The following is a 108969-nucleotide window of genomic DNA, read 5'->3' as shown; positions in this document are numbered from 1 at the left end:
AACGCGGCGATCAGCTACAGCCTGATCCACGGCCTGTTCGGCCTGCCGCGCATGGGCGCGGTGGGAAGCGGCCTGGGCACCACCCTGGCGTTGTACATCGGCTCGCTGATCTACGCCTGGATTACCTGGCGCGATGCACGCGCCCAAGGCTGTCACCCGCGCCTGCCGAGCGAGCGCGACGTCCGCACGTTGTTGCGCCTGTCGTTGCCCAACTCGCTGCAGCAGTTCTTCTTCGCCGCCGGCATCACCCTGCTGTTCTGGATCATCGCCCAGGTCGGCACCCGCGAACTGGCCGTGGCCCACGTGCTGATCAACTTGGCGCTGTTCCTGATCCTGCCTGGCGTCGGCCTGGGCATGGCGGCAACCACCCTGGTCAGCCAGAGCATGGGCGAGCGCGATTTCGACAGCGCTCACCGCTGGGGCTGGGACGTGGTGAAGGTGGCGGCCTGTGGGCTGGCGCTGCTGGGTGCGCCGTTCTGGATATTCCCCGAGGCCATCCTGCGGCTATTCGTCAGCGACCCTGCGCTGATCGAACTGGGCCGCGTGCCGCTGATGCTGACCGGCATGGGCATGGTGATCGACGCTACGGCGCTGGTGCTGACCCAGGCGCTGCTGGGCGCGGGGGCCGTGCGCACGGTGATGGCGGTCAGCCTGGGCAATCAGTGGCTGTTCTTCCTGCCGCTGGCCTATCTGGTCGGCCCGGTACTGGGCGGCGGCCTGCTGGCGATCTGGAGCATGCAGATTCTGCAGCGCGGGCTGGCCTCGGCGATCTTCGCGGTGATGTGGCAGAAGCGCCAGTGGACGCAGATCGAACTCTAGCGCCAGCTCCGTCAGGAGCTAGGCTTGCAGGCAAAAGGAGGATGAACGATGGACGAGCAACAGAACAAGCCGCCGACCTTCTGGCAGATGCTGCACAGCGTGCTGGCCGCGGCCTTCGGCGTGCAGAGCGGGCGCAACCGGGCGCGCGACTTCACCCACGGCAAGCCCAGTCACTTCATCGCCATGGGCATTCTCTTCACGCTGATCTTCGTGCTGCTGCTGTACGGGCTGGTGCAACTGGTGCTGCATTTCGCCGGGCTGTAGGACAGGCGGCGAGGCGTTTGGTACCAGCGGGCCGCAGGACGGCCCGCCGGCACCGCTGTCACTGATGGCTGACCCAGAACACGGCGGTCGCGACCACCAGCAGGATCAGGATGAATGCGGCGCGGGCATCGACGACGCTGTCGCTGGTCTTGTTCGACGTTTCTTCGCTCATGCTTCCCCCATCTTCTCGTTATTGGCTGAAGAACCACACCACGAGTTAAGACCAGCTCTGCCCACCCCGCTACTCCCGCCCTGCTTCGAAAGCCGTTAGGCTGGCTGCTCGACAAGCACAACGACAAGAACAAGGAACAGTAATGAACCTGGTATCGCTACAGGACACCGTCGCGCCCGAGGGTGTCTGCTATGGCTGCGGCGGCAGCAACCCGCACGGACTGCACATCAAGAGCCGCTGGCACGACGACGGTATCCACGTGGTTGCCGAACACCTGCCCGAGGCCAAGTACTGCGGCTGGCCGGAGCTGGTCTACGGCGGCCTGATCGCCATGCTGGTGGACTGCCACTCCAACTGGACCGCCATGGCCTATCACTACCGCGCCGAGGGCCGCGAGCCGGGCAGCCTGCCGCGTATTGACTGCGTCACCGGCAACCTGGGCATCAAGTACATCAAGCCGACACCCATGGGCGTGCCGCTGACCCTCAGGGCGCATGTCGAGGGCGAAGTCGGCCGCAAGAGCCGGATCATCTGCGAGGTCTACGCCGGCGACGTGCTGACCTGCGTCGGCGACTCGATCTTCGTCCGCGTCGACACCTCGCAACTGCGCGATGCCGCCCACGGCCGCGAAGCCTGATCGACTGCCAATTGCGCCGCTGCCGTTTGAAATGGGTATAAAGGGCAGCGCCGCAACGGCGAGCCCGGGCACCGGCGCAAGCCCCCGTCCTGCCTGAGCCTCAGGCCTGGCGCGGCTTAGATCCGAAAGTTCTCGCCATATACTCAAACATCACTTTTGCGCATATTCCCGAACTGGTATCGTGCGCCCCACTCCGCGTGGAGCGCGTTGCCGTGCGCGCTGGGAAACGCAGTACGCCCTGAGCGCTATAGCCTGACAGCAGGATGATTCATGTACGTATATGACGAATACGATCAAAGGATCGTAGAGGATCGCGTCAAGCAGTTCCGCGATCAGACCCACCGTTACCTGGCGGGCGAACTGACCGGCGAGGAATTCCGCCCGCTGCGTCTGCAGAATGGCCTGTACATCCAGCGCTATGCGCCCATGCTGCGCGTGGCCGTGCCTTACGGCCTGCTGAACTCCCAGCAGGTTCGCAAGCTGGCGCAGATCGCCCGCGACTACGACAAGGGCTACGCGCACATCAGCACCCGCCAGAACGTCCAGTACAACTGGCCGGAACTGGAAGACGTGCCGGAAATCCTCGCCGAGCTGGCCACCGTGCAGATGCACGCGATCCAGACCAGCGGCAACTGCATCCGCAACACCACCACCGACCAGTTCGCCGGCGTCGCCCATGACGAACTGGTCGATCCGCGCCCCTGGTGCGAGATCATCCGCCAGTGGTCGACCTTCCACCCCGAGTTCGCCCACCTGCCGCGCAAGTTCAAGATCGCCGTCAACGGCGCCGTGAGCGACCGTGCCGCCATCGAGGTGCACGATATCGGCCTGGAAGCGGTGCAGAACGAAGCCGGCGAGCTGGGCTTCCGCGTCTCTGTCGGTGGCGGCCTGGGCCGTACCCCGATCGTCGGCAATTTCATCAATGAATTCCTGCCGTGGAAGCACCTGCTGTCCTACCTGGACGCCATCCTGCGCGTGTACAACCGCTATGGCCGTCGGGACAACAAGTACAAGGCGCGCATCAAGATCCTGGTGAAAGCGCTGACGCCGGAAGTCTTCGCCCAGAAGGTCGACGCCGAATGGGCGAACCTGAAGGACGGCCCGAGCACCCTGACCGACGCCGAGCTGCAGCGCGTGGCCGCGCACTTCGTCGACCCGGCCTACCTGGCACTGGAAAACCAGGACGCCGCCCTCGCCCAGCTCGACGCCGAGAACCCCGGCTTCGCCCGCTGGCGCAGCCGCAACACCTTCGCCCACAAGAAGCCCGGCTACGTCGCCGTGACCCTGTCGCTCAAGCCCACCGGCGTGGCGCCCGGCGACATCACCGACAAGCAGCTGGACGTGGTCGCCGACCTGGCCGACCGCTACAGCTTCGGCGAAGTGCGCAACAGCCATAACCAGAACATCATCCTCGCCGACGTCGAGCAGGCGCAGCTGTTCACCCTCTGGGGCGAACTGCGCGAGAACGGTTTCGCCACCCCGAACGTGGGCCTGCTGACCGACCTCATCTGCTGCCCGGGCGGTGACTTCTGCTCCCTGGCCAACGCCAAGTCGATCCCGGTGGCCGAAGCCATCCAGCGTCGCTTCGACGACCTGGACTACCTGTTCGACATCGGCGCCATCGATCTGAACATCTCCGGCTGCATGAACGCCTGCGGCCACCACCACGTCGGCCACATCGGCATCCTCGGCGTGGACAAGAAGGGCGAGGAGTTCTACCAGGTCTCCCTGGGCGGCAGCGCCAGCCGCGACGCCAGCCTGGCGCAGATCCTCGGCCCGTCCTTCGCCCAGGAGCAGATGGCCGACGTGATCGAGAAGATCATCAAGGTCTACGTGGAACAGCGCACCGAAGAGGAACGTTTCCTCGATACCTACCGTCGCATCGGCATCGACCCCTTCAAGGAGCGCGTATATGCAGCGAATCATTAAGCACCGCGAGGTCGTCGACGACCGTTGGCACCTGCTGCCCAAGGACGCGACCCTGGAAACCGTGCCTAACTGCGACGACGTGATCATCCCGCTGAACCTGTGGCTGGAACACGGCCCTGCCCTGCGCGGTCGCGACGGCGGCCTGGGCGTCTGGCTGGATGCGGACGAAGAGCCCGAAGCCATCGCCGGCGACCTGGACAACTTCCAGGTGATCGCCGTGAACTTCCCGGCCTTCACCGACGGCCGCGGCTTCAGCACCGCGCGCCTGCTGCGCGAGCGCTTCGGCTACAAGGGCGAAGTGCGCGCCATCGGCGATGTCCTGCGTGACCAGCTGTTCTTCATGCAGAGCTGCGGCTTCGACGCCTACGCCATCCGCGCCGACCGCGATCCGCAAGCAGCGCTGGCGGGCCTGGACGACTTCAGCGAGGTCTACCAGACCTCGGTGACCCAGCCGCAACCGCTGTTCCGTCGCCGCCAGCTGGCCTGACCCGGCAGAGCTGATTCAGCGACATGAAAAAGCCCCGCATCGCGGGGCTTTTTCAATTCTGCACGGCGCATTTCTCGTAGGGCGCATAGCGCGCCAGCGTTATCCGCCTGCAGGGGGACGGCGGATAACCTGTTCCAGGTTATCCGCCCTACGGCCCTTCGTAGGAGCGAGCTTGCTCGCGAACCGATGCAGCGCCGCAACTGCCGGGAACACCGTTCGCGAGCAAGCTCGCTCCTACAGAAGGTGCATCCGCCTAAGCCTGCAGAGCATCAGGCCCGCACGCTCTCCCAGGCAATCTGCGCCAGTTGATCCCGGCAATCGATCAGGTCCACCCGCGTACGCCCGGCCAGCCAGTTGCGCGCGTAGTCCTGGCTCGGGCCGATCACCACCGAATTGAACAGCTCCGGCGCCAGCTCCTTGAACGCCCCGGCCTTGCGGTGCTCGGAGAGCAGCCCGGCAATGCGGCGGCCCTGTTCGCGGTTGGCTTCGCGCAACGCCTCGCCTACCTCTCCCGCTTCGACGCGCCCCCTGCTGTGCAGGATGAAACGCGCCCACTCCGGGTTCGCCGCCACCCAATCGACGTAGCAGGTGACGAACAGCTTCACGCAGGCCTCCGCGCTCATCCCGTCCTCGATTCCGGCATCGAGCAGCGCGGCATATTGGCCGACGCCCGTGAGGTACAGCGCGCCGATGATCCGTTCCTTGTTGCCGTAGTGGTGATACAGGCTGCCGATACTGGCGCCGGAGCGGTCGCGGATCATCTCGATGGTGGTGGCATCCACGCCGGATTCGCTGAAGCAGGCCAGCGCGGCCTGGAGGATGTCGTCTTTGCGGGAAGGTCGGGCCATGGGGTTCCTGTTGGAAAAACCGCTCGAACAGAATTCTAGAATATTTTTCTAGAATTAATTTCTAGTCTTCGTATACTGCCTGGGCGCGCATCCATCTTCAATCCGCTTTGCCCCGGAGTTGCCATGAGTCAGATGATGCAAATGTACCAGCAGGCCGGCCCCGCGCAGTTCAGCGCCATGATCGGCCAGGTCGCCCCCTACTTCGCCAGCATCGCCCCGCAGTTCGTCGAACTGCGCCCAGGCTACGCGGAAGTGACCTTCCCCAAGCGCCGCGAAGTGCTCAACCACATCGGCACCGTGCACGCCATCGCCCTGTGCAACGCTGCCGAACTGGCCGCCGGGACCATGACCGACGTGTCGATCCCCAAGGGCCGCCGCTGGATTCCCCGCGGCATGACCGTGGAATACCTGGCCAAGGCCGACGGTGACGTACGCGCCGTGGCCGATGGCCGTGCCGTGGACTGGAACCAGGAAGGCGACGTCATCGTCCCGGTGCTCGCCTACGTCGGTGACAAGAAGGTCTTCCGCGCCGACATCACCATGTACATCAGCCAGGCCTGAGGGATCGCGCCATGATCACACCGCTTCCCCGCCCGCTGGACAACGGCAATGGCCAAAGCCTCTCCAGCCACTGGTACTACCCACCCGGCGAAGCCCGCGGAGCGGTGCTGATCGTTCCTGCCATGGGCGTCGAGCAGCGCTTCTACACAGCCTTCGCCAACTGGCTGGCCGAGCGCGGCTACCTGACAGTCACCTTCGACTATGTCGGCATGGGTAAGTCCCGCGCCGGCTCCCTGCGTGACCTGGACGTCGACATCCTCGCCTGGGGCAACCACGACTGCAGCACCATGCTCGATGCCGTGGTCGCCGCGGCCGGCGAGCTGCCGGTGTACTGGATCGGCCACAGCCTCGGCGGGCAGATACTGCCCTTCGTGCGGGGTACCGAGCGCATCCACCGCGCCTTCACCATTGCCACCGGCAGCGGCTACTGGCGCGAGAACACCAAGGGCTTGCGGCATAAGGCCTGGCTGCTCTGGTACCTGCTGGCACCGACGATCACGCCGCTGCTGGGCTACTTCCCCGGCAAGCGCCTGGGCGTGGTTGGCGACCTGCCGCGCGGGGTGATCGAGCAATGGCGGCGCTGGTGCCTGGACCCGGAGTACTCGGTGGGCGCGGAAGGCGGCGCGGTTCGCGAGGCATATTCCTCGGTGAGCACACCCATTATCTCCATCTCCTTCACCGACGACGAGATGATGTCCGGGCGCAATACCGAGTCGCTGCACGGTTTCTACCGTGGCTCGCCGAAGACGCTGAAGAGAATCGCGCCGGAGGATATCGGCGTGAAGCGCATCGGCCACTTCGGCTTCTTCAGAAGCCAGTTCGCCGATTCGCTGTGGGCGGATTACCTGCTGCCGGACCTGGGCTGACTCCCAGGCCCGGCACGGGCATCAATCCAGGTTGACCAGCACCCGTCCGACCAGCTTGCCGGCCAGGATCTGGTGGATGGCGGCCGGCAGGTCGTCAAGTTTGACCTCGCGGACGGCCGCTTCGAGGTTGTCGAGCTTCCATTGCAGGGACAGCTTGTCCCACATGGAAGCCTTGACCACCAGCGGCAGCTCTACCGAGTCCACGCCCAGCAGGTTCACGCCGCGCAGGATGAAGGGCAGCACGGTGGCCTTGAAGGCGGCACCGGCGGTCAGGCCGCAGCAGGCGACGCTGCCGCCGTACTGCAGCGACTTGACCACGTTGAACAGGATGTCGCCGCCCACGGTGTCCACCGCGCCGGCCCACTGCTCGCGCAGCAGCGGCTTGTCGACGCCGTCGGAGACGGTGGCACGGTCGAGGATCTGCCGCGCGCCAAGGCGGTTCAGCAGCTCGGCCTGTTCCAGCTTGCCGGTGGCGGCAGCCACGGTGTAGCCCAGTTGCGCCAGCAGCATCACCGCGATGCTGCCCACGCCGCCGGTGGCGCCAGTGACCAGGATCGGCCCGGCGGACGGCGTCAGGCCGGCGCGCTCGAGCTTGTCGACGCACAGCGCGGCAGTCAGGCCGGCGGTGCCGAGGATCATCGATTCGCGCAGCGACAGGCCCTGCGGGCGCTTGATCAGCCAGGCGGCAGGCACGCGGATGTACTGGCCGAAGCCACCCGGCGTGTTCATGCCCAGGTCATAGCCGGTGACGATGACTTCATCGCCGGCGGCGAATTCGCCCACCGAGGACTCTTCCACCACGCCGGCGGCGTCGATGCCGGGAGTGTGCGGGTACTTGCGGGTGACGCCACGGTTGCCGCTGGCGGACAGCGCATCCTTGTAGTTGAGCGAGGAATACTTCACCCGCACCAGCACTTCACCCGCCGGCAGATCGGCAACCTGCCGCTCGGCCACCTGCAGGTCATGCACGCCGTGCGCGCTCTCCGTGACCCACAACGCCTTGAATGCACTCATCTCGACCCTCCTCTTTCGAATTCGATAAACGGGCGCGATCCCGGCGCCCGACGCCCAATCATTGCCAGAAGAGTCACTGCCAGAAACGGCTGCGACCCAGGCGGTCCCACCAGGTCACCAGCACGCGATCGATCACGCCGCTGACGCCCACGCCGAAGCGCTCCTGAATGGACTTCTTCTGCACATAACTGAGCTGGTAGACATCCGCCTCACGGGCGCGTTCGGCCAGGTATTCGTCACTGGTCTTGAGCTCGTCGACCAGTTTCTTGCCCAGCGCCGCCTGGCCCAACCAGACCTCGCCGGTGGCGATCTCGTCGATGGCCAGCTGGGGGCGGTAGTGGACGACAAAACGCTTGAACAGCTCGTGGGTGGTTTCCAGGTCTTCCTGGAACTTCTCGCGGCCCTTGTCGGTGTTCTCGCCGAACACGGTCAGGGTGCGCTTGTACTCGCCGGCGGTGAGTACTTCGAAATCGACGTCGTGCTTCTTCAGCAGACGATGGATGTTGGGCAACTGAGCCACCACGCCGATGGAGCCGAGGATGGCGAAAGGCGCAGACAAGATGCGCTCGCCGATGCAGGCCATCATGTAGCCGCCGCTGGCGGCGACCTTGTCGACGCAGACGGTCAGCGGCACGCCGGCCTGACGGATGCGCGCCAGCTGGGAGGCGGCCAGGCCGTAGCCATGGACCATGCCGCCGCCGCTTTCCAGGCGCAGTACCACTTCGTCACGCGGAGTAGCCAGGGTCAGCAGCGCAGTCACTTCATGGCGCAGTTGCTCGGTGGCCGAGGCCTTGATGTCGCCATCGAAGTCCAGCACGTAGACGCGGTTCTTCTCGCCGCCCTTCTTCTTTTTCGCTTCCTTCAGCGTTTTCGCCTCGGACTTGCGCAGGGCCTTGAGCTTGGCCTTCTCCAGCACGCTGTGCTGCAGGCGCTCGCGCAGTTCCTTGTAGAAGTCGTTGAGCTTGTGCACCTCCAGGTGCCCGCTGCCGCCACGACGGCCGCGGCCGCGCAGAGCGGCGATCACCACCAGGACGATGACGATGGCCACCACCACGGTGAAGGTCTTGGCCAGGAAACCCGCGTAATTCGCTAGAAACTCCACTCACATCCCCTTTTACAATTCTGTACGCGCACGCGTGACAAGCGCTGTGAATCCCGCAAGCATACCCACGCCGCGGGCCCGCCACCAGCGCTGGCAAAGCGCTGTATCAGTCCAGCGAATAGCATTCAAACAAGCGTATGTTTTTTCGTTGACAGCCCCAGGTGATCCTCATAACCTCGCCGGAACTTTCAGCCCTGCCGGGAACGCGCGCGTGGGAAGCATCTACCTGATTCGACATGGCCAGGCTTCATTCGGTGCCGACGACTACGATGTGCTCTCGGACACCGGCGTGCGCCAGGCGCAAATCCTCGGCGAGCACCTGGCCAGCCTCGGCCTGCGCTTCGATCGCTGCATTGCCGGCGACCTGCGCCGCCAGCGCCACACCGCCGAAGCGGTGATGGGCCGGCTGAACGAAGCCGGGATCGATACGCCCACCCTGGAAATCGATTCCGCCTTCAACGAATTCGAGGCCGACGCAGTGATCCGCGCCCACCTGCCGGACCTGCTGGAGATCGAGCCGCAGGCACTGCACATCATGCGCAACGCCGCCGACCACCGCGCCGAATTCCAGCGCCTGTTCTCCACCGTGATCGCCCGCTGGGTTTCCGGCGACCATGACAAGGACGGCCTGGTCAGTTGGGCACAATTCCTCGACACCGTGCACGGCGGCCTCAAGCGCCTGCTGGAGTCGGCCAGCGGCAAGGACAACATCGGCGTGTTCACCTCCGGCGGCACCATCACCGCCGTCCTGCAGATGGTCACCGGCATTCCGGCGCTGAACGCCTTCGAGCTCAACTGGCAGATCGTCAACACTTCGCTCAACCGCCTGAAGTTCCGCGGCAGCGAAGTGGCCCTGGCTTCCTTCAACAGTCACGTGCATCTGGAACTGTTGAGGGCGCCGGAACTCATCACCTATCGTTGAGTACCGGCCCAATGCGGCGCCGAGCGCCGCGCGAGAAAACCTAGAAAAGGAATAGAACCATGAGTGTTGCTGACATCGTTTCCACCATGAAGAGCAAGTTCAACGCCAGCGCGGCCGCCGGCCTGGATCTGGTGTTCCAGTTCAACATCGAAGACGGCGACAACCACTACCTGGTCGTCAAGGACGGTACCTGCGAAGTGGTACAGGGCGACGCCGAGTCCCCCAACGTCACCCTGATCATGGACAGCGAGACCCTCAAGGGCATCACCAGCGGCGAAACCGACGGCATGCAAGCCTTCATGGCCGGCAAGCTGCGCGCCGAAGGCGACATGATGCTGGCGATGAAGCTGGGCGAACTGTTCCCGGTCTGATCCGAGGAAGCCTGCCCGCGCAGCACGAAAAACCGGAGTCCCTGGCTCCGGTTTTTTTATGCCCGCGCCCCGCTCCGGCCCGCGAATCAGGCAGCTTGATCGGGGTGCAACACGGACGCCAATAACGTCCCGCCGTGCTTGTGAGCGGCAGACGTCGACATTAGATTAGCTAATGATCACCCGGCGCCATCATTGCTTTGCCTGATTCTGCCGCACCCCATCAGGCCAGAGCACGACGCCACCTTGCGCGCCACCCTTGCCCGCCGCTTTCGCTGCGGTGCGATGACCCGTACAAGCCCAGTACAAGAAGGGACCAGCATGTCGTTGACCGACCAGACCATCCGCTCCCGCGAAGGTGAAGAACTCGACGCCGCCGTGATCGACGGCTACCTCAAGGACCACATTCCCGGCCTGCAGGGCCAGCCGCGCATCAGCCAGTTCCCCGGCGGCGCGTCGAACCTGACCTACCTGATCCAGTACGACAACCAGGAACTGGTCCTGCGCCGCCCGCCGTTTGGCAAAAAGGCCAAGTCCGCCCACGACATGGGCCGCGAATACCGCATCCTGAACCAGCTCAGGGACGGCTTCCCCTACTGCCCCAAGGCGTACGCCTACTGCACCGACGAATCGGTGATCGGCGCCGAGTTCTACGTCATGGAACGGGTCAACGGCATCATCCTGCGCAGCGACCTGCCCAAGGAACTCAACCTCGGCGCGGCGCAGACCACCGCGCTGTGCAAGAGCTTCATCGACAAGTTCGTCGACCTGCACAACGTCGACTACAACGCCTGCGGCCTGGGTGACCTGGGCAAGCCCGAGGGCTACGTGCAGCGCCAGATCGGCGGCTGGATCGATCGCTACGAGAAGTCCCTGACCCCCGACGCACCGGCCTGGGAACAGGTGAAGGTATGGCTACGCGAGAAGATGCCGGCCGACCACCACAAGCCGGGCATCGTCCACAACGACTACCGCTTCGACAACGTCATCCTCGACCCGAACAACCCGATGCAGATCATCGGCGTGCTCGACTGGGAGATGACCACCATCGGCGACCCGCTGATGGACCTGGGCAACACCCTCGCCTACTGGATCGAAGCGGGCGACCCGCAGCCGATGCAGATGCTGCGCCGCCAGCCCAGCCACGAGCCGGGCATGCTCACGCGCCAGCAATTCGCCGACTACTACGCCGAACGCGCTGGCATCCAGATCGACAACCTCGATTACTACTACACCTACGGCCTGTTCCGCCTGGCCGGCATCATGCAGCAGATCTACTACCGCTTCTTCCACGGCCAGACCCAGGACAAGCGCTTCGCCACCTTCATCCACGCCAACAAGCTGCTGGAACAGGTGAGCCTGCAGGTCATCGGCAAGTCCCGCCTGTAAGAGTCGACTGTCGACCTGGCGAGCTAGAGCCGTACAAGGCGGAAGCCGGACGAAGAGCGGAGTTTACCGATTGTAAATGAGCATCTGAGTCCGGCTTCCAACGCAGTACAGCCGACGCGCAGCCGGTCGCCAGCCGACTCTTGCGGCCCAAAACAAGGAGAATTTCCATGTCCAAGACCCAACTGTTCGACCTCGAAGGCAAGATCGCCTTCGTTTCCGGCGCCAGCCGCGGCATCGGCGAGGCCATCGCCAAGCTGCTGGCCCAACAGGGCGCCCACGTGATCGTCTCCAGCCGCAAGATCGATGGCTGCCAGGCCGTGGCTGACGAGATCGTCGCCGCCGGCGGCAAGGCCACCGCGATTGCCTGCCACATCGGTGAAATGGAGCAGATCCAGGCCGTCTTCGCGCAGATCCGCGAGCAGTTCGGCCGCCTGGATATCCTGGTCAACAACGCCGCTACCAACCCGCAGTTCTGCAACGTGCTGGACACCGACCTGTCGGCCTTCCAGAAGACCGTCGACGTGAACATCCGCGGCTACTACTTCATGTCCATCGAAGGCGGCAAGCTGATGAAGGCCAACGGTGGCGGCAGCATCATCAACGTCGCCTCGGTCAACGGCGTTACCCCGGGCGAGTTCCAGGGCATCTACTCGGTGACCAAGGCCGCCGTGATCAGCATGACCAAGGTCTTCGCCAAGGAATGCGCGCAGTTCAACATCCGCTGCAACGCCCTGCTGCCGGGTCTGACCGACACCAAGTTCGCCTCGGCCCTGGTGAGCAACGACGCCATCCGCAACGTTGCCCTGCAGCGCATCCCGCTCAAGCGCGTAGCCGACCCGAGCGAAATGGCCGGCGCCGTGCTGTACCTCGCCAGCGATGCCTCCAGCTACACCACCGGCGTGACGCTGAACGTGGACGGCGGCTTCCTCGCCTAAGCGCTTTCGCGGAAACGAGAAAGGGAGCCATTCGGCTCCCTTTTCTGCTTTTGCAGGAGCGAGCAGGCTCGCTCCTGCAGACGGCGAATTACTGCCACTCCTTGAGTGCCTGATTGGCCGCCGCATTCATCGGCTCGGTGGTCAGCCCGCCCGCCCCGTAACGCACGGCGAAAACCGCCTGGTCGGCCATTGGCAGATAATTCACCCGCCCGGCTTTCGGCACGAAAGTCAGCAGATCGTGCTGGCCATCGCGCAGCCAGCGCCAGAGGTCGATCCCCGGCGCATCGGAAACCAGAGACACCTTACGCCCGAGGGACTGCTGCTCAACCGCCAGGAAGCGGCCGGACAGGTCCTGCAGGCGATAGCCGGGCGCCATGCCGATCAGCCGTGCCAGGCCTTTCCACTCCAGTACCCGTGCATCCAGTTGCCAGAGGTCGCCGGCCAGCTCCACGCGACGCTCCTCGTCGCCCTGCAGCAGCGTCACGTCATAGCGTTGCTCGCCGATCTTGTGGAAGCTCAGGGTCGCCAGAGGCCGCTCTGCCGGCAGCGCGTCATAGCTGCGCAGGTCCCAGGCCACCAGCGCCACCAGCGCGGCCAAGGCCACGAACAGCATTCCCGCCGTACCGCGCAACCAGCCGAGGAACCAGTGACGGTCGAACAGAATGCGGGCGGCTACCGCCAGGGCCAATAGCGCCAGGATGGCAACGACCCAGGCCAGACCGTCGTACTGCATCGAATGATTTCCTTCCTCGTAGAATTGCCGGCATTATGCGCACCGCGTACCTGCGCGGCCAGCCAGACCGTCGCAGCTTTCGGGCCCGTTAACGTTTCCTATGCCACCCACTCTTTACAAAAGAGTGGCTGGACGGGCCCCTGATCAAGGCGAACCCAATGCCCTTCGAACTCGTCGTAGACCCGACCACCCTCGTCATCCTCGCCGGCGTCGCCTTCCTCGCCGGTTTCATCGATGCCATTGCCGGCGGCGGTGGCCTGCTGACCATCCCTGCCCTGCTCACCGCCGGCGTCCCGCCGCACCTGGCGCTGGGCACCAACAAGCTCAGCTCGACCTTTGGCGCTGCCGTGGCCAGCTACACCTTCTACCGCCGCAAACTGTTCCAGCCGCGCCAGTGGCGCAAAGGGTTGATCGCCACTGCCATCGGTGCAGCGCTCGGTGCCTGGGCCGCGCACCTGATGCCGGCGGAATGGCTGAACCGCATGCTGCCGGTGGTGGTGTTCGGCTGTGGCCTGTACCTGCTGTTCGGCAAGACGCCCGAAGCGCCGCTGGACGCCAACCCGCAGATCGCCCAGGGCCGGCAGTGGCCGCAGGGCCTGGGGCTGGGCTTCTACGACGGCGTGGCCGGGCCCGGCACCGGCGCCTTCTGGACCGTCAGCACGCTGCTGATGTACCCGCTGGACCTGGTACGCGCCAGCGGCGTGGCGCGCAGCATGAACTTCGTCAGCAACATCGTTGCGCTGGCGGTGTTCATCGCCTCGGGCCAGGTGGTCTGGCTGCTGGGGCTGTGCATGGGCAGCTCACTGATGGTCGGCGCCTACTTCGGCGCGCGCACGGCGATTGGCGGCGGCGCCAAGTTCATCCGCCCAGTGTTCATCCTGGTGGTATTGGCGCTGACCGTGCGCCTGGCCTGGCAGCACTGGTTCGCTGCCGCGGCCTGAAGACGGCCAGTGCGGCGCCTGGAGTCAGGCGCCGCCGGGCAGGACGGGATCGGGACGACCGGCGCGGCGCGCCAGGTAGACCTCGATCAGGTAGCGGGCGATGGAGCGCTCGGCCGGCAGGCGCGGCAGCTCGTCGACGTGGAACCAGCGGGCATCCTCGATCTCGTCCGGCTGCATGACGATCTCGCCGCTGACGTACTCGGCGTGGTAGCCGAACATCAGCGAATGCGGGAACGGCCAGGGTTGGCTGCCCATGTAGCGGATATTGCCGATCTCGACGCCCACCTCTTCGCGCACTTCGCGCGCGACGCAGTGCTCGACCGACTCGCCCGGCTCGACGAAACCTGCCAGGGTGCTGTACATCCCCGGCACGAAGCGCGGCGAACGGGCCAGCAACACCTCATCGCCACGGGTCACCAGCACGATCATGCTCGGCGACAGCAGCGGATAACGCTGGATGCCGCAGCTTTCACACTGCATGGCGCGGTCGCGGGGCATGCGCTGATTGGGCTGCCCGCAGCTGCCGCAGAAGCGGTTCTGCCGCCACCAGATGCCGATCTGGCTGGCGAAGCCGAGCATGGCGAAGATGTCTTCCTCGGCCTGCATCATGAATTGGCGCAGGCCGATCCAGCTGGCACCCTCCAGCGGGTCGGTACGATCGACTTCCAGCAGGTACACCGGCTCGCCATCGAACTGCCCGACGGCGTGCTCGGAAAGCACGGAAAGGTCCTGGCGCTTGAGCCAGTCACGGGGAAACAGCACGCCGTTGCTGTCGGCAAGGAACTGCTGCTGGCAATGGGCGAGCGCCCAGCCACCGTTCGTAGCCACCTCGAACATCGAGGATTCCCAACGCCCGGTACGCATCAGGCAGCCACCGTCAGGCCCAGGGCCTTGACGCTCTCGCTGGCGACGTCCAGGACGTCGGGTTGGCCTTCAGGCCGCATCATGGCTCCACCCTCCAGGTAGTACTCCAGGCCGGTCAGAGCATCGGCCAGGGTTTCCAGCATCTGCTCGGACGGCATCTGGGTCGTCTCGATCATCTGCCCCTGAATGTAATCGGCACAGGCACCCACGAGCAATGCCGCACGCTCCTGGCCGAGGAACCACAGGCCGCCGCGCACTGCCTGCAGACTGATCGGGACGTTGGCCAGGTGCAGCTTGTCGCCGTTGGATTCCAGGTACGCGGTGATCGCGCGCTTGGCCAGCGCCAGGCCCGACTGGGCTTCGTCGATCACCACAATGCGCGCTTCGGCAAGCTGATGCACGGCGAAGGAATCGTCCTCGCCCATCGGTGCCGGGCGCGCGCTCATGCGCTCGCCACGCTCCAGGTTGCCGACCATGCTTTCGACGTACAGCAACGCGTCGGCCAATGCGTTGAGCGCAGCCGGATCGTCCACCGCGCCCTTGGCGACCCAGCCGGCGACCACGCCATGCTGGTGCTGCAGCGACGTGGCGGCAGAATTCAGGCCCACCATGCCCAGGGTCTTGGCCAGCTTGCCCAACTGGGTGTGCAGGATGCCCAGCGCATCGGCCTGGGAAACGCCGCGCTCGATCAGGTCGAGCTGGTCCTTCACCGCCGTGAGCTCCTCGCGGATCGCCACCGACAGCGAACGCATCACCGACTGGCCGGGGCCGGACAGGCGTTGCGACTCGTCTTCGAGCAGGTGATCGGTGAACGGCAGCGGTGCCAAGCCGAACACCTGGCGCAGCTCAGTGGCGCGCACGCCGCCGGTGTCGGCCAGCGTGGTGAGATAGAGCAGTTCCTTGAGCAACTGCCGCGGCGCTTCGTACTGCGGGTTGGCGATTAGTTGCTTGAGCTCGCGATCCAGGCGCGAGAACACCAGCTTGCGTGTCTTGCGTGGCAGCATCTGCGCGTCGACCAGCGCTTCCAGCGCGCCGGCGCCGACCCAGCACAGGCGAGTGCGCGCCGCACTGCCCAGCAGCACGTCGAGCTTGCCCAGTGCGCGGCCCATGAGCTTGAGGCTCGGGTAGAGATTCTGTTCGCGGATCAGTCCTACCAGGCCGACCTGGTACATCTGCCGCAAGCGGCGGACTTCACGCGCAGGGTCGTCCACCTGCGGCGCGGTAACGGCGCGCAGCGGGCGCGGCAGGTCCAGGCGCGCACTGAAGAAGAAGCTCTCCGGCAGCGCGGGCTGGCCAGCGGCCTGGCGCACGTCGTTGATCGCCGGCAGCAGTAGCTCGGGGATTTCCTGACGGTGCGCCTCGAGGTTTTCCAGGTAGCGGCGCAGCACATAGAGCGCATTGCCGAGCGCAGCCAGTTGGCCGTCGCGGTCTTCGCTGACCCCGGTGGGAATGTCGGTGGCCAGGTCCAGCGCTTCCTGCGCCAGCAGCTCGGCACCCGCCAGCTCGATCAGGTTCAGCGTGCCGCGAATCTGGCTCAGGCAATCGACGGAATGTTGCAGCAGGCTGCCGTTCTGACGCTCGGCGATGAAGTGCTCGAGGTTCTGCTCGGCCTCCTCCATCGTGGCGAACAGCTCGTCGCGGACCAGACTGAGGGACGTGGCTCCAGTAACCATCGGCCTAGTGCGCCTCCTGCGCGCAAGAAGAGTGGACGGACATCAATCGGCGAACTCGGCGGTCTTCTTGCTCATGTGCGCCATCATGGCGACCTGCAGGTCAGCGGACTGCAGCATCGCGGCGTTCCAGGTGGCGATGTATTCCAGGCCGTCCTCGACGCGGTGGTCGCGGGCGTAGCCGATCATTTCCTTGGTGCCGCGGATGGCGATCGGCGATTTGGCGGCGATCTGCCGGGCCAGCTCCATCACGCCGTCGAACAGCGAGGCGTGGTCGGCGTAAACGCTGTTGACCAGGCCGATACGCTGGGCTTCCTCGGCATTGACGTTACGCCCGGTGTAGGCCAGTTCGCGCATGATGCCGTCGCCGATCAGGCGCGGCAGGCGCTGCAGGGTGCCGACGTCGGCAGCCATGCCCATGTCGATTTCCTTGATGGAGAACTGCGCGTCCGCGCTGCAGTAGCGCATGTCGCAGGCGGAGATCAGGTCGATGCCACCGCCGATGCAGTAGCCCTGGATCGCCGCGAGGACCGGCTTGCTGCAGTTGTCCACGGCGTTGAAGGAGCCCTGCAGCTGGAGGATAGTCTTGCGCAGGGCGCGGGCATTGCGGCCGACGTCCTTGCCCAGCTGGCTGGCAGCCTGGGCCAGCAGCGCCAGGTCGATACCGGCGGAGAAGTGCTTGCCGGCGCCGCTGAGGACCACGACACGGACTTCATCCGTTTCATCGGCCCACTGGAAGATATCGATGATTTCCTTCCAGAAATCGGCATTCATCGCGTTGAGTTTTTCCGGACGGTTGATCTGCACATGGGCGATCTTGTCCGCCAGCTCGATGCGGAAGGCTTTGTATTCTTTCACGGGGATGTCCTCGGGTATGCCCTGCTTCTCGTCTGGGTGCGGCGCAGTGCCGCTGGAGCCCGGGCCAACAGTTCTTATTCGTGCTGGGAATCAGATTTTGGAAATCGCGTCACTATAACAAGGCGAAACTAAAAGTCGATGCCGTGGTCTGTGACGCAGCCCACGGCATCGGGCGGGAACTGGCTCGCAGATCGGCCAGCAAGTGCTTGATCTGGCTGCAAGGCCCGGTACGCGACAATCAGTCGCCGGCCGCCATCGGTAGCCCTTGCACGCGATTACGGTACTGCCGCCAGGTGTACATCGGGATGCCCGCCATGAACACCAGGAAGCCCCAGAAGATCGCCTGTTCGCCGGTGCCATAGAGCGCCCACAGCGAATAGAGGAAGCCCAGGCAACCGATGGCCAGCACCTGCGGGCGCGAGCGTGGGGAGAAGGACTCCGGCTTGGTCGCCAGCATCTGCAGCAGCGCCGCGGTGCAGAAGGCGTACGGCACGACACCGGTCATGGTGCCGAGCAGGATGATGACGTTGAACACCTCCACCAGCTCGCCGTGGCCGTCGACCATCACCAATGCCGTCACCAGCAGCCCGGAAGAAAGCAGCCCATTGGCCGGCGCGCCGTTCTTGTTGAGCTTGCCCAGGGACTCGGGGAACAGCCCGTCACGGGCCGGTGCCACCGGAATCTGGCCCTGCAGCAGCACCCAGCCATTGAGCGCGCCCAGGCAGGCGATCACTGCGCCGCCCGCGACCAGGTAGTAACCCCAGTTGCCCAGCAGGATGCGCGCGGCATCGGCGAACGGCGACGTGGACTTGGCCAGTACCTCCGGCGGCATCAGGCCCTGCACGGCAGTGATCGAGAGGATGTACACCGAGGCAGCCGCCAGGGTGCCGAACAGCGTGGCGCGGGGAATGGTCTTCTTCGGGTCGCGCACGTCGTCCGCCGGCACGGTAGCCGACTCCAGGCCGATGAACGACCAGAGCGTCAGCGCCGCCGTGGTGGCGATGGCCTGGGCGTATCCCATGTTCGGCAGTTCGCTCGGCGCCGGGATGGTCAGGTAGTCCGGATTGAAGTGGAACCAGCCAAGGATGCCGACCAGCAGCAGCGGTATCAGCTTGAGCGCGGTCAGGCAGTTCTGCACCACGGCGAAGGCGGTGATACCACGCAGGTTGATCAGGGTGCACAGCCAGATCGCGCCAATGGCTGTGGCGACCATCAACAGCGGATCGGCCAGCGCCGGAATGAACACCCGCAGGTAGCCCACCAGGGTGACGGCAATGGCCGCGTTGCCAATCCACGCGGCTTTCCAGTATGTCCAGGCACACAGGTAGCCGGCAAAGCTGCCGAAACCGTCGCGGGTATAGGCATAGGGGCCGCCCGCACCGGGGTTGAGCCGGGCGAGCCGGGCAAAGGTGAAGGCCAGGATCACCGCCCCGGTGCTCGACACCAGCCAGCCGAACAGGCTGAGCCCACCGAATGCCGCCAGGCTCGACGGCAGCAGGAATACCCCAGACCCGACCATGTTGCCGACCACCAGCGCAGTGCAGCTCCAGAATCCCATGCTGCCCTTTTTCGCTTCCGCCATCTGCGCTCCTTAGAAGCCGCGACCTGTACTTTTCATTTAATTGCCCTGCCCCTGCGAAGGTGCAGAACAGCGATCTGTCCTACAGGGTAGACAGCGGCGGGCAAAGGAGGAAACCGATTTGCGAGGCGACACCGCCCGTTTCGAACGGTTTCGCCCCGCACGGTCAATGTCGCTGCAGAAAATCCGTCGCTCAGGCCCGGCCGACCTGGCGCTCGCCGAGACCGTACAGCTGCTCGAGCTGCAGCGCAGGCATCGGCTTGGCGAACAGGTAGCCCTGCCCTTCATTGCAGCGTTCAGCACGCAGGCGGTCGCGCTGCGCGGTGGTCTCGATGCCTTCGGCGATGGTTTCCAGGTCGAAACTGCGCGCCATGTCGAGAATGGCGCGGATCACCGAGAGGTCCTGCTGGGTTTCCAGCATGCCGATGACGAAGGTGCGGTCGATCTTGATGCGCGAGAGGGGGTAGGTCTTGAGCAGGCTGAGCGATGCGTAGCCGGTGCCGAAGTCGTCGAAGGCGATGCCGACCCCATAGGAGCGCAGGCTCTGCAGGGTGCTGAGCACGCTGTCGTCGTGGTTGAGCACGATGTTCTCGGTGATTTCCAGCTCCAGCGCCTCGGCCGGCAGGCCGTGGCGTTCCAGCGCCTCCAGCACCTGGGTGACCAGGTTGCCCATGCGGAACTGCGCGCCGAACAGATTGACGCCCATACGCAGGTCCGGCGCACCGTTGCGCCGCCAGTAAGCCGCCTGGGCACAGGCCTCGTCCAGGATCCAGGCGCCGACGATGGCCGCCAGCGGCCCGCCTTCCAGCGACGGCAGGAAAGCCGCCGGCGACAGCAGGCCGCGCTGCGGATGCTGCCAGCGGATCAGCGCTTCGGCGCCACGCAGCGAGCCATCGCGCAGGCTGACCTGGGGCTGGTAGAACAGCAGGAACTCCCCATTGGCAACCGCGCGGTGCAGCTCCATGCCGTAAAGATGCCGCGCTGCCGCCTCCATCTTCAGCGCCGGGACGAACACGAAGGCATGGCTGCGCCCGCTGATCTTGGCCTTGAACAGGGCCAGGTCGGCGTCGCCGACCAGCTCCAGCGCTTCCTGGGCATGCAGCGGCGCCAGCGCCACGCCACAACTGGCGGCAACGTGGATTTCATGGCCATCGATGAGGATCGGCTCGGCGATGCTGGCGATCACGGCCTGGGCGAAACGCATGGCGTGTTCCGGCGAAAGCAGGTTGGGCTCGAGGATGGCGAACTCGTCGCCGCCGATCCGCGCGACCGTTGCGCCGTCAGTTGCCAGACGCTCCAACCGTTCGGCAACTTGCCGCAGGATGCCGTCACCGACCGCATGGCCAAGGGAGTCGTTGACGTCCTTGAAGCCATCCAGATCGATCATCAGTACCGTCGCCGGCCGCGACTGCACCAGCAGTTCCTCGGTTCGGCGATAGAACTGGCCACGGTTGGCCAATCCGGTGAGCACGTCGACGCTGGCCAGTTGGCGCAGCGCTTCTTCCTCCTGATGGCGGGCGGTGAGGTCCTTGAGTACGGCCTCGAACTTGAGCTTGCCCTTCTCCGACCAACTGAACAGCGTCAGGCCCAGGGACAGCTCGGAGCCGTCCTTGCGCACGCCGGTGATTTCCCCCGGCACGGCCACGCCGTCCAGGGAAGTGGCGTCGCTGGCTCCGCTGATCAACGCGCGGAATGACGCGCGCTCACGCTCGGGCAGCAGCAGCTCGAAGGCCTGCCCACTGCCTTCGACCAGGTCGTAACCGAACAGGTTGGCCGCTGCCTCGTTCCAGGCGCCGATCTCGCCCCAGCAGTCGAACCACACCACGGGCGTGGGTGAGGTGCCGGCGTACTCCTCGAACAAGGGCCGGGTGCGCGACGAGGCGACTTCGATGCGCCGCAGCTCCAGCCGGTCCGACGCCATGCGCGCCAGCTCGACCAGGCGTTCGCGGTCCTCGCCGGAAAAGTCCTCGTGGGGCCTGCTGTCGATGATGCAGAGAGCACCCAACGCCTGCCCTTCCACCGACAGCAGCGGCACGCCGGCATAGAAGCGCACGCCATTGGGCGCGGTCACCAGCGGATTGTCGTGGAAGCGCTCGTCGCGGCTGGCGTCGCCCACCACCATCACTCCGTCCTGGGCGATGGCATGGGCGCAGAATGAAACGTCGCGCCCCATGTCCACCTCGCCGATGCCTGTGGCGGCGGCGAAGAACACATGGTCACTGCCGATCATGTTCACCGCCGCAACGGGCATGCCGAACATGCGGACCGCAATCTGCACCACCGGGTCCAGGCTGGGCAGCAGGCTTTCGTCGTCGAATCCATAGTCGGCGAGTGCGCTCAGGCGCTCGCTTTCATTCGGCAACGTCACGGGACAGCGCATAGGGGAAACCTCCCTTTTTCCTCAAGTTCTCCCTTTACCGATGCGCACAAGGATAGTTCTACTTTTCATACAGTGATGTATGTCACTTCTGTCAGGAGCCGGACGGTCACTTGCAGCACTCCACGGTATAGCGCCGCTCCCCGTCTACCTCGCGCACTTGCAGGCCATGGACGTCCGAATCGAAGCCGGGGAAGTTGCGCTCGAAACTCTGGGCGAAGGCCAGGTAATCGAGTATGGAACGGGTGGATTCGGTGAACCGCTCCCCCGGCATGATCAGCGGGATTCCTGGCGGATATGGCACCAGCATCACCGCGGCAACGCGCCCTTCCAACCGATCGATAGGTACCGCCTCGACCTCGCCGCGCACCAGCTGTGCGTATGCGTCGGCCGGGCGTATGGCGATCTCCGGGAGCACCGTGTACATGCGCTTCATCGCCTTCGCCGTGGCGTGGTCGCGATAACAGCGGTGCAGTTCATCGCACAGGTCGCGCAGGCCCATGCCTGCATATCGCGCACCGCCGGCCTGGGCGACGCTGGGCAGCGCATCCGCCAGCGGCTGGTTGGCATCGTAGCTGCGCTTGAACTCCAGCAACTCGGTGACCAGCGTGCTCCACTTGCCCTTGGTCACGCCCATGGAGAATAGGACGAGGAAGGAATACAGCCCGGTCTTCTCCACCACCAACCCGCGCTCCCAGAGGAAGCGACTGACCACCGCGGCGGGAATCCCCCGCGAATCCAGGCGGCCGCCAGCGGTCAGGCCCGGCGTAGCCAGGGTCACCTTGATCGGGTCGAGCAGGACGTAGTCTTCCACCGCGTCGCCGAAACCGTGCCAGTCAGCATTGGGCTCCAGCACCCAGTCGCGGGTTTTCACCTCGTCGGTCCCCTCGACGCCCGGCGGCTGCCAGACGCAGAACCACCAGTCATCCTCGGCGAGGTTCTGCTGCACGTTGGCCAGCGCCCGGCGGAAGCTCAGGGCCTCGTCGAAAGTTTCCTGGATCAGCGAACGCCCCGCCGGGCCCTCCATCATTGCCGAGGCCACATCCAACGAGGCGATGATGCCGTACTGCGGCGACGTGGAGATGTGCATCATGAAAGCTTCGTTAAAGCGCGCCTGCTCGAAGCGCCGGGAGCCTGCGTCCTGCACGTGGATCATCGAGGCCTGGCTGAACGCCGCGAGCATCTTGTGCGTGGAGTGAGTGGTGAACACCAGCGGGCCGCTGTCATCGCGGCGGGTGCCCATGCCGTAGCGGCCGCCGTAGAACTCATGGAACGCCGCGTAGGCGTACCAGGCTTCGTCGAAGTGCAGTACCTCGACGCTGTCGCCCAGGGCCTGCTTGATCATCTGCGCGTTGTAGCAGAGGCCGTCATAGGTGGAATTGGTGACCACCGCCAACCGCACTTTCGGCTCGCGGCCACGCGCCAGCGGGCTGGCCTCTATCTTCGCGGCGATGGATTCGCGGCTGAACTCGGACAACGGGATCGGCCCGATGATGCCCAGCTCGTTGCGCTCCGGCGTCAGGTACAGCGGGATGGCGCCGGTCATGATGATCGAGTGGAGAATCGACTTGTGGCAGTTGCGGTCCACCAGCACCAGGTCATCGCGGCAGACCATGGAATGCCAGACGATCTTGTTCGCCGTGGAGGTGCCGTTGATCACGAAGAAAGTGTGGTCGGCGCCGAAATTGCGCGCGGCGCGAGCCTCCGCCTCGGCCAGCGGGCCGGTGTGATCGAGCAGCGAGCCCAGTTCAGGCACAGAGACCGAGAGGTCCGAACGCAGGGTGTTCTCGCCGAAGAACTGGTGAAAGGCCTGCCCCACCGGGCTCTTGCGATACGCCACGCCACCACCATGGCCGGGCGTGTGCCAGGAATAGTTGGATTGCGCCGTGTGCTCCACCAGTGCGCGGAAGAAAGGCGGCAGCAAACCTTCCAGGTACTTGCGCGCAGCACGGCTGACCTGGCGGGCGAGGAACGGCACGGTGTCTTCGAACAGATAGAGGATGCCGCGCAACTGGTGCAGGTCGGCCATGGATTCGGCCGGCGCGTTCTCGATGGTCATCTGCTCGCCAAGGGCGAAGATCGGCAATTGCGGCGCGCGCACCCGTGCCATGCGGATCAGCTCCACCACGTCCTGCAGCAACCGCTGGTTCTCCCCCGCCCCCTCGGCGGCGACCAGGATGCAGGCGAGACCATGGTGGGTGGAGGCGACGATGCGCCCCTCCGCGGAGCTCGCAGTGGAGAGGATGCTGAAGCCGTCCTGCTCCAGCTCCCGCGCGATATCCCTCACCCGGTCGCCGGCCACGGTATCGGCCTTGATGTCGCGGTGAACGATTAGGATGGGGAATTTTAGGTCTTTGTACATTGTGAACCCCTGAAAAGACGTACGACTGGCGTCGATCCTCTTCAGAGTATGGGCTCACGGAATGTAGGGGAATGCGCTGGACTGACGGCTGTACGAAAACGTCGCGTGGCTGACAGGAACGCTCACCTCGAGCGATTTGCTCTGGCTAGCGCCCACAGAAATGAAAAGGCCCCTGTTCAGGGGCCTTTTCTCGGTCAACGCAGAGGATCACTCCTTCGGCGCTTCCATCTGCGCCCACAGCGACGGGCCGCCAGCGGACTTCTCGATCACCGCCAGGCGCGCAACATGCGCCTCGATTTCCGCATCGGTGGCGCGGATCACCCGGGTCAATCCGCGCTCGGCCGCCAGGCGGCGAATCGCCGTGGCCGTGGCGCGCCCGCTGCCGTCACCTTCGGCGCCATTGCCCGCCAGCGACAGGCTGGTCTGGCCACCGGTCATCGCCAGGTAGACGTCGGCCAGAATCTCGGCATCGAGCAGTGCGCCGTGCAAATCACGGCCGGAGTTGTCGACGCCATAGCGCTTGCATAGCGCATCGAGGTTGTTGCGCTGTCCCGGATGGCGCTCGCGGGCCATCAGCAGGGTGTCGAGGATAGAGCAGTAGTCGGCGACTTCGGCGCGCTCGCTCTGACCGATCAGGGCGAACTCATTGTTGATGAAGCCAACGTCGAACGCCGCGTTGTGGATGATCAGCTGCGCGCCATTGATGAACTCGAAGAAGTCATTGGCCACCTCGCGAAAGCGCGGCATGTCCTTGACGTAATCGTTGGTGATGCCGTGGACGGCGATGGCGCCCTCGTCGATCTCGCGGTCGGGCTGCAGGTAGACGTGGAAGTGCCGGCCAGTCAGGCGGCGACCTTCGAGTTCGACGCAACCGATCTCGATGATCCGGTGGCCGTCGGTGACCGGCATACCGGTCGTTTCAGTATCGAGTACGACGCTGCGCATTCTGTGTGAAACCTTCTTGCGGTTGATTCGCCCGGACTGATCCAGGCGAGCTTGATGCTGATGCTGGACGCTTAGCGGGGTAGTTCGCTCACGCCGCGGTTGGCGAGCATGTCGGCACGCTCGTTGCCGGGATGGCCGGTGTGGCCGCGCACCCAGCGCCATTCGACAGTATGCCGGTTCACCTGCTCGTCCAGCGCCTGCCACAGGTCGGCATTCTTCACCGGCTGCTTGGCGGCAGTCTTCCAGCCGCGCTTCTTCCAGTTGACCATCCACTCGGTGATGCCCTGCATGACGTACTGCGAATCGGTGACGATGCGCACGTCGCAATGCCGCTTGAGCGCGGCGAGGGCCATGATGGCGGCCATCAATTCCATGCGGTTGTTGGTGGTTTCGGCCTCGCCGCCCCACAACTCGCGCTCGGCACCCTTGTAGAACAGCACGGCGCCCCAGCCCCCCGGTCCCGGGTTGCCCTTGCAGGCGCCGTCGGTGTAGATCTCGACTTTCTCTTCGCTCATTTGGCTCGCTTTCAGGACTCGGAATCGCGACGACTGACCTTGGCCACCGGCAGCGGCACCAGTTGGCCGCGCGGTTCACGACGGGGCTGACGCAGGGGCCGCAGACCGACCACCAGCTTGCGCGCCACCAATAGATAGAAGCCGGCGCCGGAGCCCTGCAGCACGGGGCCCCAGGTTTCCATGCGGGCCAGACGGCCCTGCCATTTCGCCGATGCAAGCGGCGGACGATAACACCCGAAGCGGCGTTTCTCCAGCGCGAAGCCCAGCAGATTGAGCCAGTCGCAGACCCGGCCAGGCGAGATGCAGCGGGCGCGACGCAAGGCGTCGCGGGCGAAGTAGTGGCGGATGCCCCAGGCGCTCCGGGGATTCACCCCGACGACCAGCAGGTGCCCACCGGGACGCACGCTGCGCGCGGCTTCGCGCAATAAACGGTGCGGTGACAGGCAGAAATCCAGGCCATGCTGCAGCAGCACCACATCCGCGGCATGCTCGCCCAGCGGCCAGGCCGCTTCGTCGCAGGCGATCTCCACGCCGGGCAGCGGCGGCCCGAGGCGTACGCCGCGCTGGATGTTGCCGACGCTGGCCGGCAACTCCGCATGCGGCCCGTAATGGACCAGGTAACCGCCGAAATAGCGCTCCAGCTCATCGATCAGCAATTGCTGCTCTTCGGCGAGCATCATTCCGCCAATCGGCCCGGACAGCCAATGGCGAGCCTGGTCGATCAGCTCCAGCCAGTCGGCATCGGCCTGGGCGAAGGGTTCTTCGATCATCACGTCCCCCTGTGGCACAGCGCGACACAAAAGTGCGTATCCGCACTACTATGCGCCAATGCCCACCACTTGGCGACTTTCCACCCATGATACAGATAGATGCCCTGCCCGCCTTTTCCGACAACTACCTCTGGCTGTTGCAGGATGTGACCCGCCGCGAATGCGCCGTGGTCGATCCGGGTGACGCCGCACCGGTCGAGCAATGGCTGCTGGCCCATCCGGGCTGGAAGCTGACCGATATCATCATTACCCATCACCATGCCGACCATGTCGGGGGCGTCGTTCGCCTCAAGGCCGCGTCCGGCGCCCGCGTGCTGGGACCTGCCGGAGAAAAGATTCCAGGGCGCGACTTGGCGCTGGAAGACGGCGACCATGTGGAGGTGCTCGGACTGGATTTCGAGGTCATCCATGTCCCGGGCCATACCCTTGGGCATATCGCCTATTTCCACTCGACTGACAGCCATGACGATGAAGAGCAACCCTTGCTGTTCTGCGGCGATACCCTGTTCGCAGCAGGTTGCGGCCGCCTGTTCGAAGGCACACCGGCCCAGATGCATGCATCGCTGAGCCGGCTGGCCGCCTTGCCCGGCCACACCGCTGTGTACTGTGCACACGAATACACCCTCAGCAACCTCCGCTTCGCCTGCGCGGTGGAACCGGAGAACCCGGAAGTCCTCGCGCGCTTCGAAGAGGTCAGCCGCTGGCGCGAACAGGGGAAGATCAGCCTGCCTTCTTCCATTGACCTGGAGAGAGCTACGAATCCTTTCCTTCGCGTGTCAGAAACATCCGTTAAGAAAATGGCCGACGAGCGGGATGGCCAGCAAATCCGCACGCCGGAAGAGGTCTTTGCGACCATTCGCCGCTGGAAGGACCAGTTCTGAACGTTGGCGAAATCTTGACCAGGGGAGGCGTGGTTTCTAGAATCGCCGAAATTTTTGCCCCGGACAAAGTCATCAGCCAATGCCGCCCAAGACCAGAAAGACCTCCGATCTAGACGCATTGGCACGCGCCATCCGAGTCTCCATCGTCCTGCTCGCAGCGGGCCTCGCCGGCTGCCAGACATCCAAGCGGGTCGACTTCGATACCCCCTCTCGCCCAACCGCGGCGCGTGCGATCGACAGACAGTTCAACCCGGCATGGTCCACGGCCCAGAACGACATCTGGGAGCGCATGCGCGGCGGTTTCCAGCTGCAGGATCAGCTCAATACCAACCCGCGCATCGAGCGCCAGCGCCTGTGGTTCATGAGCAACCAGTCGTTCCTGGAGAACGCCAGCGAGCGCGGCGCACCGTATATGCACTACGTCGTCGAGCGCCTGGAAGAGCGCGACATGCCGCTGGAGCTCGCTCTGCTGCCGATGATCGAAAGCTCGTACAACCCGATGGCCGTGTCGCGCGCCCAGGCCGTGGGCCTGTGGCAGTTCATCCCCAGCACCGGCACGCACTTCAACCTGCGCCAGACCAACTTCTATGACGGTCGCCGCGACATCACTGCTTCGACCAATGCCGCGCTCACCTACCTGAACCGTCTGCACGACATGTTCAACGGCGACTGGCTACTCGCCCTGGCGGCCTACAACGCCGGCGAAGGTACCGTCAGCCGCGCCATCGAGCGCAACGAAAACCTCGGCCTGCCTACCGACTACTGGAACCTGCCGCTGCCGCAGGAAACCCAGGACTATGTGCCCAAGCTGCTGGCCCTGTCGCAATTGGTCAACGCACCGGCCATCTATGGCATCAACCTCAGCCCCATCGCCAACCAGCCCTACTTCACCTCGATCCGGGTCAAGCCAGGCCTGGATCTCTCCCAGGTCGCCGCAGTCGCAGACCTGGACCAGGACGAACTCCAGCAGCTCAACCCCGCCTTCAAGCGTGGCGTGACCCTCGACGGCCCGCATCACCTGCTGGTGCCGCTGAACAAGGCCGACTCCCTCAAGGCTGGTGTCGCCAACCTGCAGCCTGTCGAACTCAAGCCCCTGGCTGCCACCGTGGCAACTAGCTCCGGCAGCCGCTATCGGGTACGCAAGGGCGACAGCCTGCACAGCATCGCCCAGCGCTACCGCCTGAGTGTCGCCGAGCTCAAGGCCGCCAACCGCCTGAGCGCCAACCGCCTGCGCAACGGTCAGACCCTGGTGATCCCCGGCCAGCCGGGCCGCCCGGTCATCGAGCCGGAAAACCCGCGCCAACTGGCCCAGGTGGAAAGTTCGAAGACCACCGCCAGCGCGCGCGTCGCTACCCGCAGCTACACCGTGAAGAATGGCGACACGCTCTGGCAGATCGCCAAGAAAAACGGCGTCGAGGTGGCCGACCTCAAGCGCTGGAACGGTCTGGATAGCCACGGCGTAAAGCCCGGCCAGACTCTCAAGCTGCAGAGCGCCGCCGCCACCCAACTGGCGGCCAACAGCAAAGCCAAGGCCAAGCAGGACACCGCGACCTACTACAAGGTCAAGCAAGGCGACTCGATGTACCTGATCGCCAAGCGTTTCAACGTCGAGATGCAGCACATCAAGCGCTGGAACCCACGCAGTGGCAAGGCTCTTAAGCCTGGCCAGACCATCACGCTGTACCTCGACACCGCGAGCCGCTGATCCCACTTCTGCGCCGGGGCCTGCATGCCCCGGTTGCATGACTTCTGGCGGCAGGGACAAGCTGCTACTGTACGACGCAATTACCCCTCAGCCAGCCAGGATCGGATCCTACGCCTGATGCGTCGCTTGTCTCTCCTGCTCCTGGGACTCTTCCTGGGCGTCCCCGCCTCCGCCCAGATCACCGAAAGCCACGGGTACGCGCAATTCGGCGACCTCAAATACCCGGCCAGTTTCGACCACTTCGCCTGGGTCAATCCCAACGCTCCCAAGGGCGGCCTGCTGCGGCTGATGGGCCTGGGCACCTTCGACACACTCAACCCCTATACCTTCAAGGGCAGCCCGCCGGTGAGCACCGCGGACTTCCTGCAGTACGGCGTCAGCGAGCTGAACGAGCCGCTGATGGTCGGTACCGGTCTGTATGACCCCTCCGGTGACGAGCCCGCCTCCAGCTACGGCCTGATCGCCCGCAGCGTGGAGTACGCCGAGGACCGCAGCTGGGTGGTGTTCAACCTGCGCCCGGAAGCACGCTTCCACGACGGCAAGCCGATCACTGCCTATGACGTTGCGTTTTCCTACCGCACCCTGCTCAAACACGGCCACCCGATGTACCGCACCAACCTGCAGGAAGTGCAGCGGGTCGACATCCTTTCTGCTCGGAGCATCCGCTTCGTCTTCAAGCGCCACGACAACCCCTTGCTGATCCTGCGCCTGGGCGAAATGCCGGTGCTGCCGCAACACTACTGGAAAGGCCGCGATTTCCAGGCCACCACGTTCGATCCACCACTGGGCAGCGGGCCGTACCGGATCACCGAAGTAGTGCCGGGACGTCGCCTGGTGTTCGAGCGGGTCAAGGACTGGTGGGGCAAGGACCTGCCGGTGAACCGCGGCAAGTACAACTTCGACCGCGTCGAGGTGGACTTCTACCGCGACGCCGGCATCGCCTTCGAAGCCTTCAAGGCCGGCGAATTCGACATCTACATCGAGCACCAGGCGAAGAGTTGGCGCAGCAACTACCGCTTCCCGGCGGTTCGCCGGGGCGAGGTCGTCAAGGTGGAAATCCCCCACCAGATCCCCACCCAGACCCAGGCGCTGTTCCTCAACACCCGCCGGGCGACCTTCGCCGACCGCCGCCTGCGCGAGGCGCTGGGGATGATGTTCGACTTCGAGTGGACCAACCGCGCCCTGTTCAACGACGCCTACGCGCGCGCCAGCAGTTACTACCCCAACAGCACCTTCGCCGCCACCGGGGCGCCCCAGGGGAAGGAATGGCTGCTGCTGTCCCCGTATCGCCAGCAACTACCCGAAGCGTTGTTCAAGCGTCCCTTCACCGTACCGGTGACCAAGGGCGCCGGCATCCCGCGGGAAACCCTGCGCCACGCATTGGGTCTATTGGCCGAAGCCGGCTGGAAGCTCTCCGGCGACCGGCTGCTGGATGCCAACGGCAAACAGCTGCGTTTCGAAATCCTGCTGGTCAATCCCAGCCTGGAGCGGATACTCCAGCCCTATCGCGAGAACCTCGCCAGCATCGGTATCGATGCGAGCTTGCGCACCGTGGACCGCGCCCAGTACAAACAGCGTCTGGACCAGTTCGACTACGACATGATTCTGATGACCCTGCCACAGACCCTCAGCCCCGGCCTCGAACAATGGCAGTACTTCCATTCCAGCCAGGTGGCGGTCAAGGGCAGCAAGAACTATGCGGGCATCGCCAATCCCGTAGTGGACGCGATGCTCGAAAAACTGCTGGGCGCCACTGACCGCGACCAGCAGGAAGCCGCCGCTCGCGCCCTGGACAGGGTGCTGCTGTGGCAGCACTACAGCATTCCCAACTGGTACCTGAACAAACATCGACTGGCGTACCGCAACCGCTTCGCCTTCGTCACCACGCCGCCCTATACATTGGGCCTGCGCGCGTGGTGGCAAAAAGACCAGGAGAACACCCTATGAAAAGCCCCCGCCGCGCCGCGCTCTGCGCCGGCCTGTTGCTGGGACTGCTGGGCAGTGCGCAGGCCGCGCCGCAGCACGCCATCACCCTGTATGACGAGGCGCCGAAATACCCGGCGAACTTCAAGCATTTCGACTTCGTCAATGCCGATGCGCCCAAGGGCGGCACGTTGCGTCTCTCCGACTTCGGCGGCTTCGACAGCCTCAACCCCTTCATCGCCAAGGGCAACTCGGCGCCGCAGATCAACCTGATCTACGACACCCTCACCTTCCACTCCCTCGACGAGCCGTTTACCGAATACGGCCTGCTCGCCGAGAAGATCGAGAAGGATCCGGAGCACCGTTTCGTGCGCTACTACCTGCGCCCCGAGGCACGCTTCCAGGACGGCACGCCGGTCACCGCCGAGGACGTGGTGTTCACCTTCGAGACGCTGATGAAGGATGGCGACCCGATGTACCGCAACTACTACGCGGACGTCGACAAGGTGGTGGCCGAGGACAAGCTGCGCGTGCGCTTCGACTTCAAGCACGGCGACAACCGCGAACTGCCGCTGATCCTTGGCCAGCTATCGATCCTGCCCAAGCACTGGTGGGCCAACCGCGACTTCAACAAGACCAACATGGAACCGCCGCTGGGCAGCGGACCGTACCGCATCGCCAAGGTCGAGGCCGGCCGCTCGATCCGCTACGAGCGGGTCAAGGACTGGTGGGGCGACAAGCTGCCGGTGAACCGCGGCTTCAACAACTTCGACGCCGTGGTGGTGGAGTCCTACCGCGATCTGACCGTCGCCCTGGAGGCCTTCAAGGCCGGGCAATTCGACTTCAACGACGAGCGCATCGCGAAGAACTGGGCGACCGCCTATGATTCGCCCGCCGTGCGTGACGGCCGCATCGTCCGCGAGGAGCCGGTGAACGGTAATCCGTGGGGCATGCAGGCCTACGCCTTCAACATCCGCCGCCCGGTGTTCCAGGACCCGCGCGTGCGCGAAGCGATCACCAACCTGTTCGACTTCGAGTGGACCAACAAGCAGCTGTTCTTCGGCTCCTACCTGCGCGACGGCAGCTACTTCGAGAACTCCGAGATGGCCGCCAAGGAGTTGCCTGACGCGGAAGAGCTGAAAATCCTCGAACCGCTGCGCGACAAGCTGCCACCGCAGGTCTTCACCCAGGTCTACGTACCGCCCACCAGCGACGGCAGCGGCATCATCCGCGAGCAGAAGCGCAAGGCCTACCAACTGCTGCTGGAGGCCGGCTACAAGATCGAGAACGACAAGATGGTCGGTCCGGACGGCAAGCAGCTGAGCTTCGAGTTCATGCTCGCCCAGGCCGACTTCGAGCGTGTGCTGCTGCCCTTCAAGCGCAACCTCGCGGAGCTGGGCATCGACATGCAGCTGCGCCGGGTCGACGTCTCGCAGTACATCAACCGCCTGCGTTCGCGGGACTACGACATGATCGTCAGCAGCTGGCCGCAATCCAGCTCGCCGGGCAACGAGCAGCGCGAGTTCTGGCACTCCAGCAGCGCCGACAAGCCGGGCAGCCGCAACTTCATCGGGCTGCGCGATCCGGGCATCGACGCCCTGGTCGAAGGCCTGATCAACGCCGGCTCCCGCGAAAGCCTGGTGCGCCACGCGCGCGCCCTCGACCGCGCGCTGCTCTGGGGCCACTACGTGGTGCCCAACTGGTACCTGGGCAACTGGCGCATCGCCTACTGGAACCGCATCGCCCACCCGGAAAAGCTGCCGCCCTACAGCTATGCGCTGCAAACCTGGTGGCAGGCCCGCGAAAAAGCCGAGCCGACCAAGACCGTAGCCAAGGCTGCAGCCGAAGCGCCAGCTGACAGCGCCGTCGCCCAAGGGGCCAACTGATGCTGGCCTACATCCTGCGGCGCCTGCTGCTGATCATCCCCACCCTGTTCGGCATCCTGCTGATCAACTTCATCATCATCCAGGCCGCCCCCGGCGGCCCGGTGGAACAGATGATCGCCAAGCTGGAAGGCTTCGATGCCGCCAGCGGCGGCGCCACCGGGCGTATCTCCGGCGGCGGAGGCGAAGTGGCCGCGGCGGGTACGCACTATCGCGGGGCCCAGGGCCTGGACCCGGAGCTGGTGAAGGAAATCGAAAAGATGTACGGCTTCGACAAGCCGGCACCCGAACGCTTCTGGATCATGCTCAAGAACTACGTGCACCTGGACTTCGGCCAGAGTTTCTTCCGCGATGCCAAGGTCACCGACCTGATCGTCGAGAAGCTGCCCGTCTCCATCTCCCTGGGGCTTTGGAGCACGCTGATCATGTACCTGGTGTCGATCCCGCTGGGCATCGCCAAGGCGGTGCGCCACGGCAGCCATTTCGACGTCTGGACCAGCTCGGCGATCATCGTCGGCTACGCGATCCCCGCTTTCCTCTTCGCCATCCTGCTGGTGGTGCTGTTCGCCGGCGGAAGCTACTGGGACTGGTTCCCGTTACGAGGGCTGACCTCCAACAACTTCGACGAACTGACCTGGGCCGGCAAGGTCCGCGACTACTTCTGGCACCTGGCGTTGCCCATCACCGCCCTGGTGATCGGCAACTTCGCCACCATCACCCTGCTGACCAAGAACAGCTTCCTCGACGAGATCGGCAAGCAGTACGTGGTCACCGCCCGCGCCAAGGGCCTGACCGAACGCCGCGTGCTCTACGGCCATGTGTTCCGCAACGCCATGCTGCTGATCATCGCCGGCCTGCCCTCGGCCCTGCTGGGCATCTTCTTCACCGGCTCGCTGCTGATCGAGGTGATCTTCTCCCTCGACGGCCTGGGCCTGCTCAGCTTCGAGGCGGCGCTGAACCGCGACTACCCGGTGGTGTTCGGCACGCTGTTCATCTTCACCCTGTTCGGCCTGATCATGAAGCTGGTCAGCGACGTCCTCTACACGCTGGTCGATCCGCGCATCGACTTCGAGAACCGGGAGTAATCCGATGCGCCTTTCTCCCATCAATCTGCGCCGCTGGGCGCGCTTCAAGGCCAACAAGCGTGGCTGGTGGTCGCTCTGGCTGTTCCTCACGCTGTTCATCCTCAGCCTGGGCGCCGAGCTGATCGCCAACGACAAGCCCCTGGCGATCCACTACGACGGCCAGTGGTACTTCCCGGTGGTCAAGCGCTACCCGGAAACCGCCTTCGGCGGCGAGTTCCCCATGGAGGCCAACTACAAGAGCCCGTACATGCGCGAGCAGATCGCGCAGAAGGACGGCTGGATCCTCTGGCCGCCGATCGCCTACAGCTACGACACCATCAACTATGACCTGCGCGTGCCGGCTCCTTCGGCGCCCACCGCGGAGAACTGGCTGGGCACCGATGACCAAGCCCGCGACGTGATGGCACGGGTGATCTACGGCTTCCGCGTATCGGTGCTGTTCGCCCTGATCCTCACCGTGCTCAGCTCCATTGTCGGCGTCGTCGTGGGCGCACTGCAGGGCTTCTATGGCGGCTGGATCGACCTGCTCGGCCAGCGCTTCCTGGAAATCTGGTCGGGCCTGCCGGTGCTCTACCTGCTGATCATCCTCGCCAGCTTCGTGCAGCCGAGCTTCTGGTGGCTGTTGGGAATCATGCTGCTGTTCTCCTGGATGAGCCTGGTGGACGTGGTGCGCGCCGAGTTCCTCCGTGGCCGCAACCTGGAGTACGTGCGCGCGGCGCGCGCCCTGGGCATGCGCAACGGGGCGATCATGTTCCGCCACATCCTGCCCAACGCGATGATCTCCACCCTGACCTTCATGCCCTTCATCCTCACCGGCGCGATCGGCACCCTGACCTCCCTGGACTTCCTCGGCTTCGGCCTGCCCGCCGGCGCGCCGTCGCTGGGCGAGCTGGTCGCCCAGGGCAAGTCCAACCTGCAGGCGCCCTGGCTGGGCATCACCGCTTTCGTGGTACTGGCCGTGATGCTGAGCCTGCTGGTATTCATCGGCGAAGCGGCCCGCGATGCCTTCGACCCGAGGAAGTGAGATGAACCAGAACGAGAACCTCATCGAAGTCCGCGACCTGTCCGTCGATTTCCTCTGCGGCGACGAGCAGGTGCGCGCGGTGGAACACATCAGCTTCGACATCCGCAAGGGTGAGACCCTGGCACTGGTGGGCGAAAGCGGCTCCGGCAAATCGGTGACCGCGCACTCGATCCTGCGCCTGCTGCCCTACCCCACTGCCAGCCATCCTTCGGGCAGCATCCATTACGCCGGCAAGGACCTGCTCAAGCTGCCCGAGCGCAAACTTCGGGGTATTCGCGGCAACCGCATCGCCATGGTGTTCCAGGAACCCATGACCTCGCTGAACCCGCTGCACAGCATCGAGAAGCAGATCGGTGAAGTATTGGCGCTGCACAAGGGCATGAACGGCGCCCAGGCACGCGCGCGCACGCTGGAGCTGCTGGAGCTGGTGGGCATCCCCAACCCGGCCAGCCGCCTCAAGGCCTATCCGCACGAACTCTCCGGCGGTCAGCGCCAGCGGGTGATGATCGCCATGGCCCTGGCCTGCGAGCCGGAACTGCTGATCGCCGACGAACCGACCACGGCGCTGGACGTCACCGTGCAGCTGAAGATCCTCGACCTGCTGCGTGAGTTGCAGGAGCGGCTGGGGATGGCCTTGCTGCTGATTACCCACGATCTCAACCTGGTGCGGCGCATCGCCCACCGCGTCTGCGTGATGCAGCGCGGCTGCATTGTCGAGCAAGCGGATTGCGAAGCCCTCTTCGAGGCCCCCCAGCACCCCTACACGCGCGAATTGCTCGGAGCCGAGCCCAGTGGTACCCCCGCACAGAACGAGCCAGGAGCGCCCTTGCTGGAGGTCGACGACCTGCGCGTGTGGTTCCCGATCAAGAAAGGCGTGTTCCGCAAGACCGTCGATCACGTCAAGGCCGTGGACGGCATCGACTTCAGCCTGCCGCGTGGCCAGACCCTGGGCATCGTCGGCGAGAGCGGCTCAGGCAAGTCGACCCTCGGCCTGGCCATTCTGCGCCTGATCAACAGCCAGGGCGGCATCCGCTTCGAGGGACAGGCCATCGAAGGCATGAACCAGGCGGAAGTCAGGCCCCTGCGGCGCGAGATGCAGGTAGTCTTCCAGGATCCGTTCGGCAGCCTCAGCCCGCGCATGTCGGTGGGCCAGATCGTCGGCGAAGGCCTGGAGATCCATGGCATGGGCACAGCCGAGGAACGCGAGCAGGCGATCATCGATGCGCTCAGGGAGGTCGGGCTCGACCCGGACACCCGACACCGCTACCCCCACGAGTTCTCCGGAGGCCAGCGGCAGCGCATCGCCATTGCCCGAGCGCTGGTGCTCAAGCCAGCGCTGATCCTGCTGGACGAACCGACCTCGGCACTGGACCGCACCGTGCAGCGCCAGGTTGTCGAGCTGCTGCGCGGCCTGCAGACCAAGTACAACCTGACCTACCTGTTCATCAGCCACGACCTGGCGGTGGTGAAAGCCCTCAGCCACCAGTTGATGGTGATCCGCCATGGCAAGGTGGTCGAACAGGGCATGGCCGAGGATGTCTTCGCCGCGCCGCAGCATGCGTACACACAGCAACTGCTGGAAGCAGCGTTCATGGTCCCGGCACCGACCTGACCTCACATGATCAAGGAGTGAATATGGGATTTCTCGCAGGCAAGCGCGTACTGATCGTCGGAGTCGCCAGCAAACTGTCCATCGCCTCCGGTATCGCTGCGGCGATGCACCGGGAAGGCGCCGAACTCGCCTTTACCTACCAGAACGACAAGCTCAAGGGCCGCGTGGAAGAGTTCGCTGCTGGCTGGGGCTCCAGCGCGGAGCTGTGCTTCCCCTGTGACGTCGCCAACGACGCGGACATCGCAGCCGTGTTCGCCGAGCTGGGGAAGCAGTGGGATGGCCTGGACTGTATTGTCCACTCGGTGGGCTTCGCACCGGGCGACCAACTCGACGGCGACTTCACCGAGGTCACCACCCGCGAAGGCTTCCGGATCGCCCACGACATCAGCGCCTATAGCTTCATCGCCCTGGCCAAGGCCGGCCGCGAGCTGATGCAGGGCCGCAACGGCAGCCTGCTCACCCTCTCCTACCTGGGCGCCGAGCGCACGATGCCCAACTACAACGTCATGGGCATGGCCAAGGCCAGCCTGGAAGCCGGCGTGCGCTACCTGGCCGGCAGCCTCGGCCCGGAGGGTACTCGGGTCAACGCCATCTCCGCAGGCCCCATTCGCACGCTCGCCGCCTCGGGCATCAAGAGCTTCCGCAAGATGCTCGCCGCCAACGAACGCCAGACACCGCTGCGGCGCAATGTGACCATCGAGGAAGTCGGCAACGCCGGTGCATTTCTCTGCTCGGACCTGGCCAGTGGCATCAGTGGCGAAATCCTCTATGTCGATGGCGGTTTCAACACCACGGCGATGGGTCCGCTCAGCGACGACTGAGGCTTTGCGACAGGCAAAGAAAAAGGCCGCGAATGCGGCCTTTTTTCTTTATCGGATAAAACGAGGGCCGCTTGCGCGGCCCCGGTCTCTTACTTCTTGGCTTCGTCGAATTTCTCGACTTTCGCCTGATCCTGCAGGTAACGGCGGAAGGCGGAGAAATCATCCTGGCCGCTACGCGAGGCGAGGAAGCGCTGGTACATCGCCTTCTCTTCCTCGGTCGGCTTGGCCTCCGGCTCGCTCACACCGCTGAGCTTGACCAGCACGAAGTCACCGTTCTGCAGCGCGACACCGCCCAGGCTGGGCTTGTCGGCACCTTCCGGACGCGCCATGCGGAACACGCTCTGCAGCACGACCGGATCGACACCTTCCTGACCACGGGCAGCCGCTTCCACGACCTTCCACTGCTGGCCTTCCTGGGCCTGGGTCAGCGGGATCTTGCCATCGCGCAGGCCAGCCAGCAGAGCTTCACCGCGGGACTTGGCATCGACTGCTGCGTGCTCGACCTGCAGGCGCTTGAGGATATCGGCACTGACCTGCTCCAGGGTTTCCTGCTCAGGCTTGTGGTGTGCCTTCACGCGCAGCACGACCACGGTGTCCGGATCCAGTTCGATGGCGCCGCTGTTGGCACCCTCCTCCAGCACTTCGGGGCTGAAAGCGGACTGAATGACCTGGCGATTGGCCGTAACACCTTCGCCGCCTTCCTTGCCGAACGGCTTGCTGGTCTGCACCTTCAGGCCCATGTCCTGAGCCGGCTGGCCCAGATCGGAAGCCTCGTAGGCGGAGCTTTCCAGCTGCTTGGTGGCATCGACGAAACGCTGCTCGACCAGTTGGGTCTTGGCTTCGTGCTCCAGCTTGGCTTTCAGGCTGTCGAAAGTCGGAACTTCCGGCGCTTCGACGCCCAGCAGCTTGATCAGGTGCCAGCCGTAGGAGGTTTTCACCGGAGCAGAGACTTCGCCCTTCTTCAGCGCGTACAGCGACTCTTCGAAGGCCGGGTCATACACGCCACGACCAGCGAAACCGAGGTCACCACCGTTGGCGGCAGAGCCGGTGTCGTTGGACAGCTCCTTGGCCAGCTTGGCGAAGTCCTCGCCCTTGTCCAGGCGCGCCTTGATCTCGTCGATCTTGGCCTTGGCCTGTTGGTCATTCTGCTTGTCGTTCACCTCGATCAGGATGTGCGCGGCGTCGCGCTGCTCGGCCAGGCCGGCGATTTCCTTCTGATAGAGGGCATCGAGGTCTTCCTTCTTCACCTCGACCTGGTCGAAGAAGGCGGACTTCTTCAGCTCGACATAGTCGATGGTGACCTGTTCGGGAGTCATGAACTCGGTGCTGTGGGCGTCGTAGTACGCCTTGATCTCGCTGTCCTCGACCTTGCTCTTGGCCGGGTCGGCCTTGAGAGTCAGGGTGGCGAAGTCACGGGTCTGCTTCTCCAGGCGAGCGAAGGCGTTCAATTCGTCATCGGTGACGAAGCCGGTACCGGCGATGCCAGCGCGCAGTTGGCCGATCAGCATTTCCTCGCCGAACATGCGGCGGAACTGCATGCGGTCATAGCCCATCTGGCGAATGACCTGATCGAAGCGGTCGGCGTTGAACTTGCCGTCTACCTGGAACTCGGGAGTCGACAGGATCAGTTGGTCCAGCGCCTGCTGGGACAGCGCGAACTTGTCGTTCTGGGCGGCCTGCAGGACCAGCTTGCGCTCGATGAGCGACTTCAGCGCGGAATCCTTGAGCAGCTTGTCGTCGAGCATGGACGAATCGAAGTCCTTGCCCAGGCGCTGCATCAGCTGGCGACGCTGCATGTCCGCAGCCTGCTGCAGTTCCGGCAGACTGATGTCCTCACCGTTGACCTGAGCAGCGACGTTCTCGTGGTGGGTTGCGCGAATGATCTGATCGAACCCGGTCAAAGCCATGAGGACAACGATCACGCCCAGGATGGTCTTGGTGATCCAGCCTTGGGAATTGTCCCTGATGTTTTGCAGCATGCGGCCCCCGACGCGGCCACGGCCCACCGTCAATGGCGGCGCGGCGTGGAAAAAAAGCGGATATAAGAAAGGCGCATCCGAGGATGCGCCTTCTCGTAACTGGTGGAGCTTGCGGGCGTTGAGCCCGTGACCCCTGATGATTCCAACCGACCTACGCCAGCCGGGTCATCGCTCCGTGACCGGTCCAACCGAAGTTGAACCGGTCCAGGTCAAGTCCAAAAAGACGCTTAGTTGACAGCGTCCTTGAGGGCTTTACCGGCCTTGAAGCCCGGGATCTTAGCAGCAGCGATCTTGATCGGCTTGCCGGTTTGCGGGTTGCGACCGGTGCGAGCAGCACGCTCTTTGACAGCGAAGGTGCCGAAGCCGACCAGTACGACGGAGTCACCAGCCTTCAGGGCGCCAGTTACGGACTCGATCACCGCGTCCAGAGCGCGACCGGCAACAGCTTTCGGGATATCAGCAGATGCGGCGATAGCATCGATCAGTTCCGACTTGTTCACTCTAAGTCCCCTTATTTCTGTTGAGTATGTTTCTATGTGTTAGGTGTAAGCAAAAGCAGGTGCTGGTTTGCCAACTGACAAAGCAAGTGCCGCTTTATAACAAGGGCTCAAAAACAGTGTCAAGAAAGCCCCCCAACTAATGCGTGCTGATTCGCTCCTTGGAATCAGACTCGCGCTTCTCATCCTTTGCAACCATCTCGGGAGCCGCATCGGGCAAGGGCTCCGGGGCGTATTGCAGCGCAATTTGCAGGACCTCGTCAATCCATTTAACCGGTTTAATAACGAGATCGGCCTTAATATTATCCGGAATTTCCCTAAGGTCTCGCACGTTTTCCTCGGGAATGATCACAGTCTTGATTCCACCCCGGTGCGCAGCCAGAAGTTTTTCCTTCAGGCCACCAATGGCCAGCACCTGACCCCGCAGGGTGATTTCGCCGGTCATGGCAACGTCGGCGCGAACGGGAATCTGGGTGATCGCCGAGACCAGCGCCGTGCACATGCCGATGCCCGCGCTAGGGCCGTCCTTGGGCGTCGCGCCCTCCGGCACATGGATGTGGATATCGTGCTTCTCGTGGAAGTCGGAGGCGATGCCCAGGCTCTTCGAACGGCTACGAACCACGGTCAGCGCAGCGGTGATGGACTCCGCCATGACATCGCCCAGCGAGCCGGTCTTGGTCAGCGCGCCCTTGCCGGGGACCATGGCCGATTCGATGGTCAGCAATTCGCCCCCCACCTGCGTCCACGCAAGGCCGGTCACCTGGCCGATCTGGTCCTGCTGCTCGGCCAGGCCGTAGCGGAACTTGCGCACGCCCAGGTAGTTCTCCAGCGAATCCGGAGTCACCACTGCATCGATGCGCTTGGCCTTGCCACCATCCTTGACCGCCTTGCGGCAGACCTTGGCAATCTGGCGCTCCAGGCTCCGCACACCGGCTTCACGGGTGTAATAGCGGATGATGTCACGGGTAGCCGCTTCCTCGAAGACCAGCTCGCCCTTCTTGAGACCATTGGCCGCAGTCTGTTTCGGTACAAGATATTTCGAGGCGATGTTGATCTTCTCGTCCTCGGTGTAACCCGGCAGGCGGATGACCTCCATGCGGTCCAGCAGCGGCGCCGGAATATTCATGGAGTTCGCCGTGCAGAGGAACATCACGTCGGAAAGGTCGTAGTCGACTTCGAGGTAGTGGTCGTTGAAATTGTGGTTCTGCTCCGGATCGAGCACTTCCAGCAGCGCAGACGCGGGGTCGCCACGCATGTCGCTGCCCATCTTGTCGATCTCGTCCAGCAGGAACAGCGGGTTGCGCACGCCGACCTTGGTCATTTTCTGGATCAGACGACCGGGCATGGAGCCGATGTAGGTACGGCGGTGACCGCGAATCTCAGCCTCGTCACGCACGCCCCCCAGGGCCATGCGCACGAACTTGCGGTTGGTCGCACGGGCGATGGACTCGGCCAGCGAAGTCTTGCCGACGCCGGGTGGGCCGACCAGGCAGAGTACCGGGCCTTTCAGCTTCTTCACGCGCTTCTGCACGGCGAGGTACTCAAGGATGCGCTCCTTGACCTCCTCCAGGCCGTAGTGGTCCGCATCGAGGATATCCTCGGCCTTGTCCAGGTCGTGGCGTACCTTGCTCTCGGCCTTCCACGGCACATTCACCAGCCAGTCGATGTAGGAACGCACCACAGTCGCTTCAGCGGACATCGGCGACATCTGCTTGAGCTTGTTCAGCTCGGCAGTGGCCTTGGCCAAGGCTTCCTTGGTCAGACCAGCGGCATCGATGCGCTTCTTCAGCTCCTCGACTTCGTTGTGGCCCTCGTCGATGTCACCCAGTTCTTTCTGGATGGCCTTCATCTGCTCGTTGAGGTAGTACTCGCGCTGGCTACGCTCCATCTGCTTCTTCACGCGGCCGCGGATGCGCTTCTCGACCTGCAGCAGGTCGATTTCGGCGTCCAGCATGGCCAGCACGTGCTCGACGCGGGCGGACAGTTCGGTGATCTCGAGGATTTCCTGCTTCTGCTCGATCTTCAGCGCCATGTGCGCGGCCATGGTGTCCACCAGGCGACCGGGCTCGTCGATGCTGTTGAGCGAGGACAGGACCTCGGCGGGCACTTTCTTGCCCAGTTGCACGTATTGTTCGAACTGGCTGAGCAGGCTGCGGGTGAAGACTTCCGACTCGCGCTCGCCGACGGAAACCTCGTCAATGATCGACACTTCGGCGCGGCAGTAGGCCTCCTCATCGATGAAGCGCTCTACCTGGCCGCGCTGCTCGCCTTCGACCAGCACCTTGACGGTGCCATCGGGCAGCTTCAGCAGTTGCAGGACGGTGGCCACGGTGCCCATGCGGTACAGGCCGTCTGCACCCGGATCATCGTCAGCCGGGTTTTTCTGCGCCAGCAACAGGATCTGTTTGTCGCCGGTCATGGCGGCCTCGAGGGCCTCGATGGATTTCTCACGTCCCACGAACAGCGGGATGACCATGTGCGGATACACCACTACGTCACGCAGGGGCAGCAGGGGCAACTCGACGAGTGTTTTCATGATATTCGGCTCTACAGCGGCACTTGGCCAAAACGATGGGATTGAACCCTTCGGCCTAAGATGGGGTTAGGACTGTGAAAAAACAAGCGCGGTAGATGGGAAGAAAAAAGGGGCCCTAGGGCCCCTTCTGGTTTCAGGCGTCAGGTGCAGCCTTGGCCGGCTGCTCGCTGTTCTCGTAGATCAGCAGCGGCTGGGAGGAGCCATCGATGACACTTTCGTCGATGACCACCTTGCTCACATCGTTCTGCGAGGGGATCTCGTACATGGTGTCGAGCAGGATGCCTTCGAGGATCGAACGCAGGCCACGGGCACCGGTCTTGCGCTCCAGCGCGCGGCGGGCGACGGCCTTGAGCGCATCCGGACGGAACTCGAGGTCCACACCCTCCATTTCGAAGAGCTTGGCGTACTGCTTGGTCAGCGCGTTCTTCGGCTCGGTCAGAATCTGCATCAGCGCAGGTTCGTCCAGCTCGTCGAGGGTCGCGATGATCGGCAGACGGCCGACGAATTCGGGGATCAGGCCGAATTTCACCAGATCTTCCGGCTCGACCTCTCGCAGCGCCTCACCGACCTTCTTGCCCGCTTCCTGGCTGCGAACTTCGGCGTTGAAGCCGATGCCGCCCTTGGTGGAACGATTCTGGATGACCTTTTCCAGGCCAGCGAACGCGCCACCGCAGATGAACAGGATGTTGCGGGTGTCGACCTGCAGGAACTCCTGCTGCGGGTGCTTGCGGCCGCCCTGGGGCGGTACGGAAGCCACAGTGCCTTCGATCAGCTTCAGCAGGGCCTGCTGAACGCCTTCGCCGGACACGTCGCGGGTGATCGACGGATTGTCGGATTTGCGCGAGATCTTGTCGATTTCGTCGATGTAGACAATGCCCATCTGGGCTTTCTCAACGTCGTAATCGCACTTCTGCAGCAGTTTCTGGATGATGTTCTCGACATCCTCGCCCACGTAGCCAGCCTCGGTGAGAGTGGTGGCATCGGCGATGGTGAAGGGAACATTGAGCAGGCGCGCCAGGGTCTCGGCGAGCAGGGTCTTGCCCGAGCCGGTCGGACCGATGAGCAGGATGTTGCTCTTGCCCAGTTCGACGTCGTCCTTGCGCTCGCGCTGATTCAGGCGCTTGTAGTGGTTGTACACCGCTACTGCCAGGGTTTTCTTGGCACGTTCCTGGCCGATCACGTACTGATCGAGGATGGTGCGGATCTCTTTCGGCGCCGGAAGCTTGTGCGCACTGCTCTCTGCCTGTGCTTCCTGCACCTCCTCGCGGATGATGTCATTGCACAGGTCGACGCACTCGTCGCAGATAAAGACCGAGGGGCCGGCAATCAACTTGCGCACTTCGTGCTGGCTCTTGCCGCAGAAGGAGCAATACAGCAGCTTGCCGTTGTCCTCGCCGTTGCGGGTGTCAGTCATTCGATCGTTCCAATCGGGGATATACGTGAAGGACAAGATGAAGGCATTCGCAGGCATTTTCAAGCCCGCGAGCGGCCGGATTACCGGCCGCAGTGCAGCGGAGAGACTCAGGCGGCAGAAGGACGCTGAGTGAAGACCTGATCGATCAGACCGTACTTGACAGCATCGTCGCCACTCATGAAGCGGTCACGGTCGGTATCGCGGGCGATGACATCCAGCGGTTGGCCGGTGTGGTGCGCCAGCACCTGGTTCAGGCGCTCCTTGATGAAGAGGATTTCCTTGGCATGGATCTCGATGTCCGAGGCCTGGCCCTGGAAGCCGCCCAGCGGCTGGTGGATCATCATCCGCGAATGCGGCAGGCAGTAGCGCTTGCCAGCGGCGCCGCCAGCCAGCAACAGGGCACCCATGCTGCACGCCTGGCCCACGCAGATGGTGGACACGTCGGGCTTGATGAACTGCATGGTGTCGTAGATCGACATGCCGGCAGTCACGGAGCCGCCCGGGGAGTTGATGTAGAGGTGGATGTCCTTGTCCGGATTCTCCGCCTCGAGGAACAGCAACTGGGCCACCACGAGGTTGGCCATGTAGTCCTCGACCTGGCCGACCAGGAAGATGATCCGCTCCTTCAGCAGGCGCGAATAGATGTCGTAGGAACGCTCACCGCGGGCGGACTGCTCCACCACCATCGGCACCAGACCACCAGCAGCCTGAATGTTCGGAACTTGCGGCATATAAGGATTATGCATGTCCGACGATCACTCCCTAATAAAAAGTCATGTCTCTATAGACGCACAAGCCAGCCCGAAGGCTGGCTTGTGACAATCGAACGAAGCGCTGGATCAGGCTGCTTGCGGAGCTTCTGCAGGCTTGACCGCGTCTTCGTAGGATACCTGCTTGTCGGTCACATTGGCCTTCTGCAGGACAGTATCTACAACTTGTTCTTCCAGTACAACCGAACGGACTTCGTTCAGTTGCTGGTCGTTCTTGTAGTACCAGGAAACAACTTGTTCCGGCTCCTGATAAGCGGAAGCCATCTCTTCGATCATTTCGCGAACGCGGGCTTCATCAGCCTTCAGCTCGTGCTGCTTGACCAGTTCAGCGACGATCAGACCCAGCACGACGCGGCGCTTGGCCTGCTCTTCGAACAGCTCGGCCGGCAGTTGGTCGGGCTTGATGTTGCCACCGAACTGCTGGACAGCCTGGACGCGCAGACGGTTGACTTCGTTACCGATCAGGGCTTTCGGAACTTCGATCGGATTGGTCTCGACGAGACCTTCCATCACCTGGTTCTTCACCTTGGACTTGATGGCCTGACGCAGCTCACGCTCCATGTTCTTGCGAACTTCGGTGCGGAAGCCTTCCAGAGTGCTTTCCTTCACGCCGAACAGAGCGAAGAACTCTTCGTTCAGTTCCGGCAGTTTCGGCTCGGCAACGCTGTTGACAGTAGCGGTGAACTCGGCGGCTTTGCCGGCCAGGTCCAGGTTCTGGTAGTCCTCGGGGAAGGTCACGTTCAGCACGCGCTCTTCACCGGCCTTGGCACCGACCAGGCCCTCTTCGAAGCCCGGGATCATGCGGCCGGAACCCAGCACCAGCAGGGTGCCCTTGGCGGAACCACCAGCGAAGGCTTCGCCGTCGATCTTGCCGACGAAATCGATGTTCACCTGGTCGTCGTTCTGAGCGGCACGGTCAACGGCTTCGAAGCGGGTGTTCTGCTTGCGCAGGATTTCCAGCATGTTGTCGAGATCGGCATCAGCCACGTCGGCCTGCAGACGCTCAACCTTGATGCCGTCGAAACCGGCAACCTGGAACTCGGGGAAGACTTCGAAGGTAGCGATGTACTCGAGGCCCTTCTCCTTCTCGAACACCTTCGGCTCGACCGACGGTGCGCCAGCCGGGTTCAGCTTCTGCTCGACCACGGCTTCGTAGAAGGTTTCCTGGATCAGGTCACCGAGGGCTTCCTGACGAGCGGCGGCTTCGTAGCGCTGACGGATCACGCTCATCGGCACCTTGCCGGGACGGAAGCCAGGAACCTTGGCGCGACGAGCGGTCTGCTGCAGACGCTTGTTGACTTCGGTCTCGATACGCTCGGCCGGCACGCCAACGGTCATGCGGCGCTCAAGAGCGGAGGTGCTTTCAACGGAAACTTGCATGGATATTCCTCGTGGCACAGACGTAAGCCGGTCCTTCCGGCTCCCAGAATCAAGGGCAAGCATTCTAGTAGCTAGAAATGCAGAAGTCACCCTGAGTGGAAGCTGCGGAAATTCACGGATGCGAGAGCTTATGGAAAGAAGATGGTGCGGACGGAGAGACTCGAACTCTCACAGCTTGCGCCACTGGAACCTAAATCCAGCGTGTCTACCAATTTCACCACGTCCGCAGGGTACCGCAGAAACGAAAACGCCAGGCTCAAGGCCTGGCGCTTCGGAATATGGGGTGGACGATGGGAATCGAACCCACGACACCAGGAGCCACAATCCTGTGCTCTACCAACTGAGCTACGCCCACCATATTACACTTGCTTGTACCGAACGCCACATGGCGCACCCGGCAGGACTCGAACCTGCGACCATCCGCTTAGAAGGCGGATGCTCTATCCAGCTGAGCTACGGGCGCTTTAAGTGGCGGCAACCCTTGCTAAGCAGACTCAGTGAAACCACTGAATCGGTTGGCACCGCCTCTTTCGTGTTTCAGGCTGTGCTCGGCAAGCGGGGCGCATGTTATCGATGAGGCCCTACCCCGTCAACAACTTTTTTAAAAAAAATTCAAAGAGATAAAGGAGTTACGGCAAATCAGGGGTGCGCGCCTTTGCCTTATGGAGGCAGCGTGCGAAAATGCGCGCCTTCTTTTCACCCGCCTTAATGGTTATCCCCCCGACATGACTGCAAAACTGATCGACGGCAAAGCGATCGCCGCCAGCCTCCGCCAGCAGATTGCCCAACGCGTCAACGAACGCCGCCAGCAAGGACTGCGCATCCCCGGCCTGGCAGTGATCCTGGTCGGCAGCGACCCCGCCTCTCAGGTCTATGTCGCGCACAAGCGCAAGGACTGTGAAGAGGTCGGCTTCCTCTCCCAGGCGTACGACCTTCCCGCCAGCACCACCCAGGAAGAACTGCTGGCGCTGATCGACCGCCTGAACGCCGACCCAGCCATCGACGGCATTCTGGTGCAGCTCCCCCTCCCCGCCCACCTCGATGCGTCCCAGTTGCTGGAGCGCATCAACCCGGACAAGGACGTGGACGGCTTCCATCCCTTCAACGTTGGCCGACTGGCCCAGCGCATCCCGCTGCTGCGCCCCTGCACGCCGAAGGGCATCATGACGCTGCTGCAGAGCACCGGTGTCGACCTGTACGGCCTGGACGCCGTCGTCGTAGGCGCCTCCAACATCGTCGGCCGCCCCATGGCGCTGGAACTGCTGCTGGCCGGCTGCACCGTCACCGTCACCCACCGCTTCACCCGCGACCTGGCCGACCACGTTGGCCGTGCCGATCTGGTCGTGGTTGCCGCCGGCAAACCCGGCCTGGTGAAGGGCGAATGGATCAAGGAAGGCGCCATCGTCATCGACGTGGGCATCAACCGCCAGGAAGACGGCAAGCTGGTGGGCGACGTGGAATATGACGTGGCTGCCGAACGCGCCAGCTGGATCACCCCGGTTCCGGGCGGCGTCGGCCCGATGACCCGCGCCTGCCTGCTGGAAAATACCCTCTACGCCGCCGAACACCTGCACACCTGACAGGTTTTCGACGAGCAAGAAAAAGGCCGCTGATCAGCGGCCTTTTTCATTTCGGGGTTGCGATTACTCGGCGAGACGCCAGGTAGTGCCGCCCTTGCCGTCTTCCAGCACCACGCCCAGAGCGGTCAGCTCGTCGCGGATGCGGTCGGATTCGGCCCAGTTCTTTGCCGCGCGAGCATCCAGGCGCGCCTGGATCAGCGCATCGACCTGTGCAGCATCGACCTTGCCGGCCGCGCCTGCCTGGAGAAACTCGTCGGCGTCCATCTGCAGCACGCCGAGCAGAGCCCCTAGTTCACGCACGCGTGCAGCCAGCGCAGCAGCCGCTGCCGGATCGCTGTCACGCAGGCGGTTGACCTCGCGGACCATCTCGAACAGCACGGCCACCGCTTCCGGCGTACCGAAATCGTCATCCATGGCCGCGCCGAAACGCTCGACGAACTCCTCGCCACCTCGGGCAGCCACCTGCGGAAGGCCGCGCAACGCGGTGTAGAAACGCTCCAGCGCGCCCTTGGCTTCCTTCAGGTTGTCTTCGGAGTAGTTGATCGGGCTGCGGTAGTGACTGGAGACCAGCAGGAAGCGCACGACTTCCGGGTGGTACTTCTCCAGCACTTCGCGAATGGTGAAGAAGTTGCCCAGGGACTTGGACATCTTCTCGCCGTCCACGCGCACCGCACCCGCGTGCATCCAACTGGCCGCGTAGAGCTTGCCGGTGGCCGCCTCGCTCTGGGCGATTTCGTTCTCGTGGTGCGGGAACACCAGGTCCGGGCCACCACCATGGATGTCGAAGGTCTCACCCAGGCAGCAGGTGGACATCACCGAGCACTCGATGTGCCAGCCCGGGCGACCGGCACCCCAGGGCGACTCCCAGCTCGGCTCGCCCGGCTTGGCGCCTTTCCAGAGCACGAAGTCCAGCGGGTCTTCCTTGGATTCGTCGACCTCGATGCGCGCACCGATGCGCAGGTCTTCGATTTTCTTGCGCGACAGCTTGCCGTAGCCGGCGAACTTGCCGACCCGGTAGTAGACGTCGCCGTTACCGGGCGCGTAGGCGTAGCCCTTGTCGATCAGGGTCTGGATCATCTCGTGCATGCCGGCGATGTGACCGGTGGCGCGCGGCTCGATGTCCGGACGCAGCACCGATAGGCGTGCTTCGTCCTCGTGCATCGCGGCGATCATGCGGGCGGTCAGGTCTTCGAACGATTCGCCGTTCTCCTGGGCGCGACGGATGATCTTGTCGTCGATGTCGGTGATGTTGCGCACGTAGGTCAAGTCATAGCCGCGATGGCGCAGCCAGCGGGCGATGACGTCGAACGCCACCATCACGCGGGCATGGCCGATGTGGCAGAAGTCGTAGACCGTCATGCCACACACGTACATGCGCACCTGGTTGCCGACCAGCGGCTTGAAGGTGTCCTTGGTCTTGGACAGCGTGCTGTAGATCTGCAAGTCAGCCATCCCTTACTGCCCCCAGGAATCGCGCAGGGTCACGGTGCGGTTGAACACCAGGGCGCCAGCCTTGGAATCCTTGGCGTCGGCGCAGAAGTAGCCTTCGCGCTCGAACTGGAAGCGGTCCTCGGCGGTGGCGCTGGCCAGCGACGGCTCGGCGCGGCAGCCCTTCAGCACCACCAGGGATTCGGGGTTGATGTTGTCGAGGAAGCTGCCACCCTCTTCCGATTTCTCCGGGTTGGCGGAGCGGAACAGGCGGTCGTACAGGCGCACTTCGCACTCGACGCTCTCGGCGGCCGGCACCCAGTGGATCACGCCCTTGACCTTGCGGCCCTCGGGGTTCTTGCCCAGGGTGTTCTCGTCGTAGCTGCAGCGCAGTTCGACGATGTTGCCGGCGGCATCCTTGATGGCTTCATCGGCGCGGATCACGTAGCTGCCGCGCAGGCGCACTTCGCCACCCGGGATCAGGCGCTTGTAGCCGGCCGGCGGGACTTCCTCGAAGTCGCTGGCGTCGATGTAGATCTCGCGGCTGAACGGCAGCGCACGCACGCCCATGTCCTGCTTCGGATGGCGCGGCAGTTCGAGGTTCTCGACCTGGCCTTCCGGGTAGTTGGTGATGACCACCTTCAGCGGCTTGAGCACGCACATGGCGCGACCGGCGTTGGCATCCAGGTCGTCACGGATGGCGAACTCCAGCATGCCGATGTCCACCAGGCCGCCGGCGCGGTTCACGCCGATCATGTCGCAGAAGGCACGGATCGACGCCGGGGTATAGCCGCGGCGGCGGTAGCCGGAGAGGGTCGACATACGCGGGTCGTCCCAGCCATTCACGTGGTTCTCATCCACCAGTTGCTTGAGCTTGCGCTTGCTGGTGATGGTGTAGTTCAGGTTCAGGCGCGCAAATTCGTACTGGCGCGGCTGGGCCGGGACCGGCAGGTTGGCCAGGAACCACTCGTACAGCGGGCGGTGATCCTCGAACTCCAGGGTGCAGATGGAGTGGGTGATGCCCTCGATTGCGTCCGACTGACCATGGGTGAAGTCGTAGCTGGGATAGATGCACCACTTGTCGCCCGTCTGGTGGTGATGCGCATGACGGATGCGATAGAGGATCGGGTCGCGCAGGTTGATGTTCGGCGAGGCCATGTCGATCTTCGCGCGCAGCGAACGGGCGCCGTCCGGGAACTCGCCGGCCTTCATGCGGGCGAACAGGTCCAGGTTCTCTTCCACGGAGCGATCACGGAACGGGCTGTTCTTGCCCGGCTCGGTCAGCGAACCGCGGTAGGCGCGCATTTCCTCGGCGTTGAGATCACAGACGAAGGCCTTGCCGGCCTTGATCAGGTCTACCGCCCAATCGTGCAACTGGTCGAAATAGTTGGACGCGTAGCGCACCTGGCCGGCCCACTCGAAGCCCAGCCACTTCACATCGGCCTCGATGGCGTCGATGTATTCCTGGTCTTCCTTCGCCGGGTTGGTGTCGTCGAAGCGCAGGTGGCAGTCACCGCCGAACTCCTTGGCCAGGCCGAAGTTCAGACAGATGGACTTGGCATGACCGATATGCAGGTAGCCGTTGGGCTCCGGCGGGAAGCGGGTGACGATCTTCTGGTGCTTGCCACTGTCCAGGTCGGCCTGGACGATGGGGCGCAGGAAGTTGGCGGCAACAGTGGCTTCTTTCGTATCGGCGGTAGGCTTGCTCATGGTGTCCTTGATCATTCCGTCGTTCAGCCAGGGTAGGCCGGCCAAACCAAAGCGCTTATCATAGCCGAAGCTGTCAACCCCCTGACAGGCCTTCGATTTTTCCAAAGAGCGGAATTCCCTGATGACTACCACCGTCAAACTGCAGACCAACTTCGGCGATATCACCCTTGAACTCTTCGACGACAAGGCGCCGGAAACCGTGGCCAACTTCAAGGAGTACGTTAAGGCCGGCCACTACGACAACACCGTGTTCCACCGTGTGATCAACAACTTCATGATCCAGGGCGGCGGTTTCGAGCCGGGCATGAAGCAGAAGAGCACCCGCAAGTCGATCAAGAACGAAGCCAACAACGGCGTTGGCAACAAGATCGGCACCGTCGCCATGGCCCGTACCATGGAGCCGCATTCGGCCAGCGCGCAGTTCTTCATCAACGTCGCCGACAACGACTTCCTCAACCACAGCGCGCCGACCGTGCAGGGTTGGGGCTACTGCGTGTTCGGTGAAGTGAAGGACGGCATGGACGTGGTCAACAAGATCAAGACCGTCGCTACCACCATGCGCTCCGGCCACCAGGACGTACCGGCCGACGACGTGATCATCGAGAAAGCCGAAATCATCGGCGAGTGAGTCGATGAGCGTCCTGTTCATCTCGGACCTGCATCTCGAAGCGGAACGCCCGGACATTACCCGGGCGTTCTTGCATTTCCTCTCCACCCGCGCCCGCAGCGCGCAAGCGCTGTACATCCTCGGCGACTTCTTCGAAGCCTGGATCGGCGACGATGGCATGGACGAGTTCCAGCATTCCATCGCCCGCGCCCTGCGAGAACTGACCGACAGCGGCACGCGCATCTACCTGATGCACGGCAACCGCGACTTCCTGATCGGCAAGGCATTCTGCCGCGAAGCCGGGTGCACCCTGCTGCGCGACCCGAGCCTGATCGACCTGGGCGGCGAGAAGATCCTGCTGATGCACGGCGACAGCCTGTGCACCCTCGACGTGGCCTACATGAAGCTACGCCGCTGGCTGCGCAACCCGCTGACGCTGTTCATCCTGCGCAACCTGCCGCTGGCTACCCGCCACAAGCTGGCACGCAAGCTGCGCAAGGAAAGCCGCGCGCAGACGCGCATGAAGGCCAGCGAGATCGTCGACGTCACCCCGGCGGAAGTGGAGAAGATCATGCGCGACAAAGGCGTGCGCATCCTCATCCACGGCCACACCCACCGCCCCGCCGTCCACGAACTGGAGATCGACGGCCGCCCCGCGCGGCGCATCGTCCTCGGCGACTGGGATCGCCAGGGCTGGGCGCTGGAAGCCGACGAACAAGGCATGCAGCAGGCACCCTTCCCTCTCTGATCGGCACGGCCACTCCTGTAGTGGCCTTCTGATGCCGACCCAATCGCACTATCAGACGTTTCCACTTGACCGATACTCGCGATCTTACGCAGCATCGCCGGCTCGCTCATTCAAGGAAGAAACATGCTGATCTCCAAGGGAAATCTCATCAAATTCGGCGCTGCTCCTCTGGCGCTGGTCGCTGCCGGCTTCATCCTGTTCAACGGGGTCTTCTTCTATAACGAAGCGGGCTTCATGACCCACGTGCGGACCATCTTCGGCGACGAGAAGATCGTCGACGACGTGGGCTACGCCACCAAGTGGTTCGGTCGCGCCACCACCTGGAAGAAGGCCATCAGCGTGCAGTCCGTGCTGATCATGGACGACAACGACAACAACCCGGACAACGACGGGCTGGGCGCCACCATCGAAGCCTTCCCCATCGTCTTCCTCGGCAACGTCGACGCCAAGGTCGAGTCCTCCGCGCGCTTCCGCCTGCCCGGCGGCGACCAGTTCCTGAAGATGGCCCAGGAGTACCGCAACCCGGACAACTTCATCCGTACCGCGCTGATCCCGGCGATCAAGGAAACCCTGCAGGCCACCGCCTCGCTGATGACCGCCGACGATTACTACGCCGGCGCCCGCAGCGAATTCGCCGCGGAGTTCGAGAACCAGCTCAACGACGGCCTTTACCTGATCAAGCGCAAGGAAGTCCGCGGCCCGCGCGGCGCTGTCCCGCACCAGACCGCGATCCTCCAGGCCGGCACCGAACAGGGCAGCTTCGGCGACAACAATGCCAGCCAGTTCGTGACCGAGAAGGTCACCGACGGCAAGGGTATCCCGGTACGCAAGCAGCAGCAGTTCCGCAAGTTCGGCGTGGAAGTGGTCGAAGCGCGCATCACCAACGTCGACCCCAACCCACAGTACAAGCAGCGCATGGTCAAGGTGCAGCAGGCCCTGGCCGAGCTGGCCGTGGCGCGCCAGAACCGCCTGAAGGAAGAGGAAGAGAAACTGCTGGTCACCGCCCGCGGTGAGAAGGAAGTGGAAGCCAAGCGCCAGGAAACCCTGCGCGACCAGATCGAGCGCACCACCCAGGCGGAAACCGAGAAGCAGTTGGCCGTCATCAACGCCGAACGCGAGAAGCAGCGCGCCGAGATCGAAAAACAGACCGCCGAACTGCTGCGCGACAAGGCGGCAGTCACCGCGCAGGCCACCAAGATCACCGCCGACGCCGATGCCTACGCCCGTGAAGCAGTGATCAAGGCGGACGGCGCGCTGCAACCCAAGCTGGACGCGCTGATCGCCATCAACAAGGTCTGGGCCGAAGCCGCCGCCCAGGCACCGGTGCCCAGCGTGATGATGGCCGGCGGGCAGACCAGCGCCAGCAGCCGCCAGGACGAGATCGGCCAGCTGATGGGCGTGCTCGCCACCAAGGCGGCGCGCGACCTGGCGCTGGACCTGAAGGTAAAAGACTGACGCCGCATCTGTAGGAGCGAGCTTGCTCGCGAACCAGCCCAGCGCCGGAGCTGCCGGAAAATCTGTTCGCGAGCAAGCTCGCTCCTACGAAGAACCAAGAAAAAAGCGCCCGTCTGGGCGCTTTTTTTGTTGCGGGGCGCCAGTCAGGCCACCAGCTCCGCCGGCACGCCGCTGTGAAAACGGAACTCGCTGTCCGGCGACTGAATCAAGCCAGCCTCCACCTCGCGAATCTCCGCCACCCGGCGGTCGATATCGGCGTCATCGCCATAACGGCGCGCCAGGCTCAGATAGCCCTGGAAATGCCGCGCCTCGGATTTCAGCAGCGAGCCGTAGAACTTCGCCAGGTCGGCATCCAGATGATCCACCAGCGCAGCGAAACGCTCGCAGCTACGGCATTCGATGAAAGCGCCAACGATCAGGGTGTCCACCAGCTTCTGCGGCTCGTGGTTGCGCACTACCGAGCGCAGGCCTGAGGCGTAGCGGCCGGCGGAAATCGGCCGCAGCGGGATGCCGCGCTTCTTCAGGATCGCCAGCACCTGCTCGTGGTGGCGCAGTTCCTCGCGGGCCAGGCGCGACATGAAGTTCACCAGCTCCTCGTGGGCGCTGTACTTGGCGATCAGGGCCAGGGCCGTGCTGGCGGCCTTGAACTCGTTGTTCTTGTGGTCGATCAGCATGACCGCCTGATCCCGCAGCGCGGCTTCCACCCACGCATCCGGCGTGGCACAACCGAGGAATTCCCTGATTTCGGACAGCATCTTCTTGCTCCAGACGACTCAGCGCACCGGCGCCTGGCTGGCCGGTGCAATAAAGGCGGAGCATTATACGGGGGCCGCCGCGCGGAACCAGCTTCCGGCGTTGATATGCCTCAACGTCATGAACGGGATATCCCGACTACAGTGGTTCCACATAAACAACGCGCACGAAGGGAGACGATCATGCAAGCCATCCGTAGCATCCTCGTAGTCGTGGACCCGGACCAGCCGGAAGGTCTCGCGCTGAAACGGGCCCGTTTGATCGCCAGCGTGACCCAGTCGCACCTGCACCTGCTGGCCTGCGAGCGGCGCGCCGACTACAGCGCCAAACTCGAAGAAGTGGCCGAGGTGCTGCGCCAGGAAGGTTTCAGCGCTTCCAGCCGCCAGGCCTGGAAGGACAACCTGCACCAGACCGTCATCGCCGAGCAGCAGGCCGAAGGCTGTGGGCTGGTGATCAAGCAGCACAGCCCGGACAACCCGCTGAAAAAGGCCCTGCTCACCCCGGACGACTGGAAGCTGCTGCGCTTCTGCCCTGCCCCCGTACTTCTGGTGAAGACCAGCCTGCCCTGGGCCGGCCGCAACATCCTCGCCGCCGTAGACGTAGGCAACAACGATATCGAACACCGCACGTTGCATGCCGGGATCGTCAGCCACGCCTACGACATCGCCGGGCTCGCACACGGCCAGCTGCACGTGATCAGCGCCCACCCCTCGCCCATGCTCTCAGCCGCCGACCCGACCTTCCAGCTCAGCGAGACCATCGAGGCCAAGTACCGCGAGGCGTGCAAGGCATTCCAGGCCGAATACGGCGTGGACGACCAGCACCTGCACATCGAGGAAGGCCCGGCGGACGTGCTGATTCCCCGCGCGTCCCACAACCTCGATGCCGCGGTGACGGTGATCGGCAGTGTGGCGCGCACCGGGCTGTCCGGCGCGCTGATCGGCAACACTGCCGAAGTGGTGCTCGATTCCCTGGAGAGCGACATCCTGGTGCTCAAGCCGGACGACATCATCGCCCACCTGGAAGAAATCGCCGCCAAGCCCTGACCGATCACGTTGAAACCCAACCTGTAGGAGCGAGCTTGCTCGCGAACCGCCCAGCATCGCAGCAGGCGGGAAATGGTTCGCGAGCAAGCTCGCTCCTACAGAAAGCAAAAGCGCCCATCCGGGCGCTTTTTTATTAGCAGGCGGCGATCAGACCCGCGACTCCAGCCCCTCGGCGAGGAAGCTCGGCGCGATATAGCGCTCGTAATGCGCCTCGGAGAGGATGAAGAACTCCTTGTCGATGGCGTCGCGCAGGTCGGGCAGTGTCCAGCCGCGGAACTCCGGCAGCAGTGCCAGGCCATAGGCTTCCACCTGGTTGATCATCCGCGAGCCGCGGGCGATCAGCTGGTAGGCCCAGCAATAGGGCGACTGCTCGGGCACGAAGCGTATCTGCCGCTGCTCCAGCTGGCTGCGCAGCAGCGACGCATCGAAGACTTCCAGCTTGGCCATCATCACCTGCGCCAGCAGGACTTCCAGACGGCTCAGGACCGCCCGCTTCTCCTCGTCACCGTAGCGGTTCCAGTTCACCACTTCGTGGTGGAAACGCTTGCAGCCACGGCAGACCAGGTCGCCATAGACCGTCGAGCAGAGCCCGACGCAGGGAGTTTTGATGCGTTGCGAAGACATGGTTGAACAGGTTGCCGGCAAAGCGGGCATGTTAGCCCTTTGTCTAGGCAAGTTCACCCTCGGGCGCCACGCAAATCGGCTTACCAAGGCCCATTAATTCCATTAGAATGGCTGCGCCTTTTTGGCGTCATTGTCCGAAAGAAGCTGTTTTCAAAGCGTCACGAAGCACAGATTCCGGCAGCCGCGCGGTCTGGGCGCCTCCCTCAAGCGCCCAGTCCCTCTCGTCCCAGGCCCCACCGGCGTAAAACTTTGAAAACAGCTTCTGCCCGGAGATCGCCGGTGCCGTCGTAGGTCAGTGGATTACCGTCCACCATGCCTGACGAATGGATCGGAGGGGTCTCCTGGATACGCGTCCTCCGGGACCACTGATGAGGGAAATACTGTGCTTGAAGCCTATCGCAAACACGTAGAAGAGCGTGCCGCCCAGGGCGTCGTGCCCCAGCCGCTGAACGCCGAACAGACCGCAGGTCTGGTCGAACTCCTGAAGAACCCGCCGGCCGGCGAAGAAGAATTTCTCCTCGACCTGATCACCAACCGCGTACCGCCGGGCGTGGACGAAGCCGCCTACGTCAAGGCCGGTTTCCTGTCCGCCGTTGCCAAGGGTGAAGCCACTTCCCCGCTGCTGGACAAAGCCCGCGCCCTCGAGCTGCTGGGCACCATGCAGGGCGGCTACAACATCGCCACCATGGTCGAGCTGCTGGACAACGCCGAGCTGGCCGAAGTCGCCGCCGCGCAACTGAAGCACACCCTGCTGATGTTCGACGCCTTCCACGACGTCGCCGAGCGCGCCAAGAAAGGCAACGCTGCCGCCAAGGCCGTGCTGCAGTCCTGGGCCGATGGCGAGTGGTTCAAGGCCCGTCCGGCTGTCGCCGAGAAGCTGACCCTGACCGTGTTCAAGGTCCCCGGCGAAACCAACACCGACGACCTGTCCCCCGCTCCGGACGCCTGGTCGCGCCCCGACATCCCGCTGCACGCCCTGGCCATGCTGAAAATGGCCCGCGACGGCATCGAGCCGGTCCAGCCGGGCTCCGTCGGTCCGCTGAAGCAGATCGAAGCCGTGAAGGCCAAGGGCTTCCCGGTCGCCTACGTCGGTGACGTGGTCGGCACCGGTTCGTCCCGCAAGTCCGCCACCAACTCGGTGCTGTGGTTCTTCGGCGACGACATCCCCTACGTTCCGAACAAGCGCGCTGGCGGCTTCTGCTTTGGCACCAAGATCGCCCCGATCTTCTACAACACCATGGAAGACGCCGGCGCCCTGCCGATCGAGTTCGACTGCACCAACCTGGCCATGGGCGACGTCATCGACGTGTACCCGTACGAAGGCAAGGTCGTGCGTCATGACAGCGGCGAAGTGGTCACCACCTTCGAGCTGAAGACCCCGGTTCTGCTGGACGAAGTCCGCGCCGGCGGCCGTATCCCGCTGATCGTTGGCCGTGGCCTGACCGAGAAGGCCCGTGCCGAGCTGGGCCTGGCTCCGTCCGACCTGTTCAAGAAGCCGGAAGCTCCGGTGGACAGCGGCAAAGGCTTCACCCTCGCCCAGAAGATGGTTGGCCGCGCCTGCGGTCTGGCCGAAGGCCAGGGCGTACGTCCGGGCACCTACTGCGAACCGAAGATGACCACCGTCGGTTCCCAGGACACCACCGGCCCGATGACCCGCGACGAGCTGAAAGACCTGGCTTGCCTGGGCTTCTCCGCCGACCTGGTGATGCAGTCCTTCTGCCACACCGCTGCTTATCCGAAACCGATCGACGTCAAGACCCACCACACCCTGCCGGACTTCATCATGACCCGCGGCGGTGTCTCCCTGCGTCCGGGCGACGGCATCATCCACAGCTGGCTGAACCGCATGCTGCTGCCTGACACCGTCGGCACCGGCGGCGACTCGCACACCCGCTTCCCGATCGGCATCAGCTTCCCGGCCGGTTCCGGCCTGGTGGCCTTCGCCGCTGCCACCGGCGTCATGCCGCTGGACATGCCCGAATCGGTTCTGGTGCGCTTCAAGGGCCAGCTGCAACCGGGCATCACCCTGCGTGACCTGGTCCATGCGATCCCCTACTACGCGATCCAGGCCGGCCTGCTGACCGTCGAGAAGAAGGGCAAGAAGAACATCTTCTCCGGCCGCATCCTCGAGATCGAAGGTCTGAACGACCTGACCGTCGAGCAAGCCTTCGAGCTGTCCGACGCCTCCGCCGAGCGTTCGGCTGCCGGTTGCACCATCAAGCTGCCGGAAGAGGCCATCGCCGAATACCTGAAGTCCAACATCACCCTGCTGCGCTGGATGATCGGCGAAGGCTACGGCGACGCCCGCACCCTGGAGCGCCGCGCGCAAGCGATGGAAGCCTGGCTGGCCAACCCGCAACTGCTGGAAGCCGACAAGGACGCCGAGTACGCCGCGGTCATCGAGATCGACCTGGCCGACGTCAAGGAGCCGGTACTCTGCGCTCCGAACGACCCGGACGACGCTCGCCTGCTGTCCAGCGTACAAGGCCGCAAGATCGATGAAGTCTTCATCGGCTCCTGCATGACCAACATCGGTCACTTCCGCGCTGCCGGCAAACTGCTGGACAAGGTCAAGGGTGGCATTCCGACCCGTCTGTGGCTGGCTCCGCCGACCAAGATGGACGCCCACCAGTTGACCGAGGAAGGCTACTACGGCATCTACGGCAAGGCTGGCGCGCGCATGGAAATGCCGGGCTGCTCGCTGTGCATGGGTAACCAGGCTCGCGTACAGACCGGTTCGACCGTGGTCTCCACTTCGACCCGTAACTTCCCGAACCGTCTGGGCGATGCCACCGACGTGTTCCTGGCATCCGCCGAGCTGGCCGCTGTCGCTTCGATCATCGGCAAGCTGCCGACCGTCGAGGAGTACATGGCCTACGCGAAGGACATCGACAGCATGTCTGCCGATATCTACCGCTACCTGAGCTTCGACCAGATCGCCGAGTTCCGCGAAGCTGCAGCCAACGCGAAGATCCCGGCCGTTCAGGTCTGAGTGATCCCAGCGTGACGAAAAGCCCCGCCTAGTGCGGGGCTTTTCTTTTGCAGGACGCGAAATAGACGCCTGCAGCCCTACCCTAACGATGGGCCTAATACTTATTGACCGGTTGCGCCCCGAGCCTCGAGGTCTAAGGTGGACAACAGGCTCCTGCCGATTTCCGTGCCCAGGTGCCCTTGTGGAACCCTCCAGAGGTGCGCTCCCTTCCTCTGCGCCCCGCTCTCCATGGCGGGGCTTCTTTTTTCTGCCGCTTCCCTGGCACAGCCCTTGCTCCGCTTTCACAAACGGTGATCCAACGGCGGGTCGCCCTCTGACAATGGCGTCGCTGCCACCGCCCCTCGAAGGCCGGTGGAGCGGCGCCTTTTTGTATTGAGCGTGCATGAGCGCGCGTTCAGAGGTGGAGATGATCGACAGTACCAGCGCACTGCCGGGCAACCTGGCCTGGGTAGCCGGCTCCGATGCCCCGGAGAAGGCCGCGCTCAACCTGGGCTTCATGGCCCTCACCGATTCCGCCTCCCTGGTAGTGGCCGCGACCCAGGGCTTCGGCCAGCCCTACGGCCTGACCTTGAACCTGCAACGCCAAAGCTCCTGGGCCGGCCTGCGCGACCGTCTGCTGAGCGGCGCGCTCGATGCGGCGCAAAGCCTCTACGGCCTGATCTACGACCTGCAACTGGGCCTGGGCGGCGCCCCGGCCACAGACATGGCCGTGCTCATGGGCCTATGCCAGAACGGCCAGTCGATCAACCTTTCCGCCCCCTTGATGCGCGACGGTGTGACCTCTGCTGAAGCACTGCAAAGCCATGTGCGCCAGAACGGTGCGCAACTCACCCTCGCCCACACCTTCCCCACGGGCACGCACGCGATGTGGCTCTACTACTGGCTGGCCGCCCACGGCATTCATCCGCTGCAGGACGTGCGCAGCCTGGTGGTGCCGCCAGCGCAGATGGTCGAGCACCTCAGGGCCGGGCGCATCGACGGCTTCTGCGCCGGTGGCCCCTGGGGCGCGCTGGCCGTGGACGAAGGCATGGGTTTCACCCTCGCCACCAGCCAGCAGATCTGGCCCGACCACCCGGAAAAGGTCCTGGGCACAACCCGCGCCTTCGTCGAGCAATACCCCAACACCGCCCGCGCGCTGGTCATGAGCCTGCTCGATGCCAGCCGCTTCATCGAAGCCAGTGAAGACAACCTGCGCAGCGCCGCCCAGTTGATCAGCAGCGAGGACTACATCGACGCTCCCGTCGCCAGCATCGAGCCACGCCTGCTCGGCCGCTACCAGGACGGCCTCGGTCACGCCTGGCAGGACGCACACCCGCTGCGCTTCTTCAACGACGGGCAGGCGAACGTCCCCTGGCTCTCCGACGGACTGTGGTTCATGACCCAGTTCCGCCGCTGGGGCCTGCTGCGCGAGGACGTCGACTACCTCGGCATCGCTCGTCAGGTCCAACAGTTCGCGCTGTACCGCGAAGCCGCCAGCGCCGTCGGTGTCAGCGTGCCGGACAGCGAAATGCGCACCTCTACGCTGATCGACGGCCGCCTCTGGGGCGGTAACGATCCGGCCGGCTATGCCCGCAGCTTCGAGCTGAATGCCCTGGCGGAACGAGGTTGAGCATGCTGCGCGTTCTGCTGATCAACGACACCCCGAAGAAGGTCGGGCGCCTCAAGGCTGCCCTGGTGGAGTGCGGCTTCGAGGTGATCGACGAATCCGGCCTCACGGTCGACCTCGCGCAGCGGGTGGAAGCCCTGCGCCCCGATGTGATCCTCATCGACACCGAATCTCCCGGCCGCGACGTGATGGAGCAGGTGGTGCTGGTCAGCCGCGACCAGCCGCGCCCCATCGTCATGTTCACCGACGAGCACGACCCGCAGGTGATGCGCCAGGCCATCCGCTCCGGGGTCAGCGCGTACATAGTCGAGGGCATCCAGGCCCAGCGCCTGCAACCGATCCTCGACGTCGCCATGGCCCGTTTCGAGAGCGACCAGGCCCTGCGCGCCCAGCTGCAGGCACGCGAGCAGCAGTTGGCCGAACGCAAGCGAATCGAGCTCGCAAAGGGTCTGCTGATGAAGATGAAAGGCTGCGCCGAGGAAGAGGCCTACACCCTGATGCGCCGCCAGGCCATGGGCCGCCAGCAGAAACTGTCGCAGGTGGCGGAACAGATCATCGCGATGCACGAAATGCTTGAGAAGTAGGACGGAAGGCCCGAAAAACACGGTCTAGAATGGGCGCTCGCTGCAACTGAATGCCCATGAATGCCAGGTAGTGCGTGAGAGAGTCACGCAAAAGTCACGCAGGCGTGAGGATGACTCACGCCACATCTAGCCCATCCTTGGCACCCTACTCCCCCAATATCCGCTTCACATACGCCTGGCACGCCGTCAGTTGCCTGATGGCGTCGTCGCCCCGGTTGACGATCCCGAGAAGAGCCGCAGAGTCTCCTGGGTCAAGATCGGCTCGACCGCCTGCATCACCCACGCTTCCGGTGCCGGCGGTACCTGGCACTTGGGCGGCGGCACTGCAACCACTGACCTTGACTGACAGCCGGCGCTGAGCAGTGAGCAGATCAGCACGAAGCTGAGCGTTCTGATGCTGGGCATCGGTGTACTCCTGATATCGGGTAGCGGAATCCTGCTGTATCGCCTTGGCTAGCGCTTGGCGCTGTTCGTTGGCTTCCTGCTGGGCCTTGGCTGCGGCGAGGTTGATCGTGCTCAGGTCGGCCTGGAACGCGGCCTGGTGCTGTTCGATCTGCTGGCCGAGCCGCCAGCCATTGGCTATCCAGCCGGCGGCGGCTGCCAGGGACAGAAGCAGCGCGCACAGAAGCGGTTTCCAGTTGTTGAGCAGCCAGGCCATCAGTAGTCGTCCACCGGCGGGAGGTCCACCGTCTGACCGGCCAGGGCATGCGTGCAGTCGCCGAGGAACTCGATGCGACCGTCGCGAACGAACGAATGGCAGACGACCTGATGCTGATCCGGCCCCCACGGGTAGCGGACCAAGACAGACGGCGCGAAGGTCGGGCGGTCGACGTCACCATTCCAGGCCCAGTCGGGCTTCTGCCCGTTGCGCACGTTCAGTCCATGCACCATGTTGCAGCCTGGGCAGCCGAAGAAGAGTTTGCCGTCGGCCTCTTCCAGGACGTCCGATAATTTGGTGAATCCGCTCATGCCAATACCTCCTTGGCACGCGCCCACAGCTCAAGGCGCTCACGCTGACCGTTCAGGCCGCCATTGATGCGCCTGGTGATCTGCTCGAACTCGCCAGCATCGGCCAACTCGTTGAGACCATGGTTCGCCCACCACCAAGCAGCAGATGCCGCTGCCCACTCCGGCTGCTCCAGAAGCTCAGGTTTGTCGAGTAGCGGAAGGCCAAGGGCTGCGCCGGCCTTGCGGTAGTTCTCCCGCCCTGTCACCTGGATAAGCGAACGACCAAGGAAGCGCTTCCCGTCCCCTGGCTGCGTGTTGCCCAGGTCCTTGCGTCCTTCATATCGCGACTGCGCCGGCGTCGGCCCCCAGATCTCCTTCACCCACTTCAGCTGGCCCGACTCATGCCCAATCTGGGCAAGGAAAGCTGCCTGGCGCGCAGGCGTATTGATCTGGTACCGCTGCATCGCCCGGTTGAGCGCAGGAACAAAAACGCCAGCTCTCTGGCTGGCGTTGGGGTAGATGCGCAGCAATTGCTGCTCGGTGAGTGGCATTGCTGGTCTCCAAAAATCTGAATTGGGATGTTGGCTAGTTGTGTGGCGTCTCTCTAGACCGTATCCTCAGATATTTTTGAAATGGAAAGAAAAATGCGAGCCAGACAAATCGACTCTCTTACTTCACTGCGATTTGTAGCGGCAGCATTGGTCGTGATTTTTCATTCAAAACATAACTTCGGCGGCTACTCCTTCGCAGATCACTTTTCCCTGACGCAAGCGGTGTCGATGTTTTATGTCCTGTCAGGATTCATTTTATCCCACACGCACAAGAACATCACATCGAAGCACGATCTTGGAATTTTCTACATAAGCCGATTCGCCAGAATATGGCCACTCCACATCGCAACCGCAATATCAGCCATATACATAATTAAATACTACGATGGCGCAATTCCCATCAAGGATATTATTTTAAATTTCACCCTTCTTCAGTCATGGGTTCCTGACCAGGCAACATACTTCTCACTGAACGGTGTTTCATGGAGCTTATCGAATGAAATTTTCTTCTACGCAGTTTTCCCACTACTAATATTCAGAATAGAAAAAACCTGGGCACTTAAACTTATCTCAACAGCCGCAGCAACAGGGCTGATGCTATATATTTTTAGAAACAGCGATCGCCCTCTAATGCTTTGGTCAGCATACATATCGCCACTTAGCCGACTAAGTGAATTCATGCTTGGAATTGCTGCATATCAAATTTACTTAAAGATCAACAAAGCACCAAATCAAAGCACTCTAACAAATAGCGCGCTAGAAATCGCAGCACTTTCCATTTCCGCGGCCGTCATGTGGATTGGCGACCTTAATTTCTTCTCAAGCCTCCCAATAGCGATTAACAAATCAGTCTCAATCTGGTTTGCCAACTGCGGTGGTTCACTGGCTTTCGCCCTGCTAATAGTGATACTAGCCAAACAGGGCGGCGCATTATCAAAGGCAATGAGCGCCAAGCCGCTAGTATATCTTGGAGAAATAAGCTTCTCCATTTACATGGTGCATCAAATTATCATTAGGGTAATGGAGATGTACCAGACACTATTTGCAGGATTAAGCCAGGCCACTATTTTAATCATTTACTTCACATCTGTGATTCTGGTCTCTGCCGCAACCCATAGCCTGATCGAAAAGCCAGTTCAGAAGCTGATTATCAGCACATTAACAAGGCGCAATACAAAGCCTGACACAATTAATACCACTAGCGTAAATCAGGAACCTAGAGGCTAGGGTGCAGGTTCTGGCAAATCGTCCTTATAGGTGCCAACCAGAAGGGCATCCCACCAAGCCTTGTAGCGGGGGTCATCAGGGAGAATCTCTCCCTGATATTTGACCGCTTCAATTGGCTGGGGCGAACTGAATATACCGATGACGACACCTTCACTTTCATCAAAAAATTCAGCAATCATGGCCGACCTCAGAACTCGTAGTTTTTTACGGAAATTGTGAAACTTGGCGTTCCAGCACTATTGGCGGACGTCTGGTAGATCGTCTGCGGAACAGACAGAATTAGGCGGAACGGGATCGCGCACGAAGACCCTGCGGCGACGTTCTGTGTATTGAACTGACCGCCCAGTGCGTTGTTGCTTGTGCTGCAAAGCTGTTGCGATACCGCCGAGGCCAAGGCGCTTCCAATCTGGTTGAAGCCAGATACAGCCTTAGCATTTAACGGAATACCGGTAGATGTCCTGGGAGTGTTTGCCGTTACAGCCGAGGACCCTGTCAATACGCTAATACCTGCGTAGTCAACTGCCCGATCAATCTGTAAGAAAGGCGCGAATTGACCAGCAATCACACTGATCGGCGCGACCGATACCAGAGCCGATGCAGTGTAACCGGACGGCATGTTCGCGCCGCCGTAGATACTCGGGGCGGCAACACTGGTGGCATTAACCGCCAGCAACGCACTCGCGCCACTGACAGGGTTGTAGATCAGGTAGATGCCAACGAAGCCGTTGGCAGGCGCCGTGCCAGTGTCCATGCCGCCGGCGCCAATAGTGCCGAGGTTGATGGTTCTGTTGACGTTCGCCAGGCGGTAAGCCAGGACTCCCAGCGCACTTTCAACAATCACCTCGTCCGCAGTAAGCGTCGCACTTGCAGATTCAGCTGCCACCGACATAACTACGTTGCGAGATGTCCCGACGACGCCATTCGACTGCGCCTTGATGGATGCTTTCAAATTCGCGACGAGAGCTGCAGTTGAGCCATCGTCAAGGGCGTCCAGGCCGGTGGAGTCGACGATGAGTTGGCCTATTACGGCGGCCATGATCGACGCCTGCCTCCATACCTTGTTCAGCTGAGCTGACTGAGCAGTACCCGCTGAAAAACCGTTCGATCGGAGAGACGACAACGCAAGGTAGGCGTCTTGAGTGAGTACGTTCGCGCCTGCCCCGCCGGCAAACGGCAGGAAGTTGTTCACGGCCATGGAGGCCCCCTATGAGGAAGTGAGGGTAATGAGATCGGAATTGTTCAGCCGCGCGGGCTGGTAGCTGATCTGTTTTAACCAGCCGTTGAGGAACTGGCTTTGACCGTCAAGAGAGCCCAGGAAAAGCCCCTTGGGGAAGTCGGGAAGGGATGGCGGCGCGCCGACAGCGGTGATTACTCCTGCAACGGCCGCCGCGATGTCGCCTGCCTGGAACGCCACAGCCGCATTACCACCTGGTGCTGCTGGGCTGATGAAGGTACCGCCGACCTCGCATTGACCATTGCTGTCGATGGTGGTCATCTGGCCAGCGCTGCTGAACAACGAGGCGACCCGGTTGCTCTGCGCCGGATTATTCGCCTGGAAATTCGCCTGCAGCGTTCCCTCGAGGTTGTTGAACCAGGTGGAGATGGGGACGAACGCAACGTCCGCCGAGCGTGTAACTGCGGCGGCGCCAGTCGGGATGTAGGACGATGACTGGTCGCCGAGCTCCAACTGGCGACCCCACACATAGAAGCCGCTCGTACCGTCGCCCAAATAACTGGTGGTGCTTGCCCCGTTGGCAAGTTGGATCCGGCAATCAATGCTGGTCGCAACAGCGGCCACCCACACCAATGAGACTCGGAACCAGCCGCCCTTCAAGATCGCAACTGTGGCGCTGGAGAACTGCGGTCCAGATTTCACCAGCGCCTGAGTGGCGAAGTTAAAGTTAACCGCGGCGGCGGTGTTTCTGCCAGCCACGCGCAGGAGCAGATTCCGCGATCCTACGGCCTGTTTAACGAAAACGGACCAGGTATAGACCGATCCGGCCGAGGGTGTAAAATAAAAATCATAACAGTAATGCTCGCCGCTGATAGCGGTTTCAGTTAGGAGGTCGGCGGTTGACGCTCCATTTGGTGCTGTCCCTACATCACTTGAAACTGCTGTCCTTGCGCCGGCTCCGATTGCTTCAGAGTTAATGCAGAGATTAGTTCTCGCCTCCTCGAGCAGCAGCCCCCTCAAGACCAGAGAAACCGGGTCGTAGTCGAAGCGAGCCGCACCTGCCGGGACCGACTCAAGAATGCCCGAGGCGTTGTAGCGCGTCCCGGGTCCCGGCCTGCTGAAGCTGATCAGCGAGTCGAGTACCCCGGTAGTGAAGTCGAACGCAAGCGGTTGCGGATAAACAACATTGTCCGGACTACCGCCCCACGCGCCGACATCAAAACCACCGACATACTCGTTGTTCATGTCAAAGCCGAAGATCGGCGCGCCGCTAACTGAGGTCACAACATAGACCGACATCCGCACGCCTTCCGGCTTGATGGGGATGTAGCCGCCGGTCAGCATGGCCAAGAAGACGGCCGAGGGAATCTCACCAGAGATTCCGAGCACGATGGACATGTCCTGGCGGTCTTCAATGAAGACGTGTGTGTCACCGGAGAAGATCAGATCGAGGATTTCTTTCGACTGGCCAAGGGTCCCGTCCCAGCGATTGGCGCCGATCTTCGCTCGAATGAGCGTCCGGTAGGTCTCATCATCGAGGGAGATGATGCCGGTGTCTGGATCGAACGGCCCTTTCCATGCGCCCTGGTCGAAGCCCAGGCCAACCACGTCGAGCGAGAAATACACACCAGAGAGAGGCGCATTGACGTTGCGCGAGATTCCTACCCATAGCCCGACCACATCCAACTGGGCCCCCACCGCCTGGTCCAGGTCGAAATCTACAGGCAGTCCTTGCGAGGCATTCAGGGCGTCGATCATCGGCTGCACCACCGCCTCGACCATGGCCATGTACTTTGGCTTGTCCGAGTGCTCGGTGGTAATCAGCCCGACGTAGTCGGAAATATCAGCCATGGATCAGGTCACCGTGATGGTTACGGAAGCCGGCGCACACTGTGCTGCCTGGTTGAAGGCCAACGTTACGTCTGGGGTGCCGGCGCCACCGGGCCCCGTCAGAGTCAGGCCGGTGAGCTTGAACGTAGTGTTGTTCGGCACGCTGTTCGCCGCCGTGATCGCATCCGCCCACTCCACCGACTTACTCAGTCCACCGCCTATTTCCACGGAATTGATGTAGTCCGAGACAGCTTGTTGAACAGCCGCGCCGGTGGTCGAGCTGTAGCCGGCCAGAGCTTTGAGGGTCAGCGCCACCGTCAACGCCTGGTAGGTGGGCCTGTAGAAGCGAATCGTCAGTGGCCTGCCATACACATCGGTGACAGTCTGCGAGGTGGTGCCGTAGGTACCAGTCCCTGGCGTTTTCTTGTCGGCGATAGCCTGAGCGATCGCGGCCGCATCACCACCCTCGACGACTAGGGAGATGGAGTGCGCCGGGATCCCATTGGCATCGGTTGCGTTCGTGTCGTTCTCGTAGGTGGCCAGGCGGGTCACGCCGACGATATTCGCTACCGCGCCAGTCGTCCCTTCCAACACCGTCCGAGAGGGCAGAGCCACCGATACCTGCTGCCGCTGGCGGAGGGCAGAATCCGTTTCTACCGGCGCACCAGTATCTGCCGCCGATGGGTTGGTGACTGACTGCCAACCGCGGGTCGGCGTGGCGATTACATTCACCTGACCGATGCCGGCAGCGATATCACCCATCTCGGTGCAGATGGCGGTGACGGTGATCTCGCCCGCCGGTGGAATGGTTACAGTTGCCGGAAGCGCCCAGGTGTAACCGGCAACGTCTCTGGCGATCCCTTGAGTAATCACTGTGCCAGCCTGGCCGACGACTTTCAGGTCCACCTGCGAATTGGTAGCGACCGCGCGGGAGATACCGTTGATCTTCACGTTGCTCGACAAACCGTTCCCCTGCCCGGTCAGCGGCGAGAAAGAGTTGTAGGTGGCGATGGTCGCCGCGTTGGCATCGCTAATTGCGAGAGCCAGCACGCCCAGGAACTGGCCGTCCTGGCTGTCGTTGCCGAGGTACACGTCCGCCCCATAAATCGAGCGGTACTGCTGCTGCAGGTAGTCCAGCACATCTGCATAGCTGGGCGCCGAGATGCCGCTGGCGTCGATGATAGGTGCGGTCGAAGAGGCCATTCAGAGCGTCTCGCTGATGGTGGTTTGGCCGTAGGTCGTGGTGATCGTGCAGGTGATCGTCAGCTTCCGGCCATTCGGCTCGACCTCGCTGTCGTAGCTGTCGATCTGCTCCACGCCCTGGGTGCCGAGAATGCGATTCCTGATCGCCATGTCGTATTTCGACCCGGTGTGTTCTCCCAGCACATCGGTCTGCCACGGTGTGCCGTCGGCGGTGTCGACGAACCACTCCCCCTTGAATAGCTGGAGACGGGTCAGCACGGCCTGGCCAACTGCTGCCGGCGAATCCACAAGGAAGTCGGCACGGCTACCGCCGAAGGTGTAATCGCCGTTGGCGTCCAGTTTCCGGTACCTCATGGCGTCGGGACTCCGCTTGTTCCGCTACCCGGTGTGACACCGGCTTGCTTGTGGGTCTGCAGGCTGATCGTCCCTGCCTTCACGTCGCCGGTGGTGGTCACCTTGCCGTTCACGACCACATCGGCATTGATCGTCAGGCCGGCCGGTGCCGTGATGGCTACCGCGCCACCTGGCGACACCGACACGAAAGTGGCCCCGTCATCGCTGCGCAACTGTGCCGCGCCGGTACTGACGGCAGCGATAACCCGCGGCTGCGACCGGAAACCCAGCAACGCGAACCCGTCCGACAGGTCGTGCATGCGCAGTTCGGCCTGCGCCTGGATGCCGCCCGATTGCCACCAGGAATCGATGCAGCGCGAGGCGAACACCACCAGGCACTCGTCGTTCGGCTTCACTGGAAAGGTCAGCGTGCACCCGCCTCCGGCCGGGAATTGCACCGGGCAGTCCAGCAGCAGCGGCAGATCAGCGGATGAGAGGCCGCCAGCCTCGTCCCGCACCAGGGCCTGGATGGCGGGCTGAACGGTGCAGGTCATGGCCACCGCGTCGAAGCTCTGGATAATCCCTGGCATCGCGGTCCACAATTTGGATTGCAGCCCGTTGAAAGCCACGGCAAGCCAACGGATTGGATCGTCCATACGTTCAAGTGGGTTCAAGGAGAGTCACCGTGAAGAAAGCATTTCTGATGGGAGCACTACTGGCAGCAGCAACACCTGCTTTTGCTGAAAAGGTGCTAGTTGCGCCGGCAGGCTCGCTGTGCGCTGGCACGCGGGTGGAGTCTGGTCAGTTCACCCACTTCCTTTATGAAGAGCGTGCCTGCCCGCTACCGATCATCCATGCGAAGGACATGCGTGCATTCCGAATGAAGTCGCCGGTATCGATTGAGCTCAATGGGTGCTGGGGGAAAGCGCTTGGAGACAAGATCGTATTCGTTGACGCGGATGGCACATCATCATCGATGCCATCCGGGGTGTTCGCTGAGGTCGAGCTGGATAAGCAGGGAAAAGGGAAAGTCCTTTCGTCCTTTTCCCAGGATAAAGGATGGATCTCCTGTCCCTAGCCGTATGGCTTAACCGGGCCAGCAGGCTGGATGGCTCCAGGAACCCCTATTCCAGCCTTGATCATTCCTGAATTCGTGATGGTCGCGTCAACTCCGATGCAAATGACGTCCGTATACCATTCGTTTCCCCTGGTATCGCCAACATGATTTGCGACCAGCACTTTGTAGAACCCATCACTATCAAGGTCGACCTGTATTTTCGCTCGAACCACATCGGACTCCCCGAGCGGTGAAGGGTCATAACGTAGTCGCTGAATGCTGGAGTTGTTGATCTGCAGACGGCGCCCGCAGCGAACCGCAGGATTCAGCAGCATCTTCACGTTCACGCCGTTCTGGGTCTGCTCCGGCAGACCCACCATCCCAGTCTCCGAATTCACAACCACGGCCTCGCCTGGCAGGTACGCTGTGTTCGGGATCAGCGTCATCTTGCCGTCCTGGAAGCTCCAGCTGATGTCCTGCGTCTTGCCGAGAGCATCCAGATAGTCGCGAGTCATGCCGAACATGACCTTCCCGCGCGGGAGCTTGTTGGTAGGTAATTGCGGACGCTCGCCCATCGTGATGCCGCGCGACTCCATTGCTTTCATGGCGGCCTGAAGGTGGTCTTCTGGGGTAGACCCGGCTGCCAGGGACGTATTGATCACCGCCCAGTTGTAAGCGCTGTCTCCATCTGCCGCGGTGATGTCCAAGTAAGTGTCGGTCTGGCTCTCCCGGCCGCGCCGCACCTGCTTGATGGTGCCGTCGAAGATCACCCCGAAGTTACCGGCGTAGCCGGCCTGCAGGACCAGCCTGGAAAACTCCCGGAGGTCAGCCTTCCTAGCTGTTTCACCACTGACGTTGTAGACGCGGATGTCGGCCGTGTTCGGCGTCGATACGTCCCCTCTGCGTACCGAGAAGCGGATGCGCAAGTTGGACAGATCGAGGCCTTCTTGGTCGTTGCCGATCTTCAGGCTGATCTGCCGCAGGTATTGGGGTACGCTCATCGGATTTTCTCGTCGAGTTCGGTGAATGCCATGGATAGAGGCCCGCTGCTGATCATCGCGGTAGTAGTTATCTGCATAGTCCTGCTGGTCTCTCTAGCTCAGAGGCTATTTCGCCGATCTATACCAGAACCACCAAAGAAGAGCAGGGACCTGCCGAAGACTTCGACTTGGCCTTTCGATCTTCCAGACCCGCACGACCATAAGAACTGGGGTTATTCGCCTCCCCGGCCAAGCATGCCCAGAAAACGCGATGTAACGGCCGAAGAATATGAGCGAGCTAGACTCCTCTTCCATGCTCGTCAAAAGGCCAATGCCATGTGGGCGTTTGAGCTGACCAAGGCGAGAGCGATGAGCATTCGTTCAACCAGATATCGTTGGAGAACATCGGAAGACGGTTCGGTCTGCGAGTACTGCAAATCGAAATCTGGAAAGTCCTACACCTGGGGTCATCAGCATGAGCATCCTGGCTATCACCAGTGCGATGATGAAGAATCGTGCCGATGCTGGGCCGAGCCGATAATTCCTGACTAGCTTTCGGTCCACCAGTAAAGATGCGAGCCGAGACCCAGGTTTTCAAACGTGGGTACGGCATCTGGATCGGCGGTGGTCTGCACCCACAGCGCTGCGGTGAAGCCGAGGTGTGCGTAGGCCGCCAGCAGGTTGCACCCCGTCACCAGCGGGATTCCGTTGATGATGGGATTGCCGCCGGCGTCGGCGATATCCAGCGCCCATCCGCCATCCACGGCATTCCGCCACTGCACGCGCAGCTGATACTCGACGCCGCTGAGCGTGATGCTGAAGCGCTGCCCCTCTGGGGTTAGGGGAATCTCGAAGTTAGCCATTTCCGCCGCTCCCATCTGGGGGAAGCCACCCGCCTGGCGCAGGGAAAGCCTGGGCCGTCTGCTTCGTCCCCATGTTGGCCACCTCACCGGTGGCCTGCGGGCTCGCCTGGTTGTCTCGCGGAGGAAGCGTCGTCGCCTGGGTCTGCACGATGATCACCTGGCGGCATACCACCGTGCACATCAGGGCGTACTCGGTCCTTGGGTCGGTGGTCAGCGCCAGGCTGCGCATCAGCATGTTCTGGTAGGTGCGCTTTCCAGTCGAAACGTCGAACGGGATACGCGACTCCTGCAGGGCCAGCAGCTGGTTGTAGACGCCTGATACGTAGTCAGATCCGAAGGCTGAATCGCCGAAGATGGTAGAGACCGCCTGGCGCAGTCCAGAGATCAGGCCGCCCAGGCTGGAGTTACTCCATCCACAGCGAATCACCACCTCGGCCGGCTGCTTGAAGGCGTGATCGTTGATGTTGGCGCCAAGCTCTACCGGGTGCTCGGTGATCTGCAGGTTGTCGGTACCGAGCTCCTCCAGGGTCACCATCGCAGTGATGGGCCCGATGGAGCGCTTCGGGTCGATCGATATCAGGCCTGCGAAGTTGGGCATATCAGTTCACCGCTGTGCTGGTACTTCGGACCAGTTCTTCGTTTACTCGACCCTGCGCTCCGGCCACAGCATGAGCGGTCGAATTTGGATCAGACCCACCGGATACGTTGATGTTGGTTGTCTGATTTAGCTGCACAGCCATCTGGCCGCGTTTCGCAGCCTCGGCAGCCCGTACCGCTTCATCCCTTCCCGGCCGCTCGTAGTAGCGCGAGACAACGGCGCCTGCATCGCTTGCGTTCTGCGTAGCTCGAAGCAATCTCCCAGCCTTATCTTCTGCTCCATCAGTGAGTTCATGCTGGACAAACTCCAGTTGTTTCATGAAGTCAGCTCGATCATCCCAGATAGGGAATCCAGCCCATTTCTTGAACTCCTGCTGGCGGTCTGGATGCCACTGGCCAATGCCCCTCGCCTGGGGACCGGTCAGCCCCCAGTCGCCCTTCGCTGTTGGGTCGAGATTGCTCTCAGCAGCGAGGTTGGCCACCAGTCCGGATGCCTGCGCATCGCTCCAGCCCTGAGCCTTGAAGAAGTCCATGGCGAAGGTGGACTTGTCCTTGTCCACGCCCCGTAGGATGCGCCAAGCATTGGCAGTCGCACTCTCCTTGGCAGCCTGATCCGTAGTCTGACTTTCGTGCTCTGGTAAGCCCCTCTCGCGCCGGATGCGCGCCACCTCTTCGTCCTCACCCTCGTTGAGAGACGACGAGTAGACGGCGGCGCCGAGACCGACAGCCAGGGTAGAAATTGCACCTGCGGCGCCGGCCGCAGCAGAAGCCCCGGTGATTCCGGTGCCTAGCCTGAAGAAAGCGGCGGCGAGTTTAAGAATGCCGGTGACGACCGAAGTCAGGCCCAGGGCCTTCATCAGCCCCAGCAGCACGATGATTTTCGTGCTCCAGCCGTCTGTGGCTTCATCCAAATCCACAAAGAATTCGTAAATCGCCTTCAGGTATGGCTCGGAATCCTGAGCCAGCTGGATCAGCTTCTCGGTGACGTCGACGATGCGCTTCGCGATCAGAGGGCTGTTTTTCTCGAACCAGGCAGAGAAGCGCTCCAGCTCAGGACCGAGCCGATGCATCAACTCAGCCTGAACCAGGATCGACATGCTCTCGAACTGCATGCCCACAGCACGAAGTTCATTCATGAACTGGTGCGCATCTCTGGTGGCTTTATCCAAGCCAGCCCCAGCGAATCTCTTGCGGTTCTCCTCGAGCTTCCGACCAAACTCGCCACTCATGATGGCGCGCAAGGTGTTCTCGTCGATGCCGAAATGCTCGGCATAGCGAATCGCGACGAAGTAATCCTTCTTGCTCAGTACCCTTCCCAGGTTGCTGAGTAAGTCGGCGGTATCGCGCAACTGGCCATTGGCGTCGCGAGTTTTTACACCGAGGCTCTGCAGGAATGGTTCATTCCCTGGGTTCTGGCGCAGAGCCCTAGCCATACCCTCCAGCGATCCGCGGACTTCATTAGCGGATGCGCCAAGATCGCGAGCTGCATAGTCAGCAGCTTTCAGGCTGGCGGCCGATGCGCCAACCCGCTGTGATGCGAAATAAAGGTTCTCCAGGTTGTTGGCAAACGTTGCCACACCGGCTGCAACTGTCAGCGATGCACCGGCCAGCGTGGTCACCAGACGAGTCACCGCCGTGGTGGCGCCGTCAATGGTGCCGGTGAAGGTCTTCAGCCCCTTCTCGTCGACCTTGAAGCCCAGGCCGACCAAGAACTCCTTGATGACGGAGGATTCGGCCATTTACTTGGGCTCCATTGCCTCGCGCAGTCGCGCCTTGTTCTCTGCCCGCACCAGCAGGCAATCGTTCATCAGGGCGACGTCCGCCAGATCCAGCGTTCCGTCGATCAGGGATTCGTACTTGCACATCCCCTCGGCGACCGGCAGCAGGAGCCAGTCCAGGCCGTCTGGCAGCTTCGCCAGCTCGACCGTTGGTCCTACCCCTGCGCCGAGGTCGACAGGAGTCCGGCCAAAAAAGGGCCCAGGGACTCGCGGACTACATGCGCCGCCAGCTGCAGCATCACACCGCTGTCGATATCGTCGAACATGCAAACCTTCTGTCGGTCGTTCCAGACGGGCGACCAGGTGGTGCCTTGCTGGCGGGAGACTACCGACAGGCAGGTGCCCATGACGTACTCGGCGGTCTCGTCCGACATGGTGGCCACAGCCTCCGCGAACGGCTCGAATAACGAAGCCATGGCGGCCAGGTTGCTGCTGAGCGGCTTCGCGTTTTCCGCTTTCTGGCTCTCGGCCAGCTTGGCGAAGACCGGGATCAGTGCCGGGATCACCGGCGCGATCTTGCGGGAGAGATGGAACTGGCGCATCGCGTCGATCTTGGCGGTGCGGTAGGTCTGTCCGTTTACGGTGAACTCGCTCATGGAATCCTCTGGAAAATTTCCGCCACGATAGATAGCATCCTCGTATCCATCATGAATGTGGAGATGTTATGAAAGAACTGCCCATCGACTATCTGAACGAGTGCCTGACCTACGACAGTGATACGGGCATCCTGACTTGGAAGACGCGCCCTGAAAGCCACTTCAGCTCGCCAGGCGTTGCCCGGCGGTTCAACAATCTGTACGCGGGCAAGACTGCTGGAGGCAGGGTCGCAAACGGCTATCTGATGCTTCCGTTCAAGGATGAAACCGGTAAGCGCTGCCTGTTCTATGCGCACCGCATCGCATTCGCCATGCATCACGGGCGCTTTCCTCAGGCGGAGCTAGATCACATCAATGGGGTTAAAACTGACAATCGCGCGATCAACCTGCGCGAAGCCGTTCGGCTGCAGAATGCCGCCAATACGATTTTCAACGTCCAGAATCAGCGCGGCGCGAAGCGGCACAAGGATGGTCGGTGGTCAGCGCAAATTAGCTATCGGAACCAGAACATCTACCTCGGCCTGTATAACACCGAGGCAGAAGCACATGCCGCTTTCTGTGGGGCTGCAACGGTACTCCGAAAGGAGTTTGTTCAGCTCACCCACGAGCGCGACTAATAGGTTCCTAAGATGCCGTCGATCTTGGTCGAGTCGAATACCCACTCGACGATGTCGCCGTCCTTCCGGTAGTTCAGGTCTGGGCGCTTCTTGAAGGCGCAGGAGCGCGCAACGGTGGTGTCACCGTTGGCCGAGTTGGTGACGGTGATGACGTTGTTGCCCCAGGCCGAAGAGCTCAGCGACTGGGCGTCGTACAGCGCCATCAGTTGGGCGTTCTTCGGCGAGGTCTTCAGCAGGCGCACGGTGACCTGGCCCGACTTGTCGGCGTGCAGGGAGTGCATGCCCTCGCCGTCCGAGCCGATCATCATGGTGTTCTTGTCGCCTGCGGCGGCGATCGAGATGCCCTCTTCGGCCGTCGCCGAGCCGGCGCCCAGGTCGATCACCGCGCCGGCGCCGACCAGGGTCGCGTTCACATCGAGGAAGCTATAGGTGCTCATTCAAGGCGCTCCGATCAGCGGTTGACGTTGACGATGACGTCGACGAAGTGGACGGCGCCGGCCAGCTTGACCGCCACCTGGATTACCGGAGCCTTGCGGGCTTCGCGGTCTGCCTGAGACTGGGTCGATACCGGCGGCGCGTACACGTAATAGCCAGTGCTCAGGAACTGACCGGTCTTCAAAGCACCGAACTCCGGACCGTTCCACTGGCCCGGGGCAACCAGACCATTGGCCACTGCCTGGTCCAGGCGCTGGCAGATAGTGGTGACGATGCGGTTGATGCCCTGGTCGGTCTGCGGGATCTTCGTGGTGCTGGTGTACAGCAGGTTGTAGACGGCGGTTTGCAGATCGTTCTGCAGCCAGTCCAGGCCGTGCACCTCGTCGAAGAAGTACCCGTTGGCCATCACACCTTCCTGGATGATGGCGGTGTCGTTGCTGTAGTTGACGAAGACGTTGCAGTTCTTCGCCTTCAGCGCTGCAGCCTGGGTCTCGTTGAGCCCCTCGGCAGTGACGCCCGGCTCCTGCTTGAACTTCAGGGTGATGGTCGTGTTGTTGCCCTGGAAGTTCACGGTGAAGGCCCGGCCGAAGATCGAGGCCGCGGCATACGGGCTGCTGCTGGAGAACTGGTCGAAGGTGCGCTTGTAATTCGCGGCCTTCAGTTTCGCCACAATGTCCGTGGTGCTGGTGCCATCCAGGGCCAGCGGGTTCTGGGTGGTGTAGCCGAAGATGCGCGACTGCCCGGCGCCCTCGATGAAGGCGGCCACGGATAGGACGTCGCTCTCGCTGATGGTCGAGTCGGCCACGAGCAGGCCATACCAGGCATTGGACATGCCGGCGATGTCAGCAACGGCATCCACCAGCGACTCGGAAGCCACTCCGTTGACTGGGGCCGAAGCTACGCCAGTCACCAGGCCGAGTAGCGCCGAAATGTCGGTGCCCGAGGTTGGCGCCTCGGCATAGGTGATGGTCGAGGTTGCGCCGGTGGTGCTGCTGGTGATTTCGAAGCGATCGAAAGATGCGTTCCAGACGCAGACGCCCGAGGCGCCAAGCTTCGCAGTAACCGCCGAAGCCACGCCGTTCAGGTTGTTGACGGCCGACAGGTTGACCGCGCTCAGGGTCTTCAGGGTGCCGTCGATGGTGATCTTCATGCCGCCGGCGGTCACCGCGGCGAAGTTCGCCAGGGCCTGCTGAGCCTCGGACAGCGCGCCGCCCTTCAACAATGCGGACGTCGCGGCCTTGGCCCAGCGCCCGACATAGAGGATGGCCGGCTGCGGCGACTGGCTGAAGAACAAGTTGGCAGCCAGGTATTCCGGCGCAGTGGTGCCGAAGTCGGCTGCTACGGCGTCGAGGCTGGAGTACTGACGGATGCGCTCGTTGGTGTCGATAACATTCGAGGCCCCCAGAATCAGCAGCGCACCGAAATCACGGGTAGCGGCTGCCTTGGGCGCCATGACGATCTGGACGCTGACGACGTCCGAAACGGCAAGAGTAGGCATTGAATTCTCCGGGTAGGGTCAGCCGGTGGAGACCGGGGTTTCGGCGGAAAGGATGTTGAGGACCTGGTAGGTGCGCTCGATCTTCCGGCGTAGCCGGATGCGGAGGTCGTAGCGGCGGACCCACTGTTGGTTGAGCAGGTCGGGCGCGGCGATGAGGTCGCCTGCCTCGACAAAGGCCATGCCCAGCGCTTTCAGCGCCTCGCTGTTCTGCGGGACGTACATGCCGTCGCTCAGCAGCTGGCCGTAGGCCTGGGCGTTGGGCCCATAGAAGGTGGCCAGCAGGACCACGTCCTGGTGACGCTGGTACTGGTCAGCTCCGTCTCCGGCGCTGTCGTGCTCGATCGCGGGGTTGGCGTCCTGCTTGGTGTGCATCACGCCGATGGCGCACCAGTTGACGTCGGGCTCTGGCTGTTTCGGGTTTCCTGGCTGCCAGCGTGGGCGGACCATCTTGCCAGGGAGTCCGGTGATGCCGACCACCATCGGCTGCAGGATGTCCTCCAGGGCATCGTCTGCGGGCGTAGGTGTGCCCGCCGGCGTCAGGTACCCGCCGGATGCTGAGGTGTTCGCCATGGGTTATCCCGCCAGGGGTAGGAGGTCGCAGGAGGCAGCCACGAAGCCGCGGCCGAAGTGGCTGTAGTCGTTGACGTTGGCCACGGTGTAATCGCGGCCCTGCCAGGTGACGACGTCGGCGATGATCTCCTCGCCGCTCCCGGCGGTGAGCCGGAACATCGTATGAATGGTGATGGAGCCTTTCTTGCGCTCGCCGCCGGCGATCCGTTCGAGGATGTCGCCCTTGTCGCTGGTGACCACGGCCGCGAATGGTGTCGAGGTCACGACGTTGGTCGCGCGACCGTTGTCGCCGATGGCCTGGACGGAGCGCTTGCAGACCAGCCCCGTGTCCATGAAATCCGGGTCGAGGAGGATTTCAGTGACGTCGAGCTGGGCCATTACTCGCTCTCCCGCTCAACCGAGATTTCTGCCAGCGCAAGGGAGAGCCCGATGACCGCGACATCGCCTCTGCGGGCTATCGCCCTGATTTCATCCCTCACCGCAAAGACTTCCTGCTGCTGTTCTTCGGGCAAATCGCTGACCATCCCCTTGAGTAACAGGAGAGATTGTCTATCTGAGTTCATCAGGCTGATCCCTAGATCGTTGTCACTTCTTGCGGATGACGTAGGTAAGAGAGTTGCGGAGCTGGCCGGTGTTGATCAGTGGCCTGATACCTGCTTCGTCCTGGGCTTGCTCCGGCGTGGCACCGTTGGCGATCAGCTCCAGGTACTTCTTCTCGGCCGCGCGCATCGACTTCGTGCTGCGGTTCTTCCGCCGATTGCGGACGGTTGCAGGCGACAGCGGTTCGAAGTCGCCCGTGGTGATCTTGTGTCGCGCGCCGGACGATGCGGCTAGGCCCGCAGCATTCAGCTCCGTCTGTACCTTGGTGTTGTCGCCATTCATGGCCGCGCTGGCCGCCTTCTGCAGGTGGCCGGAAATGCTCTCCTGGGTGTCTTCCACGCCAGGAATCAGGAAAGGTCGCGCAGGGATGTTCTGCGCTGGAGAACCGTTCTCATGAACATAACCCAGCTGGGCGTTGTTCATAGGTTGCGGGTCTTCATCGCTTCGCTCGGCCTGGCTGGCAGGGATGCCGACGAGGACTTCCTGCCCGACAAGGCGCTGGATAGACGCCAGCACCTGGCCGACGTTGTCCTTCGTCACCTTCATCACAGCTGGATTCCCCCAGTGCCGACCATGCGGGCCAGTTGCAGGAACTGGATGCCGTAGGTTGTCAGGTTGAAGAAGCCGCCATCTTCGAGGGTCGCTGCGCCGCTGTCGTAGCCGGCGCTGACCTTGTCGACTGCCTTACTGGTAAGCGGCCCCTTCACTTGCCCGGGCACACCGCCAACCGCAGCCGTAGCCTGGTTGCCGGCGGCCAGCGCCAAGTTGTGAGCCGCGAACAGCTCCATGCCGATGTCCAGGTAGTCGCACCAGCGGTCAGCCGGCAGCGTCTTGCTAGCCAAGTCCAACCAGAGATTCACCGCCGAATCCGGGTATTTCACCGGGTCGTTGAACTCGGGGAAGTCCTGGCGGAACTTGGTGGCATCCATCGGTCAGTCCTTCTTGCCTTCGGCGTCAGCCTTGGCTTTGGATTTCGGCTGTTCGAGATGCGCCTGCACGAACCAGTGGTCGAGGTGCTTGTCCTCGATGTCCTGGGTGCCGGCGGCGAACTCGACGACGCCTTCCGGAGTGTTCAGCTTGAACGGCTTGATAACGTTTCGGGTTGCCATTGTTTATTTCCTCATTGTTCTCCCGAATGACCAGCCGTCAGGGAGAGCTTCGCCAGATTGTAGGTAGCGATTGGTTTCGCCGTTGGTAATCCATCGACCGCCCTTTTTAGTGGCGGCAAGCTTGGCATTGCGCTCTGGCGTGTAGATCGTGTTGGAGGCCTTTCTCACGGAGTCAGATATCTTTGCTCTGACATCTGTCTTTGGAGGTAGTCGCCCGCGATTCCAGCCATTCGGAACTTCATTCCCTTTGCGCATCAGCTTTGAACTTGTTCCATCGTTCACCCAAAACGAGCCAACATTTCCTTCAGCCATGGCGGCAGCGAGTTCCCTGGCCCTGGGATTCTTGCGCCCCTTGTTGGCGTCGCTGATCTTCTGTTTAGCCTCGGCGCTCAGCTTGTGCCCAGGCTTTCCTCGTCGTGACGCGTCCGATGCTTTCTTCTTGCCTGAAGCAAGCAGTCCATCGGAAATAGCAGACCTTGCCTCGTCGTCATGAGGTATTCCGAGTCGCCTGTCATTGCCTACAAGTAGGGAAGACACCTTGTCGCGAATTCGGAACCTAACGTCATCCGTTGGACCAATGAGTCCGATCCCTCCCTCAGTCGAATTGACGAGGTCGCCGGATAGTTCCTTGATCCAGAAGCGCTCACGATCCTGCCAGTCGCCATCGCGGACCTCCTCTAGAACGACAGCCTGCGGTCGCTCTCCACGATCAAGGATTTCCATAATCCATAGATGGCGACTGTTTGCTCTCTCCTTCGCCTCGCTGATGTGCTCAATGATTCGACGAGAAACGGTCTTGGATGAGCAGCCGACATACCTGATGCGCTTCTCAGGATCAGCTGGATCGAATAGTCCGTAGACGGCATGTGCCATGGGTATCGCTCCTGCAATGGGTGCGATACCATCATAGCATGTTATATGCCGTTTCTAGATTCCATCCCTGTAGCCAATCGTCTCGGGGTAGACTACCTCCACCACGCCCAGGCGGCCGTAGTAGGTGGTGATCTGGCGGATGCCACGGTACTCCAGCGGAGTGCGCTGCAGCGGCACCATCGGGAAGCGGACGCGATCCTGCTCGTTGGTGTACGCCATCATGCGGTTCTTGTTGCTGACACCACGGCCGGTCAGCCACTTCAACGGCTGGATGTTCAGCGGCGAGCCATTGATGGAGTTGGACAGGCTGTTGACGCGCAGGAACTCCAGGATGGAGATGTTGCCGGCGTCGGACACGATGCGGCTCACCAGGGAGCTATAGGACACCGGGTCGATCCGCAGCTCGCGCGGGCAAACGGCGAAGCCCGAAGCCGCCCACACGCTGTTCAGCAGGTCGTTCACGTCGGCCAGAATCTGCGCCGGGGTGGCGGTCCCCCAGGTGCCGGTGACGGCGTTGCTGACGTTGGTGACGGTGGCGGCATTGACCAGACCAGTCACACCGAGGTCGGCATCGCCGATGTACACCTGCTCGTCGGTGTCCATGTTGTGCTTGAGCTGCATGCCGGTGAACTTCTGCGAGTCCACCGGGCGGCCCAGCTGCTGAGCGGACGCCAGTTCCGGCAGGGTCCACGACAGTTCCATGCCCCACAGGGTCAGCGGGCTGGCGGTCTTGCCGATGTCCAGCGCCAGCGAGGCGATGGAGCTGGAATCCTTGCCGATCCAGGCCTTGCCGTTCGGGCTGGTACCGCCCACGGCGGCGAAGGTGCTGTTGGTGAAGCTGGACATCTCGTCCGCGATCGACACGTCCTCGCGGAGTTGGATGTCACGGGACCAGGTCACGGACGCCAGCGGGCCGTGCAGGTTCTGGTCCAGGCGCTCCAGCTCACCGATGAGGAACACGCCGGTGGAGTCGATGGTTGCCGCGTCGAAGGTCATCATCGAGTCGCGGGTGTGCGCACGTTTGATAGCGCGCGGCAGGATCAGGTTGCTCATCGAGCTATCTCCGTCAGATGTTGTAGGCGATTTCGACGTTGCCGGAGGCATCCGCCGGGCCCATGAAGGTGGCGGTGGTGATCGCCACGGTGTTGGTGGAGTCGGCCGCAGCCTCAATGCCACCGATGGGTTTGCCGGCGGCAGCGGCAGCCACGCGGACGTACACCTGACCGTCCTTCGCGGCGGTGCCGGCGTTCAGCTTCACGGTCATGTAGCCGCGGCGCAGAACGTCGGCGACGCCCTTGGTGGGCGGCGTGGAGGTGCCGAGCGGATCGGAGCCGGAGCCGCCGGTGATCGGGTACGGGCGAACCAGCAGGCCGTATTCGGCGCCAGCGACGTCGCCCGCGCCGAAGGGCACGAACTTCTCGCTGACGATTTTCCCGAACAGGCCGAAGCCGGCGAACGGCAGCGACGGGTTTAGGAATACGGGCTCGATGGTGGACTGGCTGGCACGGGTGACATCACCCGGAATGCCCGCCGGCATGCGGTACAGGAATGCGTTGCTCATCGGGTGGTCCTCAGTTGTTGCCCTGGCCCTGCCAGTGCTTGCGGTTTGCGGCGTTGATCTCGGCGATGGTCTTCGTCTTGCCGAAATCACGAGTCGGGGAAGCGGTGCGCGCTGCCTTGTCGTTGTTGCGGACCTTCGCCAGCTCGCTCGCGCCGATGAAGGCGGAGGCCACCTGGTCGGCGGTGAGCTTCTCCAGGGCGCGACCGAACAGGAACGGCTCGACTACGGCCTTGCCGGTATCGGTGGCCATTGCCTTGATCAGCGCCTGGCGCTGGCAGCTGCAGATGTGGTCGGCGACCTTCACCTTGCCGTCGCGGGTGCCGAAGGTGATGCCCGGCACCAGGATCTCCGCGCGGGAGCGCAGATCGGTCAGCGCGGCGCTGTCGCCGGTGTAGGTTTCGCCGCCGGCGGCCGGGTTGTGCTCGGCGTTCTCGGCCTCGAGGACGTCGTCGTTGGTCTCTTCGGACTCCTCTTCGTCATCGTCCTCGGTCTGCTCTTCGAGCTTCTTCTCCATGTCGCCGACGCGACCGGATAGCGTGCGGACCTCCTTGAGGATCGCCGCCAGGGTCGCGGAGTCGCCGGTCTTGGCCTTCTCCTTGTCCTCGTCGTCTTCATCCTCGTCGGCGGTTTCCGCTTCCTTGGCCAGCTCTTCGGCAGCCTCGGCATCCTTGGACATGAAGGCCGCGCGCAGGCGATCGGCGAAGCTGCGTTTCTTGGTCTTGCTCATGGTGTCGGAGTCTCCGATTGCGCAGCGCGGGCCACAGCGGCCACGCTCTACCAGTGCTACGTGGTTGCCCACGATGGTGGTCTGACGCCCTCGGCCGGGAGCCAGCTGTTCATAGTCCGCGTCGTAGCCGCAGGAGACCTGCCGCAAACGCTCGCTGTTTGGGTCGTTGTCTCTGCGCACCAGCTCGATGGCTTCAGCATCGGTGATGAGCAGGTCGGCCAGCATTAGGTCCTGCTCGACGTCAGTGCCGCGCCGAACGTTCTGGACAATGCCGACGCTCAGTTGGCGCCAGTTCGCAGGGGTCACGAACTCGTCGGGGTGGGACAGCGTCACCGGCTTCCCTTCGAAACTGGCCATCGTCTCGGCGCGGAACACCTCGTCGGCGTTGCGCTCGATGGTCACCAGGCCGCCGGGGCCGCCTTCCACGGGGATTTCGCTCTCGTCGTAGATGAGCGTTCCGGTGCGGGCGATGGGGACCGCCTCGCAGAGCAGGAACCCTTCCGGCGTCATCCGCTGGCGGGCGCTGAGCGTCTCTGGCGTGAACCAGCGGCCGGCATCGTCTTGCGTCCTTACCTGCATGGCGTGCACTCACAAAAGCCCGCCAGGCGGCGGGTGTCATTCGGGGATCACTGGCTCAGGCCAGCACCTGCAGTTCGGCAGGCAGCCGGCGTGGCCGGTGAGCTTGTCCAGGGTGGGCGGGTCAGACCAGGGCACGAACTTCCCGGCCATGTCCTTGTGGGAGCTGCGCACCGTGCCGTCGTGGGCGGTGCGCCAGATGTAGCCCTCGCTACCGGTGGCCTTTGCGCGCGCCTCGGTCAGTGTCGCGGCGGTGCGCGACACTTCGGTGCGTGCGATCAGCTGCGCGCGGCTGGTGGCTACCTCGCCGGATCGCTGAATCTCCTTGGCGATCTCGTTCGCCCTGGTGGCGTCCTCGATGCCCTGGATGGTCAGCGTGTGCACGCGCTGGGCGGCCTCAAGCGGGATGCTCTTGATCAGCGTTACCTGCTCAGCGAGCAGACCGCGCATTGTCGCGCCGGTGTCGGCGTGCAGGATCTCGTCCCGCAGTGCCTTGGCCATCTCCTCGGTGCGCGCAGCCCAGGCCTTGCGGTCCTGCTGGTTCACGTCGGCAATCATCCGGCTGCCGGTGGCAATGGCCCAGTCGTTCAGAGCGTCTGCGTACCGGCGCAGTATCTGGCTGATGGTCGGGTCGGCGGCAGGATCACCTGGCGGGAAGCCGTTGATGATCGAGCCGACCTGCCTGGCCACCTGGGTCAGGCTGCGCTGGTATTCACGCTCCGCCCGGCTGGTCCTGACCGGGTTCCGGTTTTTCTTCCGGTCGATCGTTCGCATCGGGCAAGTCCAGGTCTTCGGCACCAGGTGGCGGGTCGTTCTCCGCCTCCTCGATGTCCTCGTCGGTGATGTTCGACCAGAGGCCGGTGGTCTGGCTGGACTGGCGCATTTCCTTCAGCGCCGTCGCCCGGCTGACGATGCCGGCGTCGTAGGCCTCGACGATCGACGAGGTGTCCTTGCTGCCAATGTCGGCCTTCTCGGTATCGGTGAGCTGCCAAAGCGGGCGGAACTGGAAGTCCCAGCCGTCGGGCATTGGCTTGCCGAGCACCGAAAGCGCGATCACCTGCAGCAACGTGGTGACGCCCGGGCGAAGGTCCCGGTCCTGCCAGGCCGCCACGTTGTCGTAGTAGGTCCGCAGGTCGCTGTCGCCCGAGCTGTTCAGGCCGCCAGGGGACTGACCGAACAGGCGAACCAGCGGAATCTGCAGCGCGCCGGAGATCTGCTCGCCAAAGCTGAGCATCAGCTCAGCCAGGCCGGAGAAGCTGTACTGGTGCGCCTCGAACTCGTCCTTCGCGTCCATGAGAGTGAGCCCCTCGTTGGACTGGTACAGGCGGATCATCTCCATCTGCTTGACGAAGGCCTCGAAGGTCTTGCCGCCCGTGGCAATGATCGTGCGCAATTCCTCGACCTTGTAGGTCCGCAGGTGCGCCTTATAGACCAGCTGCGCAGCGCCCGCGCTGGTGCTGTCGAACGCGATCAGGCGATCCCACAACCGCTCCAGCACCGACTGGCCCCAGCCGTTCTCGGCGATGCGCTGCCAGTACGGGAGCTGCACGCCCTCCAGGCGGATCACGCGGGTGTAGTGGATCTTCTGGTTGATGAGTGCCTGGGCATCGGCCACCACGGTGTAGAGCTTCGGCTTGCCGAGGTTCGGACCAAACTCGGTGACCAGATTCTCCAGCGACGGCTGCACCAGCCAGCGATCCAGCACCAGCAGCCCCTTGAACTGGCCTTTGGCGATGGTGTCCAGCCGCAGGGGCGTGCTGACATCCTGGCCGTCTATCAGCATCACGGCGATCGAGCCGCCGTACAGGCGCGACCACTTCACGTTGTCGCACAGCTGGTTCCAGACCTGTAGGCGCTCCAGCGCCTGGTTCAGCTTGTCCTTGTCCTCGGGCTCCATGTCCGACACAAGCTCAATGCCGGAGCGGGTCATGTCCTGCGCCACCAGGTCCACGGCCATGCCGGCGATCCAGCTGGAGCGATAAACCGCCTCCATCTGCACGCGGTTGCGGCTGACCAGGTCGAAGGTGTAGTGCGCTGCCGAGTTCTGGTTATTGGCCTGAAGGCCGACGCGCGCGGCGAAGTTCTCGAAGCTGTCGCCGGTCATGAACGACTTGCGCGCGCGCTCGGTGTCGTGGGTCACCTTGGCGGCCAGGCGCTGCTGTTGCCGTGCGTTCTTCTTGCTCATCAGCCTGCCAGCCTGTTCCAGATTTCAATGAGGTTGCCGGAGGCGACCATGTCGTTGATCGCATCGCACATCGGGTCGATCTGGTCGTCGTGCGCGTGCGTGTCGTTCGGTGTGAAGGCTTCGCACTCGGCGACGAAGTCGCTGGTGAACGGCGCGTCCTCCGGTATGCAGATGCGGCCAGCTTCGATGTAACCCACCACGTCGAGGACGCGCGTCAGCTTGTCCTTCTCGCGCTCGATCGGGAGGATCGGGATGCTGCAGGAGAGCCGGATGTCCTGGATCAAGCCGGTCCCGCTGGCCTTGTCCTCTACCGCCATGGCGCGCAAGGAGCCGAACTGGTGTGTGTCGAAGGCCAGGTGCTTGTTCCAGAACTCGACGGCGCGGCGCTTCAGCTCCGGCGCCTCCCACTTCCCGCGGACCATGTCGAGCAGATAGGCCTTGCCGTCCTCGCCCTGTCCCCAGCACTCGAAAACGCTGTAGTCGTTGTGCTCCTTCGTCTTCTGGGCGGTATCCGCGAAAATCTTGCGGTAGTTGAGCAGCGGCAGCTGCTTGTATCGCTGGAACCAGGCGCCTTTGATGATCCCGCCACCGAGCGGGCTGGGCCGTTGCTGGTACTGGCCGGAGAAGACGTAAGGGTTCGCTGCGCGCATCTGCTCGAGCATGTCGGCAGTGTGCTTCTCGGGCCATAGCGGAACACCATCCTCGCCCAGCGCGGGCAGGGAGAGCAGTTCCCACTCTTCGCCGTTACCACCACCAAGAAGCCAGCCGGCGAGGTCCTCCTCGTGCAGGCGCTGCATGATCACGATGATCGGCGTGTTGTGCGGGTCGTTCTTGCGCGACTCCAGGGTGTTCTGGAACCAGTCGAGCACGCCTTTCCGGATCGTGTCGCTGTTCGCTTCGTCGGCCTTGTGCGGGTCGTCGATGATGATCGCGCCACCGAAGCCTGGGCGATGCTTGCCGGCGCCGTAGCCAGTGATGGTGCCGCCAGAGCCGGTCGCATACACGATACCGCCCTTGGTGGTGCGCCATTCGTGCTTGGCCGCGCTATCGGGGCGCAGCTGCGTCTCAGGGAAAATCTCGCGGTAGGCCTCGTGAGCCACCAGCTCGCGCGCCTGCCAGGCGTTGTTCGAGGCGAGTTGCGCGGCGTAGCTGGTGTGGATGAACTCGGCGTCGGGCACCTTGCCCAGGCACCAGGCCATCCAGTTGATCACCGCGAGCTCGGTCTTCGAGTAGCGCGGCGGGATGTTGATCACTAGGCGCTTGCACTCACCTCGGTACACCCGCATCAGCGCGTCACAGACCATCTTGTGGTGCGCGGCGCGCATCCACTTGAAGCCCTTGCGCTGCAGGAACATCCAGCGTGCGAAGAAGTAGAAGTCAGCCCGGGCCAGCTGGATCGCCGCGTAGCGCTCTTCTGCCGCGGCGGTCATCGCTACACCTCGTCGTTGATCTTCTTCGCCAGGCGCTCCAGTTGCTCATCCGAGACGGTGCCTACCAGCAGGGGCGCGCCGCCCTTGCCGCTCAGTGCCACGTTGTCCGTAAACATGCCGAAGTGCCGACCGAGCAGCTCCAGGTTCTTCACCTTGTCCGGCCACTTGATCTTCTTCAGCAGGCCGACCATCTCGCGATCGTCGCCGCGGCCCTCGAACATTTCGGCCAGGTCGAAGCCGCTCAGGTACTGGCGCCAGACCTTGGGCCATTTGCTGACGGGCTTCAGCTGCATGTCGTCGGACATGATGTCCAGGACGTCCATCTTGTCGATCTCGACCATCCGGCGCAGCACGTAGTCCGCATCGATCTCGGTGCGGCTTGCACGCGCTTGCATCGCTTCCTGAATCGCGGCGGCTATTTCAGGCTTGCGCAAGTTCTGCGAGCCGATCTCGGAGGCGCGCCGCTCGCTGTACCCTGCGCGGATCGCTGCTTGCGTCGCGTTGAGGTCGACGAGGTACTCCTCGACGAAGCGGCGCTGCTTGTTGGTGAGCGCCATGGGGAATCTCTCTTATCGGTGCTGCCGCCGGCGGTCGGTGCCATCCCAGGACCAGTCCGCGCGGAATATCTGCTTGCGGCGCGACCAGGCGTAGGTGACCACTCCCAGGTGAAGCACCACAGCCCACGGGCTGACCCAGTAGCCTTTTGCCAGCTCCAGCAGCAAGCCGAAGGCCCCGATGGCGACCAGGTAGAACGACAGGCTCAGGATTGGATGCTCGAACAGGTGGACGGCGCGCAGAAACTCCAGCGCAGCCAGTACCACCAGAATGCACAGCACGGCGTCCAAGCCCATGAGGATCGTGTTCATCATGGTCAGGCACCCTTGGCAGCGAGAAGGCGCTCCGCAGCCGCCTTGATGGCGGGGATGATGTTCATGGCCAGAAGGCCGATCAGGAAGGCCACCCCGTTCTTCGACTCGGCGTCGGAGGGGAGGCCGAAATAGGCAACCACCAACTGGGTGATGGCCATGGAAGTTACGAACCCGGTGGCCACTGCCACGAAAGCCTGCCAACGAGTCAGGCCTTTCAGCGGTGCCAGCGAAAGGACGGCACCAGCGAAACCGAAGACAGCCATGCCGTACTTGGCGAGCAGCGCTCCGTCGGCAGTTGTCGTTGGTTCCATTGGTGTCTCCAGAAACGAAAAAAGCCCCGGCGGGTGGCCAGGGCTTCAGAGTGACTTTTGTCAGGATGGGAAAGATGGTGCGCTAGCCGCACAATTCTGTCAATACGTTATAACGATGCGTTTTTATGCAGCTTCCCGCATAACTGAGAGCATGCTGGAAACGGGGATCAGCGCCTCCTTGTCCAGGTCATCGCAGGCGAGGAAGCAGGCCTCCACGAACGGCTCCCACTCGCGAGCCCAATTCCGAGAGTCGATGGTCACGTCATACCGGGCCAACAGAAAGGCGCGGAAGGCCTCGGGATTGGGGATTGGATCAGGCATAGCGCTCTGCCCTCCCTGGTGCATCCGGCGGTAGCGCTCTAGCACTCCAGCAGCAACGTAGTGGGCCTTCTCGAACTTCTTGGCGTACATGCGCTCGCCGCGGCTATAGGCCAGGGTGAAGACAGCCTCCTCCGCAGCCTCCCGGAGATCGTCATCAGTGCCTGGGCCGTAGAGGTGGTGCCCGAATGCCTGAAGGCTTGGCGGCAACGTGGATATGGCGCCCTGAACGCGGCCGGCGAGTGCCTGGTGAATGGCCATGTCCGTCGATCGATTACGCTCGGTTGTTTGTACCATGCGACCAAGGATGCCCATTTGCTCGACCACTGCAGCTTGACTGTCCCACCGGCTGTACATGCAGTCATGCCATGCGATACGCGCGCTGTTGAGCTTCATGCGGACACTCCCCTGTAGTTTTCCGTAGCTTTCTTCAGCTCGCGCACCTTGGCGCGGAATTCGGCCGCAATGGCCTTGAGTTCTTCGTTGGTGTGCTTGCGGGGGCGGTGATCGGCTTCCAGGGCCTCCACGGCTGCCAGGCCGATCCGTTCGATCAGGCCTTCACGGAACCCTTCAGCGACCGAGACTCCCTTGCGGGCGTACTTGCTGGAGCCGGCGTTACAGGCTTTGCACTGCAACCAAATATTGGACGGCTCCAGTCTTAACTCCGGACGGGCACCCTTGCTGAGGAAATGGCCCCCATCGAACGCGCCACCGGTCTTCCACCCCTGCGCTGCCTGAATCTCGGCCTGGCTCTTGCCGCAGCTGATGCAGCCGCTGCCGATGGAGAGTTCATAGGTCCGGCGATAGTCACGAACGGCCTTCTCGGCGAGGCGCACAAAGTCGCTGTGGGTCATCAGCCCCTGCTTGCGCACCTTGATCTCTTTGCGCTCGCGGTCGGCGATGGCCTTGCGCGCCGGAGCCTGGTGCTTGTCCTTGGTGGCCAGGGCGCAGGCTGGCGAGCAGACCTTCTGCCCCATGCGCTGCGGCGCGAAGGGTGCACAGCACTGGGGGTTTTGGCATTTTTTAGGCTTGGGTTGCCGGGCTGTCGTCATGGGCGGATAACCCCAGTCATCATGAAAAGCCCCATTAAAATGGCAACAAGCCCAGTAAAAAGAGCAGCGCATACGCAAGCCATGAATAACGCCCATGCAGTCTGCTCTAGCGTTCTGATTGCCTTCTTCATGCCTCCACCCCCTTCGCCTTCTGCTGCTCGGGCTGGAAATCCCCGCGGAGGGGCATGAGATTGCGCTCCAGCTTGATGCCGATCTGGACGCCGTCCGTCACTGCCCAGCCGGAATGCTCAGAATCTGGGTTCAGGTAGTAGTGACTGCCATCCTTGGCAACGTGGTACAGATCGCCCGGATTCACCCAAGAGCGAACCTCTACCTGCTGCCCGAGGAACAGATCGCCGCCGACCACCAGGGCGATGTCGCCAGCCTTGAACTTGCTCATGCCGCCCTCCCCCTGCGCTCGCCATCCAACGATATGTGGCTCCAGGACCTGCCAGCCTTGATCTCGCTGATTGCAGATGGAGTAACCGGATAGTTGCGCGCTATGGAGGCAGGCCCTTCACCCGCAGCCAATCGCCGCTTGATCTCCCGCACAGAGTCATCTGTCAATTTTGCAGCTGGGCTTTCCATCCCTGGGCCAGAATTCGAAACCATCAACCCCATTCGTGCGGCATGGGCCATGTTCTGTTTGTGAGTAACCCACTCCAGATTTTCAGGGCGATTGTTCAGCTTATTTGCATCAATGTGGTTCACATGCGGCAGCCCATCAGCGTTCTCGATAAATGCCATCGCCACCAGCCTATGCACTAACATCCGGCGACGATTTCCGCTGTCCTTGAGTTCAACGGATTTGTAGCCATAGGCTGTATCCGTCATTTTCAGGATTCGTTCCGGAATTGCTCTAGGGCGCCATTGTTTCTTAGGGCAATGTCTGACGATTTGGGCAGACGAACGAATTCTTCCGAGATTTGATGCCCAGTACTGCCCATTGAAACCAGGTATCTCTTTCCATATCTCTTCCATCAGTAACGCCCCTCCCAATGGTCCTTCTGCGTCCAGCGCACCGAGTGCTCTGCACCGAATGCCTGAACCCATTCGATCAGCGACGCACACTTCTTCACCCCGAGCTTCGAGGTCTTCTCGTAGATCACGTCGAAGCCGTTGCCATCGAGGGCCGGAATCATGGTGGCGTTCTCGCCCTCTTCGCGAAGCCATGCCGCAGTGCATAGGCGTTTCCAGATCAGGACGCTCCATTTCTGGCCCGCGTGCTCAACCTGGCGCGCAATGTCGGTCAGCATCGCGTGGAGCTTGGCGTTCTGCTCGGCGGTACGGTCTTCGTCGCTGATGGCAACCTTGCGGGGCTTGCTCAGGTCCAGGCCGGCGATGAAGCCCATCAGCCTGGTGCGGTCGGATTCGGTACGGAGTTGAAGGTCAGCCATGGCTCACCCCAAAGGCGACAGCGAGCGCCATGCAAAGGCCAAGACCGACCAGGTTGGAACGGCTCAGCGACAGCCAGCCGAAGAACGACAGGATGGCGAGGATGGAGAGGTCAGCCATTGCACGCCCTCCTCTCGATTTCTATCCCGGCATCGCCGCGCTCGACGATCTCGTCACCGATCACGCCGTTCTCACGCATCGACTGGAACGCTTCAAAGGCGTCGCGATGGTCGTCACCCTTGATGACGGCGACACGCTCGACTCCGTTGTGCAGGAAGGAGAGCTCAAATTCAGCCATGGGAAGCCTCCCCGGCTTTGCGCCCGTAGTAGCGAACTAAGCGCAGCGCCTGGCCTCGCTGCTGGCGAAGTTTCTTCCTGCGGATGCAGAGCTTGAACGCGAGAAGACAGTGCTCGCACTCGTTGATGTTGCTGTCGAACTCTTCATCCTCTGGGACATCCTCTCCCCGGAAGAAATCGATTGGCAGGCGACCTCCGTTTTCGAAGTAGCGACCAAGATGCGTCTGCTCGTAATAGATGGGCTCTCCACCGCACGAGCCAATCAGCACATCGAAAGGCTTCTCGCACTTGTCGAGCGTTTCGGCGATTTGCGCCTTAAACGCATGGATCTCGTCTAGGACAGACGCATAGCGGATGCAGGCCTCGGCCGCCTTTTCGATGTAGTTCTTCTTCGCGGCCATCACTCAACCCTCCCGCGCGCAGATTCCCAGTCGAAGCCGACGACGATCCCACCACCCTCTCGCAGGCGGTCGACGCAGCGGTCACCAATGGCGGCCGGCAGCTCCTTGGGCGGCAGGTTGGAGATCACTACGGTGGGCATGCGCTCTTCGTACCGGCCGTTGATGACCGCGAAGATGGTCGCCATCTCGAACTCAGTCGGCTTGGTCGCCCCTACTTCGTCAAGGATCAGCAGGTGAGGCTTCACGATGCTCTTGAAGGCTTCGCCTTCGGTGTAGTCAGCGTCCCGGTCGTAGCTGCCCTTGATGTACTGGAGCAGGCCGCCCACGGTGCGGTACACAGCCATGGCGCTGGAGTTACGTACCAGGTCGTTGGCGATGGCAGTGCCCAGGTGGGTCTTCCCAGTACCAGGCTTGCCCAGCAGCATCAGGCAGCGGCCGGCTTCGTAGTTGTCCGCGAAGTTCTCGGCGTACTCGCGGCACACCGCCAAGGCCTTATGTTGGCGCGGCGTATCAGCCCGGTAGCTGTCGAAAGTTCGATCCAGGAACCGAGTCGGGATCATGGCGCTACCCAGCTTGCGCTGCAGGCGGTCACGGTCTTCGCGCGCCTTAGCTTCTGCCTCGGCCGCCGCCTCCGCTGCCTTTCGTTCTGCGGCGCAGTCAAGGCACCCAGACTTGAACTGGCGACCCATGATTTCGGTGATCTTGCCTTGGAACTCACCGTGCTTCTCGCAGACGTCGTGGTAGGTCGTCAGGGCCGGCATGGAGACCACGTTGGATTTTTCAGCTGAAGGCATAGCTGCCATCCTCCCGCTCGGTCAGTCCGTCGAAGTAGTCGCGCTCGTTGAAGCCGTGGTGACGACTGCTTGGCAGGTGATGCACGTTGTCGGCGCTGCGGACTTCGTCGTTCCAGCGCTCACCGTTGAGCCAAGTGGTCGGGTGTGGAACAAACTGGCCGTTGTCCTTGAGCCAAGATTGGCTTGCGCACTGGCTGCGAAGGCCGGCCATGATCTGGTCGAACAGGCCGGGAGTTACCTTGAGCTTGTCCCACTTCGCGCGGGCCTTGGCCTTGCAGGTCTTGTTCGGATAAGCAGACCAGAACTGGTCGAACAGGACGTCCGCATCCCCCTTGGGGGGTAAGGGGGGCTCTTGCTCTTTGCTCTTATTCTTCTCTACATCTTCTTTAGGTAACGCATCGCTAACGCTTGCATCGTTACCTTTGCCGTTACCTTTAGCGTTAGCGGCCTTGTGATTCGCCACGCGCTTGGCTGTGAGAAGCCTGTTCTTGGCGGTCTTTCCGTTGTGACGCTCGAATCGAGGAAGGCTGATAACGCCCTCCTCCTCGAACATCCAACCGACCGACTTCATGGAATCGCAGAACCCGGTAACGCCAACCAAACGGTCCAGTAACCGCTTGCTAACGCTCGGAGCGTTACCTGCTTCGGTGTGCTGATCGAACCATCCCCATACCCGCAGAAGCTTCCCTACAACCGCATCCATGTCGATGTTGGCCAGATCAGCCAGTTGACAGACCTCCGGCTTGTCCAGGGTGGCCAGTTCGAACTTGATCCAGTCCCCGGCCATCTCACACCGCCCGGCCGATTGGCATGTTGCGGACGGCGGCCAGGAGCTGCTGCTGCGCCTTCTGTTCGGCAGCGATGGCGTTCTCGATGTCCTTGCGCTCTTGAGCAGTGAGGATGTTGTCCTCCAGCGCTTCCATGACGATCTGGGTAGTCGATGCCGACTGCTTCAGGCTTTCCATCAGCGCCTGCACTGGGCTTTTCTCGGTGACGACGTAGCCGCCAACGAGTTCGTAACCAAGATCAGCAGCCAGGGCGCGCAGCGAGCGGTGATCCTTGCTGTGCAGATTCACCTGGTAGAACTGGGCGAAGGTCAGCTGGTGGCCTTCGTTCTGCGGGTTCGAGCGTTGCAGCAGCGCCACATGCGAGAGGCCCATCATGGGAGCCAGCTGCTTCGCGCCGTAGTCAAGGACCGTTTCGTGAATCGACTGCTGGATGTTTTCCATTTGTAAAAACCTCTCGGGTCTTTCCGTGGAGCCCTCGCCTCAGCGCTGGCAACCTGTCATCACTCGATCAACCACAGGGATGACCCCATGGCCGACCTCTCCGAACTCCAGGGCGAAGTTCTCGCCCTCCGCTGCGCAGTGGGAGCTCTGCTCTCTTCCATCCCGCTCGGCCAACAACTGAAGGTCTGGCCGGCGTTCAATCACTTCTCAGAACTGGTGCAGGACCGGATGGATGACGCAGGCAAGGCAGCGTTCAACCATGCGGTCGTGAGGCTGTCGGCTATGCGGCAGCTGGGCGACGCTGCTTCGATGGCTTCTGGAGCTCCGAATGCATGAGATCGATGGCTGTCCCGACGGCGTAGCTTGGGTTGAGGACAGCACCGTTCTTGATTCGGAAGACAGTCGAGGTATCGCACCCGGCGCGCTCAGCGATGGCCTTGTAGGTCATCTTCGCGTTGAGCAGGGCCTCGACCTTTTCGGCGAGGGTGAGATTGGACATATGCGTTCTCCTGTTGAGATATGCACAGTGTATGCATCTACGCATAGCTGTCAACGCATATCCGGCGACTTCCTCTATGCACGAGGGCCGGGCAGGATTGCATCCATGCAAAAGTCAAACGTCCACAAGGTCCTTGCAGCGCTGATCAAGCGCCAAGGCATCACGCCAACTGAACTGAGCCGCCGGACTACCGTTGGCCAGTCCACGATTTCGCGCATCCTTTCGCAGAAGATCGCCAAGCCAACCGACGAACAGGTGTTCAAGCTTGCCAGCTACTTCAATGTCTCAACTGACCAGATGCACGGCCGCGTACCGCTTGATGGCGAAAGCGATGTACAGCCGCCGGCAGGCCGCCTCATTGAGGCTGAGGCGGTCATGGAAGGACCTATCGAGGTATGGAGCGATGACACGCCGGTGCCGGATGACGAAATCGCAGTGCCGTTCCTCAAGGAGGTGGAGTTGGCAGCAGGAAGCGGTCGACTATCGATTGAGCTGAATGACAGGCGCCGTCTGCGCTTCGGGAAGTACTCCCTGCGCAATCAGGGGGTTGATCCAGAAGGGGCGCGGTGCGTTACCGTCTCAGGCAATAGCATGGAGCCCGTTCTGAGGAATGGGTCCACAGTCGGCGTTGACACCAGCCAGACGCGGGTGATCGACGGCGATATGTACGCGATCAACCACAGCGGCCAATTGCGGGTGAAGCAGCTTTACCGCCTCCCAGGCGGAGGTTTGCGCGTCAGAAGCTTCAATCGTGATGAACACCCCGATGAGGAGTACACCATCGAGGAAATCCAAGATCAGGAGCTGATCATTATTGGTCGCGTCTTCTGGTCTGGCGGATTCCACTGAATCAGGGAGCTTATATGGCAATCGTAAAATGCAAGGAGTGCGGTGGCCAGGTATCAACCACCGCGAAAGCATGTCCGACATGCGGGTCGAAGCCGCCAAAGAAGACTAGCGTTGTCACTTGGCTTGTCCTGGCAACCATCGTGATTGTCGTCGCGAAGGGAATGCTCACCGAGAAGCCTCCTGAGCCAACCAAGACTCCAGACCAGATCGCCGCTGATGCCGCAGCAGAAAAGCAGAGAGCCGCAGAAGCGAAGGTTCGGCAGGAGGTATTCCTCACGCAAGCTATTGCCAAGGAAGCCGTCTTGGCGAAATTGAAAGACCCAGACTCGGCCAAGTTTGGTCAAATTATCTCAAAGGCCTCTGGGATCGTTTGTGGCTACGTCAATGCGAAGAATGCATTCGGCGGCTACACGGGCGACAAGGCTTTCATGTATTCCCCTCAGAAGCAGATCGCGGTGATCCAGGGTGAAGCGAAGGATTTTGAAGGCGTCTGGAACAAGCAATGCGCCACAAACTAGCATGCCCGCCCATTCCTCTCGGCTATGCGCTTGGCTGATGACCGCGCCGATTCGTCGCTGAACTGACTTCAGCACTACCACTCCCGCCTGAAACCGAATTCTTAGCCCGCCAAGCGCGGGCTTTTTTGCGCCCGGAGGAAACCCATGCATAAATTTTTGCATCCATGCATTGACACGCATATGCGCTGATGCATAATTACACCAACGCCGAGCAACACGCCGGCCAGGCCGAAAGGCCGCACAAGCCGGACCACCGGAACGCAGCTAGCAGCGAATGCAGCCCAGGCCCCGATAGGCGAAAGCATCAAACGGGACCGACCTGGAGTAGGAAGCCACGCAGATGGCGGTTCTTTAACAGCAACGACGCACCACCCGCGGGTTGTAGAAGCCCAGTTAGGCGAACGCGGAGCAATACCGATTTCCTCGATGCGCTTCACCCGAGGCGCATCAGGGAAATCAACTGCCCTGGAGGGCAAACAGATGCGACCAGTTATGACCATGAAGGCCTTGCACGATGATCGTGGCCGCCGGACAGGGATCGAAGACGCAGCCGAAGGCAAGTTCCACGCCTGGGGTGTCGAGTACGAAGAGTTCGAGAACGGCCCTGGAAACTACAGCGTCGCCATTGTTGAGATGGCGGATGGCACAGTCAAAACGCTGATGCCTTGGGAGATCCGCTTCTTGGATGGTGAGGACGCCAAACAGCAGGCCCTGAATGACTTCCTCGCCCGGCCAGCCATTGGCTGACTAATTCCCTGACAGCCGGAAAGACGGCCCGATCCCCTGGCCCAGCCAGGGCGCGGCGGAACGCATCACTGAAGCCCATCCAGAGGGTGGGCTTTGGGATGACAACCAGGAGAACACCATGCGCATCAACGTCTATAGCCAGGAGCTGACCAGCGAGGTCATCACCGTGGCGAAGGAATCGAACACCGGGGTCACCTACCACGCCGCCCAGCTGATCCTGCACAGCAGCGAGCGCCTGCATCACCCGCCGGCGGATGACGACCGCAGCGCCGTCACCTTCTGGCTGCCGAAGTCGCAGCAGCGGCGCGAGGAAATGGCCCAGGCCTTCGAGCGCATCGCCGCGGTGTTCCGCGAAGCGCCACCGGAAAGCGGCCTCGACTGAGCATCACTTCTGCCGCTTCATCGAGGCGGCAGCGGGATGCGCAAGCATCTCCCTAGCTAGTTGGCCTTGCCCGTCCCCGCGGGCCTTTTGCGGGCGTTCTGGTTCGATGCCGGGCGCCCGCTCCACATTCGATCATGGAGTCATGAGGGGAGCGGTCTGCAAGTGAGTAGCCAGGCACCTGACTTGTAATCAGGCCGACGCCAGGTGGAACGCAAGCAGCCACCGCGAAAGCTGGGGACGCCCGCGCAGACCGCTCCCCCATGGCTCCGCACCAAAACACAACACCGACAAGGACACCACGATGACTATCACCTCCATCAAAGCAGCAGAACTCCCCGCCATCGGCCAAGCGCTGGCTGACGGCATCTTCGCCTACCGCTATTGGCTGAATGGCTCCGAGTACGCCCTGGTTGATCTGGGCGCCGAGCGTGAGTTCGCCGGCGAGTGGGGCGAGTACGACCAGGATGTGGAAGGCGCAACCAGTTACCGCGACGGCGCCGCGAACACCGTTGCCATGGTCGAAGCTGGCAGCCCCATTGCCAAGCAAGCCATGGAGCTCGGCGAAGGCGTATTCATCCCCTCCGCCCTTGAACTGGCAGGCCTGTACGCAGCGAAGCAAGCCGGCGAGATCAGCGGCTTCCAGGATCGCTGGTACTGGTCGAGTTCGCAGTACTCCGCCTACGGCGCCTTCTACGTGGACTTCACCGACGGCTGGACGTACACCAACGTCAAGTACGACGACTTCCGAGTTCGCCCCGTCCGCAAGATTCTCATCCTTCAGTGATCCGTTCCTTCATTCCTTTTTCTCGCAGGCGATTCGCGGGGCCGTAACCCACCGACGAGCCAGACCAGAAGCTTGCCGAGTAGCGCCGGCCGCCTGCCCTTTTCTTCAGGAGTCGACATGACCACTGTCACCGTTAACGCAGGAAGCACCAGCTTCACCACTGACAACCCGCAGTTTGCCGCAGTAGTGCTCCAGATGATCAGCGAAGGACCCCTGGTCGCGGAGCCATCGGAGATCGATGGCGTCCCCGCAATCGGCGCTGAATGGCCGGGCCAAGGCGGAATCTACGCGGGCCTCATGCGGGGCCGTGACGGCCACCCTGATTACCACCTGATCATCGCCCCAGCGGAAAGCGATGGCGAGCTTCAGTGGGGCGGTTACGGCAGCAAATCCTCGGCAGCCAGCAAGTGGGATGGACTGGCCAACACCAAGGCACTCATCGAGGAAGGCGATCACCCTGCGGCGGAGTTTGCGGCCAGCGTCACCATCGGCGACCACAAGGACTTCTATCTGCCGGCTCAGGCTGAGCTGATGCTCGCCTGGGCAAACGTTCCGGAAGCCTTCTCCGAGGGTTACCACTGGAGCAGCACGCAGTTCTCCGCCTACTACGCCTTCTACGTGCACTTCAACGACGGCTGGACGTACTCCAGCGGCAAGAACCTCGCCTTCCGAGTTCGCCCCGTCCGCAGATTGCTTCGCTAATTCATTCATTCGATCAGGACTGATCGTAGGAGGCCAGGATGGCCATGCACACGGAACTGCAGATTCACAAGACCGCCGAAGAGCTGCTCGGCCTGACGCTTGACCTGGTCAGGAACATCCCACGGGACCTGAAACAGGTCGTCGGCTCAAAGCTTCGTGATGAGGTTCTGCAGGTTCTTGTCCTGATCGGCAGAGCCAACATGGCGAAGGACAAGGTGGCTCACCTCAACCAACTGCTCGAAAGCATTTGGATGGTGAATTACCTACTCCGAGCTCTGGCCAACAACCGCTTCATCAGCCTCAAGCAACACGCCTCGGCGATGCAGCTCACTGCCTCCATTGGCAAACAGGCAAACGCCTGGAAAGGAAAATTCGCAACCGCGCCCGTTGGGTGAAGGCTACGGCCTCCATTCCTGTGCGCTGAATCTGGTCTTGCCGCTGCCCCATTGGGCACCGCCATGCGCACCACGGAAACCATCAGGAACGACTGACACGGTCCGGCGCAGTTGTTCAGCTGAGCAATCGTCTGGGCGACGTAGATAGCAAGACAGGTCGCAGTACTCCGCCAACAGCGCAAAGCCCTCCATCGGATTAATCCAATGAGCACTCACGGACTGCATGGAACCATCACCTACATGCGCTGGAAGTCTATGCGCGCTCGAACTTCAGATAGAGGGCGGGCGCGCAATAAAAACTACGCGAATGTCATGTGCTGCGAACGCTGGTCGAGTTTCGAGGCGTTCCTGGCTGATATGGGCGAGTGCCCGCCAGGCCACTCCATCGACCGATATCCGAATACGTCTGGCAACTACGAGCCAGGGAATTGCAGATGGGCGACGGCTCAGCAGCAGAGCGCCAACCGCAGACACTGCATTCAGATCACGAGGGACAGCAGAACCATGACCGCCAGTGAGTGGGCAGTAGAGCTCGGCTTGAATCCCTCCACAGTGATTGAGCGAATCCGCAGAGGATTCAGCCATGAGGAGGCCCTCTCTGACGCAAAGAGCCTTCACAGGGGTCGCAAGCCCACCGAGACGCTGACATTCCTAGGAAGAACCCAAACCCTTGTTGAATGGGCCAAAGAGATTGGCATGAGCCCAAATGCGCTTCGCCAGCGGATTGGCCGACTCGGCTGGCCGCTTGAGAGAGCGCTGACCAAGACATTCCCTCCCAGGAGGAAGTCATGAACGCAATCCAGCACCACAGGATCGAGGAGCACCAGCTCGCTTCGAGCGAGTGGCTCACCGCCCAGGTAGGCCAGCTTCTCAAGGGTAACGACGCCGATAGCGTCCCGTTCTTCTCCCACCGCTTCCAAATTCCTGCAGCTCAAGGCTTCTGCGACCGGCTTTACGAGAACCTGGCCGACATCGACCAGTGGCCCGAGAGCTTCGTGATCCAGTGCTTGCTTGCAGTTGGGCGCGGCGATCACGAACAGGCCGCAGCCATCTACGAAAACCACCTTCGCGCCGGCATCAACGCATTCGCCGAGCAGTGCATCCAGGAGAGCGCAGCATGAAGCCATGGCAGGTAATTGATCGGCAGATCGAACTACTCCGCTCAGCCGGCGAGCGCACGCCGCTTTCGGCCAGCGAAGTCATGGGGATGATCGAAATGGCAGAGGTCTGCCAGGTCATCACCTACGGCGACGGCATCAAGTTCCGCGCCGACGTCCACGACATCGAGAAGAAGCACTGGGACAAGGTGATTGGGAGGGTGGCATGACCATCACCATCGACCTGACCAAGGCCGCCCAAGTCCTGATCTTCGGCGGCTTTTTCGTGGGCGGCGTTATCGCCTTCGCTTGGGCCGTTGTGGGGATGGTGACGCCATGATGAAGAAAGCCCTCCGAAACGGCCTGATCCTCGCCCTGTTCTCCATGCTCGCCTTCTTCAAGGCCATCGAGTTCGCCGACTCGCTCACGGGGCGGCACACGGCTGAGCAGCCGATTCAGTACCCAGTCGCGCATCAGCGCTGATTTGGCCGAGTGGCGCACGTAACGCGCCTTTCCCCCTCCCTTCACTGGCTGCGCACCGCGCGGCGAGGTATCACAACATGAGCAATCTTGCGGTCATCGAGCAGGATGTCTACGGGGCTCGCAGCTCCTTCGCGTCCGTGCTGACCGACTCGGCACTCAACTTCGAGCGTGAAGCGGAGTTCGCCATACAGACCTTTCAGAACAACGATTACGCCGCGAAGATCGCCGCCAGCAACCGCCAGTCGGTCGTCAACGCAGTGACCAACATTGCAGCAATCGGCATCAGCCTGAACCCTGCGAAGCGCCAGGCGTACCTGGTGCCGCGCGATGGACGCATCTGCCTGGACATCAGTTACATGGGCCTGATGGACCTCGCCATGGCCACGGGATCGATCCTGTGGGCGCAGGCAGAACTGGTCTATGCACACGACTCCTTCGCTCTGAACGGCTTCGACAAGCCACCAACCCACTCCTACAACCCGTTCGCCAAAGAGCGTGGGGAGATCGTCGGAGTGTATGTGGTAGTGAAGACGGCGGACGGTGATTACCTGACCACCTGCATGAGCCGCGACGACATCGACGGCATCATGAACCGTTCCCAATCGGTCAAGTCCGGCAAGTCGTCTCCCTGGAAAACCGACTACGGCGAGATGGCCAAAAAGACGGTCGTGAAGCGTGCCTACAAGTACTGGCCGAAGACCGATCGCCTTGATCGAGCAATCCACTATCTGAACACCGACTCCGGCGAAGGGCTGGCAAGCCTTGCGTCCAACGCTCAGGGCGGAGAACTCGCCGAGAAGTGGATCTCCCAGGTGGTGAATGCTGAGTCTCTGGACGCGCTGCAAAGCGTATGGCTGGCCGGCAAGGCAGAGATGCAGGCCGCACGCGACGTGCAGTCGTTCGCCCAGTTCAAGAAGGCTGTTGAGCAGCGCAAAGGCGCGCTTGCCGTGCAGCCTGAGCCTATCGAGGCGGAGGTGGAACATGATCCAGCAGACTGATGATTGGTTCGCCGCGAGAATCGGCCGCGTAACGGCCAGCAAGGTTAAGGATGTGATGGCAAAGGGGCGCAGTGGCGCCCCTTCTTCTACCCGGCAGAACTACATGATGCAGCTACTTTGCGAGCGCCTGACTGGCACGCGCGAGGAAGGCTACACGAACGCAGCCATGCAGCGTGGCAATGACCTTGAGCCCGTTGCACGCTCTGCTTACGAGCTCTACGAGGACTGCGAAGTTCTGGAGGTTGGGCTGATCCTGCATCCAAGCATCGAAGGCTTCGGTGCAAGTCCTGATGGCGTGATCTTGCTGGACAGCGGCAGGCGCGGCCTGGAAATCAAGTGCCCGAACACCGCGCAGCACATAGCCGTAATCCAGGGCGGCAAGCACGACACCCAATACGAGTGGCAGATGCTCGCCCAGATGGCCTGTGCCGAACTGGAGTCAGTGGACTTCGTGTCCTTCGACGACCGCCTGCCCGACGAACTCCAGTACGCCTGCTTCCGCTACCACAGGGACGAGGCGCGTATTCGCGAGATGGAGGCCGAGGTGAAGGCCTTCCTGGAAGAACTTGCCGAACTCGAAGCCGACATGCGCGGGAGGATGGCAGCATGAGAACCCACCTGACCGCCTGCTTCTTCCGGAAGACGAAGAGCGTGGCATTCGCCGAGATCACCCACTTTACTGCCGGCGACAAATACGTCACGGCCCACTATCCGGGCGGCGAGTTGGTCCTGACCGACACGCTCAACGCCCTGGAAACCGAGTTCTGGGCCTACCCCACTCCCTGCCATTGCGCCAATACGGCGCGAGGACACCTCATGCCCAGGAAACTCCACTACCTCACGTCATCTGGCCAAGACATCTGCGGCGAGTACTACTCCAGTTCGGCCTGTGGCCTTGGCGACGACGCAGATTTCGAGTGGGACGGCACCCACAAGAAGGAGATGGCCACCTGTAAGCGCTGCATCGCCGCTCTGGCGAAACCGCCGCAGCCGATCGTGCCGTACGGCGAGAGAGCAAAGCCGATCCTGTTCTCAGGCCCAATGGTTCGCGCCATTCTCACCGGCCAGAAGACGGTAACGCGCCGCCTCATGCCTGCCTGGCAGGTGCCAAGTCGAACAAAAGAGCCTGATGAAGATCCGCGCTACAACTGGATCGCGGTCGCCCAGAACCATCCGCGCTGGGGCTTCGCCGCATTCGGGGAAACCGAACAGGCCTGTGCCGACGAACTCACCATGATCGCCAACAGCCCATATGGAGGTCGCTTTGACAGGCTATGGGTGCGGGAGACCTGGATGGACCTGCGCGGCACAGGCGTCGAGCATAGACCTACGCCGGACAGCCCGCTCCAGCGCTATGCCTATGGTGCCGACTCACCGCCTGGGTCGTTCAGTGACGAGGCGCGCAAGGACTTCGGCCTGAAGTGGCGGCCAAGCATCCATATGCCTCGCGATGCTTGCCGCCTCCAACTGGAAATCACCGACGTGCGAGCCGAGCGCCTGCATGACATCACCGTCGAGCAGATCATCGCCGAGGGCCTGAGCACCAATCTCCGCGAGCACGACGCCGAATGCGACCTTCGCCGTCAGTGGCGAGAGCTTTGGGAGTCAACCAGTGGCGACTGGGACTCAAACCCCTGGGTCTGGGCGATTTCGTTCCGCCGAGTCACCCCGTAACCCTCCGCAACAAATTGCCCTTTTCCGGAAACTCTTTTCCGATCAGCTCGCAACGACGGTGCCGGCCTTGACGCGATCTGCCAGTGCACTGGCCTTGTCGATGCAGTCATGCACCAGGCCAGCGGCCTGCATCAGCACTTCCACTTGATCCTCCGGCAGCGTTTTCGCCACCTGCCAGATGACATGCGCCGCCTCTTCTCCCAGGCGCGCAATGTCCTGCAGCTCTCTGCGTAGCTGCTGATTCGCTCGACTCATGCCCATACCGGCTCTCCTCTCAATCGGAGAGCCAGCATACCCCCAACCCTTTCCAGCGCCAGCAGGCGCCGAGGATTCGTCATGCCCGAAGAAAACGTGTGTTACAGCCTGAACGATGAGGATTACGTGTACACGGACCTGTTCACCCTAATGAGTGAAATGGAGGACGCAGACTACCTGCAGGAAGGTGCGGAGTACTGGGAGTCGGATTTCAGGGTCGCGCTTCCGAAAGATGCGATCAGCGTCGAGCACATCCTGGAATGCGCGGATGAGCGCTTGTTTGATGAAGTCGGGGAGATTTACGAGAACGACTTCAGCTATGCGTCGCCTGCGGCGAAACTTGAGCTTCTGGACCTGCTGAATGCCTGGTGTGACAAGCACATCAACTTGTCCAGCTACAGCGTCCTTACCGGGAAAGCCCGGAAGAAGAGCATCACCGCCGAGGAGGTTGAGCAATACCGCGCGGATGCCAAGCCGTGAGCGCCCCTCGCATCTGCCGCACTACTGGTAAGCGCATCGGCGAGTGCCCCTGCTTCCGTTGCCATCCGCCGAAGGAGACATCCAATGTCCCAGCTTCCTGACGACGTGCGCGCAGCCCTGTTGCGCAACGCCAAGACCTGGCTGCTCACCCGCTACTTCGGCGGCGGGCGGAAGCTCGAAGCCTGGGACGATCACTATGCAGGCCTCACAGGCATCCAGTCCTACTCACTGCCCGGCGATCGAGCGAAGAACCTGCGCTGCCTTGCCAAGCTCGCCGCAGACGGGCACCTGGTGGAGCGCCCGCGCTACCGAAAAGGCATCGGCACCCGGACGTTCACCCTTCCCCAGCCTCTGCTCGACGAACTCGGCCAGCAGGCACAGCGCGAATGGGAGGCCATCGGCTATGTCGTCGGCCAGATGATGGACCCCATCCCGGAGCCAGAACCATGCCCATCCAGTTGACCGTCATCCACCGCACCGACCAGGGCGGCAACCCCATCGCCTACATCAAAGGCTTCCCCCACTTCGGCGCCACGTTCAACCCCGAGCAGATGCACGAATACGCCCGCCAACTCCATCAGGCCGCCATAGCCGCCCAGCAGGGCGAGCGTGGTGAACGCCAATACCCCGCTAAGGACTGAGCCATGACCGAACAACAAGCCTGCACCCTCTGCGGTGCGGATGGGCACACTGCTGCCAACTGCATCTGGAATGGAAGCGAAAAGGGCCTGGCCCTGGTGCAGCGCATCGACAAGAACCTGGCCGAGCGCGAGCAGTTCGAGTCCTGGGTGCGCCGGGAGTGGCCCGGTGCTCCACTCCACCACGTGCGAGACGCGCTGCCAAAGGACGATCCGCGTTACGGCGAATACTGCAACGAGATGATCCAGCGCGCATGGGTCGGATGGCAAGCCAGCCGCGCGACTCTGGTGGTGGACCTGCCGCCGACAATCACCGTGGAGGAAGCCGCCGAGCACTTCAACATCGACGAAGAAGGCATCGACATGGCTGTCGGTATCGCGCACATGGTCAACGGCGCCATTGCCGTCTGCGCGGCCTTCATCAAGCAAGCCGGAATCGAGGTGAAGCCATGAGCAAACAGCGAGCAAAAGGCTACGCCCAGGCTAAGCGTCAACATGAGGCAGGGATGCCGCTTGCGATTCTCTACACCGGGTTCCGGGCAATGCCGATCTCGGAGTTCAAGGTCGGCGCCCTGGAGTATGTGAGCGAGCAATTGGCGGGAGGCGGGAGATGAGCGACGCACCAATCGAGCCGCACGAACACCTCTACGGCGTGAAGGTCGTTCAGATCGAAGACCTGAGGGTCGCGCGCGGCCTTACCCGGCGCCCACTTTCGTCCTGTCGCCACCGGAAGATGGTGTACGACGACAAGGAGCGCCGCATCTGGTGTAGCGACTGCGAAACGGAGGTCGAGCCATTCGACGCCTTCATGTACCTGGTCGAGGTATTCGACGGTGGATCGGTGGCACATACAAATAATCTTAAATAAGATCATTGACTTACCAAAGAGCAAAGGCTTGCTGTAGCAAATTCGTAGCAGCGCCGATCAGATTCGCCCCATCAGCCCGTTCTGGGCACCCTACTCCCCCAAGATTCGCTTCACATACGCCTGGCACGCCGTCAGTTGCCTGATGGCGTCGTCACCCCGGTTGGCGATGGCGACAATTCGTTCAGCAGATCGCGGGTCAAGGTCGGCTCGGCCTTCTGCATCACCCACGCTTCCGGTGCCGGCGGTACCTGGCACTTGGGCGGCGGCACTGCAACCACTGACCTTGACTGACAGCCGGCGCTGAGCAGTGAGCAGATCAGCACGAAGCTGAGCGTTCTGATGCTGGGCATCGGTGTACTCCTGATATCGGGTAGCGGAATCCTGCTGGATCGCCTTGGCGAGCGCCTGGCGCTGTTCGTTGGCTTCCTGCTGGGCCTTGGCTGCGGCGAGGTTGATCGCGCTCAGGTCAGCCTGGAAAGCAGCTTGCTGCTGCTCGATCTGCTGGCCAAGCCGCCATCCGTTCGATATCCAGCCGCAGGTGAAAGCGGCGAGCAATGCTAGCGCCAGCGCTACAGCCTTCCACCCGCCAGTCACTGGACCGCCTCCAGCGCCGCAGCGTAGTTGGTGGCCCATTTCTTCCGCAGGGCAGCCCGCCGGGCGGCGTCACCACGGCTATAGGCACCGGGCCGCCAGGTGCGCAGGTACAGCTCCCAGGCGCCAGCCTCGTCGCCCAGGTCGGGGAGCGGGAATGGATCGGTGTAGAGAAGCAGGCGCGCCAGGCAGGCGGCGAGGATATCGTCGTGTTCGATGGCTTCCCAGGCTCCCCGCTCGGTCGCCTTCACGTTGCGCTTGGCGCAGATGGCGGCGGCAAGGGTGGCGGTCTTCTGGTGCGTCAGCACCCCGTGCACTCCGCCGCCGCGCTCCATCTGCCAGAAGCTGGTTGCAGGTCCTTCCGGTACCAGGGTTTTCACGCCGTTGATGGTGCGTGTTATCGCCTGCCGGCGCGCTTCGAGCTTGGATTCCTGCAGGCCGATAGTCAGCAGCATGGCGATGGCCTGAGGGCTTTCCATTTTCGCGGGCAGCAGTAAAAGCGCCGGCTCGATGATCGAGCGGCGGACAGTTCGAGTATCCATTGCGAATGGTCCAGATTAATGTAAAGGCAATTAGTGCGCAGCGTTACTCAAGAAATCGCTACCCACGTACCGGGAGTTCCCGAAGCAGTACATCTGAAATGAGAAATCGACGTGCCGGATGTATTCCGAACAATATCCCCAACTTGCCATATTCCGGTGGTTGGGGCTGCTGCCCCGCTTGATTGACGAATGGCCCCGGCATAGCCGACGGGATCAATCCCACGACTACGCTTCGTGGGGTCAACGTAGTACTCACTTCCGACCAAGTTATCTACATAAACGACTGACTCGAAAACCACATCGGCCGCAACATTTTCCACTCCAAGTCGAGCTTTATTTACAGCCGTGCCGGTTCTATCCTGACGGTACGAGCATCCGGAACCGAATATTGTCCCGGATGCATTTTCAGTTAGGAAGAATCCGCTGTACGTCGCATTAGAAAACTGAGATGCGTTGTAGACGACAGTATTTGAAATACTCGTTTGTGTTGCATCTACATAGAGCCCGTGACCGCCAGCCCCGGAAATTGTAATTCCATCGATATTATAAAAGCCTCCGCCAGCCACACGAATTCCATGATCGGGACTCAACATTGGGTTAATCCGGTTCCACATGACACCCCCGCCAAGTTGGCAAATTCTCCTATCAAGTGATATTCCGTGCCCTGTGGCATCCATGCTGACGAAGCCGCGGAGCCCTCTTCTAATCGGAATATTAATGTGAGTGCCCGATGCGTAGCCACGAAAAATCTCGACCGAATCGTCTACCAGACCACCAAATATGATTACGTTTTGCAGATTCGATGCTGGCTCAATGAACACCACCGCAGCGCTTGCATCACCCAGCAGCCCTATCGAATGAAACCGACAGTCATAAATTTCGACATCACGGATATCAACGCCACCAACAAAGGAATACGAGAAAGCCCTCTGCAAGTTAGAGAAGATACAATTATGAAATTTAATATTGCGAGCAGCTTTGTTCTTTATTTCAACGGCTTTATTCGCTCGCAAGAAACCACACGACGCAAACACAGCATCGCAATCCACAGAACCCATCTCGAAATTTACAATCGATTGAACTACATCTGCGCCACGTGCAGAACTGGCACCTTCAAACAATACATTTTCGCAATAGAACCCATACCCTGTGACTGTTAAAGCGTCTTTTGAGCCTTCGGAGAACTTTAGCCTAAACGATTCCAAGGAAGAGCTTGAATTATAACCGACAAGTGATATCCCCTTCGCATCCAGGGTCAGGCCGCCCAAGACATAAGCATATCCACGCCGTGGCAATTCAACTTCCGCGCCACTGGGTAATCCAGAGAAAATATCTTGCAGCAGGCTATTATTATAAGCAGCGCTTGAAACAGCCCCATCATTCTTTATCTTCCCCCTCAGATGAACTATTTGAGGCCCGGACACGACGGAGGCAGATGCCGCACTGTAGGCTGACGCTTGATAATCTAGACGTATCCAGCGACCTGACAGAACTCCAGATGGCTGAACAATTCCGAATGTAGGGTTATGCGGTTTCGCGCTCGTTGCATCCCATCTCCAAATGTCCCCATCCTCCCCTTGCGCAACCTCACCAAAAAGAGTGACCTGTTGGCCGCTGTATATTCCGACATACTCACCTAGAGCAACTACATCATCAAAGGAGCGCGGAGCCGTCGGTACAAGTGTTGCTCCTTTTTGCGGGTCATCAGTATCAGCAAGTTCGGCAATAAAGCTATCAACCTTTCCGAGCACCTCGCTTGCCGCATCAAGAATCACCTGATCCCAGATCACCACCCCCGCTGAGTTCTGCAGCACCTGCCGATAAGGCCCAGTGCCATAGATAGCCGCCTCCCCGCGCGCGTTGAGGATGATGGGATTGGTGTTGGGGATCGTCTCGGCGGCATCCTGGAACGTGTCTTTGGGGTTGTTGGTGCCGACGAAGTAGTGGTAAACGCGCCCATTGGCCAACGGCTGGCCGTTGTTGTTCATGAAGTGCTGTTTGCCGTTGGGCAGCAACTGGGTCATGGGGTCACCTGTTGAGGGGCAATAGATGGACTGGGGCGAGATTTTTCACGATGCGCTTTACACCGTGTTCGATTTCACCGAGCCGAATGCGTGGTTTATTTGGGGGTGGATGGTGGTGGCGGCCGCTGTGAAGGCCTTCAGCGAGCCTTTGCCGTAGAGCGGCGCTTGCTGTCGGGCTTGGCACTTTCCGCCGTCGGCGCGAGCAGGCGAATGAGCTGGTTCGCCGGCTGCTGTTCGGCGGCCTGGCCGAGCATTGGCGAAAGGGCATTGCGCGCGGCGGATTGCTCGAGGATGCCGCTCGCAGCGTGACGGAGGCTGTCCAGCACCGGCAGGCGCATCGCACCGCCGCCGATGTGGCGCAGCAGGTTCGCCGCCGCCGCCGCCGTGTTGGAGTTGTTCACCGCCGAGCCGGCGGGCTGGGTGCCGATGTTGGCGGCCACGCGGCCCAGGGCGTTGAGCTGTGCGACTTCTTCGGGGTTGAAGAAGGCCGACAGCTTGTTCGTGCCCAGGCCGCGCAGGGCCTTGTTGAACGCCTCGGGACGGAACATCGAGTCACCGGCCGAGTTGGTGCCCAGCCCCTTGTTCTGCAGGTAGGCGACGATTTGCCCGCGAGCGGTATGCATGGCCTGCGGATCGCGGGCCAGGTACTGGGCGAGGGCCTGTGCGTCCGGGGTGTCGCTCTGGATCAAGAATTTCTGTACGAACCGATCAGGCGACGCTTCGTTGAGCGCGGCACCCAGGGCCGGAACGTCCTCGATCTGCTGAAAGCGCTGCCGCGCCAGGCCGCGCGCCTGGTCGAATGCCGCCTTGCTCTCGGCGCCCGCCTCGGTAGCGATGGGAGTGCGGTTGAGCGCGTCACGCACCACACCAACAGCCCGCGCTTCCGCTGATTTGCCGGCGTTGGCGAGGTTGCGCTGCGCTTCGCTCCACACGCTGTCCAGCTGGACGGCGTTGTTCACGTTGAGCGGGATGATGCCCTCCGACACGTCATTCAACTGGTGGCGCACCTGGGCGGGCAGCCAGCGGCCGAGCATGCCTTCGTCCAGCGCGTTGTTGGCCGCCTGGCTGAAGTGTGGTCTGTCTAGGCCGACTGGGCGCCCATCCGTTCCGCGCGCGGCCTGGTAGGCGCGGTCGACGGCCTGCCGGTCCGGCGTGTCGAGCAGGCGCAGGCGTGCCATGAGGGTGTTGCCGGCGACATCCGCCTCTGCTGCTTCGCCGCCACGCAGGTCGCCGAGCACGCGCATGAGCTGGTTGTTCTGCTGGGAGAAGCGTTGTGCCAGGGTCTCGCCGGCGGACTCCACACCACGCAGGTTGCGCTCGCGGGTGTACTGGGTTGGGTCGCGGGTGATCTGGCCGAGGGTGGGTTGCACGCCGACGGTTTCGAAGTCCAGACGGCGAGCGACGGCGGCCGGGTCCACCCGCTGACCGGCGCGCAGCGCCTGCTCTACTTCACCACGCACGGTGCTGAGTACAGAGCTTGGCACCGCTCCGGCGCCGCCCTCCTCGATCTGGGAGGCGGCGCGGGTCAGGATCTGGTCTGCAGCCGGCCGCACGCTAGACGCCGGGGTGATCAAGCCGCGCAGCGAATTGAATGCGCGGGTGCCGGCGTTGATCAGCGGCGGCGCCACAGCACCCAGCGGGGCGCCCAGCAGCGCGCCGAGGGTGGCGTCGGCCTTGGCATCCCCGCCGCCACCGGACAGCAGGGCGCCGCCGGCTGCACCTTGCTCGGCGCCGTAGGCCGCGCGGGAGAGCATGCCGCCCTGCCCCGTGAGGAAGCGGCCGGCGCCCTGGGCAGCGTTGGCCAGCAATTGCGCGCCGCCCCCGCGCAGGGCGTTGACCAGGGCATTGCCGCCACTGGCCAGGCCAGCTTCGGCACCGGCGATGGGGAT

124 protein-coding genes and 3 tRNA genes (2 of these 127 only partly in view) are annotated in these 108969 nt (G+C 62.4%); 52 read left to right on the top strand and 75 right to left on the bottom strand.

All coding sequences use genetic code 11. From position 1 onward, the window contains the following. The 5 genes from RS899_RS07550 to RS899_RS07530 all read left to right on the top strand — a co-directional run. Positions 1–819, top strand: partial view of an MATE family efflux transporter gene (locus tag RS899_RS07550; RefSeq protein ID WP_315809523.1) — the 3' portion only. It extends 507 nt beyond the left edge of the window; the window shows 819 of its 1326 coding nt (coding positions 508–1326); its start codon lies off the left edge, out of view; the stop codon is at positions 817–819. 48 nt (positions 820–867) lie between these two features. Beyond that, a complete protein-coding gene (locus RS899_RS07545; protein ID WP_024763310.1) occupies positions 868–1083 on the top strand; it encodes a DUF2970 domain-containing protein in 216 nt (71 codons plus the stop codon). Between the two features lie 314 nt (positions 1084–1397). Beyond that, positions 1398–1892 (top strand): PaaI family thioesterase, encoded by a 495-nt coding sequence (locus RS899_RS07540; RefSeq protein WP_315809522.1) that lies wholly within the window; start codon positions 1398–1400, stop codon positions 1890–1892. A gap of 270 nt (positions 1893–2162) precedes the next feature. Then, positions 2163–3821, top strand: coding sequence for a nitrite/sulfite reductase (locus RS899_RS07535; RefSeq protein ID WP_315809521.1), 1659 nt, complete (start codon positions 2163–2165; stop codon positions 3819–3821). Beyond that, positions 3805–4308 carry a DUF934 domain-containing protein gene (locus RS899_RS07530; protein WP_054907707.1) on the top strand — a complete coding sequence of 168 codons (504 nt, stop codon included), beginning with the start codon at positions 3805–3807 and terminating at the stop codon, positions 4306–4308. The genes RS899_RS07535 and RS899_RS07530 overlap by 17 nt, the downstream gene beginning before the upstream one ends. A gap of 269 nt (positions 4309–4577) precedes the next feature. On the opposite strand, the gene RS899_RS07525 is transcribed toward RS899_RS07530, so the two are convergent. Beyond that, positions 4578–5156 carry a TetR/AcrR family transcriptional regulator gene (locus RS899_RS07525; protein WP_169937706.1) on the bottom strand — a complete coding sequence of 193 codons (579 nt, stop codon included), beginning with the start codon at positions 5154–5156 and terminating at the stop codon, positions 4578–4580. A gap of 123 nt (positions 5157–5279) precedes the next feature. On the opposite strand from RS899_RS07525, the gene RS899_RS07520 reads away from it, so the two are divergent. After that, positions 5280–5717: a hotdog fold domain-containing protein gene (locus tag RS899_RS07520; RefSeq protein ID WP_024763305.1), complete on the top strand. Its 438-nt coding sequence runs from the start codon at positions 5280–5282 to the stop codon at positions 5715–5717. Positions 5718–5728: 11 nt separating this feature from the next. After that, positions 5729–6583, top strand: a complete 855-nt coding sequence (locus RS899_RS07515) for an alpha/beta hydrolase family protein (RefSeq protein ID WP_315809520.1) — start codon at positions 5729–5731, stop codon at positions 6581–6583. Positions 6584–6604: 21 nt separating this feature from the next. Here the strand turns inward: RS899_RS07515 and RS899_RS07510 are convergent, their stop codons facing one another. Together RS899_RS07510 and sohB are read right to left on the bottom strand one after the other, a co-directional pair. Beyond that, positions 6605–7597, bottom strand: a complete 993-nt coding sequence (locus tag RS899_RS07510) for a YhdH/YhfP family quinone oxidoreductase (protein WP_054907709.1) — start codon at positions 7595–7597, stop codon at positions 6605–6607. Between the two features lie 73 nt (positions 7598–7670). Further along, positions 7671–8699 carry a protease SohB gene (sohB, locus tag RS899_RS07505; protein WP_315809519.1) on the bottom strand — a complete coding sequence of 343 codons (1029 nt, stop codon included), beginning with the start codon at positions 8697–8699 and terminating at the stop codon, positions 7671–7673. Between the two features lie 211 nt (positions 8700–8910). Between sohB and RS899_RS07500 the strand changes: the two genes are divergently transcribed. The 4 genes from RS899_RS07500 to RS899_RS07485 all read left to right on the top strand — a co-directional run bounded on the left by RS899_RS07500 (position 8911) and on the right by RS899_RS07485 (position 12313). Further along, a complete protein-coding gene (locus RS899_RS07500) occupies positions 8911–9621 on the top strand; it encodes a histidine phosphatase family protein (protein ID WP_054907711.1) in 711 nt (236 codons plus the stop codon). A 59-nt stretch (positions 9622–9680) separates the two neighbouring features. Further along, a complete protein-coding gene (locus RS899_RS07495) occupies positions 9681–9992 on the top strand; it encodes an SCP2 sterol-binding domain-containing protein (protein ID WP_017519529.1) in 312 nt (103 codons plus the stop codon). A gap of 318 nt (positions 9993–10310) precedes the next feature. Then, entirely contained in the window at positions 10311–11378 is a 1068-nt protein-coding gene (locus RS899_RS07490) for a phosphotransferase family protein (protein WP_054907712.1), read from the top strand. 167 nt (positions 11379–11545) lie between these two features. Next, a complete protein-coding gene (locus RS899_RS07485; protein WP_045208354.1) occupies positions 11546–12313 on the top strand; it encodes an SDR family oxidoreductase in 768 nt (255 codons plus the stop codon). A gap of 88 nt (positions 12314–12401) precedes the next feature. Here RS899_RS07485 and RS899_RS07480 read toward each other — a convergent pair whose 3' ends face one another. Continuing rightward, entirely contained in the window at positions 12402–13046 is a 645-nt protein-coding gene (locus RS899_RS07480) for a hypothetical protein (RefSeq protein WP_315809518.1), read from the bottom strand. Between the two features lie 158 nt (positions 13047–13204). Here RS899_RS07480 and RS899_RS07475 point away from each other — a divergent pair, with 158 nt between their 5' ends. Further along, positions 13205–13987: a TSUP family transporter gene (locus tag RS899_RS07475; protein ID WP_054907713.1), complete on the top strand. Its 783-nt coding sequence runs from the start codon at positions 13205–13207 to the stop codon at positions 13985–13987. A gap of 24 nt (positions 13988–14011) precedes the next feature. Here RS899_RS07475 and nudC read toward each other — a convergent pair whose 3' ends face one another. The 9 genes from nudC to RS899_RS07430 all read right to left on the bottom strand — a co-directional run bounded on the left by nudC (position 14012) and on the right by RS899_RS07430 (position 25924). Then, positions 14012–14851 carry an NAD(+) diphosphatase gene (gene nudC / locus RS899_RS07470; RefSeq protein WP_054907714.1) on the bottom strand — a complete coding sequence of 280 codons (840 nt, stop codon included), beginning with the start codon at positions 14849–14851 and terminating at the stop codon, positions 14012–14014. Further along, a complete protein-coding gene (locus RS899_RS07465) occupies positions 14851–16524 on the bottom strand; it encodes a ferrous iron transporter B (RefSeq protein WP_315809517.1) in 1674 nt (557 codons plus the stop codon). The genes nudC and RS899_RS07465 overlap by 1 nt, the downstream gene beginning before the upstream one ends. Before the next feature lie 42 nt (positions 16525–16566). Beyond that, positions 16567–17379, bottom strand: coding sequence for a crotonase/enoyl-CoA hydratase family protein (locus tag RS899_RS07460; protein ID WP_315809516.1), 813 nt, complete (start codon positions 17377–17379; stop codon positions 16567–16569). Positions 17380–17617: 238 nt separating this feature from the next. Further along, positions 17618–18961, bottom strand: coding sequence for an amino acid permease (locus RS899_RS07455; RefSeq protein ID WP_054907717.1), 1344 nt, complete (start codon positions 18959–18961; stop codon positions 17618–17620). A gap of 190 nt (positions 18962–19151) precedes the next feature. Beyond that, positions 19152–21338: a putative bifunctional diguanylate cyclase/phosphodiesterase gene (locus RS899_RS07450; protein WP_315809515.1), complete on the bottom strand. Its 2187-nt coding sequence runs from the start codon at positions 21336–21338 to the stop codon at positions 19152–19154. Positions 21339–21444: 106 nt separating this feature from the next. After that, a complete protein-coding gene (locus tag RS899_RS07445; RefSeq protein WP_054907719.1) occupies positions 21445–23697 on the bottom strand; it encodes an Orn/Lys/Arg decarboxylase N-terminal domain-containing protein in 2253 nt (750 codons plus the stop codon). A gap of 207 nt (positions 23698–23904) precedes the next feature. After that, a complete protein-coding gene (dnaQ, locus tag RS899_RS07440; RefSeq protein ID WP_054907720.1) occupies positions 23905–24642 on the bottom strand; it encodes a DNA polymerase III subunit epsilon in 738 nt (245 codons plus the stop codon). Positions 24643–24713: 71 nt separating this feature from the next. Further along, the gene (gene rnhA / locus RS899_RS07435; protein WP_024763291.1) at positions 24714–25157 is read right to left on the bottom strand and encodes a ribonuclease HI; all 444 of its coding nucleotides are present in this window, start codon (positions 25155–25157) and stop codon (positions 24714–24716) included. Positions 25158–25168: 11 nt separating this feature from the next. Then, positions 25169–25924, bottom strand: a complete 756-nt coding sequence (locus RS899_RS07430; protein WP_024763290.1) for a class I SAM-dependent methyltransferase — start codon at positions 25922–25924, stop codon at positions 25169–25171. Positions 25925–26013: 89 nt separating this feature from the next. On the opposite strand from RS899_RS07430, the gene gloB reads away from it, so the two are divergent. The 8 genes from gloB (at position 26014) to fabI (ending at position 36861) form a co-directional block, all read left to right on the top strand. Then, positions 26014–26808 (top strand): hydroxyacylglutathione hydrolase, encoded by a 795-nt coding sequence (gene gloB, locus RS899_RS07425; protein ID WP_315809514.1) that lies wholly within the window; start codon positions 26014–26016, stop codon positions 26806–26808. 79 nt (positions 26809–26887) lie between these two features. Continuing rightward, positions 26888–28513, top strand: a complete 1626-nt coding sequence (locus RS899_RS07420) for a LysM peptidoglycan-binding domain-containing protein (protein WP_054907722.1) — start codon at positions 26888–26890, stop codon at positions 28511–28513. A gap of 117 nt (positions 28514–28630) precedes the next feature. Beyond that, positions 28631–30460 (top strand): extracellular solute-binding protein, encoded by a 1830-nt coding sequence (locus RS899_RS07415; RefSeq protein ID WP_315809513.1) that lies wholly within the window; start codon positions 28631–28633, stop codon positions 30458–30460. Continuing rightward, complete coding sequence (locus RS899_RS07410; RefSeq protein ID WP_054907724.1) at positions 30457–32322, top strand: extracellular solute-binding protein; 1866 nt, start codon at positions 30457–30459, stop codon at positions 32320–32322. Before RS899_RS07415 ends, RS899_RS07410 begins: the two co-directional genes overlap by 4 nt. Then, on the top strand, positions 32322–33404 hold the full coding sequence (locus RS899_RS07405; RefSeq protein WP_024763285.1) for a microcin C ABC transporter permease YejB: 1083 nt from the start codon (positions 32322–32324) through the stop codon (positions 33402–33404). Before RS899_RS07410 ends, RS899_RS07405 begins: the two co-directional genes overlap by 1 nt. Before the next feature lie 4 nt (positions 33405–33408). After that, the gene (locus RS899_RS07400; RefSeq protein ID WP_054907725.1) at positions 33409–34428 is read left to right on the top strand and encodes an ABC transporter permease; all 1020 of its coding nucleotides are present in this window, start codon (positions 33409–33411) and stop codon (positions 34426–34428) included. Between the two features lies 1 nt (position 34429). Further along, the gene (locus tag RS899_RS07395) at positions 34430–36040 is read left to right on the top strand and encodes an ABC transporter ATP-binding protein (RefSeq protein WP_054907726.1); all 1611 of its coding nucleotides are present in this window, start codon (positions 34430–34432) and stop codon (positions 36038–36040) included. 23 nt (positions 36041–36063) lie between these two features. Beyond that, entirely contained in the window at positions 36064–36861 is a 798-nt protein-coding gene (fabI, locus tag RS899_RS07390; RefSeq protein ID WP_054907727.1) for an enoyl-ACP reductase FabI, read from the top strand. 89 nt (positions 36862–36950) lie between these two features. On the opposite strand, the gene RS899_RS07385 is transcribed toward fabI, so the two are convergent. The 9 genes from RS899_RS07385 to RS899_RS07345 all read right to left on the bottom strand — a co-directional run bounded on the left by RS899_RS07385 (position 36951) and on the right by RS899_RS07345 (position 45900). Further along, positions 36951–38840 (bottom strand): SurA N-terminal domain-containing protein, encoded by a 1890-nt coding sequence (locus RS899_RS07385; RefSeq protein WP_054907728.1) that lies wholly within the window; start codon positions 38838–38840, stop codon positions 36951–36953. A gap of 227 nt (positions 38841–39067) precedes the next feature. After that, on the bottom strand, positions 39068–39340 hold the full coding sequence (hupB, locus tag RS899_RS07380) for a nucleoid-associated protein HU-beta (protein WP_003087931.1): 273 nt from the start codon (positions 39338–39340) through the stop codon (positions 39068–39070). A gap of 136 nt (positions 39341–39476) precedes the next feature. Further along, complete coding sequence (gene lon / locus RS899_RS07375; RefSeq protein WP_054907729.1) at positions 39477–41873, bottom strand: endopeptidase La; 2397 nt, start codon at positions 41871–41873, stop codon at positions 39477–39479. Between the two features lie 133 nt (positions 41874–42006). Continuing rightward, positions 42007–43287 (bottom strand): ATP-dependent Clp protease ATP-binding subunit ClpX, encoded by a 1281-nt coding sequence (gene clpX / locus RS899_RS07370; RefSeq protein ID WP_045208395.1) that lies wholly within the window; start codon positions 43285–43287, stop codon positions 42007–42009. Between the two features lie 107 nt (positions 43288–43394). Further along, positions 43395–44033, bottom strand: coding sequence for an ATP-dependent Clp endopeptidase proteolytic subunit ClpP (gene clpP / locus RS899_RS07365; RefSeq protein WP_024763281.1), 639 nt, complete (start codon positions 44031–44033; stop codon positions 43395–43397). A gap of 93 nt (positions 44034–44126) precedes the next feature. Further along, the gene (gene tig, locus RS899_RS07360) at positions 44127–45437 is read right to left on the bottom strand and encodes a trigger factor (RefSeq protein WP_054907730.1); all 1311 of its coding nucleotides are present in this window, start codon (positions 45435–45437) and stop codon (positions 44127–44129) included. Between the two features lie 142 nt (positions 45438–45579). Further along, positions 45580–45664 (bottom strand) — tRNA-Leu (locus tag RS899_RS07355). A gap of 52 nt (positions 45665–45716) precedes the next feature. Continuing rightward, positions 45717–45792, bottom strand: a tRNA-His gene (locus tag RS899_RS07350). Between the two features lie 31 nt (positions 45793–45823). Beyond that, positions 45824–45900 (bottom strand) — tRNA-Arg (locus RS899_RS07345). 262 nt (positions 45901–46162) lie between these two features. Here RS899_RS07345 and folD point away from each other — a divergent pair. Next, on the top strand, positions 46163–47017 hold the full coding sequence (gene folD, locus RS899_RS07340) for a bifunctional methylenetetrahydrofolate dehydrogenase/methenyltetrahydrofolate cyclohydrolase FolD (RefSeq protein ID WP_038803695.1): 855 nt from the start codon (positions 46163–46165) through the stop codon (positions 47015–47017). 63 nt (positions 47018–47080) lie between these two features. On the opposite strand, the gene cysS is transcribed toward folD, so the two are convergent. Further along, positions 47081–48469 carry a cysteine--tRNA ligase gene (gene cysS / locus RS899_RS07335; RefSeq protein ID WP_054907731.1) on the bottom strand — a complete coding sequence of 463 codons (1389 nt, stop codon included), beginning with the start codon at positions 48467–48469 and terminating at the stop codon, positions 47081–47083. 3 nt (positions 48470–48472) lie between these two features. Continuing rightward, a complete protein-coding gene (locus RS899_RS07330) occupies positions 48473–50155 on the bottom strand; it encodes a glutamine--tRNA ligase/YqeY domain fusion protein (protein ID WP_054907757.1) in 1683 nt (560 codons plus the stop codon). 121 nt (positions 50156–50276) lie between these two features. Between RS899_RS07330 and RS899_RS07325 the strand changes: the two genes are divergently transcribed. The 3 genes from RS899_RS07325 to RS899_RS07315 all read left to right on the top strand — a co-directional run bounded on the left by RS899_RS07325 (position 50277) and on the right by RS899_RS07315 (position 52965). Further along, positions 50277–50783: a peptidylprolyl isomerase gene (locus tag RS899_RS07325; protein WP_024765728.1), complete on the top strand. Its 507-nt coding sequence runs from the start codon at positions 50277–50279 to the stop codon at positions 50781–50783. A 4-nt stretch (positions 50784–50787) separates the two neighbouring features. Continuing rightward, positions 50788–51510, top strand: coding sequence for a UDP-2,3-diacylglucosamine diphosphatase (gene lpxH / locus RS899_RS07320; protein WP_054907733.1), 723 nt, complete (start codon positions 50788–50790; stop codon positions 51508–51510). Between the two features lie 123 nt (positions 51511–51633). Then, complete coding sequence (locus RS899_RS07315) at positions 51634–52965, top strand: SPFH domain-containing protein (protein ID WP_054907734.1); 1332 nt, start codon at positions 51634–51636, stop codon at positions 52963–52965. Between the two features lie 143 nt (positions 52966–53108). Here the strand turns inward: RS899_RS07315 and RS899_RS07310 are convergent, their stop codons facing one another. Beyond that, positions 53109–53720, bottom strand: coding sequence for a tRNA-(ms[2]io[6]A)-hydroxylase (locus tag RS899_RS07310; RefSeq protein ID WP_054907735.1), 612 nt, complete (start codon positions 53718–53720; stop codon positions 53109–53111). A gap of 180 nt (positions 53721–53900) precedes the next feature. Here RS899_RS07310 and RS899_RS07305 point away from each other — a divergent pair, with 180 nt between their 5' ends. After that, positions 53901–54764, top strand: a complete 864-nt coding sequence (locus RS899_RS07305) for a universal stress protein (RefSeq protein ID WP_054907736.1) — start codon at positions 53901–53903, stop codon at positions 54762–54764. 147 nt (positions 54765–54911) lie between these two features. On the opposite strand, the gene RS899_RS07300 is transcribed toward RS899_RS07305, so the two are convergent. Beyond that, positions 54912–55388: a DUF1289 domain-containing protein gene (locus RS899_RS07300; RefSeq protein WP_054907737.1), complete on the bottom strand. Its 477-nt coding sequence runs from the start codon at positions 55386–55388 to the stop codon at positions 54912–54914. 382 nt (positions 55389–55770) lie between these two features. On the opposite strand from RS899_RS07300, the gene acnB reads away from it, so the two are divergent. The 3 genes from acnB to RS899_RS07285 all read left to right on the top strand — a co-directional run bounded on the left by acnB (position 55771) and on the right by RS899_RS07285 (position 60570). Then, a complete protein-coding gene (gene acnB, locus RS899_RS07295) occupies positions 55771–58380 on the top strand; it encodes a bifunctional aconitate hydratase 2/2-methylisocitrate dehydratase (protein ID WP_233300107.1) in 2610 nt (869 codons plus the stop codon). Positions 58381–58786: 406 nt separating this feature from the next. After that, positions 58787–59989, top strand: coding sequence for a CmpA/NrtA family ABC transporter substrate-binding protein (locus RS899_RS07290; RefSeq protein WP_315810410.1), 1203 nt, complete (start codon positions 58787–58789; stop codon positions 59987–59989). 2 nt (positions 59990–59991) lie between these two features. After that, positions 59992–60570 (top strand): ANTAR domain-containing response regulator, encoded by a 579-nt coding sequence (locus tag RS899_RS07285; protein WP_315809512.1) that lies wholly within the window; start codon positions 59992–59994, stop codon positions 60568–60570. 145 nt (positions 60571–60715) lie between these two features. Here RS899_RS07285 and RS899_RS07280 read toward each other — a convergent pair whose 3' ends face one another. Genes RS899_RS07280 through RS899_RS07270 form a run of 3 tightly spaced genes read right to left on the bottom strand, consistent with a single transcriptional unit; the run spans position 60716 to position 62069 of the window. Beyond that, positions 60716–61228 carry a lysis system i-spanin subunit Rz gene (locus RS899_RS07280; protein WP_315809511.1) on the bottom strand — a complete coding sequence of 171 codons (513 nt, stop codon included), beginning with the start codon at positions 61226–61228 and terminating at the stop codon, positions 60716–60718. Then, on the bottom strand, positions 61228–61539 hold the full coding sequence (locus RS899_RS07275) for a DUF6527 family protein (RefSeq protein WP_315809510.1): 312 nt from the start codon (positions 61537–61539) through the stop codon (positions 61228–61230). Before RS899_RS07275 ends, RS899_RS07280 begins: the two co-directional genes overlap by 1 nt. Continuing rightward, positions 61536–62069 (bottom strand): glycoside hydrolase family 19 protein, encoded by a 534-nt coding sequence (locus RS899_RS07270; protein WP_315809509.1) that lies wholly within the window; start codon positions 62067–62069, stop codon positions 61536–61538. Before RS899_RS07270 ends, RS899_RS07275 begins: the two co-directional genes overlap by 4 nt. A 93-nt stretch (positions 62070–62162) precedes the next feature. Between RS899_RS07270 and RS899_RS07265 the strand changes: the two genes are divergently transcribed. Further along, positions 62163–63296 (top strand): acyltransferase, encoded by a 1134-nt coding sequence (locus tag RS899_RS07265; RefSeq protein WP_315809508.1) that lies wholly within the window; start codon positions 62163–62165, stop codon positions 63294–63296. On the opposite strand, the gene RS899_RS07260 is transcribed toward RS899_RS07265, so the two are convergent. From RS899_RS07260 to RS899_RS07235, 6 genes are read right to left on the bottom strand one after another with little or no spacing between them, the layout of a single operon-like run. Continuing rightward, positions 63293–63475 carry a hypothetical protein gene (locus RS899_RS07260; protein WP_315809507.1) on the bottom strand — a complete coding sequence of 61 codons (183 nt, stop codon included), beginning with the start codon at positions 63473–63475 and terminating at the stop codon, positions 63293–63295. The genes RS899_RS07265 and RS899_RS07260 overlap by 4 nt on opposite strands. Before the next feature lie 8 nt (positions 63476–63483). Beyond that, the gene (locus tag RS899_RS07255; protein ID WP_315809506.1) at positions 63484–64491 is read right to left on the bottom strand and encodes a hypothetical protein; all 1008 of its coding nucleotides are present in this window, start codon (positions 64489–64491) and stop codon (positions 63484–63486) included. 9 nt (positions 64492–64500) lie between these two features. Beyond that, a complete protein-coding gene (locus RS899_RS07250; protein WP_315809505.1) occupies positions 64501–66321 on the bottom strand; it encodes a DUF2612 domain-containing protein in 1821 nt (606 codons plus the stop codon). Positions 66322–66324: 3 nt separating this feature from the next. Beyond that, entirely contained in the window at positions 66325–67503 is a 1179-nt protein-coding gene (locus RS899_RS07245; protein ID WP_315809504.1) for a baseplate J/gp47 family protein, read from the bottom strand. After that, the gene (locus tag RS899_RS07240; RefSeq protein WP_315809503.1) at positions 67504–67857 is read right to left on the bottom strand and encodes a hypothetical protein; all 354 of its coding nucleotides are present in this window, start codon (positions 67855–67857) and stop codon (positions 67504–67506) included. It lies immediately after the preceding gene. After that, the gene (locus RS899_RS07235) at positions 67854–68510 is read right to left on the bottom strand and encodes a Gp138 family membrane-puncturing spike protein (protein ID WP_315809502.1); all 657 of its coding nucleotides are present in this window, start codon (positions 68508–68510) and stop codon (positions 67854–67856) included. Before RS899_RS07235 ends, RS899_RS07240 begins: the two co-directional genes overlap by 4 nt. 11 nt (positions 68511–68521) lie before the next feature. On the opposite strand from RS899_RS07235, the gene RS899_RS07230 reads away from it, so the two are divergent. Then, a complete protein-coding gene (locus RS899_RS07230; RefSeq protein ID WP_315809501.1) occupies positions 68522–68914 on the top strand; it encodes a hypothetical protein in 393 nt (130 codons plus the stop codon). Here RS899_RS07230 and RS899_RS07225 read toward each other — a convergent pair. The 6 genes from RS899_RS07225 to RS899_RS07200 form a co-directional block, all read right to left on the bottom strand. Next, positions 68911–69894, bottom strand: coding sequence for a phage protein (locus RS899_RS07225; RefSeq protein WP_315809500.1), 984 nt, complete (start codon positions 69892–69894; stop codon positions 68911–68913). The two genes, RS899_RS07230 and RS899_RS07225, sit on opposite strands and share 4 nt — an antisense overlap. A 527-nt stretch (positions 69895–70421) precedes the next feature. Beyond that, positions 70422–70736: a phage baseplate plug family protein gene (locus tag RS899_RS07220; RefSeq protein WP_315809499.1), complete on the bottom strand. Its 315-nt coding sequence runs from the start codon at positions 70734–70736 to the stop codon at positions 70422–70424. Beyond that, positions 70729–71334 carry a phage baseplate protein gene (locus tag RS899_RS07215; protein ID WP_315809498.1) on the bottom strand — a complete coding sequence of 202 codons (606 nt, stop codon included), beginning with the start codon at positions 71332–71334 and terminating at the stop codon, positions 70729–70731. Before RS899_RS07215 ends, RS899_RS07220 begins: the two co-directional genes overlap by 8 nt. A 1-nt stretch (position 71335) precedes the next feature. Then, positions 71336–73072 carry a phage tail tip lysozyme gene (locus RS899_RS07210; RefSeq protein WP_315809497.1) on the bottom strand — a complete coding sequence of 579 codons (1737 nt, stop codon included), beginning with the start codon at positions 73070–73072 and terminating at the stop codon, positions 71336–71338. Beyond that, positions 73073–73198 carry a DUF6889 family protein gene (locus RS899_RS07205; RefSeq protein ID WP_280086333.1) on the bottom strand — a complete coding sequence of 42 codons (126 nt, stop codon included), beginning with the start codon at positions 73196–73198 and terminating at the stop codon, positions 73073–73075. Positions 73199–73266: 68 nt separating this feature from the next. Beyond that, entirely contained in the window at positions 73267–73707 is a 441-nt protein-coding gene (locus RS899_RS07200; protein ID WP_315809496.1) for a phage tail assembly chaperone, read from the bottom strand. 68 nt (positions 73708–73775) lie between these two features. On the opposite strand from RS899_RS07200, the gene RS899_RS07195 reads away from it, so the two are divergent. Continuing rightward, on the top strand, positions 73776–74324 hold the full coding sequence (locus RS899_RS07195) for an HNH endonuclease (protein ID WP_315809495.1): 549 nt from the start codon (positions 73776–73778) through the stop codon (positions 74322–74324). Here RS899_RS07195 and RS899_RS07190 read toward each other — a convergent pair. From RS899_RS07190 to RS899_RS07050, 29 genes are all read right to left on the bottom strand, one after another. Then, on the bottom strand, positions 74321–74761 hold the full coding sequence (locus RS899_RS07190; protein ID WP_315809494.1) for a phage structural protein: 441 nt from the start codon (positions 74759–74761) through the stop codon (positions 74321–74323). The genes RS899_RS07195 and RS899_RS07190 overlap by 4 nt on opposite strands. A 14-nt stretch (positions 74762–74775) precedes the next feature. Further along, positions 74776–76257: a DUF3383 domain-containing protein gene (locus tag RS899_RS07185; protein WP_315809493.1), complete on the bottom strand. Its 1482-nt coding sequence runs from the start codon at positions 76255–76257 to the stop codon at positions 74776–74778. 18 nt (positions 76258–76275) lie between these two features. Then, positions 76276–76827, bottom strand: coding sequence for a phage neck terminator protein (locus RS899_RS07180; RefSeq protein WP_315809492.1), 552 nt, complete (start codon positions 76825–76827; stop codon positions 76276–76278). Positions 76828–76830: 3 nt separating this feature from the next. Beyond that, positions 76831–77205, bottom strand: coding sequence for a hypothetical protein (locus RS899_RS07175; protein ID WP_315809491.1), 375 nt, complete (start codon positions 77203–77205; stop codon positions 76831–76833). Next, entirely contained in the window at positions 77205–77390 is a 186-nt protein-coding gene (locus RS899_RS07170) for a hypothetical protein (RefSeq protein ID WP_315809490.1), read from the bottom strand. The genes RS899_RS07175 and RS899_RS07170 overlap by 1 nt, the downstream gene beginning before the upstream one ends. A gap of 22 nt (positions 77391–77412) precedes the next feature. Beyond that, complete coding sequence (locus tag RS899_RS07165; protein ID WP_315809489.1) at positions 77413–77973, bottom strand: hypothetical protein; 561 nt, start codon at positions 77971–77973, stop codon at positions 77413–77415. After that, a complete protein-coding gene (locus RS899_RS07160; RefSeq protein WP_315809488.1) occupies positions 77973–78356 on the bottom strand; it encodes a DUF4054 domain-containing protein in 384 nt (127 codons plus the stop codon). The genes RS899_RS07165 and RS899_RS07160 overlap by 1 nt, the downstream gene beginning before the upstream one ends. 3 nt (positions 78357–78359) lie before the next feature. Further along, on the bottom strand, positions 78360–78536 hold the full coding sequence (locus RS899_RS07155; protein ID WP_315809487.1) for an STY1053 family phage-associated protein: 177 nt from the start codon (positions 78534–78536) through the stop codon (positions 78360–78362). Between the two features lie 3 nt (positions 78537–78539). Further along, positions 78540–79409 (bottom strand): NUMOD3 domain-containing DNA-binding protein, encoded by an 870-nt coding sequence (locus tag RS899_RS07150; protein ID WP_315809486.1) that lies wholly within the window; start codon positions 79407–79409, stop codon positions 78540–78542. A 54-nt stretch (positions 79410–79463) separates the two neighbouring features. Beyond that, entirely contained in the window at positions 79464–80462 is a 999-nt protein-coding gene (locus tag RS899_RS07145) for a DUF2184 domain-containing protein (protein ID WP_315809485.1), read from the bottom strand. A 13-nt stretch (positions 80463–80475) separates the two neighbouring features. Beyond that, positions 80476–80970 carry a structural cement protein Gp24 gene (locus RS899_RS07140; RefSeq protein ID WP_313461647.1) on the bottom strand — a complete coding sequence of 165 codons (495 nt, stop codon included), beginning with the start codon at positions 80968–80970 and terminating at the stop codon, positions 80476–80478. Positions 80971–80980: 10 nt separating this feature from the next. Beyond that, entirely contained in the window at positions 80981–82276 is a 1296-nt protein-coding gene (locus RS899_RS07135; RefSeq protein ID WP_315809484.1) for a DUF2213 domain-containing protein, read from the bottom strand. Positions 82277–82312: 36 nt separating this feature from the next. Further along, complete coding sequence (locus RS899_RS07130; RefSeq protein ID WP_315809483.1) at positions 82313–83047, bottom strand: phage minor head protein; 735 nt, start codon at positions 83045–83047, stop codon at positions 82313–82315. Continuing rightward, positions 82986–84458, bottom strand: coding sequence for a DUF1073 domain-containing protein (locus RS899_RS07125; RefSeq protein WP_315809482.1), 1473 nt, complete (start codon positions 84456–84458; stop codon positions 82986–82988). The genes RS899_RS07130 and RS899_RS07125 overlap by 62 nt, the downstream gene beginning before the upstream one ends. Next, entirely contained in the window at positions 84458–85888 is a 1431-nt protein-coding gene (gene terL / locus RS899_RS07120) for a phage terminase large subunit (protein ID WP_315809481.1), read from the bottom strand. Before terL ends, RS899_RS07125 begins: the two co-directional genes overlap by 1 nt. Before the next feature lie 2 nt (positions 85889–85890). Further along, positions 85891–86445, bottom strand: coding sequence for a terminase small subunit (locus tag RS899_RS07115; RefSeq protein WP_315809480.1), 555 nt, complete (start codon positions 86443–86445; stop codon positions 85891–85893). Positions 86446–86457: 12 nt separating this feature from the next. Beyond that, positions 86458–86757 carry a hypothetical protein gene (locus RS899_RS07110; protein ID WP_315809479.1) on the bottom strand — a complete coding sequence of 100 codons (300 nt, stop codon included), beginning with the start codon at positions 86755–86757 and terminating at the stop codon, positions 86458–86460. A gap of 2 nt (positions 86758–86759) precedes the next feature. Then, on the bottom strand, positions 86760–87068 hold the full coding sequence (locus RS899_RS07105) for a peptidase M48, Ste24p (RefSeq protein WP_315809478.1): 309 nt from the start codon (positions 87066–87068) through the stop codon (positions 86760–86762). A 123-nt stretch (positions 87069–87191) separates the two neighbouring features. Continuing rightward, positions 87192–87782, bottom strand: a complete 591-nt coding sequence (locus tag RS899_RS07100) for a hypothetical protein (RefSeq protein WP_315809477.1) — start codon at positions 87780–87782, stop codon at positions 87192–87194. After that, positions 87779–88438: a recombination protein NinG gene (locus RS899_RS07095; RefSeq protein WP_315810409.1), complete on the bottom strand. Its 660-nt coding sequence runs from the start codon at positions 88436–88438 to the stop codon at positions 87779–87781. Before RS899_RS07095 ends, RS899_RS07100 begins: the two co-directional genes overlap by 4 nt. Positions 88439–88565: 127 nt before the next feature. Then, complete coding sequence (locus RS899_RS07090) at positions 88566–88838, bottom strand: hypothetical protein (protein ID WP_315809441.1); 273 nt, start codon at positions 88836–88838, stop codon at positions 88566–88568. Beyond that, positions 88835–89419: an NUMOD4 domain-containing protein gene (locus RS899_RS07085; protein ID WP_315809440.1), complete on the bottom strand. Its 585-nt coding sequence runs from the start codon at positions 89417–89419 to the stop codon at positions 88835–88837. The genes RS899_RS07090 and RS899_RS07085 overlap by 4 nt, the downstream gene beginning before the upstream one ends. Then, a complete protein-coding gene (locus RS899_RS07080) occupies positions 89419–89835 on the bottom strand; it encodes a recombination protein NinB (RefSeq protein ID WP_315809476.1) in 417 nt (138 codons plus the stop codon). The genes RS899_RS07085 and RS899_RS07080 overlap by 1 nt, the downstream gene beginning before the upstream one ends. Further along, a complete protein-coding gene (locus RS899_RS07075) occupies positions 89828–89953 on the bottom strand; it encodes a hypothetical protein (RefSeq protein WP_315809475.1) in 126 nt (41 codons plus the stop codon). Before RS899_RS07075 ends, RS899_RS07080 begins: the two co-directional genes overlap by 8 nt. Next, entirely contained in the window at positions 89946–90131 is a 186-nt protein-coding gene (locus RS899_RS07070) for a hypothetical protein (RefSeq protein ID WP_315809474.1), read from the bottom strand. Before RS899_RS07070 ends, RS899_RS07075 begins: the two co-directional genes overlap by 8 nt. Next, positions 90124–90531, bottom strand: a complete 408-nt coding sequence (locus RS899_RS07065) for a hypothetical protein (protein ID WP_315809473.1) — start codon at positions 90529–90531, stop codon at positions 90124–90126. Before RS899_RS07065 ends, RS899_RS07070 begins: the two co-directional genes overlap by 8 nt. Beyond that, entirely contained in the window at positions 90531–91325 is a 795-nt protein-coding gene (locus tag RS899_RS07060) for an ATP-binding protein (RefSeq protein ID WP_315809472.1), read from the bottom strand. The genes RS899_RS07065 and RS899_RS07060 overlap by 1 nt, the downstream gene beginning before the upstream one ends. Continuing rightward, the gene (locus tag RS899_RS07055; protein WP_315809471.1) at positions 91312–92112 is read right to left on the bottom strand and encodes a hypothetical protein; all 801 of its coding nucleotides are present in this window, start codon (positions 92110–92112) and stop codon (positions 91312–91314) included. The genes RS899_RS07060 and RS899_RS07055 overlap by 14 nt, the downstream gene beginning before the upstream one ends. Position 92113: 1 nt before the next feature. Further along, positions 92114–92554, bottom strand: a complete 441-nt coding sequence (locus tag RS899_RS07050; RefSeq protein ID WP_315809470.1) for a phage regulatory CII family protein — start codon at positions 92552–92554, stop codon at positions 92114–92116. Between the two features lie 87 nt (positions 92555–92641). Between RS899_RS07050 and RS899_RS07045 the strand changes: the two genes are divergently transcribed. The 14 genes from RS899_RS07045 to RS899_RS06980 all read left to right on the top strand — a co-directional run bounded on the left by RS899_RS07045 (position 92642) and on the right by RS899_RS06980 (position 101682). Next, on the top strand, positions 92642–92890 hold the full coding sequence (locus RS899_RS07045; protein WP_315809469.1) for a hypothetical protein: 249 nt from the start codon (positions 92642–92644) through the stop codon (positions 92888–92890). 268 nt (positions 92891–93158) lie between these two features. Further along, entirely contained in the window at positions 93159–93902 is a 744-nt protein-coding gene (locus RS899_RS07040) for a LexA family transcriptional regulator (RefSeq protein ID WP_315810408.1), read from the top strand. A gap of 14 nt (positions 93903–93916) precedes the next feature. Next, positions 93917–94420 (top strand): hypothetical protein, encoded by a 504-nt coding sequence (locus RS899_RS07035; RefSeq protein WP_315809468.1) that lies wholly within the window; start codon positions 93917–93919, stop codon positions 94418–94420. A 426-nt stretch (positions 94421–94846) separates the two neighbouring features. After that, positions 94847–95167, top strand: coding sequence for a hypothetical protein (locus tag RS899_RS07030; protein ID WP_315809431.1), 321 nt, complete (start codon positions 94847–94849; stop codon positions 95165–95167). 118 nt (positions 95168–95285) lie between these two features. After that, the gene (locus tag RS899_RS07025) at positions 95286–95549 is read left to right on the top strand and encodes a hypothetical protein (RefSeq protein ID WP_315809430.1); all 264 of its coding nucleotides are present in this window, start codon (positions 95286–95288) and stop codon (positions 95547–95549) included. Between the two features lie 301 nt (positions 95550–95850). Continuing rightward, complete coding sequence (locus tag RS899_RS07020; RefSeq protein WP_315809429.1) at positions 95851–96333, top strand: hypothetical protein; 483 nt, start codon at positions 95851–95853, stop codon at positions 96331–96333. Positions 96334–96450: 117 nt separating this feature from the next. Continuing rightward, positions 96451–97035: a DUF1566 domain-containing protein gene (locus tag RS899_RS07015; protein WP_315809428.1), complete on the top strand. Its 585-nt coding sequence runs from the start codon at positions 96451–96453 to the stop codon at positions 97033–97035. Positions 97036–97073: 38 nt separating this feature from the next. Further along, positions 97074–97430 (top strand): four helix bundle protein, encoded by a 357-nt coding sequence (locus RS899_RS07010; RefSeq protein WP_315809427.1) that lies wholly within the window; start codon positions 97074–97076, stop codon positions 97428–97430. A 788-nt stretch (positions 97431–98218) separates the two neighbouring features. Continuing rightward, a complete protein-coding gene (locus RS899_RS07005; protein ID WP_315809426.1) occupies positions 98219–98551 on the top strand; it encodes a hypothetical protein in 333 nt (110 codons plus the stop codon). After that, entirely contained in the window at positions 98548–98757 is a 210-nt protein-coding gene (locus tag RS899_RS07000; RefSeq protein WP_315809425.1) for a hypothetical protein, read from the top strand. The genes RS899_RS07005 and RS899_RS07000 overlap by 4 nt, the downstream gene beginning before the upstream one ends. A gap of 106 nt (positions 98758–98863) precedes the next feature. Continuing rightward, positions 98864–99010 (top strand): hypothetical protein, encoded by a 147-nt coding sequence (locus tag RS899_RS06995; protein ID WP_315809424.1) that lies wholly within the window; start codon positions 98864–98866, stop codon positions 99008–99010. A gap of 77 nt (positions 99011–99087) precedes the next feature. Beyond that, the gene (locus RS899_RS06990; protein ID WP_315809423.1) at positions 99088–100008 is read left to right on the top strand and encodes a recombinase RecT; all 921 of its coding nucleotides are present in this window, start codon (positions 99088–99090) and stop codon (positions 100006–100008) included. After that, positions 99992–100618 carry a lambda exonuclease family protein gene (locus tag RS899_RS06985; RefSeq protein WP_315809422.1) on the top strand — a complete coding sequence of 209 codons (627 nt, stop codon included), beginning with the start codon at positions 99992–99994 and terminating at the stop codon, positions 100616–100618. The genes RS899_RS06990 and RS899_RS06985 overlap by 17 nt, the downstream gene beginning before the upstream one ends. Continuing rightward, on the top strand, positions 100615–101682 hold the full coding sequence (locus RS899_RS06980) for a hypothetical protein (protein ID WP_315809467.1): 1068 nt from the start codon (positions 100615–100617) through the stop codon (positions 101680–101682). The genes RS899_RS06985 and RS899_RS06980 overlap by 4 nt, the downstream gene beginning before the upstream one ends. Before the next feature lie 42 nt (positions 101683–101724). Here RS899_RS06980 and RS899_RS06975 read toward each other — a convergent pair whose 3' ends face one another. After that, positions 101725–101943, bottom strand: coding sequence for a hypothetical protein (locus RS899_RS06975; protein ID WP_315809416.1), 219 nt, complete (start codon positions 101941–101943; stop codon positions 101725–101727). Between the two features lie 75 nt (positions 101944–102018). Between RS899_RS06975 and RS899_RS06970 the strand changes: the two genes are divergently transcribed. From RS899_RS06970 to RS899_RS06945, 6 genes are all read left to right on the top strand, one after another. After that, complete coding sequence (locus RS899_RS06970; RefSeq protein ID WP_315809415.1) at positions 102019–102417, top strand: hypothetical protein; 399 nt, start codon at positions 102019–102021, stop codon at positions 102415–102417. A gap of 84 nt (positions 102418–102501) precedes the next feature. Next, entirely contained in the window at positions 102502–102879 is a 378-nt protein-coding gene (locus tag RS899_RS06965) for a hypothetical protein (protein WP_315809414.1), read from the top strand. Beyond that, entirely contained in the window at positions 102864–103058 is a 195-nt protein-coding gene (locus tag RS899_RS06960; protein WP_315809413.1) for a hypothetical protein, read from the top strand. The genes RS899_RS06965 and RS899_RS06960 overlap by 16 nt, the downstream gene beginning before the upstream one ends. A 3-nt stretch (positions 103059–103061) precedes the next feature. Further along, positions 103062–103508 carry a hypothetical protein gene (locus tag RS899_RS06955; protein ID WP_315809412.1) on the top strand — a complete coding sequence of 149 codons (447 nt, stop codon included), beginning with the start codon at positions 103062–103064 and terminating at the stop codon, positions 103506–103508. Then, positions 103505–103669 (top strand): hypothetical protein, encoded by a 165-nt coding sequence (locus RS899_RS06950; protein WP_315809466.1) that lies wholly within the window; start codon positions 103505–103507, stop codon positions 103667–103669. Before RS899_RS06955 ends, RS899_RS06950 begins: the two co-directional genes overlap by 4 nt. Next, positions 103666–103923 (top strand): hypothetical protein, encoded by a 258-nt coding sequence (locus RS899_RS06945; RefSeq protein ID WP_409978048.1) that lies wholly within the window; start codon positions 103666–103668, stop codon positions 103921–103923. Before RS899_RS06950 ends, RS899_RS06945 begins: the two co-directional genes overlap by 4 nt. Before the next feature lie 90 nt (positions 103924–104013). On the opposite strand, the gene RS899_RS06940 is transcribed toward RS899_RS06945, so the two are convergent. The 3 genes from RS899_RS06940 to RS899_RS06930 are packed head-to-tail and all read right to left on the bottom strand — an operon-like array spanning position 104014 to position 107080. Then, positions 104014–104478: a lysis system i-spanin subunit Rz gene (locus RS899_RS06940; protein ID WP_315809465.1), complete on the bottom strand. Its 465-nt coding sequence runs from the start codon at positions 104476–104478 to the stop codon at positions 104014–104016. 35 nt (positions 104479–104513) lie between these two features. Continuing rightward, positions 104514–105056: a hypothetical protein gene (locus RS899_RS06935; protein WP_315809464.1), complete on the bottom strand. Its 543-nt coding sequence runs from the start codon at positions 105054–105056 to the stop codon at positions 104514–104516. 47 nt (positions 105057–105103) lie between these two features. Further along, positions 105104–107080, bottom strand: a complete 1977-nt coding sequence (locus RS899_RS06930) for a hypothetical protein (protein ID WP_315809463.1) — start codon at positions 107078–107080, stop codon at positions 105104–105106. Positions 107081–107105: 25 nt separating this feature from the next. Here RS899_RS06930 and RS899_RS06925 point away from each other — a divergent pair, with 25 nt between their 5' ends. After that, a complete protein-coding gene (locus RS899_RS06925) occupies positions 107106–107237 on the top strand; it encodes a hypothetical protein (RefSeq protein ID WP_315809462.1) in 132 nt (43 codons plus the stop codon). Here the strand turns inward: RS899_RS06925 and RS899_RS06920 are convergent. Continuing rightward, positions 107218–108969, bottom strand: partial view of a lytic transglycosylase domain-containing protein gene (locus tag RS899_RS06920; protein WP_315809461.1) — the 3' portion only. 861 nt of this gene lie beyond the right edge of the window; the window shows 1752 of its 2613 coding nt (coding positions 862–2613); its start codon lies beyond the right edge, outside the window; its stop codon occupies positions 107218–107220. The genes RS899_RS06925 and RS899_RS06920 overlap by 20 nt on opposite strands.

It is taken from the genome of Pseudomonas sp. C9-3, from assembly GCF_032392015.1.
Lineage (GTDB): Bacteria > Pseudomonadota > Gammaproteobacteria > Pseudomonadales > Pseudomonadaceae > Pseudomonas > Pseudomonas nitroreducens.
Note: the sequence above shows the minus strand (reverse complement) of the source record. Positions and strands in the feature narration are given on the sequence as shown.

What these genes read in the sequence shown, in the direction of transcription:
- RS899_RS07185 (WP_315809493.1), bottom strand. Translation starts at nt 76,257, where the DNA reads ATGCCTACTCTTGCCGTTTCGGACGTCGTCAGCGTCCAGATCGTCATG.
- RS899_RS06985 (WP_315809422.1), top strand. Translation starts at nt 99,992, where the DNA reads ATGATCCAGCAGACTGATGATTGGTTCGCCGCGAGAATCGGCCGCGTA.
- RS899_RS07510 (WP_054907709.1), bottom strand. Translation starts at nt 7,597, where the DNA reads ATGAGTGCATTCAAGGCGTTGTGGGTCACGGAGAGCGCGCACGGCGTG.
- RS899_RS07240 (WP_315809503.1), bottom strand. Translation starts at nt 67,857, where the DNA reads ATGAGGTACCGGAAACTGGACGCCAACGGCGATTACACCTTCGGCGGT.
- RS899_RS07280 (WP_315809511.1), bottom strand. Translation starts at nt 61,228, where the DNA reads ATGGCCTGGCTGCTCAACAACTGGAAACCGCTTCTGTGCGCGCTGCTT.
- RS899_RS07095 (WP_315810409.1), bottom strand. Translation starts at nt 88,438, where the DNA reads ATGACGACAGCCCGGCAACCCAAGCCTAAAAAATGCCAAAACCCCCAG.
- dnaQ (WP_054907720.1), bottom strand. Translation starts at nt 24,642, where the DNA reads ATGCGCAGCGTCGTACTCGATACTGAAACGACCGGTATGCCGGTCACC.
- RS899_RS07495 (WP_017519529.1), top strand. Translation starts at nt 9,681, where the DNA reads ATGAGTGTTGCTGACATCGTTTCCACCATGAAGAGCAAGTTCAACGCC.
- RS899_RS07475 (WP_054907713.1), top strand. Translation starts at nt 13,205, where the DNA reads ATGCCCTTCGAACTCGTCGTAGACCCGACCACCCTCGTCATCCTCGCC.
- RS899_RS07035 (WP_315809468.1), top strand. Translation starts at nt 93,917, where the DNA reads ATGGCAATCGTAAAATGCAAGGAGTGCGGTGGCCAGGTATCAACCACC.
- RS899_RS07020 (WP_315809429.1), top strand. Translation starts at nt 95,851, where the DNA reads ATGACTATCACCTCCATCAAAGCAGCAGAACTCCCCGCCATCGGCCAA.
- RS899_RS07165 (WP_315809489.1), bottom strand. Translation starts at nt 77,973, where the DNA reads ATGAAGGTGACGAAGGACAACGTCGGCCAGGTGCTGGCGTCTATCCAG.
- RS899_RS07450 (WP_315809515.1), bottom strand. Translation starts at nt 21,338, where the DNA reads ATGCGCTGTCCCGTGACGTTGCCGAATGAAAGCGAGCGCCTGAGCGCA.
- RS899_RS06970 (WP_315809415.1), top strand. Translation starts at nt 102,019, where the DNA reads ATGCCCGAAGAAAACGTGTGTTACAGCCTGAACGATGAGGATTACGTG.
- RS899_RS07090 (WP_315809441.1), bottom strand. Translation starts at nt 88,838, where the DNA reads ATGAGCAAGTTCAAGGCTGGCGACATCGCCCTGGTGGTCGGCGGCGAT.
- RS899_RS07195 (WP_315809495.1), top strand. Translation starts at nt 73,776, where the DNA reads ATGAAAGAACTGCCCATCGACTATCTGAACGAGTGCCTGACCTACGAC.
- RS899_RS07010 (WP_315809427.1), top strand. Translation starts at nt 97,074, where the DNA reads ATGGCCATGCACACGGAACTGCAGATTCACAAGACCGCCGAAGAGCTG.
- RS899_RS07000 (WP_315809425.1), top strand. Translation starts at nt 98,548, where the DNA reads ATGAAGCCATGGCAGGTAATTGATCGGCAGATCGAACTACTCCGCTCA.
- RS899_RS07200 (WP_315809496.1), bottom strand. Translation starts at nt 73,707, where the DNA reads ATGAGCGAGTTCACCGTAAACGGACAGACCTACCGCACCGCCAAGATC.
- nudC (WP_054907714.1), bottom strand. Translation starts at nt 14,851, where the DNA reads ATGCGTACCGGGCGTTGGGAATCCTCGATGTTCGAGGTGGCTACGAAC.
- RS899_RS07125 (WP_315809482.1), bottom strand. Translation starts at nt 84,458, where the DNA reads ATGAGCAAGAAGAACGCACGGCAACAGCAGCGCCTGGCCGCCAAGGTG.
- RS899_RS07070 (WP_315809474.1), bottom strand. Translation starts at nt 90,131, where the DNA reads ATGGCTGAATTTGAGCTCTCCTTCCTGCACAACGGAGTCGAGCGTGTC.
- RS899_RS07085 (WP_315809440.1), bottom strand. Translation starts at nt 89,419, where the DNA reads ATGGAAGAGATATGGAAAGAGATACCTGGTTTCAATGGGCAGTACTGG.
- RS899_RS07315 (WP_054907734.1), top strand. Translation starts at nt 51,634, where the DNA reads ATGCTGATCTCCAAGGGAAATCTCATCAAATTCGGCGCTGCTCCTCTG.
- RS899_RS07260 (WP_315809507.1), bottom strand. Translation starts at nt 63,475, where the DNA reads ATGATTGCTGAATTTTTTGATGAAAGTGAAGGTGTCGTCATCGGTATA.
- RS899_RS06990 (WP_315809423.1), top strand. Translation starts at nt 99,088, where the DNA reads ATGAGCAATCTTGCGGTCATCGAGCAGGATGTCTACGGGGCTCGCAGC.
- RS899_RS07145 (WP_315809485.1), bottom strand. Translation starts at nt 80,462, where the DNA reads ATGAGCAACCTGATCCTGCCGCGCGCTATCAAACGTGCGCACACCCGC.
- RS899_RS07115 (WP_315809480.1), bottom strand. Translation starts at nt 86,445, where the DNA reads ATGGCGCTCACCAACAAGCAGCGCCGCTTCGTCGAGGAGTACCTCGTC.
- RS899_RS07250 (WP_315809505.1), bottom strand. Translation starts at nt 66,321, where the DNA reads ATGGCTGATATTTCCGACTACGTCGGGCTGATTACCACCGAGCACTCG.
- RS899_RS07215 (WP_315809498.1), bottom strand. Translation starts at nt 71,334, where the DNA reads ATGCCCAACTTCGCAGGCCTGATATCGATCGACCCGAAGCGCTCCATC.
- RS899_RS07045 (WP_315809469.1), top strand. Translation starts at nt 92,642, where the DNA reads ATGGCCGACCTCTCCGAACTCCAGGGCGAAGTTCTCGCCCTCCGCTGC.
- RS899_RS07220 (WP_315809499.1), bottom strand. Translation starts at nt 70,736, where the DNA reads ATGGCTAACTTCGAGATTCCCCTAACCCCAGAGGGGCAGCGCTTCAGC.
- RS899_RS07275 (WP_315809510.1), bottom strand. Translation starts at nt 61,539, where the DNA reads ATGAGCGGATTCACCAAATTATCGGACGTCCTGGAAGAGGCCGACGGC.
- RS899_RS07170 (WP_315809490.1), bottom strand. Translation starts at nt 77,390, where the DNA reads ATGAACTCAGATAGACAATCTCTCCTGTTACTCAAGGGGATGGTCAGC.
- RS899_RS07305 (WP_054907736.1), top strand. Translation starts at nt 53,901, where the DNA reads ATGCAAGCCATCCGTAGCATCCTCGTAGTCGTGGACCCGGACCAGCCG.
- gloB (WP_315809514.1), top strand. Translation starts at nt 26,014, where the DNA reads ATGATACAGATAGATGCCCTGCCCGCCTTTTCCGACAACTACCTCTGG.
- RS899_RS07330 (WP_054907757.1), bottom strand. Translation starts at nt 50,155, where the DNA reads ATGAGCAAGCCTACCGCCGATACGAAAGAAGCCACTGTTGCCGCCAAC.
- RS899_RS07410 (WP_054907724.1), top strand. Translation starts at nt 30,457, where the DNA reads ATGAAAAGCCCCCGCCGCGCCGCGCTCTGCGCCGGCCTGTTGCTGGGA.
- RS899_RS07535 (WP_315809521.1), top strand. Translation starts at nt 2,163, where the DNA reads ATGTACGTATATGACGAATACGATCAAAGGATCGTAGAGGATCGCGTC.
- RS899_RS06935 (WP_315809464.1), bottom strand. Translation starts at nt 105,056, where the DNA reads ATGGATACTCGAACTGTCCGCCGCTCGATCATCGAGCCGGCGCTTTTA.
- lon (WP_054907729.1), bottom strand. Translation starts at nt 41,873, where the DNA reads ATGAAAACACTCGTCGAGTTGCCCCTGCTGCCCCTGCGTGACGTAGTG.
- RS899_RS07485 (WP_045208354.1), top strand. Translation starts at nt 11,546, where the DNA reads ATGTCCAAGACCCAACTGTTCGACCTCGAAGGCAAGATCGCCTTCGTT.
- RS899_RS07455 (WP_054907717.1), bottom strand. Translation starts at nt 18,961, where the DNA reads ATGGCGGAAGCGAAAAAGGGCAGCATGGGATTCTGGAGCTGCACTGCG.
- RS899_RS07180 (WP_315809492.1), bottom strand. Translation starts at nt 76,827, where the DNA reads ATGGCGAACACCTCAGCATCCGGCGGGTACCTGACGCCGGCGGGCACA.
- RS899_RS07545 (WP_024763310.1), top strand. Translation starts at nt 868, where the DNA reads ATGGACGAGCAACAGAACAAGCCGCCGACCTTCTGGCAGATGCTGCAC.
- RS899_RS07050 (WP_315809470.1), bottom strand. Translation starts at nt 92,554, where the DNA reads ATGGAAAACATCCAGCAGTCGATTCACGAAACGGTCCTTGACTACGGC.
- tig (WP_054907730.1), bottom strand. Translation starts at nt 45,437, where the DNA reads ATGCAAGTTTCCGTTGAAAGCACCTCCGCTCTTGAGCGCCGCATGACC.
- lpxH (WP_054907733.1), top strand. Translation starts at nt 50,788, where the DNA reads ATGAGCGTCCTGTTCATCTCGGACCTGCATCTCGAAGCGGAACGCCCG.
- RS899_RS07025 (WP_315809430.1), top strand. Translation starts at nt 95,286, where the DNA reads ATGCGCATCAACGTCTATAGCCAGGAGCTGACCAGCGAGGTCATCACC.
- fabI (WP_054907727.1), top strand. Translation starts at nt 36,064, where the DNA reads ATGGGATTTCTCGCAGGCAAGCGCGTACTGATCGTCGGAGTCGCCAGC.
- RS899_RS07030 (WP_315809431.1), top strand. Translation starts at nt 94,847, where the DNA reads ATGCGCTTCACCCGAGGCGCATCAGGGAAATCAACTGCCCTGGAGGGC.
- RS899_RS07005 (WP_315809426.1), top strand. Translation starts at nt 98,219, where the DNA reads ATGAACGCAATCCAGCACCACAGGATCGAGGAGCACCAGCTCGCTTCG.
- RS899_RS06960 (WP_315809413.1), top strand. Translation starts at nt 102,864, where the DNA reads ATGCCCATCCAGTTGACCGTCATCCACCGCACCGACCAGGGCGGCAAC.
- RS899_RS07405 (WP_024763285.1), top strand. Translation starts at nt 32,322, where the DNA reads ATGCTGGCCTACATCCTGCGGCGCCTGCTGCTGATCATCCCCACCCTG.
- RS899_RS07395 (WP_054907726.1), top strand. Translation starts at nt 34,430, where the DNA reads ATGAACCAGAACGAGAACCTCATCGAAGTCCGCGACCTGTCCGTCGAT.
- RS899_RS07420 (WP_054907722.1), top strand. Translation starts at nt 26,888, where the DNA reads ATGCCGCCCAAGACCAGAAAGACCTCCGATCTAGACGCATTGGCACGC.
- RS899_RS06980 (WP_315809467.1), top strand. Translation starts at nt 100,615, where the DNA reads ATGAGAACCCACCTGACCGCCTGCTTCTTCCGGAAGACGAAGAGCGTG.
- RS899_RS07140 (WP_313461647.1), bottom strand. Translation starts at nt 80,970, where the DNA reads ATGAGCAACGCATTCCTGTACCGCATGCCGGCGGGCATTCCGGGTGAT.
- RS899_RS07075 (WP_315809475.1), bottom strand. Translation starts at nt 89,953, where the DNA reads ATGGCTGACCTCTCCATCCTCGCCATCCTGTCGTTCTTCGGCTGGCTG.
- RS899_RS07245 (WP_315809504.1), bottom strand. Translation starts at nt 67,503, where the DNA reads ATGGCCTCTTCGACCGCACCTATCATCGACGCCAGCGGCATCTCGGCG.
- RS899_RS07135 (WP_315809484.1), bottom strand. Translation starts at nt 82,276, where the DNA reads ATGCAGGTAAGGACGCAAGACGATGCCGGCCGCTGGTTCACGCCAGAG.
- RS899_RS07325 (WP_024765728.1), top strand. Translation starts at nt 50,277, where the DNA reads ATGACTACCACCGTCAAACTGCAGACCAACTTCGGCGATATCACCCTT.
- RS899_RS07100 (WP_315809477.1), bottom strand. Translation starts at nt 87,782, where the DNA reads ATGAAGCTCAACAGCGCGCGTATCGCATGGCATGACTGCATGTACAGC.
- RS899_RS07080 (WP_315809476.1), bottom strand. Translation starts at nt 89,835, where the DNA reads ATGGCTGACCTTCAACTCCGTACCGAATCCGACCGCACCAGGCTGATG.
- RS899_RS07155 (WP_315809487.1), bottom strand. Translation starts at nt 78,536, where the DNA reads ATGGCAACCCGAAACGTTATCAAGCCGTTCAAGCTGAACACTCCGGAA.
- RS899_RS07130 (WP_315809483.1), bottom strand. Translation starts at nt 83,047, where the DNA reads ATGCGAACGATCGACCGGAAGAAAAACCGGAACCCGGTCAGGACCAGC.
- RS899_RS07205 (WP_280086333.1), bottom strand. Translation starts at nt 73,198, where the DNA reads ATGTGCAAGTACGAATCCCTGATCGACGGAACGCTGGATCTGGCGGAC.
- RS899_RS07520 (WP_024763305.1), top strand. Translation starts at nt 5,280, where the DNA reads ATGAGTCAGATGATGCAAATGTACCAGCAGGCCGGCCCCGCGCAGTTC.
- terL (WP_315809481.1), bottom strand. Translation starts at nt 85,888, where the DNA reads ATGACCGCCGCGGCAGAAGAGCGCTACGCGGCGATCCAGCTGGCCCGG.
- RS899_RS06955 (WP_315809412.1), top strand. Translation starts at nt 103,062, where the DNA reads ATGACCGAACAACAAGCCTGCACCCTCTGCGGTGCGGATGGGCACACT.
- RS899_RS07465 (WP_315809517.1), bottom strand. Translation starts at nt 16,524, where the DNA reads ATGGTTACTGGAGCCACGTCCCTCAGTCTGGTCCGCGACGAGCTGTTC.
- RS899_RS07060 (WP_315809472.1), bottom strand. Translation starts at nt 91,325, where the DNA reads ATGCCTTCAGCTGAAAAATCCAACGTGGTCTCCATGCCGGCCCTGACG.
- RS899_RS07300 (WP_054907737.1), bottom strand. Translation starts at nt 55,388, where the DNA reads ATGTCTTCGCAACGCATCAAAACTCCCTGCGTCGGGCTCTGCTCGACG.
- RS899_RS07210 (WP_315809497.1), bottom strand. Translation starts at nt 73,072, where the DNA reads ATGGCCGAATCCTCCGTCATCAAGGAGTTCTTGGTCGGCCTGGGCTTC.
- RS899_RS07445 (WP_054907719.1), bottom strand. Translation starts at nt 23,697, where the DNA reads ATGTACAAAGACCTAAAATTCCCCATCCTAATCGTTCACCGCGACATC.
- RS899_RS07040 (WP_315810408.1), top strand. Translation starts at nt 93,159, where the DNA reads ATGCAAAAGTCAAACGTCCACAAGGTCCTTGCAGCGCTGATCAAGCGC.
- RS899_RS07190 (WP_315809494.1), bottom strand. Translation starts at nt 74,761, where the DNA reads ATGAGCACCTATAGCTTCCTCGATGTGAACGCGACCCTGGTCGGCGCC.
- clpP (WP_024763281.1), bottom strand. Translation starts at nt 44,033, where the DNA reads ATGCATAATCCTTATATGCCGCAAGTTCCGAACATTCAGGCTGCTGGT.
- RS899_RS07265 (WP_315809508.1), top strand. Translation starts at nt 62,163, where the DNA reads ATGCGAGCCAGACAAATCGACTCTCTTACTTCACTGCGATTTGTAGCG.
- RS899_RS07285 (WP_315809512.1), top strand. Translation starts at nt 59,992, where the DNA reads ATGCTGCGCGTTCTGCTGATCAACGACACCCCGAAGAAGGTCGGGCGC.
- RS899_RS07225 (WP_315809500.1), bottom strand. Translation starts at nt 69,894, where the DNA reads ATGAGCGTACCCCAATACCTGCGGCAGATCAGCCTGAAGATCGGCAAC.
- RS899_RS07515 (WP_315809520.1), top strand. Translation starts at nt 5,729, where the DNA reads ATGATCACACCGCTTCCCCGCCCGCTGGACAACGGCAATGGCCAAAGC.
- RS899_RS07525 (WP_169937706.1), bottom strand. Translation starts at nt 5,156, where the DNA reads ATGGCCCGACCTTCCCGCAAAGACGACATCCTCCAGGCCGCGCTGGCC.
- RS899_RS06950 (WP_315809466.1), top strand. Translation starts at nt 103,505, where the DNA reads ATGAGCAAACAGCGAGCAAAAGGCTACGCCCAGGCTAAGCGTCAACAT.
- RS899_RS07415 (WP_315809513.1), top strand. Translation starts at nt 28,631, where the DNA reads ATGCGTCGCTTGTCTCTCCTGCTCCTGGGACTCTTCCTGGGCGTCCCC.
- RS899_RS06975 (WP_315809416.1), bottom strand. Translation starts at nt 101,943, where the DNA reads ATGGGCATGAGTCGAGCGAATCAGCAGCTACGCAGAGAGCTGCAGGAC.
- RS899_RS07290 (WP_315810410.1), top strand. Translation starts at nt 58,787, where the DNA reads ATGATCGACAGTACCAGCGCACTGCCGGGCAACCTGGCCTGGGTAGCC.
- RS899_RS07270 (WP_315809509.1), bottom strand. Translation starts at nt 62,069, where the DNA reads ATGCCACTCACCGAGCAGCAATTGCTGCGCATCTACCCCAACGCCAGC.
- folD (WP_038803695.1), top strand. Translation starts at nt 46,163, where the DNA reads ATGACTGCAAAACTGATCGACGGCAAAGCGATCGCCGCCAGCCTCCGC.
- RS899_RS07400 (WP_054907725.1), top strand. Translation starts at nt 33,409, where the DNA reads ATGCGCCTTTCTCCCATCAATCTGCGCCGCTGGGCGCGCTTCAAGGCC.
- RS899_RS07105 (WP_315809478.1), bottom strand. Translation starts at nt 87,068, where the DNA reads ATGGAACCAACGACAACTGCCGACGGAGCGCTGCTCGCCAAGTACGGC.
- RS899_RS07150 (WP_315809486.1), bottom strand. Translation starts at nt 79,409, where the DNA reads ATGGCACATGCCGTCTACGGACTATTCGATCCAGCTGATCCTGAGAAG.
- RS899_RS07175 (WP_315809491.1), bottom strand. Translation starts at nt 77,205, where the DNA reads ATGGCCCAGCTCGACGTCACTGAAATCCTCCTCGACCCGGATTTCATG.
- RS899_RS06945 (WP_409978048.1), top strand. Translation starts at nt 103,666, where the DNA reads ATGAGCGACGCACCAATCGAGCCGCACGAACACCTCTACGGCGTGAAG.
- RS899_RS06965 (WP_315809414.1), top strand. Translation starts at nt 102,502, where the DNA reads ATGTCCCAGCTTCCTGACGACGTGCGCGCAGCCCTGTTGCGCAACGCC.
- rnhA (WP_024763291.1), bottom strand. Translation starts at nt 25,157, where the DNA reads ATGAGCGAAGAGAAAGTCGAGATCTACACCGACGGCGCCTGCAAGGGC.
- RS899_RS07540 (WP_315809522.1), top strand. Translation starts at nt 1,398, where the DNA reads ATGAACCTGGTATCGCTACAGGACACCGTCGCGCCCGAGGGTGTCTGC.
- RS899_RS07065 (WP_315809473.1), bottom strand. Translation starts at nt 90,531, where the DNA reads ATGGCCGCGAAGAAGAACTACATCGAAAAGGCGGCCGAGGCCTGCATC.
- RS899_RS07480 (WP_315809518.1), bottom strand. Translation starts at nt 13,046, where the DNA reads ATGCAGTACGACGGTCTGGCCTGGGTCGTTGCCATCCTGGCGCTATTG.
- RS899_RS07255 (WP_315809506.1), bottom strand. Translation starts at nt 64,491, where the DNA reads ATGGCCGTGAACAACTTCCTGCCGTTTGCCGGCGGGGCAGGCGCGAAC.
- RS899_RS07055 (WP_315809471.1), bottom strand. Translation starts at nt 92,112, where the DNA reads ATGGCCGGGGACTGGATCAAGTTCGAACTGGCCACCCTGGACAAGCCG.
- RS899_RS06995 (WP_315809424.1), top strand. Translation starts at nt 98,864, where the DNA reads ATGATGAAGAAAGCCCTCCGAAACGGCCTGATCCTCGCCCTGTTCTCC.
- RS899_RS07490 (WP_054907712.1), top strand. Translation starts at nt 10,311, where the DNA reads ATGTCGTTGACCGACCAGACCATCCGCTCCCGCGAAGGTGAAGAACTC.
- RS899_RS07015 (WP_315809428.1), top strand. Translation starts at nt 96,451, where the DNA reads ATGACCACTGTCACCGTTAACGCAGGAAGCACCAGCTTCACCACTGAC.
- RS899_RS07530 (WP_054907707.1), top strand. Translation starts at nt 3,805, where the DNA reads ATGCAGCGAATCATTAAGCACCGCGAGGTCGTCGACGACCGTTGGCAC.
- RS899_RS07110 (WP_315809479.1), bottom strand. Translation starts at nt 86,757, where the DNA reads ATGATGAACACGATCCTCATGGGCTTGGACGCCGTGCTGTGCATTCTG.
- RS899_RS07385 (WP_054907728.1), bottom strand. Translation starts at nt 38,840, where the DNA reads ATGCTGCAAAACATCAGGGACAATTCCCAAGGCTGGATCACCAAGACC.
- RS899_RS06925 (WP_315809462.1), top strand. Translation starts at nt 107,106, where the DNA reads ATGGACTGGGGCGAGATTTTTCACGATGCGCTTTACACCGTGTTCGAT.
- RS899_RS06930 (WP_315809463.1), bottom strand. Translation starts at nt 107,080, where the DNA reads ATGACCCAGTTGCTGCCCAACGGCAAACAGCACTTCATGAACAACAAC.
- RS899_RS07160 (WP_315809488.1), bottom strand. Translation starts at nt 78,356, where the DNA reads ATGGATGCCACCAAGTTCCGCCAGGACTTCCCCGAGTTCAACGACCCG.
- cysS (WP_054907731.1), bottom strand. Translation starts at nt 48,469, where the DNA reads ATGGCTGACTTGCAGATCTACAGCACGCTGTCCAAGACCAAGGACACC.
- clpX (WP_045208395.1), bottom strand. Translation starts at nt 43,287, where the DNA reads ATGACTGACACCCGCAACGGCGAGGACAACGGCAAGCTGCTGTATTGC.
- RS899_RS07310 (WP_054907735.1), bottom strand. Translation starts at nt 53,720, where the DNA reads ATGCTGTCCGAAATCAGGGAATTCCTCGGTTGTGCCACGCCGGATGCG.